The sequence below is a fragment of the Lentzea jiangxiensis genome, assembly GCF_900104175.1.
GTDB lineage: Bacteria > Actinomycetota > Actinomycetes > Mycobacteriales > Pseudonocardiaceae > Lentzea > Lentzea jiangxiensis.
The window spans coordinates 1-114,266 of the sequence record NZ_FNIX01000010.1 but is presented as its reverse complement, the minus strand read 5'-3'; the positions used below and the strand labels follow the sequence as shown (position 1 = coordinate 114,266).

Below are 114,266 nucleotides of genomic sequence, written 5' to 3'. Positions count from 1 at the left end.
GGAACAGCCGCAGCCGCTCTTCCGCAGGTCCGAGGTCTTCTTCGGGGTACAGCGGGAGGAGGACCTCGTCGGACTTCACCTCTTCGTAGAAGCGCGCGACGATGCGGTGGAACGTCTCCTCGCCACCGACCAGTTCGAAGAAGCTCACGGGGTTTCCCACCCACCCATCCTGACTCACGCGGGCAAGTGGGCGCAGGCCGCCCCGGGTGTTGGCTGTGCCATAGGGGTGTGAACTGGCAGGACACCGGGTGATCACCGTCTCGAATGGGTGTTCCAACTCACCCGGCGTCCCTGGTTGAGGGGGCGCCCCCACTACTTGGCGGTGAAGCCCGCTTCTTCCAGCGCGGGCATGAGCTGCGCGCGGAGGTTGCGCTGGACCGCCCACTGGCGGCCGGGACGCGTCTTGGCGGTGACCCGCAGCGTGATGCCCTCCGGCGTGAACTTCTCGACGCCGAGGACCTCGGGCTTGGCCGTGACGTCGGCCTTCAGCGGTTCCTTGTCGGCCACCTCGGAGACCTTGCGCTCGAGCACCTGGGTGGCCTCGGCGAGGTTCGCGCCGTAGCTCAGCGGCAGGTCGACGACCGCGACCGCGAAGCCCTGCGACGAGTTGCCGACGCGCAGGATCTCGCCGTTGCGGACGTACCAGACGGTGCCGCCCGTGTCGCGGATCGTCGTGGTGCGCAGGGCGACGGCCTCGACGGTGCCCGTGGCCGGGCCGAGGTCGACGACGTCGCCGACGCCGTACTGGTCCTCCAGCAGCATGAACATGCCGGCGAGGAAGTCCTTGACCAGGTTCTGGGCGCCGAAGCCGATCGCGACGCCCAGGATGCCCGCCGAGGTCAGCACGGGCGTGATGTCGAGCTTGACCACGATCAGGATCTCCAGGATCGCTATTCCGAAGATCATGATCGTGACGATCGACTTCAGCACCGAGCCGATCGTCCTGGCGCGCTGCTCGCGGCGCTCGGACATCAGGTTCCCGAGCGCCTGCGGAGCGCGTTCCCGCAACGGCTTGAGCAGGCCCGGCTTCTTGCCTTCCTTGCCGGGCGTGGTGATCCGGTCGATGACCTTGCGGAGCATGGCCCTGATCACGAACGCGGCGATCAGAATCAGAACGATCTTGATGCCGCCCGCGATGATGTCCGGGCCGTACTTCTCGAAGAAGCCGACCGCCTGAGCGGTCCTGTTCTCGATGTCATCCACGGGACTCGTCGCCATCACGTGGTTGTGCCCTCCTACAACTCCATGCCGGTGGCATTCGCGAGAAACGTCAGCTGGTCCACGGCGAGAGACACCGTCCGGCTGACCGACCGGCCCGCGTGACCGACCTCGGTCTCGCGGCGGATCAGCACCGGGTGCTTGGTCGGATCACTCGACGACGCGTGCTGCAGCGCGGCACACATCTTCCTGGCGTGGTTGGGATCCACACGAGAATCCGACTCGAACACCGTGAACAAGACGGAAGGGTACTCAACGTCCGTTACCACTTGGTGATAAGGCGAGTAGGAAAGCAGCCAATCCAGTTCATCGGGAACGCTCGCGCTGCCGTACTCGTCGGCCCACAGCCGTCCGAGCAGGAACTTCTCGTAGCGCACCATGTCGAGCAGTGGCGCTGAGCACACCACGGCCGCGTAGAGCTCCGGCCGCTGGGTGAGCGCGGCGCCCACGAGCAGGCCGCCGTTGGAGCCTCCCATGATCGACAGCTGCTGCGGCGTGGTCCACCCGTCGCGGATCAGGTGCTCCGCCGCCGCGTGGAAGTCGTCGAACACGTTCTGCTTGTTGCCGCGCATGCCGGCGACGTGCCAGTCCTCGCCCTCCTCGTCGCCTCCGCGCAACGACACGTGCACCCACACGCCGCCCGCTTCGACCCACGCGAGCGTGGTGGCGCTGTAGCCGGGGCCGCGGCCGATCGCGAAGCCGCCGTAGCCCGTGAGCAGCGCGGGACGGGGCAGGTCGGGCTTCTGCTCGCCGCTGACGACGAACATCCGCACCGTCGTGCCGTCCTTGGACGCGTACGCGATCTGCTGCGTCGTCACGGCCGGCAGTTCGACCCGGCCCGGCGCGGCCTCGTGCAGGACCGTCTCGCCGGTGGACTTCGAGTACCGGTACACCGACTGCGGCGTGACGAAATCCGTCCACCCGAACCACAGCGTGTCCTGGTCGTGGCCGGTGTGGACGTCCACGACGGACATGCCGTGCAGCGAGCCCGTACCGGGCAGCGGGATCTCGCGCTTGTGCTCACCGGTCGTGGCGTCGTGCAGGTGCAGTTCGGACACCGCGTGCCGGGTGCGCAGGACGACCAGGTCGCCGTCGAGCAGGCGCACGCCGTCGAGCACCGAGTCGGGCTCCTCGCCGATCAGCTCGGTCCACTCGGTCGGGTTCGCGGGATCGGCGACGCAGAGGCGCTGACGGGGTGCGCCGTGGTTCGTGTGCAGGTAGAGCCTGCCGTCCCGGCCGACGGACGCGGAGCACTGCACACCCGCCTCGGACAGGACCACGGTCTCGAGCTCGGCGTCGCCGTGCAGGTCCGCGATCCACACCGAGTCGTGCTTCATGGTGCTGGGCGCACCGCTCACGACCAGCCAGCGGCCGTCGTGCGAGACGTTCAGCGTGTAGTAGAAGGTGGGTGCCTGGTCGTCGCCGTGCACGTTGAGGTCGGTCGCCGGGTCCGTGCCGACGCGGTGGCGCCACACGCGGCGGTGGAACAGCTTCTCGTCCTCGGGCAGCAGCGCCGGGTCGAGCTGGCGGACGTAGAAGAACTCCTCGCCGCCGGGCAGCCAGCCGATCGCGGAGTAGCGGCAGCGGTCGATGGGACCCTCGATCAGCTCGCCGGTCTCGACGTCGACGACGTGCAGCAGCGAGTGCTCGGTGCCGCCGACGGACACCTGGTAGGCGAGGCGGGTGCCCTCGAGGCTGGGCGACCAGCTGTCCAGGGTGGTGCCGCCGGACGGGTCGAGCGCGCTCACGTCGAGCAGCACCCGTTCGGTGCCGTCGGTCTCGCGCACCAGGACGACGGGGTGGTCCTGCTCGGGGCCGCGGCGGGTGAAGAACGCCCTGCCCGCGCGCCAGGTCGGGGTGGACACCGACCCCGTGCGCGTCAGCTCCCCCAGCCTGGCGCCGAGCCGCTCGCGGCCGGGCATCGCGTCCAGCCAGGAGCGTGCCAGCACGTCCTGGGCTTGCGACCACTGCTCGGTGCGCGGGTCCGCGACGTCCTCGAGCCAGCGGTACGGATCGGCGACTGCGCGCCCGTGGATCTGCTCGGCGAGGTCCAGCCGCTCGGCGGCCGGGTAGGTGATCGTCGCAGGCAGGGACGTGGAAGGAGCTTCTGTCACCTTGGCAAGGGTAGCGGTGATGAAAACGATCCCCGATAGGGACGTGGTTCACCCCGGGTTTGATCACGCATCCGTGACGCGTCACTTATCACACGTGATTTTTTCCTGGTAAGTGTGGTCTCCTATGGCTGAACCGGTGGAGGTGGTCGCGTGCCAGACCGACAACCGACCCCTATCGGCACCTCGCTACCAGGCGAGACGGCGCCGACGGTCCCCCCATGCCGAAATCAGCCCGAGCTGCGATCGGTGCCGGACGGGGATCGGGGCGGGGGAGGTTCCGGTCCGACGCCGGCGGTCTTCCCCTGGGGAAGACGCAAGGTCCTGCTGCTGAACGCCACGTTCGAGCCGCTCACGGCGTTGTCGCTGCGCCGCGCGGTCGTCCTCGTGGTGTGCGGGAAGGCCGAAGTCGTGCACGGGGACGCCTCCGGGCTCGTGCTGCACTCGTCGAAGTCCGAGGTGCTCGTGCCGTCCGTGATCCGGCTGAGCACATACGTCCGTGTTCCCTATCGCGGCCGTGTGCCGATGACCCGCGCCGGGCTCATGCACCGCGACCGGTACCGCTGTGCCTACTGCGGCGGGCGGGCCGAGACGATCGACCACGTGGTGCCTCGCTCGCGTGGCGGACCTCACACCTGGACCAACTGCGTCGCCTGCTGTGCGAAGTGCAACCACCGCAAGGCGGACAAGCTGCTGTCCGAACTGGGCTGGCGGCTGCGCGTCGTTCCGGCGGCGCCGCGCGGCCCGCACTGGCGGTTGCTCGCCGGCGTGGCCGAGGCTGATCCGCAGTGGTTGCCGTACCTGGGTGAACCCGCGGCCTGAGCCGCCGTTCGGGTGGGTCAGGCCGCGAGGGAGAAGTCGTCGCGGCGCGCTGTGATGCGCACGGAGTCGTCGAGTGCGGTGATCCGCACGCTGTCGTCGTGCGCCGTGATGCGGACGCTGTCGGCCATGGTGATGCGCACGGAGTCTTCCTGCGCCGTGATCCGGACCGAGTCGTCATGCGCCGTGATGCGCACGGAGTCGTCCATCGTGATGCGGACCGAGTCGTCCTGAGCGGTGATGCGGACGCTGTCGTCGTGCGCCGTGATCCGGACCGAATCGTCCATGGTGATCCGGACCGAGTCCTCACGCGCGGTGATCCTGACCGAGTCCTGCCGCGCGGTGATCCGAACGGAGTCCTCACGCGCGGTGATGCGGACCGAATCGGCCATCGTGATCCTGACCGAATCGCTCGCGGTGATGCGCACGCTGTCGTCCATGGTGATGCGCACGGAGTCGCGGGCCGTGATGCGCACCGAATCGTGCGCGGTGATCCGAACGGAGTCGTTCCTCGTGATCCGGACGGAGTCACTTGCGGTAATGCGCACCGAATCGTCCTTGTAGCTCGGAAGAGTGAAGGTCACGGCCTGAGGGCGGGTCATCGTGAACATTTTGTGTCCTCCAACTCGTCCGGGGCGGGTGCGCAAGACCCGTATAGGTGAAAAGCTAGGAGGTGGGTGTTCCGGGAACAAGACCCCAAACCGGCACCCGTTCGCCGCCGACCGGGTGAGGACTGACCGGGTGTAACCGCTGCGCCGCACGAGAGCACTCACTGCCCTTACCGGCCGGTATGGACACGCTCTGTAGCGTTCAGACTGATGGAACGTGATGTGCGTCATACGGTGAAAGGCGTGCATGAACGTGGTTTCCGAGCGCTCACCGCGGCCTGGGCCGTGTCGCTCGTGGGCGACGGCGTGCGCGTCGTCGCGCTGCCCCTGTTCACCGCCGCGACCACGCGGAGTCCGCTCGCCGTGTCCGCCGTCGCGGTCGCCCTGACCCTGCCCTGGTTGCTCGTGGCGCTGCCCGCCGGCGCTCTTGTGGACCGTTGGAGGCCGAGAACCGTTGTCGTGGTGGCGCATTGGTTGCGCGCCGGGGTGACCGGAGTGCTCGCCCTGGCGGTCCACACCGGACACGCGACGGTCGTCGTCTTGTGCGCCACGGCTTTCGTGCTGACCTCCGCCGAGACGTTCGCGGACTCGGCGTCGCAGGTGCTGCTGGTCGAGCTGGCCGGGTCGGACCTGGAGGCGGCCAACAGCAGGTTCGTGACGGTCGAGACCGTCGGCATGGACCTCGCGGGCCCGCTGGCCGCCGCGGCGCTGTTCTGGTGGGCGCCGGCGGCCTGCTTCGCGCTCGACGCGATCTCCTTCGTGGCCGCCGCGGTGCTCGTGTCCCGCGTGCCGGACGTCGCCCCCGACCGCTCGCGCGGTGATCTCCGCGGTCAGCTCGCCGAAGGCGCCGGGTTCCTCCTGCGGACCTCCGGCCTGCGGTCACTGGTAGTTGCCGTCGCAATCACGGCGTTCGCCGCGGCTGCCGTCAACGCCATGTTGGCGCTCTACTCCATCCAGGTGCTCGGCCTTGCCGAACCGGTGGTTCCGGTGCTCGTCGTGTGCATGGCGGCCGGTGCTCTGCTAGGGGCGCGGGTGTCACCACGGCTCGCGTCGCGCTGGGGTGCCGGCCGGGTCATGGTCGGGTTCCTCGCGTTGCTCGGCGCGGCGTTCGCGTTGTTCGGGCTCACGCCGTGGCTGGCGGTGGCCGTGGTCGCGTGCGTGCTGTTCGGCGTGGCGTCCGCCGGGTGGAACGTGCTGTCCGCGACCCGGCGCCAACGGCTCACGCCGGGGCCGATGATGGGCCGCGTGACCAGCGCGTACCGGGTGCTGGCCTGGGGGTTGTCCCCGCTGGGCGCGGGTCTGGCGGGCCCGCTCGCCGCGGCGACGTCCCTCGGCGCGGTCTACGTCGTGGCGGGCTCGATCGTGGGACTGACCGCGATCTTGCTGGCCCGGCCGCTCGCGCGCGGCTGAGTTCGGCTACCGTACCCGCCGTGACCATCGTGGAGACCGTTCTCGTCTTCGCGCTGATCCCGCTGGCGATCTACGGCGTGATCACGCTGCTGACGGTGAGGCCAAAGGCCACCCGGATTCCCCGGTACCGGCCCGGCCAGGAGTGGGGCTACGCCCCGGTGTGGTGGAGTGCGAACCCGGCTGGGCTGAGCGCGGAGCACCACAGCGCCACCGAGCCCGCTGCTTCGGGTTCGACGGCCAAGGGAGGTGCCCGTGGCAATTGGTAAGGCGATCGAGGCCGTCGACCCGTCGACGCTGCCCCTCGGTGCTGTCGTGACGAACAGCGGCCGGGTGTCCGTGGCGAAGATGTACGAGCCGCACGCGCCGGAGCTGCCGTTCACGCCGACCCAGCTCGCGCAGCTGGACGAGGCGTTGACGCTCTCCAGCCGCACGACCGGCCTCGACTTCAGCGTCTACCTCGGCGAGCTGGGCACCAACGCCCACGGGCGCGCCCAGGAGCTGCACGCCTCCACCGAGCGCCCGTCGCACCACGTCCTCGTGGCCGTGTCGCCGGGCGAACGCGTCGTCGAGGTGGTGACGGGCGAGGAGTCGCACCGCCGGCTCGCCGATCGCGGCGCCAAGCTCGCGGTGATGAGCATGGTGGCGTCCTTCAAGGAGGGCGACCTCGCGGGCGGCCTCGTGTCGGGCCTGCGCATGCTGACCGACCAGGCGGGCCACGCGCCGCGTTCCTGACGAACGTCCGAGCAACGCCCCCGGCACGGTGCCGGGGGCGTTCGCACGTCTAGGGCTCGACGGTGTTGCGCGCCACCACCAGGTCGGAGATCTTCTCCCAGCCCAGCTCCCGGTAGAGGTGCACGCCGTCGGCCGAGGCGAACAGCAGCCCGGTCCGCGCCCCCTCCGCCACCGCCTCCTCGGTCAGCGCGCCCATCACGACGCTGCCGAGCCCCCGCCGCCGGTGCGCCTGCGCCGTCTCGATGCGGTGGGCGACGGCGTCCTCGCCGACGACGGCCATCATCCCGCTCGCCGCCACCTCGCCGTCCGCCAGCACCCGCACCCCGATCACCGGACCGCCGGTCACCTCGACCGCGTAGCCCGCCGGCGGTTCCGGTGCCGGGTGGCCCGCGAGCGCGCGCCGCATGAACGTCTCGTCCGGCCGTGCGACGACCAGTCCGGCCGCTTCGAGCTCCGCGATCACCTTCGCCGGTGCGTGCGTCGGCACGCTCAGCCAGTTCGGTTCCCGCGAAGCGGCCACGACCCCGGCCATCGCGGCGGTCCGCGCGTCGTCCGTGGCGATCCACTCGTACACCCGGTGCGGCCGGTTCACGTGCACGACCAGGTAGCCGTCGCGGTGCTCGGACGTCAGCCCGTCGGCCGCGATCCAGCCGCGGTGCCAGCGCTCCACCAGTTCGCCGATCATGCTCGTGAAGTTATGCGAAAGCCCCGCACCGCGCGAGCACGGTGCGGGGCTTTCGCCACGAACGTCAGGAGCGGTCGAACTCCTGTGCCGCAAGGGCCCGCACGATGCCCGCCCGGCCTTCGGACACCAGGCGGCGCAGGGCCGGCGGGTGCTCGTCGGCCAGCCACGCGTCGGCTGCCTCCACAGTGGACTTCGAGATCGCCCACGCCGGGAACATCCCGACCACCACGGACTGCGCGCGCTCGGAGGAGCGGCGGTCCCACACACCCTTCACGTCGGCGAAGTAGCGCTCGACGTACGGGGCGAGCAGTTCCTTCTGGCCGGGGTGCGAGATGCCCGCGATGATCGCCTCGCTGACCGCGTTGGGCAGGTCGTCGTCGTTCACGGCGCGGTCCCACGCCTCGTCCTTGGCCTCGGTGGTCGGACGCAGCGCGCGGGCCGACTGGGCGCGGCGGTGACCGGTGGAGGTCGGGTCGCGCTCCTCCTCGGCGTTGATGTCCGCCAGGTCCGCCTTGCCGTGCGCGACGAGGGCGTGCAGCAGGCGCCAGCGCAGGTCCGTGTCGACGTCCAGGCCCTCCAGCACGGCGCTGCCGTCGTACCAGCCGCGCAGGACGTCCACAGTGGAGTCGTCGAGCACCGACGAGGTCAGCGCGTTGACGAACGCCAGCTGGTGGTCGGAGCCCGGCTCGGCCGCCCGCGCCAGCTCCAGCGCCTTCGCGACGAACCGGCGCCAGCCCTCGGCACGCCACGAGTCGTCCGCGTAGGACGACAGCGAGGTCTGCGCCTGCAGCAGGAGCCGCTGCACCACGCCGACCTCGGTCTCGGACCCCAGGCCGCCGAGGACCAGGTTCACGAAGTCGCGGGCCTTGAGCTCGGCCTCGCGGGTCATCTCCCACGCGGCCGACCAGCACAGCGTGCGCGGCAGCGGCTCGGCGATGTCGGAGATGTGGTCGATCAGCGCGGCCAGCGAGTCCGGGTCGAGGCGCATCGTGCAGTACGTCAGGTCGTCGTCGTTGACCAGCACGATCTTGCCGCGGTGCACGCCGACCAGTTCGGGGACCTCGGTGCGGTCGCCCGTCACGTCCAGCTCGTGGCGGTGCGTGCGGACGAGCTTGCCGGAGCCGTCGTCGTCGTAGACGCCGATCGCGATGCGGTGCGTGCGCAGCTCACCGGCGCCCGGACGCGCGCCGCCCTGCAGCACCGCGAACTCGGTGAACCTGCCCGAAGCGTCCACGGTGAACTTGGGGCGCAACAGGTTCAGGCCCGTCGTCTCCAGCCACTGCGCGCTCCACCACGACAGGTCGCGGCCCGACGCCTCCTCCAGCGCGCCGAGCAGGTCCGCGAGCGTCGCGTTGCCCCAGGCGTGCTTGGCGAAGTAGACCCGCAGGCCCGCCAGGAAGTTCTCCAGCCCGACGTACGCGACGAGCTGCTTCAGCACGGAAGCGCCCTTGGCGTAGGTGATGCCGTCGAAGTTGACCTCGACCGCCTGCACGTCCGGGATGTCCGCGGCGACCGGGTGCGTCGAGGGCAGCTGGTCTTGCCGGTAGGCCCACGACTTCTCGATCTTCGCGAACGTCGTCCACGCCTGGCGGTACTCGGTGGCCTCGGCCTGCGCGAGCACGGACGCCCAGGTGGCGAACGACTCGTTCAGCCACAGGTCGTCCCACCAGCGCATGGTGACCAGGTCGCCGAACCACATGTGCGCCATCTCGTGCAGCACGGTCTCGGCGCGGCGCTCGTAGAGGTAGCGGGTGACGCGGCTGCGGAAGACGTAGTCCTCGAGGAACGTGACGCAGCCCGCGTTCTCCATCGCGCCCGCGTTGAACTCCGGCACGAAGCACTGGTCGTACTTGCCGAACGGGTACTGCACCCCGAACGCCTTGTGGAAGAACCCGAAGCCCTGCTTGGTCTCGGTGAACAGCCGCTCGTGGTCCATGTGCGGGGCGAGCGACGCGCGGCAGTAGATGCCGAGCGGGATCTTGAAGTCGCTGCCGTCAGGGTTCTGGCTGACGAACTCGTCGCGCCACTCGGCGTACGGACCGGCGACCAGCGCCACGATGTAGGTCGACATCGGCTTGGTCGTGGCGAACGTGTGCACGTCCGCGCCGCCCTCGCCGGCCTCGGTGGCGGTGATCTCGCCGTTCGAGATGACCTTCCAGTCGTGCGGCGCCGTCACCTTCATGGAGTAGACGGACTTGAGATCGGGCTGGTCGAAGCACGCGAACATGCGCTTGGCGTCCGCGGTCTCGAACTGCGAGTACAGGTACACGCCGCCGTCGACCGGGTCGACGAACCGGTGCAGGCCCTCGCCGGTGTTCATGTACCGGCAGTCGGCCTCGATCGTCAGCTCGTTGGTCTCCGCGAGGTCCGGCAGCTTGACGCCGTCCTCCTCGCGGTAGTCGGAGACGTCGAGCTCGTTGCCGTTGAGCACAGCGCGGTGCACGGTCGCCGCCACGAGGTCGATCCACGAGGAAGCACCCGGAGTCCGGCTGCGGAACACCACGGTGGTGGTGGAGCGGAACGTGTCCGAACCCGGCTTTCCGCCGCCGTCGGTCAGGTCCAGCTCGATCCGGTAGGACTCCACTTCCAGCAGCTCAGCACGTTCCTGAGCCTGGTCGCGGGTGAGGTTGGGCGCGGCCACTGGTCACCTCGTCTGCCACGCGTTTGGTTACGCGCTGACGTCGTCGGAATGGTTATGACTCCCGCATCCAATCACGGAAGCGCCGCGCGGGAAGAGATGACAGGGTGATCTGGTTGGGCTGATGGGGCGATAACGCCACCTACCGTCACTAAAGGGGCACGCATGACCGACAAGGCGAAGGTCGACTTCTACTTCGACCCACTTTGCCCGTTCGCCTGGATCTCCTCCCGGTGGATCCTCGAGGTGGAGAAGGTCCGCGACATCGACCTGAGCTTCCACGTGATGAGCCTCGCCGTGCTGAACGAGGGCCGCGACCTGCCCGAGCAGTACAGGGAGCTCATGACCAAGGGCTGGGGGCCGGTCCGCGTCGCCATCGCCGCGGAGCAGAAGTTCGGCAACGAGGTGCTGCCGAAGCTGTACGCCGCGATGGGCACGCGCATCCACAACGAGAGCAACCAGGACTTCGCGGAGGTCGTCGAGCTGGCACTCGCGGACGCCGACCTGCCCGCCGAGCTCGCCGAGGCCGCCACCTCGACCGAGTACGACGAGGCCCTGCGCGCCTCGCACCACCGCGGCATGGACCCGGTCGGCATGGACGTCGGCACGCCGACCATCCACATCGACGGCGTAGCGTTCTTCGGCCCGGTGCTGACGAAGATCCCCCGCGGCGAGGAGGCGGGCACGATCTTCGACGGTGCGCGGATGCTGGCCGGCTTCCCGTACTTCTTCGAGCTCAAGCGCACCCGGACCGGCGAGCTCGACTTCAGCTGAGCCACTGCGGTTCCCGGTCCGCGGTGGATGGCGCCGTGCCGAGGTCTTCGCGATCCGGTGCGGCGCCGTCGCCGTTCACACGTACGGGTGACGCTCCGTAACGGGACCGGCGCCTTCCGCGACAGGCCGGTCATGCGCACCGCCCTCGCCGCCGCCTCGCTGTTGTTCCTGACCGCCGCGTGCACGCCGACCGCCACTTCGTCGTCGAACGCGTCCACGCCGCCCGCCGCGCCCACCCCGCAGGCGTCCCAGCCCGCCCAGGCACCGCCGACGACCGCGGCCGCGCCCGAGGTGAAGACCTGCACCGTGCCGAACGTCGTCGGCATGATCCACCAGACCGCGCAGGACACCATGCAGAAAGCCGGCCTGTTCTTCCTCACCGAGGAGGACGCGAGCGGCCAGGGCCGTCTGCTCGTCAACGACCGCAACTGGAAGACCACCGCGCAGAACGTCTCGCCGGGCACGGTCGTCGACTGCGACACGAAGATCCTGCTGACCGCGCAGAAGATCGACGGCTGACCACGCCGGGCCGGCGTGACCCAGGCCGGAGCGACCCGGGCCGGAGTGACCCAGTCGGACGGATGTGACAGTCTGGAGCCCGTCTGCGCTGCAAGTGTCACACCCCGCCTGGAGGGCTCCCGTGATCGAGGTAGTCAACCCCGCCACCGAGGAAGTCGTCGGCACCGTCGCCGAAGGCACGCCGGCCGACGTCGACGCGGCCGTGTCCGCCGCCGTCGCCGCCTTCCCGGCGTGGTCGCGGACTTCGGTCGACGAACGCGCCGAGGTGGTCCGGGCGGTCATCGACGGGCTGAGGGCACGGTCCGAAGAGCTCGCCGCGACCATGACGCGGGAGATGGGCACGCCACTCACCTTCAGCCAGAAGGTGCAGGTCACGAACCCCATCGCCATCGCGGAGGGCGTCGCGGAGGTGCTGGGGGCCGGGTACTTCGAGCCGGAGGAGATCGGCAACTCGCTGGTCTTCCGCGAGCCGGTCGGGGTCGTCGCGGCCATCACGCCGTGGAACTTCCCGCTGCAGCAGATGGTCGCGAAGGTCGTTCCGGCGCTCGCCGCGGGCAACACCGTGGTGCTCAAGCCGAGCGAGCTCGCGCCGGGCACGGCGGACCTGCTCGCCGAGATCGTCGCCGGGGCGACGCCGGAGGGCGTGTTCCAGCTCGTGCACGGCACCGGGCCGGTGGTCGGCGAGGCGCTGGCCGCGCACCCCGGCGTCGACATGGTGTCGTTCACCGGGTCGACCAAGGCCGGGCGGCGGGTGTCGGCGGTGGCCGCGGAGACGGTCAAGCGGGTCGCGCTGGAGCTCGGCGGGAAGTCGGCGTGCATCGTGCTCGACGACGCCGATCTCGGGCGCGCGGTGAAGATCGCCGTGGCGAACTCGTTCATGAACAACGGCCAGGCGTGCAGCGCGTGGACGCGGCTGCTCGTGCCGGCCGACCGGCACGACGAGGCCGTGGAGCTCGCCGCGCAGGCCGCCGGGAAGTACGTCCCGGCCGACCCGGGTGACCCGCGGACGCGAATCGGGCCGGCCGTGTCGAAGGCGCAGCGCGACCGCGTCGTGGGCTACATCCGCAAGGGGGTCGAGGAGGGCGCGCGGCTCGCCGCCGGCGGGCCCGAAGCGCCACTCCCGCAGGGCTTCTACGTCACGCCGACGGTGTTCGGCGACGTCACGCCGGAGATGACGATCGCGCAGGAGGAGATCTTCGGGCCGGTGCTGTCGGTCATGCCGTACACCGACGAGGACGACGCGGTGCGCATCGCGAACTCGACCATCTACGGGCTGGCGGGTGGCGTGTTCTCCGCCGACACCGACCGGGCCCTGCGCGTCGCCCGGCGGCTGCGCACCGGGCAGGTCGACATCAACGCCGCCGCGTTCAACACCAGCGCGCCGTTCGGCGGCTACCGGCAGTCGGGCAACGGGCGCGAGTTCGGCAGGTTCGGCCTCGACGAGTTCTGCGAACTCAAATCGGTCCAGCGGTAATTGAGCTGCGGGAGTCGTCGTGGCGGCGTATCACTGCCGCTATGGCTGACTCGGCGCTGAGCATCAGGACCATCGACCGATCCGACGTACCCGAGTTCCAGCGGGTGATGGCGTGGGCGTTCCTCGACGAACCCTCCGGCGAGGACAGCAAGTGGCTCAAGGTCCTCGAACACGACCGCGCGCACGCCGTGTTCGACCGCGACGAGATGATCGGCACCGCGGCCGTGCTGACCCGAGAGCTCACCGTCCCGGGTGACCGCACGGCGCCGGTCGGCGCGGTGACGGTCGTGTCGGTGAAACCGGGGCACCGGCGGCGCGGCGTGGCGACGTTGCTGATGGAGACGCAGCTGCACGGCATGCACGACGGCGGTGAGCCCATCGCGATCCTGTGGGCGTCGGAGGGCTCGATCTACCGCCGCTACGGCTACGGCGAGTACGCGACCACCATGTCGAAGATGAAGCTGCCGACGCACATGCCGTTCCACGCGGGCGTGCACGTGAGCGACATGCGGATCCGCCAGGTCACCCGCGAGGAGGCCCTGCCGTTCATGCGCGAGGTGCACGACCGGGTGCGCCGCACGCGCGTCGGGTGGCTCAGCCGGGTCGAGCACACCTGGGACGTGCACCTCGGTGACCGGGAGGTCGACCGCGGCGGGCTCACCGCCTACCGCTACGCCCTGCACCCCGAGGGGTACGTGGTGTTCCGCGTGAAGCACGACGGCGACTCGACCGGGCCGCGCCACGAGCTGCACGTGCGCGAGCTGGTGTGCGAGACCGACCAGGCCTACGCCGACCTCTACCGCTTCCTGCTCGACATGGACCTCGCGTCGTCCATCTCCTTCTTCAGCTCGTGGGACGACCCGGTGCTGCACATGGTCGACAACCCGCGCAAGGTCGTCCGCGAGGCGAGCGACGCGCTGTGGGTGCGGATCGTCGACGTCGACCGCGCCCTGCCGCTGCGCCGGTATTCGTCCGATGTGGACAGTGTGCTGGAGGTCGAGGACCGGTTCTGCCCGTGGAACTCCGGCCGGTGGCGCTTCACCGTAAGGGGCGGCGAAGCCGTCGTCACGCGCACGGAGGACCCGGCGGACGTGTCGCTCGACATCGCCGCGCTCGGCAGTGCTTTCCTCGGCGGGGCACGGCTTTCCGTGCTCAAGCGTGCACACCGCGTGGCCGAGCACACGCCCGGACATGTCGACGCGCTGACGATCGCGTTCCTCGGCGCACGTGAGCCGCATTGCCCCGAGGTCTTCTGACGGAACTACCACCGGCGCTCACACGTTGACGGTTCACCTGGCGTGGGAGGTAATGCCGTGGGCACCATCGTGTGGGTCGTTGTGCTGGTACTGCTGGCCGCGGGCGTGTTCTACCTGGTCAGCCAGAGCAACGCGCGCAAGGCGCGTGAGCTCGACGACGCCAAGGCGGAAGCACGCCGCTGGGTCGAACGGCTGGGCGGGCAGGTGATGAGCCTCACCGGCAGCAACGCCGCGGCGACGCAGGCGATGGCGGACGCGTCCGAACGCTTCACCGCCGCCGGGTCGCAGATGGAGCAGGCCCGCACGATCCCGCAGGCGCGGCTCGTCACCGAGACGGCGATGGAGGGCCTGCACTACGTGCGCGCGGCCCGGGAGGCCATGGGCATGGACCCCGGACCGGCGCTGCCCGAGAGCGCCGCCCAGAGGCAGGCGGGTGCCGTCAGCGAGAGCCGGCAGGTCAGCGTCGAGGGCCACCGGTACGCCGCCTCGCCGAACTCCGGTTCGGGCACGCCGTACTACTACCCCGGCGGCGTGGTCGCGGGCCGTCCGGTGCCGCGCGGCTGGTACTCCGAGCCGTGGTGGAAGCCCGCGCTCGTGGCCGGCGCATGGGGCGTGGGCACGTTCCTGCTCATGGATGCCATGTTCTCCGGCATGCACGGTGTCGGCGACATGGGCATGGGGGACATGGGCATGGGGGACATGGGCGGCGCCGCCGACATGGGCGACTCCGGCGGCTTCGACTTCGGCGACATGGGCGGGTTCGACTTCTGAGTGCTCATCGCCGAGCACCGTCCAGCCGCAGCCCGAAAACCGGTCCGGCCTCGGATCAGGACTGGCAGACGGGGCACCAGAAGAGGTTCCGGCCCGCCAGTTCCGTCGTCAGGACCTCGGTGCCGCAGAGGAAGCAAGGCTCTCCGGCCCGGCGGTAGACGTACACCTCACCGCCGTGCCGGTCCACGCGCGGCGCCCGGCCCATCGCCTTCGGCAGGTGCTCCTTGCGGACGGTGTCGATCCGGCCGACCTTCACGCCGTCCTTCATCAGCACGACCAGGTCGGCCCAGATGGCGTCCCACAGCTCGCGGCTCACCTCGCCGCCGGTCAGCAGCGGGTTCACGTTGTGCCGGAACAGCACCTCGGCGCGGTAGACGTTGCCGACACCCGCGAGGACCCGCTGGTCCATCAGCAGCACGGCGAGCGACTGCCTGGACCGCGTGATCCGCTCGAAGGCGAGGCCGGGGTCGGCGTCGCGGCGCAACGGGTCGGGCCCGAGCCGGTCGCGGATCGCCTTGGCCTCGGCCTTGTTCAGCACCTCGCACGCCGTGGGCCCGCGCAGGTCGGTCCAGTGCGTCTCGCCGACCATCCGCATGCGGACCTGGCCGACGGGCAGCAGGACCGGCAGCGGCGACTCGGTGAACGTCCCGTACAGCCCGAGGTGCACGTGCACGATCGCGTCCGGCCCGTACACGTGGAACAGGTGCTTGCCGTGCGCCTCGGCGCGGACCAGCCTCCGTCCGTCCACAAGGGACGCCGCGAAGCGTCCCTGCGGACTGCTGACGGACACGGGCCTGCCCGCGTACCGGCGCTGGTGCAGCCGCGCGAGGCGGTGCAGCGTGTGGCCCTCGGGCATCAGGCCTTGTTCTCGGCAGGGCTCTCGTAGGCGCTCACCTGGTCGATGCGGCGCTGGTGGCGCGGCTCGCCCGAGAACGGCGTCCTGAGGAACGCCGACACGATCTCGGTCGCCTCCTCCGCCGAGTGCTGGCGCGCGCCGATGCCGACGAGCAGGGCGTCGTTGTGCTGGCGGGCGAGCTGGGCGGTGTCGACGTTCCACGCCAGCGCGGCGCGGGCGCCCTTCACCTTGTTCGCGGCGATCTGCTCGCCGTTGCCCGAACCGCCGATGACGACGCCGAGGCTGCCGGGATCCGCGACGACCTTCTCCGCGGCGTCGACGCAGAACGACACGTAGTCGTCTTGGGCGTCGTAGGTGTGGGCACCGACGTCGACGACCTCGTAACCCTGCTCGGTGAGGGCCGTGGACAGGTGGGACTTCAGCTCGAAGCCAGCGTGGTCTGCTGCCAGATAAACGCGCACGTCACGGAGTCTGACACGCTGGTGGGTGTGTTCAGCCAGGAGGGGTACCAGCTGAGGCTGGAGTGGGGGCCCGAGGGCGTCGAGGCCCTGCGGGGCTGCGACGTGCTGGTCGTCGTCGACGTGCTGTCGTTCACCACGTCCGTCGACCTCGTGGTCTCGAGCGGTGGCCAGGTGCGGCCGTCGCGGTGGGGCCCGGCATCGGGCAGGACGCTGCGACCGGCATCACTCGTCGGAGCCACCGGTGTGGTCGACCTGCCGTCGCCGAACGGGTCGAACCTCTGCGAGCTGGCGGCGCGGACGGGAGCCCACGTGCTGGCGGCCTGCCTGCGCAACGCGGAGGCGGTGGCGCGGCGCGCCCAGGAGCTGGGGGAGACCATCGGACTGGTCCCCGGCGGCGAGCGCTGGGGTCTCGACATCTCGACGAGCGGCGGGCCGCGCGAGTTCGGGCCGTTGCGGCCGTGCGTCGAGGACTACCTGGGGGCGGGCGCGGTGCTGGCCGCGCTGGACGGAAAGGCCTCACCGGAGGCGCGGCTCGCCGTCACGGCGTTCCGGGGCACCGACGTCGCCACCGCGGTCCGGGAGTGCGGGTCGGGCCGGGAGCTGATCGACAACGGGCACGCCGCGGACGTGGGGCTCGCGGTCGAGCTCGGGGTCAGCGACACCGCACCGGTGCTGGTCGGCGGGGTGCTCCGGTGATCGAGATCGCGGACGGCGTGTTCGTCCGCCGGCACACCGAGCTGGACCTGACCCTCGGCCACGTCACCGGCTCCGGTGACTCGCTGCTCGTGGACTCCGGCATGGACCCCGCCCTGGCCCGCGAGATCAGCCCGTCGCGGGTCGTGTTGACGCACAACCACTTCGACCACGTGCTGGCCACCGAGGCGTTCCTGCCGTGCGAGGTGTGGGCGCACGAGGACTGCGTGGTCGACGAGAGGCTGCTCGACGACCGGGCGAAGTACTACCGCGACCCTTTCGAGGGCAGGCTGGTCGCGCCCACGCACACGTTCCGCGACACCGTCACGCTCGACGTCGGCGGCCGGCGGGTCGACCTGCACCACTTCGGTCCCGCGCACACCTCGCACGACGTCGTCGTGCACGTGCCGGACGCCGGGGTGGTGTTCGCGGGCGACCTGGTCGAGCAGGGCGCTCCCGCGCAGGCGGGCCCGGACGCGACGCCGTCGAACTGGCGCCGCGTCCTCGACCTGCTGCTCCGGCTGGACCCGCGGATCGTCGTGCCGGGTCACGGGGACCCGGTCGACGCGGCCTTCGTGCGGGAGATGGCTATCCCGGAGGCCACGTGAGGCCGCGCCCGCCGAGGACGTGGCAGTGCACGTGGAAGACGGTCTGGCCGCCGTCCCGGCCCGTGTTGAACACCAGCCGGTAGCCGGAGGAGTCGATGCCCTCGGACTTCGCGACCTGGTGCGCGGTGGCGAGGACCTGCCCCGCGAGCGCCGGGTCGACGTCGCCGATCTCCCGGTGGTGCTCCTTGGGGATCACCAGGACGTGCGTGGGCGCCTTGGGGTCGATGTCGCGGAACGCGAGGGTCGTGTCGGTCTCCGCCACGACGGTCGCCGGGATCTCGCCCGCGACGATGCGGCAGAACAGGCAGTCGGTCACACCGGCATGGTATTGGCAACGGGCATTGGGCCCGATGGACTCTGTCGCCCGCGCCCGCCCGCGGTGGATCATGGCCGGGTGAAGGGCGCCAAACTCCTGGTCGTCGTCCGGTGCCTCATCAGTTTCGCGATCGGGCTGCTGCTCCTGCTCCTCGCGATCCGCTTCGGTGAGGCGCTCTGGCGCGCCGTCCAGTAGTTCCTCAGCGGACGAAGCAGAACTCGTTGCCCTCGGGGTCGCGCATGACCTGGAAGCTGCCCTGCTCGTCGGTGTGCACGACGCCCTCGCGGGTGGCGCCCAGGCTGACCGCCTTCACGACCGAGGCCTCGATGTCGTCGACCTGGAAGTCGAGGTGCAGCCGGTTCTTCACGTCCTTGCGCTCCGGCACCGGCTGGAACGACATCCGCACACCACCGGGCGGCTCGACGTGCGCCCAGCCGTGCTCGCGGTTCACCGGCTCACCGCCGAGCAGCTCCGCCCAGAAGCGGACGAGCTTGCCGGGGTCGTTGCTGTCGATGACGATCTGTTCGAGCCTCACGTCTCCACCAGGTTCTCTCGTGCCCAGTCACAACACAGGTCGAGCAGGCCGAGCAGCTTGCGCCCGCGAGCCGTCAGCTCGTACTCGACCCGCGGCGGGTTCTCCGCGAACGCCTCGCGCGAAACCGCTCCTTCGCGCTCCATCGCCCGCAGCGTCTCGGTGAGCACCTTGGCCGTCACGCCCGGCAGCCCGGCCCGCAGCTCGGTGAACCGCCGCCGCCCGCCCTGCAACGCCCGCAGCACGTGCGCGGTCCACTTGTCACCGATGCGGTACGGCAGTTCCCCGTGCGCGCATTCCACCTGGTCACCCCCGATACCGTTGCGGAAACCGGACTTCCGCACCCTACCTTCGCGCTCATGGCGAAGATCGTTGTATTCGGGGCGTCCGGCCAGGCGGGACGCCGGATCACGCAGGTGGCGCGAGCCCGCGGCCACGAGGTGGCGGAGGTCGGCCGCACTCCGGGGGTGCAGGCCGCGGCGGAGGTGGCCGCCGCGCACGACGTGGCGGTGAGCGCGGTGGTGGACCTCTCCCGCGACCCGGCGGAGTTCTACGCGGAGGCGGCCCGCGCGCTGGTGGCCTCCGGCGCCGGCCGGATCATCGTGGTCGGCGTCTACCCGCTGCTGGAGACGGCGCCGGGCGTCCGCCTGGTCGACCGCCCGGACTTCCCGGACGAGCACCGGCCGTTCTGCCTGGGCCACGCGGCGGGCGTCGCGGTGCTCGCGGCCTCCGAGGCCGACTGGCTGGTGATGAGCCCCGTCGGCGACTTCGGCGGCACCCCGACGGGCACGTACCGGATCGGCTCGGTCGACCCGGCCGACGAACTGACCTACGAGGACTTCGCGCTGGCCGTCGTGGACGAGATCGACCGGCCCGCGCACCGCCGCACGCAGGTGGGCATCGCGTCGGCGTGAGCCGCACAACCGCGTCCGCGTGAGCCACACAACACAGACGGGGGTCCGGGGACCGCCCCGGCCGGGGTCTGGGGGGCTCGGCCCCCAGGAGAAATGCGAAAGGCCGACCCGGTCTGCGCTCTTCGCAGACACAGGTCGGCCTCGGCCGCGAGCGGGCGACGGGAATCGAACCCGCGTAGCTAGTTTGGAAGACTAGGGCTCTACCATTGAGCTACGCCCGCGTTGCCGCCCTTGTCGGGGCTGCGATCAATACCTTAGCGGGTGGCGGTAAGCTTGGTGCAACCGGGGCGTGGCGCAGTTTGGTAGCGCACCCGCTTTGGGAGCGGGGGGTCGCAGGTTCAAATCCTGTCGCCCCGACGGTTGCCGAAAACCCGCAGCGACTTCACCGCTGCGGGTTTTCGCATCTAGACCATGTCCTCGGCGAGGTAGCGGCTCGCCCACGCCGCCAGCACCCGTGCCACGTAGGTGGCGTCCGCGCGGTCGGTCAGCAGGTGGTCGCCTCCGTCCAGCGAGACGAACGACTTGGGGTGGCGGGCCGCGTCGAAGATCACCCTGGCGTTGTCGACGCCCACCGTGTCGTCCTGCGGGGAGTGCATCACGAGCAGTGCGCGGTCGAGGCCCGCGATGCACGCGGTCTGGTTCTGCTGCTTGATGTCGAGCAGGAAGTCGTTGCCGATCCGGAACGGGCGGCCGGCGAGCAGCACCTCGGCCACGCCGTCCGCCTCGATCTGCTCCCGCGACGAGCCGAGCAGGTGCTCCACGTGGGCGGTGTCGGCGGGGGCGCCGATCGTGGCGACCGCCCTGACCTCCGGGACCCGGTGCGCGGCGGCCAGGACGGCGGCGCCGCCGAGCGAGTGTCCGATGAGGACGCTCGGGGCGCCGATGGTGTCGCGCAGGTGGTCGGCGGCGCAGACGAGGTCGCCGACGTTGGACGTGAACGTCGTGTTCGCGAAGTCGCCGTCGGACTGGCCGAGGCCGGTGAAGTCGAAGCGCAGCACCGCGACGCCGTGGGAGGCGAGCTCGCGGGCGATGCGGGTCGCGGCCACCGAGTCCTTGCCGCAGGTGAAGCAGTGCGCGAACACGGCCGTCGCCGTGACGTCGCCGGCGGGCAGTTCGAGCCGGCCGGCCAGTGCCTGGCCGTGGGCGCCCGCGAAGACCGCTTTCCGGTTGTCCATGCCCTCTATGGTGCGTCACGTGCGCTACCAGTACCTCGACGCCCGGTTGCGGCAGGCCTTCGACGACGCCGGGCTCGACCGGGGGCAGCGGGCGTTCCTGCAGGGAGTGCTGCGCGCGCTCGACCCCGACGCGCACCTCGGGGAGCACGTGGCGGGGCTCAACAGCGCGTTCCTCGCCGTCACGCGGGCGAAGACCGCGCTGGAGAGCCACGCCACCGAAGACCAGCCGCGGTGGAACCTGCTGCGGCGCGTCATCACCAGCTCGCTGGCGTGCATGGACGCCGCCAGACCCGCGTACGCCCACGGCGGCGCGAAGGAGCTCGCCGCGGCGCGCAAGGTCCTCCTCGGGGTCGACGCCGCCATCGCGGCCGACGGGCAGAAGCTCGACCCGGTGGTCACGGCCGCGGCGGCGGCGAAGCTCGATCCGGGGGCGCTGGAGAAGGCCGTGCGGAGCTGGATCGCTCCACTGTGGAACGGTGTCGGGCTTTCGTCGCGCACCAGGATGACCGCCGAGATCGCGGTCGTCGTGGCGGTGCACGGCAGGGACGGCAGGGAGTTGCGGGCCGACCTGCTGCGGTGGCTCAAGAAGCCCGGCGACCTCGGCCACGTGCTGTGGCCGGAGCCGCGCCGGCACGTCGTGGCGTTCGTGGTGCGGGGTGCCCGCGTGCTGCGGCACCTCGACGAGCTGCTGCCGCAGGCGCGTCAGGAGCCGTTGCACCGCAACAGGTTGCCGAAGGACGACTTCCTCAAGGACGCGGTGGACGGGTCGTCGGTGCTGGTGCGGTTGCCGGTCGAGGCGGCGGACGTGCACACGGCCGCGCTGAAGGGGCGCCGGATCCTCAACGAGGTGCTCGACCAGTACGCGGCGGGGGAGCGGCTCACCGAGCTGACCATCGCACCGGTCTGGCAGGTCAGCGGGCCGGGCGGCCGCGTCACGCGCGGCACCGAGCACCGGCGGACCGTCAACAACGCCTACCCGCTCACCGCGTACTGGCCCGCCGAGCTGCGCAGCGCGATGCGGGTGGCGAACCTCGCGCGCCAGGTCGACGCGCCGATGGCCAGCGCAGGGCTCGCGTGGAGCGCGCTGGAGGCGACGGGGCTCGACCCGGGCAAGATCGCGTGGCTGGCGAAGGCGTGCGCGCTGCAGGTGTTGCGGCAGCACCTGGTCAGCCTGCACGTCGTGCTCACCAACCACGACACCGAACTGCGCAAGCCGCTCGACGCGCACGTGCCGACCACCGGGGTGAAGCACCACCTGAGGTCCGTGGACGCCTGGCTGGAGGTGCTGGTCGAGCACAACCGCCCGGACGAACGGCTCGCGGCCGCGCAGCAGGCCGTCACCGCGCTGGCGGAGAACGAGGGCGGGCTGGTCCACGACCTGGCGGGGCTGTGGCGCGACCGGCTCGCGGACTCGAAGGTCCTCGCGGCCTGGCTGCGCGAGCAGGAGGACACCGCCGCCGCGCTGCTGGAGTGGCTCTACGTCACCCGCAACCTCGCGTTCCACGCCGGGCGGTTCGCCTCCCCGGCCGACACGCTCACGGCCCACGCCGGCCAGGCCGTCGCGGACCTGACGCTCGAGTTCCTCGGCAACTGGCGGACCGTCGAACGGCGGCAGGGCCGGCAGGAGACCTCCGCCGTGGAGATCTACCGCCGGCTCGCGCAGCGGGAGGACCAGCTGGTGGCCCGGCTCAAGCGCGCGGGATCGGTGCGCAGGCTCAGCGTCGAGGACATCTCCGGTCCCGACGAGAAGTGGTGGTCGCGCGGCCGGAACTGAGGACGGAAGTTACGGCTTGGCCTTCGTGAGCCAGTCCTCGACGCGGTCCGGGTTCGCCTCGACCCACCTCTTCGCCGCCTCGTCGGGCGACATCTTGTACTTGGCGATGAACGACGCGACCGTGTCCTGCTCGTCGTTGCTCCACTGGAAGTTCTGGACCAGCCGTGCCGCGGGCCCGCCCTTCTCGACGAACTTCCTGGAGGCGATCTTGTCGAGCTCGTAGCGCGGGTAGTCGCAGGCGACCTCGGCCGGGTCCGCGTCGCAGCCCGCCGTGTACCCAGGCAGGTCGATCTTGACCAGTTCGATGTCGAGGTGCAGCCACTGCGGCTCGAAGAAGTAGCCGATCAGCGGGGTCTTCTTCTCCTCGGCCTGGCGGAACGCCTTGATGAGCGCCTGCTCGCTGCCGGCGTAGACGACCTTGTAGTCGAGGCCGAGGTTCTTGACCAGCGCCTCGTCGTTCGTCACGTACGAGGGGTCGCCGTCGAGCACCTGGCCCTTGCCGTCGGACTGCGGGGTCTTGAACTTGTCCGCGTACTTGTTGAGGTTCTGCCAGTTCGTGATGTCCGGGAACTCCTTCTTCATCCACGGCGGCACGTACCAGCCGATCACGCCCTTGTTGCCGGACGGGCCGACCCGCACGGCGGTGCGCTTCTCCTCGACGTACTTCTGCTTCAGGTCCTCGTGGCCCCAGTTCTCGAGGATGACGTCGATCTCGCCGGAGTCGAGGCCCTGCCAGGCGGTCTGCTCGTCGACCTCCTTCTTCGTGACCTTGCAACCCAGCCGCGTCTCGGCGAGGTGCGCGATCACGGCCGCGTTCGCCTCGTAGCCGACCCACGGGTTGACCGCGATGGTGAGGGAGTCGCAGGGCTCGGTCGGTGCGGCCGGACTGGAGCGGGGTGACGCCGTCGATCCGCTGCCACAACCGGCAATCGTCACCACGAACGTCATTGCCAGAACAATTCTGGGGGCTTGCACGAACAGCTCCTCGTCGGGGGGAACGAGCGGTTCAGGAGACCGGTGAGTTCAGCTTTTCCTCATCGATCAGACGGAGTCAAGTCATAGGATGATTGGTTGTCCAAAAAGGAGTGGATTCGTTTCGGGCCTTGACCGTACCCGTGCGAAAGGTCAATGCTGTCGCGCATCGAGAAACGGTGTGCGCAGTCCGCAACAGGTCGGAGTGGTTTGGCGTGGATCCCGTGATTTCGGTCAGGGACCTGTGGAAGGTGTTCGGCCCCAAGGCGTCGCAAGTGGTGGGTTCGGACGAGCTCAGGGCGTTGTCGCGATCGGAGTTGATGGACCGGACGGGGTCCGTCGCGGCCGTGCGGGGAGTGGACTTCGAGGTCGCTCCGGGTGAGATGTTCGTGGTCATGGGGCTGTCCGGGTCGGGCAAGTCCACTTTGGTCCGCTGCCTCACGAGACTCGTGGAACCGACCGCGGGCGCGATCACGTTCGAGGGCGAGAACATTCTCAAGGTGGACGCCAAGCGTTTGCGCGAACTGCGCAGGAACAAGTTCTCCATGGTGTTCCAGCACTTCGGACTGCTCCCGCACCGCACCGTCGCCGACAACGTCGGTTACGGTCTGGAAATCCGCGGGGTACCGCGCGCGAAACGCGGGGAGCGCTCCCGGGAAGTGATCGACCTGGTCGGGCTCACCGGGTACGAGAAGTCGTATCCGGATCAACTCTCCGGCGGTATGCAGCAACGCGTCGGCCTTGCGCGCGCACTCGCGGGCGATCCCGATGTTTTGTTCTTCGATGAACCTTTCTCGGCGCTCGACCCGCTGATCCGGCGCGACATGCAGTCCGAGGTCATCAGGCTGCACCGCGAGGTCGGCAAGACGATGGTCTTCATCACCCACGACCTGAGCGAGGCGCTCAAGCTCGGCGACCGCATCCTGATCATGCGCGACGGCAAGGTCGTGCAGATCGGCACCGGCGACGAGCTGGTCGGCGCTCCCGCGGACGACTACGTGCGCGACTTCGTGCGGGACGTGCCGCGCCCGGACGTGCTGACGCTCAAGTGGATCATGCGTCCGCCGCGCCCCGGCGACGACCTGGACGGACCGGAGCTCGCGCCGGAGACCGTGGTGCGCGAGGCCGTTCGCGGCGTGCTCGGCACCGGCAAGCCGGTGAAGGTCGTGCGCGACGGCGAACTGCTCGGGGTCGTGGCCGACGAGGAGATCCTCGGGGTCGTGGCCGGGGAGGCGTGATGGTCGCCGTCGCCGCTCCCGGACAACCCCCTCGGCTGCTGCAGCACAAGAAGGCGCTCGTACTCGGCGGGATCGTGCTCGCCTGGGTCGTGCTGTGGGTGGCGCTGCGCAACGTCGGCACGCTGCCGCTCGGCGCCTCCGAGCTGACCCCGCTGCACCGGTGGATCAACGACGTCAACGACGCCGTCGGCGCGTCCAGGAACTCCAGCCCCGTCTTCCTGTACTTCTTCAACGAGATCCGGCTCGTCATCGACGAGTTCGTGACGTTCGTCCAGGCGTTGATCGCGCAGCCGTCGTTCGGCCGGCCGGTGCCGGTGGTCGGCTGGCTCGGCGTGGTCGCGATCGCGGGCTTCGTCAGCCTCGCGGCCGCTGGCTGGCGGATCGCGCTGCTCGCCGTGGCGGGCTTCGTGTTCCTCGGCCTGCAGGGGTTGTGGCAGGAGAGCATGGACACGCTGTCGCTGACGCTGTCGGCGGTCGTGATCTCGTTGCTCTTCGGCATCCCGCTGGGGATCTGGGCGGGACTGTCCGACCGGGCCCACCGGGTCACGACGCCGGTGCTCGACTTCATGCAGACGATGCCGACCTTCGTCTACCTGGCGCCGTTGACGCTGTTCTTCCTGATCGGACCGGCCTCGGCGACGATCGCGACGCTGATCTACGCGGCGCCGCCCGCGATCCGGCTCACCGCGCACGCCATCCGCTCGGTACCGCGCACCACCGTCGAGGCGTCGGAGTCCCTGGGGGCGACGCGGAAGCAGACGCTGGTGAAGGTGCTGTTGCCGTCCGCGCGCAAGACCATCGTGCTCGGCGTCAACCAGACGATCATGGCCGCGCTGTCGATGGTCACGATCGCCGCGCTGATCGACGCACCCGGTCTCGGCAAGACGGTCGTGAAGGCGTTGCAGACGCTCGACGTCGGCACGGCGTTCAACGCGGGCCTCGCGATCGTGGTGCTGGCGATCGTGCTGGACCGCGTGACGACCGCCGCCACCGAGCGCCGCGGGCTCCCGCGCTGGGCGTTGTTCGGCGGGCTCGGCGTCACGGGCGTCTGCGTGTACCTCTCCCACACCTACCTCTGGGCGGCGGAGTTCCGGACGGACGTGGAGATCGGCAGCTCGATCACCCGGGGCGCGACCGCCGTGACGGAGTGGGCGCAGGACTCGCTACCGGTGCTCACGTACGGCTTCAAGGACTTCGTGACGTTCGCGCTGATCAACCCGTTGCAGGCGTTGCTCGCCGAGTCACCGTGGTTCCTCGTGGCGCTCGTGGTCGTGGCGCTGTCGTTCCTGGTCGGCGGCCTGAGGCCCGCGATCGTCTCCGCCGTGTGCCTCGGCCTGCTCGTCGCGACGGGGCTGTGGCAGGACGCGATGATCACGCTGGCGTCCACGCTGGTCGCCACGATCATGGTGATGGTCCTGGGCGTCGTCGTCGGTGTCTGGACGGGGCGCAGCAGGCGCGCGGACCGGGTCGTCCGGCCCGTCCTCGACGCCGCGCAGGTCATGCCGGCGTTCGTCTACCTGGTGCCGTTCCTGGCGTTGTTCTCCGCCTCGCGCTTCACGGCGATCATCGCGGCCGTGGTGTTCGCGGCCCCGGTCGCGATCAAGATCATCGCCGACGGCGTCCGCGCCGTGTCGCCCGCGGCGGTCGAGGCGTCCACGGCGCTGGGGTCGAGCTCGTGGCAGACGATCGCGAAGGTCCAGCTGCCCATGGCGCGCGGGGCGCTGACCCTCGCCGCCAACCAGGGACTGGTCTACGTGCTCTCGATGGTCGTCGTCGGCGGACTCGTCGGCGCCGGCGCGCTCGGCTACGACGTGGTGGCCGGGTTCTCGCAGGGCCAGTTGTACGGCAAGGGGCTCGCGGCCGGTGTCGCGATCGTCGTGCTGGGCGTGATGCTCGACCGCCTCACCCGGGCGGCCGCCCGGCGGTGGACCAACTAGGAGGTCTGGGAAGTGGCTAGGCACAGCGTGCTGGGAGCGGTGCTGGTGGGAGCACTCGCTTTGGCTGGTTGTGGTGGCGCCAAGGTCGGTGACACCTCGTCGGGTGCGACCGGCGACTGCGGCACGTTCAACCTCGCGATCAATCCGTGGGTCGGTTACGAGGCGAACGCCGCCGTGCTCGCTCACGTGGCCGAAAAGGAGCTGGGCTGCAAGGTCACGAAGAAGGAGCTCAAGGAAGAGGTGGCCTGGCAGGGCTTCGGCACCGGCGAGGTCGACGCCGTCGTCGAGAACTGGGGCCACGACGACCTGCGCAAGAAGTACATCGACGAGCAGAAGACCGCCGTCAGCGCGGGCTCCACCGGCGTGAAGGGGCAGATCGGCTGGTACGTGCCGCCGTGGCTCGCCAAGGAGCACCCCGACATCCTCGACTGGAACAACCTCAACAAGTATGCGGACAGGTTCAAGACGTCCGAGTCCGGTGACAAGGGCCAGCTGCTCGACGGCGACCCGTCGTTCGTGACCAACGACGAGGCCCTGGTGAAGAACCTGAACCTCGATTACAAGGTCGTCTACGGCGGCAGCGAGACCGCGCTGATCCAGGCCTTCCGCCAAGCGGAGAAGGACAAGAAGTGGGTCATCGGCTACTTCTACTCGCCGCAGTGGCTGCTCAACGAGATCAAGCTCGAGAAGGTCAAGCTGCCCGAGTACAAGCCCGGCTGTGACGCCGACGCCGAGAAGGTCGCCTGCGACTACCCGGACTACGACCTCGACAAGATCGTGTCCAAGAAGTTCGCCGACGGAGGCGGCCCGGCCTTCCAGCTGGTCAAGAACTTCCAGTGGACCAACGAGGACCAGAACACCGTGGCGAAGTACATCGCCGAGGACAAGATGAAGCCCGAGGACGCCGCCGGGAAGTGGGCGGACGCCAACGCCGACAAGATCAAGGCGTGGCTGCCGGCCAAGGCCTAGAAGCGCTCCGGCCGTGGGGGTGGTTCCCGTTCCTGGACGAGAGGAACAGGGCCACCCCCACGGCCACCCCCGGCATCACGCAGCCTGTGGTCCGGCGGGAACCTCAGGCTCGTGGCGGTGTGTCATGCGGTGCCACCACGACCGCGGCTTGCCACCGTTGCGGTAGTACTCCCGCGCACGGCGTGCGTCCTCGCGCAGCGCCTCCTGCCGGTAGTCCATCTCCGCCTTGATCGCCTCGGGCGTCCATTCCATCCGGCTCACTCCTCAGTTCGTTCTCCGACGAGGATGAGAGTGCTCCTGAGGGGTGAACCCCCACATCGGACGATCACCCACGCTCGCGCCGCAGAACCCCTTACGTCGCACTCCCGGAGCCGGTTCAGCGGATCCCGGCGACCGGGGTAAGGGGTCACGATCGACGGCATGACCGCCGCCCACCTGCGGAGTTCTCCAACCCCGCCACCGAGGTCCACTACGACGAACAGAGCACCTGGCACGTGTTCAGCCTCGCCGACGTGCAGCGGTGCTGTCCGACGAGGAGCCGCGCGCCGACCGGGACCCGTCGCGCCAAGTCGACCCGGATCATGTCGTTCGGGCACGGATCGCACCGGCGCACGCTCGTGCGGCGGGAGTGGATGCTCGACGACCCCGAGACAGCCACGTTCCGCTTCGACGAGGGCGCCGCCCCGTCCGGCCTACCGCTGCATCGCCGTCACGTCGGCGGCCCACCTCCACGGTTCGGCGGTGCCCCCGGGCAGCGAGTTGAAGTACTCCCACCCGGCCACGCCACCGAAGTCGGAGTACTTGGTCTTCAACGACGTCACGGTGTTCCTGAGCGTCGCCGTGCTCACGTGGCCCGACCCGCCGTTCGCCGGGTTGGTGAGCGTGCCGAGCACGACCTTGTTCGCCGGGATCAGCCGCCGGTTGATGATCTGGTCGTAGTGCGCCGTGCTGCCCGCGTTGCCCCAGCCGTTGTAGAACTGGCCGTTGAACCACGCGATCTTCGAGCCGTGGCTGCGGTACAGCTCCTCGTAGTCGAAGCCCGACAGGTTGCCGCCGCCCCGCAGCGCGCTCGCCACCGGGGAGAGCGTGACGAGGAAGCCCGCGCCGAAGTCCGCCTTCAGCTGGTCGATCACCCGCCGGATGCCCGCGAGCGACATCCGCTCCTCGACGTCGAGATCGACGCCGTTGAGCCTGTACGTGCGGATCGTGTCGCGCAGCAACGGGTAGTACTCGGCGAACCGCGTGTCGAGCCGCTGGAACGAGCCGGGCGCCGCGCCGCCGACCATGCCGATCACGTTGACGCCGCGGGCCTGCATCGCGGCGAGGTCCTGCCACATCTGCGCGTACCGCGGGTGCGACGGCGGGTGGTCGTTGAGGTGGACGATCCTGTTGTCGTTGAGGTGGATGGCGGCCACCAGCACGTCCGTCACGCCGGTGTTGCGGTCGACCAGGGGCTTGGGCGAGACGTAGGTCCCGGTCGCGCCGTTGCTGTACTGGGTCTGGTAGTAGACGACGGTTCGCTTCTGGGTGGCGGCCTGGGCCGGTGGCGCGGCCAGCGCCACCAGCAGCAGGGCGAGGAACAGCTTCTTCATCAGCACCTCGTGAATCGCAGGGTGATCACTTGGAAGGGGCGCAGCACCACCTCGGCCGACGCGTCGGCCAGCGGCCGTTCGAGCAGGTCGGTCTCCTGGATCCGCTGGTGGGGGAAGGAGGTGCTGATCGAGGCGCGCGCACGACCGCCGTGCGCCTCGTAGAGCCGGACGACGACGTCGCCCGACCGGTCGTCGGCCAGCTTCACGGCCTCGACCCTGACCGCGGGGTTGTCCGTGCGCACCAGGGGGTGCGGTGCCGCGGAGCCGCGGACGGACCGCGGCGGCAGGTTGATGCGGTAGCCGGCGTCGATGGCCGCCGGCAGGTCGCCGACCACCAGGGCGTAGCGGAAGCGGTGCTCGCCCTGGTCGGTTTCCGGGTCGGGGAAACGGGGTGCGCGCAGCAGGGACAGGCGCACGGTCGTCGTGGTGCCGCCGTCCTCACGGGTGGTGCGGGTGACCTCGTGGCCGTAGGTCGAGTCGTTGACCACCGCGACGCCGTAGCCGGGTTCGCCGACGTGCAGGAAGCGGTGGGCGCAGATCTCGAACTTCGCCGCCTCCCACGAGGTGTTGGTGTGCACCGGGCGGTGCAGGTGGCCGAACTGGGTCTCGGCCGTGGAGACCTCGGCACGCAGGTCGAGCGGGAACGCGATCTTAAGCAGCTTCTCGCGCTCCTGCCAGTCGACCTCGGTGGTGAAGTCGACCTGCTTCGCGCCCTCGCGCAGGCGGATTGTCTGGGTGAGCACCGAGTCGCCGAACTCCGCCCGCACGACCACGCCGTCGGAGGTGTCGACGCGCTCGGACGGGATCAGGTCGGCCTTCCAGTTGCGGTAGAAGGGGTCGATGTCCCAGGCGTCCCACTGGTTCGGGTTGTCGCGGTGCAGCTGCGGCATGCCGGCGAACCCGTGCGGCGGCAGCACCTCGCGGCCCTCTTCGAGGTCCAGGACCGAGAGCACGATGCCGTCGGCGTCGATCGTGACGCGCAGCCGGCCGTTGTCGAGCACGCCGTCCGCCGGTGCCACGAACGGCCGTGGGGCGTCGCCGCCGAGCACGTCGAACGTCAGCTCGTCGTCGCCCTCGCCCTTCAGCGCGTCGACGGCCCTGGCGGTCAGCGCCTCGAGCTCGGACGCCACGCGGGCGTAGGTGGCTTCGGCCTCGCGGTGCACCCAGGCGATCGAGCTGCCGGGCAGGATGTCGTGGAACTGGTGCAGCAGCACGGTCTTCCACAGCCGGTCGAGGTCGTCGTACGGGTACTCGGCACCCGCGAGGGCGGCGGCCGTCGACCAGTGCTCGGCCTCCCGCAGCAGGTGTTCGCTGCGCCGGTTGCCCTGCTTGGTCTTGGCCTGGGTGGTGTAGGTGGCGCGGTGCTTCTCCAGGTACAGCTCGCCCGCCCACACCGGCGCGTCCGGGTACTCGTCCTGTGCCGCCTGGAAGAAGTCGCGGGGCGGTTCGACGCGCACGGTCGGGGAGCCTTCGAGGTTCGCGACGCGGTGCGCGGTCTCCATCATCTCGCGGGTGGGGCCGCCACCGCCGTCGCCGTAGCCGAACGGCACCAGCGACCGCGAGGCCTTGGCGTGCTCGGCGAACTGCCTCGACGCGCGCGCCAGCTCCTCGCCGGACAGCGACGAGTTGTAGGTGTCGACGGGCGGGAAGTGCGTGAAGATCCGCGTGCCGTCGATGCCCTCCCACCAGAACGTGTGGTGCGGGAACCTGTTGACCTGGTTCCACGACAGCTTCTGGGTGAGGAACCACCGCGAGCCGCTCAGCTTGATCAGCTGCGGGAGCGCGGCGCTGTAGCCGAACGAGTCCGGCAGCCACACCTCCTCGGTCTCGACGCCGAAGCTGTCGAGGAAGAAGCGCTTGCCGTGCACGAGCTGGCGCGCCATCGCCTCGCCGCCGGGCATGTTCGTGTCGGACTCGACCCACATGCCGCCGACGGGCACGAACTGCCCACCGCGGACCTTCTCGCGGACGCGGTCCCACACGTGCGGGTGGTGTTCCTTCATCCACGCGTACTGCTGGGCCTGCGAGCAGGCGAAGTAGAAGTCCGGGTAGTCGTCCATCAGCTTCGTGACGTTCGAGAACGTGCGGGCGCACTTGCGGACGGTCTCGCGCAACGGCCACAGCCACGCGGAGTCGATGTGCGCGTGACCGATCGCGGAGACCTTGTGCGCCGAGGCGTTCGCCGGCAGCGCGAGGACACCGGCCAGCTCCGCGCGGGCGAGGTCGGCGGTGGCGGCGACCTCGTTGAGGTCGAGCACGTCCATCGCCCGGTCCAGCGCGTGCAGGACCTTGTGCCGGCGCGGGTCGTGGCCGGGCAGTTCCCCCATCAGCGACTGCAGCACCTCGATGTCGAGCATCAGGTGCCACACCTGCGGCCGGAACACCGCGAGCTCGGCCCTGAGGATCTTGTACAGCGGCTCGGTGCCCGCCGTCCGCTTGTCGCCCAGCGGGGTGGGCAGGAACGGGTGGAAGTCGAGGATCGTCGGGTTGCCGGCGGCTTCCAGGTAGAACAGCACCTCGCGGCCGTCGACGGGCAGGTGGGTGTTGCGGGGCTCGATGCCCTTCACGGGCACGCCGTCGGCGGTGTACGCGAGGCCCTCGGACTGGAAACCGGGGCCGGGGTGGGTGAAGCCGAGGTCCAGCACGACCTCGACCTGCTCGCCCCGCCAGGACTCCGGGACGGTGCCGGTGAGGCGGAACCAGCTCGTGCTCCAGGGCGCGCCCCACGCGTCGCCGACGCTCGCGGGTTCGTACTGCGCGGCCAGGGCTTCGGCGACCGGCACCGGCTCGTCCGGCACGGTCCACACGGCGAGCTCCAGCGGCGCGGTCTCGCCGTAGACGGCCGGGCGGATGCGTTCCTTCAGCGTGCGGTTGAGGCGTTCTTCCAGCAGTGCGCGTTCGTCGTGCATGTCGTCTACCCCAGCTCGATCGAGGCCCGCACACCCGTGCGCGCAAGGGCCATCCACTCTTCGAAGAAGGCGCCACCGGGGCCCCACGAGGGCCGGTCGCCGTGCAGCGTGATGGGCGTGCGCTCGGCCGGCGCGGGCGGCGTCGTCCGAGCGATCCGGGCGACCACCTCGCCGAGCGGCTTGACCTCGCGTTCAGTGGTCATCAGCCCCAACTCGTACTCGCGTTCGGGGAAGTCCACCAGCGCACGGTCGACGTCGAACGAGCACCACCACGTGATGCCCCAGAGGTTGGCGCAGGTGAGCACGTTCTCAAGGGTTTGCTCGGCGAAGTCGGGCGCCTGCTCGGCGCTGATCTCGGGCTGGGCGGCCCCCACCTCCTGCAGCCACACCAGCCGCCGCGGGTCCTTCGCGTGGGCCTTCGCGAGCTCAACGAGGTACTCGGCGTGGTGGACGCTCTCCGGCGACATCGGGCCGTAGCGCTGTGCGGTGCCGTTGAAGACCCACGAGTGCACGGTCGTCATCGCGCCCTTGTTCGCCGCGTGCTCCGGTAGGAACGAATGTTCGCTCTCGTACCAGACGGCGTCGTACTCGGAGTGCACGTGCGGCTGGTGCGGCGCCGCTTCCGCGCACTCGGCGAGCAAGGTGTCGATCCACTCGGCGGCCTGCTCGGGCGTGCACGGGTTGGACTCGGTGAGCAGGTCGACCTCGTTGCCGAGGGTGAAGCCGAGGAAGTTCGGCCGTTCCCCCAGCTCCTCGGCGAGCGTGCGGATGTAGAGCTTCTGCCCGCTGATCACGTCGGGGTTGGTGAAGATGTTGGCGCGGTGCCAGGTCTGCACCCACGACGGGTAGAAGTCGAAGCTCGACAGGTGCCCCTGCAGCACGTCGACCTGCACGTCCAGGCCGAACTCGTGCGCCGAGTCGAGCACGTGCCCGAGCTGCTCGACCGCCTTCGGCCGGACGAGACCGCGGTTGGGCTGGAACACCGGCCACAGCGGGAACACCCGCACGTGGTCGAGTCCCAGCCCGGCGATAGCCTCGAAGTCGGCTTTGACGTCGTCCAGCGAGAAGTCGAGCCAGTGGTGGAACCAGCCTGTGGACGGGGTGTAGTTCACGCCGAAACGCAAGATGGGGCTCCTCGGGGTTCATCCCTTGATCGCGCCTTCTCCCACTCCGCGGAAGAAGTGCTTCTGCAGCAACAGGAACAGCAGGATCAGCGGGAGGACGGCGATGATCGTGCCCGCCGCCACCAGCCGCTGGTTCTGCACGAACGTGCCCTGGAGGTACGCCAGACCGATGGTGAGCGTGTACTTCTCCTGGTCGCTCAGCACGACGAGCGGCCACAGGAAGTCGTCCCAGCTGAACATGAACGAGAACAGCGCCACCACGACCAGCGTGCCCTTCACCGACGGCAGCGCGAGGCGGGTGAAGCGTTGCCACGCGTTGGCGCCGTCGATGATCGCGGCTTCCTCGACTTCGGCGGGGAGCGCGAGGAAGGCGTTGCGCAGCAACAGGACGTTGAGCGCGGCGATCGCGCCGGGCAGCACGACCGCGGACAGGGTGTCGGTGAGGCCGAGCCCGCGCATCACCAGGAACAGCGAGATGAGGATCGCCTCGAACGGCACCAGGATGCTGCCGGCGAAGATCACCGCGGCGAGCCTGCGGCCCTGGAACTTCAACCGTGCCAACGCGTAGCCGGCCATCGCCGCGCCGAGGCAGTTCGTGGTGACGTTGACGCTCGCCACGCCCAGCGAGTTGAGCGCGAACGTCCAGACCGGCACCACGTCGGCCACGGCCGCGTAGTTGCCGGAGGTCGGGTCGTCCGGGATGAGGTCGGGCAGGAAGACGTCCTCGTTCGGGCCCTTGATGCTGGTCGCGAACTGCCACAGGAACGGTCCGATGCTGATCGCGAGGACAGCGAGGAGCGCGCTGTACCGGAGTGCGAGCTTCACAGCTGCTCCTCCCTGCGGTTGAGCTTGAGGGTGACCAGCAGCAGCCCCAGCAGGACCACGAACAGCACGAGGCTCAGCGCGGACGCGTACCCGACCTCACCGGTGAGGCCGCGGCCGACGGACTGGATGAGCAGCACCATCGTGGTGCTCGCCCCGCCGGGCCCGCCGGTGCCGCCGGACAGCAGGTAGATCTCGGAGAACACCCGGAACCCGTTGACCGCGCTCAACGCCGCGACGAGCACCATGGTCGGCCGCAGCGCGGGCACGGTGACCGACCAGAACCGCCTGACCGGCCCCGCGCCGTCGACCATCGCGGCCTCGTGCAGGTCCTTCGGCACGTTCGCGAGCGCGGCCAGGTAGATCACCATGTAGTACCCCAGGCCGCGCCACACCGTGACGACCATCGAGCTGACCAGCAGCAGCGTCGAGTCGGTCAAGAACCCGATCCTGGTCCCGCCCAGGGCCTCCACGACGTTGTTCACCAGGCCGCGGCTGTCCAGCAGCCACGTCCAGATGAGCCCCACGACGACCGCGGACGCGATCACCGGCGTGAAGAACGCCGTGCGGAAGACCCCGATGCCCGGCACGGCTTTCTGCGCGAGCAGCGCGACCAGCAACGGCAGCAGCACCAGCGGCGGCACCACGCCGGCCATGTAGAGCGCGCTGTTGCGGGCCGCCACCCAGAACTTCGGGTCCTCCGCCATCCGCACGAAGTTGTCCACGCCGGTGAACCGGCCACCGCCCAGCGCGCTCGCGTCGGTGAACGCGAGCACGACCATGTTCACGAACGGGAAGATCGTGAACATCAGGCAGATGGCCAGTCCCGGAGCCAGGAACAGCCACGGCGTGTAGGGCCGGTGCGTCACTTGAGCAGCCTGTTGCACTCGTTCACGGCGTCGTCCAACGCCTGCTTCGCGGACTTCTTGCCGAGCATGGCGTCCGCGAGCTGCTGCAGCAGCGCCTCGCGCATCTGGTCGCTGAACTGCACCGGCGTGTAGTTCACCGCCGTCTTGAGCTGCTTGGCCGCCGCGACCCGCACGCGGGCCTCGTCGGTGCCGTCCTCCGTGGTGAAGTACGGGTCGTCGCCGCCCTTGCTCGTGGACGGGAAGATCGACGCGAGCTTCGCGAACCCGACCTGGTTCTCGGCGTTGGTGACGAACCGGCCGAACGCCAGCGCCGTCGCCTGGTTCCTGCTGCTCTTCGGCACGCTGACGCCGTGCAGGAACATGTTGGCGCTGCCGGTGTTCGTGATGGGCGTGGTGATGCCGATGTTCGCGTACAGGCTCGGCGCGTCGGTCTTGAACTTGCCCAGGTCGTACGCGCTGCCGGGGTTGAGCGCCGTCTGCTGCGCCATGAACTTCGTGCCGGCGCCCGTGTAGTTCTGCGTGAGCGCCTCGGGGATCAACGCGCCCGCGTCGTACAGCCGCTTGTAGAGCTCGACGAGTTCGACGCCCTTGGGCTCGTTGAAGGTGAATTCGTCCGTGTCGAACAGCTTCACGCCGTAGAGCCCGAAGTCGGCGATGCTCGGGGTCTGGCCGAGCATGGCGATCTTCTTCTCGGCGAGTTCCAGAGCTTGCTTCTCGAGCTCCTCGAAGTTCGTCGGCGGCTTGTCCGGGTCCAGGCCGGCCTGCCGGAACAGGGCCTTGTTGTAGAAGACCGGTCCGGTGTTGAGGTACCAGGGGAAGCCGTAGCAGCCGCCCTTGCCGGGGATCTCGAACGCCTGCCAGGCGTTCGCGAGGTACTCCGGCTTGGCGTCCTCCAGGGTCTCGTCGAGGTCGACGAGCTGGCCCGCCCTGGCGAGCGGGAAGCTGAGGTCCGGCGGCACGTTGACGACGTCGGGCAGGCTGCCCGCGCTCGCGTCCGCCATGACCTTCGCCAGGTACCCGTCCGCGGGCTGGTCGACCCACTTCACCGCGGTGCCCTGGTGCTTCTTCTGGAACGCGTCGATGACACCGTTGACGTAGTCGGTGTACTTGGGCTTGAGGGACCAGGTCTGGAACGTGATCTCGCCCGTGACCTGCCCAGTCGCCGATGAGCCCGTGCTGGGCGTGCCGGACAGTCCACAGCCCGCCACGGGCACCGCCGCCAGGCCCGCGAGGAACGTGCGCCTCTTCATTGACACCCACCTCCTTGCTCGCGGACCCTAGCTAAACCGGTTTATCTCCGGCTAGCCTCCGACCGTCTTGTTGTCTTGTTCCGGACAGGTGCGATGCGGTGAACGTGGTGAAGAGACCGACGATCAAGGACATCGCTGCGGGGGCCGGGGTGTCCAAAGGTGCTGTCTCGCTGGCGCTGAACGGCCGCGCCGGCGTCTCGGAGGCGACCCGCTCCCGCGTGCTGGAGGTGGCGTCGTCCCTGGGGTACCGGCCGTCCGTGACGGCCCGGGCGCTGTCCTCGGCCTCCGCCGACGCCGTGGGGCTGGTGCTGGTGCGCCCGCCCCGCGCGCTGGGGGACGAGGCGTTCTTCTTCCAGCTGATCGCCGGGATCCAGTCCGAGATGTCGTCGGCGTTGCTGCTGCAGGTGGTGTCGTCGAGGGAGGACGAGATCTCGCTGTACCGGCGCTGGTGGGCCGAGCACCGGGTCGACGGGGTGTTCCTGGTCGACCTGCTGGTGTCGGATCCGCGGGTCGAGCTGATGTCGTCGCTAGGGTTGCCGGCCGTCGTGGTGGGCGGCGCCGGGCACCACGGCGAGCTCGCTTCGGTGTGGGCCGACGACTACGCGGCGATGACCTCCGTGGTGGAGCACCTGAAGACGTCGGGGCATCGGCGGATCGCCCGCGTGACGGGGTTGCCCTCGTTGTTGCACACCGTTCGGCGGGACGCCGCGTTCGCCGCGTCCTGTGAGGACGGCGTGGTGGTGGCCGGCGACTACACGGCCGAGGCCGGGGCTTCTGCCACACGGTCGTTGTTGGCGCTGGAGTCTCCGCCTACCGCGATCGTGTACGACAACGACGTCATGGCTGTGGCCGGGGCTTCCGCGGCTGCTTCCCTGGGCGTCGCCGTGCCGTCCGAGCTGTCGGTCGTGGCCTGGGACGACTCGGTCCTGTGCCAGCAGCTGGGGCTGACCGCGCTCTCCCGGGACACGTTCGCGTTCGGGGCTCGGGCGGCTCGGGCGCTGGTCTCGGTGATCGGGGGTGCGTCGCCCACCGACGAGGAGGACGTGTTGCCCGAGCTGGTGGTTCGGGGGAGCACCGGGCGCGCGCCTGTCGCGTAGGTGGTGCGGTTCGGGTGGGGTGACGGGACCACCCCACCGAACCTCGCGTTGAGGGCAGCTCGCCCTCGCGACGGTGCGGGTGCGGTGGTCAGGTCAGCGAGGCGACCTGGTCGCTCACCACCTGCGCCGCCGCCGACACCAGGGCCGTCACCGCCGGGTTCGTCGAGTTGTCCTGGCGCCAGCCGAACTGCGTGTAGACGCGGAAGGCCGGGGACCAGGGCAGCCGGACCAGCCTGCCTTCGGCGAGCTCCGAGGAGACGGTGACCTCCGGCATGAGGGCGATGCCGAGGCCCGAGGCGACCGCTCGTTTGGCGGCGTCCACCGAGTCGAGTTCCAGGACGGGGGCGCGGGTGTCGTCGTAGCCGAGGGAGTGTTCGAAGAGCTCGTGGTAGGAGGCGCCGTTCTCCGCGCGGATCAGGGTGCTGCTCGTCAGGTCGCCCTCGGTGAGGCTCTGGCGCTGGGTGAGCACGTGGTTCGGGCCCGCGACCATCACGAGGGGCTCGGGGCACAGGACCGTTGTTTCGAGACCCTCGCGCGGTTCTATCGCTCCGATGAAGAAGGCGCAGTCGAGTTGGCCGTCGCGCACCGAGTTCAGGTTGTTCAGGGCGTTGCGCGAGTGCAGCGAGAGTTGAACCGACGGGTAGCGCCAGCACATGTATTCGATCAGCGGTAGCAGACGGTAGTCGGTCAGGCTCTGAGCGGAACCGATGACGAGTTTGCCGTGCGGCTCACCGTTCATCGTTATGGCTTTTCGGGCTTTTTCGGTGAGGTTGATGATGTTTCGCGCGAACGGGAGCAGTTCGACGCCCGCCGACGTCATCTGGATACCTCGGGGGAGGCGCCGGAAAAGCACGACGCCGAGGCCTTCCTCCAGTGCCTTGATGCGGGTGGTGATGGTCGGCTGCGAGCAGTTGAGCGTGGCAGCGGCCTTGGTGAAGCTCCCTGTCTGAACCACGGTCGTGAACGCGAGAAGCTGGCGTGTCTCCATCAGGCGGATCCTCGGGCTAAAACGGTGCGACGACTTTTTCTCGTTTGTTCCCGTGGTCCTGTTACGGATGGTGCGGGAGCAGCAACGCTACCTGTCCGCCGAGGCTGCGTGATTGGTGCTTATGGAGTCATCTCGATCTACCCCGGAAAGGCTGTCTCCGCCGAACGAGTGAAATTGTGGTGACCGTTTTTACGCGTTGTAGCGGGCTGACTTCCTTCTGTGAAGACTTTCGCGAGGCGAACAAAAGGGGCGGAGGGGTGCGGTGCTGCGGACCAACGGGAGACCGCTTGGACGCGCGCCGGCGGGCGGTGGTTCCTGGCGGTGTGAACCGGCCCGCGGGGACCACCGCGTCGCGCCGGCCCGTCTGTCTCGTGGAGCCTCCCGCCACGCGCGCTGGAGCACGGGACGAGACGCCCGTGCGCGATGCGCGCCGGAGCCTCCGGAGCGCTGTCACGTCGCTGTCCCGTCGCTGGAGCGGGGTGGCGGCGATCACAGCGCGGGTCTCGCCTAGACTCGCTGGGAATCCGGGCGTCCCCAGTGGCGGTACCGGCTGTCTTGCACGTTCTTGTTCGTATCGAGGAGTCCACGTTGAAGAGCACCGTCGAGCACCTGAGCCCGACGAGGGTCCGGATCAACGTCGAGGTGCCGTTCGACGAGCTCAAGTCGAACTTCGACCAGGCGTACCGGAAGCTCGCGAAGCAGGTCCGCATCCCCGGTTTCCGCCCGGGCAAGGCCCCTGCCAAGGTCCTGGAGAACCGCATCGGCCGCGCTCCGGTGCTGGACGAGGTCATCCAGGAGGCCATCCCGGCCAAGTACCTGGAGGCGGTCAACGCCGGTGAGGTGCGCACGCTCGGTCGCCCGGACTTCGAGGTCACCAAGATCGAGGACGGCCAGACGCTCGAGTTCACCGCCGAGGTCGACGTCCGCCCCGAGATCACCGTGCCCGCGTTCGGCGAGCTCGCCGTGACCGTCGACGAGCAGGAGGTCACCGACGAGGACGTGACCACCCAGCTCGACGAGCTCCGCGCTCGCTTCGGCACGCTGACCGGCGTCTCCCGCCCGGTGCAGACCGGCGACTTCGTGATCGTCGACCTGTCCGCGACCGTCGACGGCGAAGAGGTCGAGGAGGCCCGCACCAGCGGCCTGTCCTACGAGGTCGGCTCCGGCCAGCTCGTCGAGGGCATCGACGAGGCGCTCCTCGGCGCCTCCGAGGGCGAGACCAAGACCTTCACCACCACGCTCGTCGCCGGTGAGCACGAGGGCCGCGAGGCCGAGGTCACCGTCGTGCTGAGCACCGTCAAGGAGCGCCAGCTCCCCGAGCTCGACGACGAGTTCGCGCAGCTCGCCAGCGAGTTCGACACGCTCGACGAGCTCAAGGCCGACCTGCAGACCCGCCTGGGCCGCGTCAAGAAGATGCAGCAGGGCGTGCAGGCGCGCGACAAGGTCCTCGAGGCGCTGCTGGAGACCACCGAGGTCCCGCTGCCCGAGGGCATCGTCCAGGGCGAGATCGACGCGCGCAAGCACGACGCCGTGCACGCCTTCGACCACGACGACGAGAAGTTCGCCGCGTGGCTGACCGAGCAGGGTCAGACGGAGGAGGAGTTCGACGCCGAGCTGCGCAAGGCCGCCGAGCAGGCCGTCAAGACGCAGCTGGTGCTCGACTCGATCGCCGACGCCGAGCAGGTCACGGTGTCCGACGGCGAGCTGACCGAGCGGATCATCTACCAGGCCCAGCGCTTCGGCATCAGCCCGGACGAGTACGTCAAGCGCGCGCAGCAGTCCGGCCAGCTCGGCGCGATCTTCGCCGACGTCCGCCGGGGCAAGGCGCTCGCGGGCGTCGTGCGCCAGGCCGAGGTGTCCGACACGAGCGGCGCCAAGCTGGACCTCGACGAGCTCTTCGGCGAGACCAAGTCCGATGAGGACGGCCAGGAGTAGCGACCGGGTCGCTCGCCCTTCCCCGCGAGCGGGCGAGCTCCGGAAATACAGCTCATAGCGAACGCGGGCGGTGTCGGGCATCTGACGCCGCCCGCCTTCGTTAAGGTCGATCGCAGAGAGATTTTCGCTTCCAGATTCGTTCCACCTGGAGTTAGGCAGGCAGACGTGACGCAGCACTCCTTCCCGACCCCCGAGATGCGGTCGGCCACCGCCGGGATGAACCTCAACGACTCGGTGTACGAGCGGCTGCTCCGCGAGCGGATCATCGTCCTGGGATCGCAGGTCGAAGAGGGCATCGCCAACCAGATCACCGCTCAGCTGCTGCTTCTCGCCGCTGAGGACCCCGAGAAGGACATCACGCTCTACATCAACTCGCCGGGTGGCTCCGTCACGGCGGGCATGGCCATCTACGACACGATGCAGCTCATCCAGCCGGACGTGGCCACGTACGCGATGGGCCTCGCGGCCTCGATGGGGCAGTTCCTGCTCTCCGCGGGCTCGCCCGGCAAGCGCCACGCGCTCCCGCACGCCCGCATCCTCATGCACCAGCCGTCGGCCGGTGTCGGCGGTACGGCCGCGGACATCGCGATCCAGGCGGACATGCTGACGCGCACCAAGCGCGAGATGGCCGAGCTCATCGCCGAGCACACCGGGCAGTCGGTGGAGACCATCACCCGTGACTCCGACCGCGACCGCTGGTTCACGGCGCAGGAAGCGCTCGAGTACGGCTTCGTCGACAAGGTCGTCACCCGGGCCCAGCCCGTCGGCGACTCGAACAACTGACGTCAGCTAGGAGACCTCAAGTGAGCCAGTTCCACATGCCTCAGTCGCGGTACGTGCTGCCGTCGTTCGTCGAGCGCACCAGCTACGGCATGAAGGAGTCGAACCCGTACAACAAGCTGTTCGAGGAGCGCATCATCTTCCTCGGCGTGCAGGTTGACGACGCTTCGGCCAACGACGTCATGGCGCAGCTGCTGGTTCTCGAGTCCGAGGACCCGGACCGCGACATCCTGATGTACATCAACTCGCCGGGTGGCTCGTTCACCTCGCTGATGGCCATCTACGACACCATGCAGTTCGTCCGCCCGGACATCCAGACGTACTGCCTCGGCCAGGCCGCCTCGGCCGCCGCGGTGCTGCTGGCCGCCGGCACCCCCGGCAAGCGCCACGCGCTGCCGAACGCGCGAATCCTGATCCACCAGCCCTCCATGGAGGGCGCGTACGGTCAGGTGTCCGACCTGGAGATCCAGTCGAACGAGATCCAGCGCGTGCGCCGCCTGATGGAGACCACCCTCGCGCGGCACACGAACCGGACGGCAGAGGAGGTCCGCGAGAGCATCGAGCGCGACCGCATCCTCACGGCCGACGAGGCCAGGGAGTACGGCATCGTCGACTCGGTGCTGCCCTACCGCAAGCTGTCCGCCAAGTCCTGACACGCGTGGTTCCCGAGGGCTGGGAAGGTCCGGCCCTCGGGAGAACGCGAACCGACACGCCCGGGAAGACCAGGTGTCTGGCCTGATCGGCGTGTCGGGGGGACGCTGGTCCTCCCCTGAAACGGGGTGGGCCAGGTACCGTCAGTGCAACGGGCTCAGCACCCACAGCCAGTGGGACTGCCACAGCAAGTCAGCAGGCGCACTACAGCAGGTGTGCGCCGGAGGGGACATAGGTCAGCGGTCATGGCGCGTATCGGTGACGGCGGCGACTTGCTGAAGTGCTCTTTCTGCGGAAAGAGCCAGAAGCAGGTGAAGAAACTCATCGCCGGCCCCGGCGTCTACATCTGCGATGAGTGCATCGATCTCTGCAACGAGATCATCGAGGAGGAGCTGGCCGAAGCCGGCGACGTGAAGCTCGACGAGCTGCCGAAGCCCGCCGAGATCCACGAGTTCCTCGACCAGTACGTCATCGGCCAGTCCGAGGCGAAGCGGACCCTCTCGGTCGCTGTCTACAACCACTACAAGCGCATCCAGGCGGGCGACCGCGGGCGCGAGGGTCGTGACGACGGTGTCGAGCTGGCGAAGTCGAACATCCTGATGCTCGGCCCGACGGGGTGCGGCAAGACCTACCTCGCGCAGACGCTCGCGAAGATGCTGAACGTGCCGTTCGCCATCGCCGACGCGACGGCGCTGACGGAGGCCGGGTACGTCGGTGAGGACGTCGAGAACATCCTCCTGAAGCTCATCCAGGCCGCCGACTACGACGTCAAGCGCGCCGAGACGGGCATCATCTACATCGACGAGGTCGACAAGATCGCTCGGAAGAGTGAAAACCCGTCGATCACGCGCGACGTCTCCGGCGAGGGCGTGCAGCAGGCTCTGCTGAAGATCCTGGAAGGCACCACCGCATCGGTGCCCCCGCAGGGCGGCCGCAAGCACCCGCACCAGGAGTTCATCCAGATCGACACGACGAACGTGCTGTTCATCGTGGCCGGTGCGTTCGCTGGTCTGGAGAAGATCATCCAGGACCGGGTCGGCAAGCGCGGCCTGGGCTTCGGCGCCGAGGTCCGTTCCAAGGCCGAGGTGGACGCGGCGGACTACTTCGCCGACTCCATGCCGGAGGACCTGATCAAGTTCGGCCTGATCCCCGAGTTCATCGGGCGTCTGCCGATGGTCGCCTCCGTCACGAACCTCGACAAGCCGTCGCTGGTGATGATCCTCACCGAGCCGAAGAACGCCCTGGTGAAGCAGTACCAGAAGCTCTTCGAGATGGACGGCGTCGAGCTCGAGTTCACCAAGACCGCGCTCGAAGCGGTCGCCGACCAGGCGATCCTGCGCGGTACCGGTGCCCGAGGCCTGCGCGCGATCATGGAGGAGGTCCTGCTCCCGGTGATGTACGACATCCCGAGCCGCACGGACGTCGCCAAGGTCGTCATCACCGAGCAGACGGTGAAGGAGAACGTGAACCCGACGATCGTCGCCCGGCAGCCTTCGCGCCGCGAACGGCGGGAGAAGTCGGCTTAGGTTCCACGCTCGACAAGGGGTGCCGGTGATCTCACCGGCACCCCTTTCGGCGTTCGGGGACCCGCGGCTCCTCGCGTCACGCCACTAGGGTGGAGCCATGTCGCTGCCCCACGTGCTCCTGCTCCACGGCTACACCGGTTCCGGACCCGGCCACTGGCAGCGCTGGCTCGCCCAGACCGTGTCCGAGCACGGTGGCCTCGCCGACCTGCCGCACTTCAGCGACCCCGACACGCCCGACCGCGACACGTGGCTGCGCGAGCTCGACACCCACCTCGAAGCGTTGCCCACCGACCGCGAACGCGTCGTCGTGGCGCACTCGCTGGGCTGCCACCTCTGGCTGCACCACGCGGCCCGGGAGAACATCGTCCACGTCGACCGCGTGCTGCTCGTGGCCCCGCCGGCCCTCGACCACCCGGAACCGGCCATCAGGTCGTTCCTGCCGTCCCCGCTCGACCCCGCGAGCCTGCGCCGCGCCGCCACCGACACCCGCCTCGTCGTGGGCGAGGGCGACCCGCACTGCTCGATGGAGGCCGCCAAGCAGCTCGGTGAGGCCCTGCGGATCGAGGTCGACGTCCTGCCGGGGGCGGCGCACGTCAACATCGACGCGGGCTACGGGGAGTGGCCCGCGGTGCTCAAGTGGGTGCGGTCCAAGACCGTGCCGCTCTCACCGCGCTAGCGACGATCCCTGGGGGAAGATGTTCGAACTGGACGCGCTGATCGCCGAACACGGCGTTGTCGGCGCTCAGGTCGCCGTGCTGCACAACGGCGCCATCACCGACGTGGCAGCCGGTGTGCTGAACAACGTCACCGGCGAGGAGGTGACGACGGACTCGATCTTCCAGATCGGGTCGATCACCAAGGTCTGGACGGCCACCCTCGTCCAGGAGCTGGTGAACGAGGGCCTGCTGGACCTGGACCGGCCGGTGCGCGACGTGCTGCCGGAGTTCCGGCTGGCCGACGAGCAGGCCGCGCGGGTCATCACGCCGCGGCACCTCCTCACGCACACCGCGGGCTTCGACGGCGATCTCTTCCACGACACGGGCAACGGCCCCGACATGCTCGCGAGGTACCTCGAGCGGATGGCGGACACCGAGCAGCGCGCGCGGCCCGGTGAGCTCTACACGTACTGCAACAGCGGGTTCGTGGTGCTCGGCCGGATCGTGGAGGTGCTGCGCGGCGGGCGTTTCACCACCGTTCTGCGCGAACGGCTCGTCGACGGGCCGGGTCTGCGGACCGCCGCCGTCAGCCACGCCGAGTACGCCCACCGGCGGTGCGCGTCCGGGCACCTGGGCGAGGAGCTGGAGCCCGTCGAGAAGCCGATGGCCGAGGGCGACACCCCGGCGGGTTCGGTGCTCGCGATGAGCGGGCGGGACCTGCTCGAGTTCGTGCGGATGCACCTCGGCACGACCGAGTTCGACGCGATGCGCGAGACCCAGGTCGTGCCGCCGGACTTCGGCCAGGGCGGCCGGCAGGGCCTCGGCTGGGCGCTGCACGACTACGACGGCGGTGTCACCGGACTCGGTCACAACGGGACCACCAGGGGCTTCCAGGCCCACCTGAGGGTGGTGCCGAGTGCCGGTCTCGCCGTCGCCGTCCTCACCAACGGCGGCGACTCCCTGCCGCTGGCGAGAGAGGTGTTCGGGCGGGTGCTGGGAGAGCACGCGGGCATCAGCCTGCGCCCGCTGCCAAAGCCGCCCGCGAGCCCCGTCCCGGTCGCGGCGGACCGGGTCGCCGGGGTCTACCGGTCCGCGGGGATCGACCTCCACGTCACCGACGGCGACGACGGGCGGGTGACGCTGAGGTACGAGCGCCGCGACGACACCTTCAAGGGACTGGTCGACGAAACCGAGCGCGAGTTCACCGGGTTGCGCGAGGACGCCCTCATCGCGGTCGAGGCGCACGGCGGCTACCACTCGGTGGTCGTCCTGTGCGGGAGTGACGAGCTGGGCCGGGTGAAGTGGCTGCACTTCGGACGCGCGGCGAGCCGGATCTAGACGGCGCGCTTGGCGTACTTGGCGAGGAACTGCACGACGTCGGGCGTCACCTTCCGGTACAGCCCGTCGTCGTGACCGCCGGGCTTCACCGTGCCCACCTCGGGCCGCACCTCGCGGATGAACCGGCGGGTGCCCTCGATGAACCTGTCGCGGTCGCCGATCCACACTCCGAGCGCCGTCCGGCCGGTCGCCTCCGGGTGGCGCAACGGGTCGAGCGCGGCCCACTCGGCCTCGTCCCTGAACGCGCGGCGCTTGGCCATCTCCGGCCACGTCGTGATCAGGCCGGGGGAGATGGCCGCGGCGGCCGCGACCGGGTCGCCGCGCTCGGCTCGGCGGCGCGCGTAGAGCAGCGAGCCGAAGCCGCCCATCGACACGCCCGTGACCGCGAACGGTTCGCCGTAGCCGCGTTCCTTGAGCCAGCGCGGGACCTCGTCGAGCAGCATCGCCATCGGGTCGTCGCCCAGGACGTTCTCGTGCCAGTAGTTGTCGCCGCCGTCGACGGCCACGAAGCCGAACGCCGGGACCGACCCCTTCGCCACGGCGGCGGTCAGCACCTCGGGGAGGTTGCCGACGGCGGCGTGCCGGGCGTCGCCGTGCAGGCCGTGCAGCAGGATCGACATCGGCAGGCCGCGGGGGTTGGCGCCGGTCGGGATGTGGAAGGCGAGGGTGACCTCGCGGTGGCGTGCCGCCGAGTACACGCGCTCGTAGCGGACCGTCGGTTTCACGGCGGGAACGGTCCTCACGCCATTCGCGGTGGCGATCTGCTGCTCCGTGCTGGACGACGACACGTACGTCACGCCGCCCGCGGCAGTGGCGATGACCACGCCGATCGCCGCCAGCAGGGCGCGGCGGCTGCACCTCGGTTCCCCCATGCTCACCTCATCGCGCGGGCACCGTTCCCCGTTTCCCCCTAGAGGACGGAACGCGCGCGCAACCAGGACAGTTCCTCGTCGGAGAACCCCAGCCACCTCAGCACGGCGTCATTGTGCGCGCCGAGCGCGGGAACCGCACTGGGTGACCACTCGAACCCGGCTACCGGCGGTGGCAGCATCCGTGCCGTTCCGCCGGGAACGCGCACGTCAACCCACGTGTCGAGCTGCGGGTGGGAGGGCAGGTCGGTGATCGGGCGGGTCAGTGCGGCGGGCACGTCGGCGCGGTCCAGGGCGGCCAGCGACTCGGTCGCGGTGAGTCCGGAGAAGGCGTGTTCGAGCAGTTCCTGAAGCTCCTCGCGGTGCTCGACGCGGGAGGCCACTGTGGCGAACCTCTCCTGCGGGGCGAGGCCGACCAGCTCGCACAGCCGTTGCCACTGCCCGTCGTTCTGCACGGCGAGGTGCACAGTGCCGTCCGCGCACGCCACCGGTCCGTACGGCGCGATGCTCGGGTGGTGCGCGCCGGACCGCGGAGCCGCGGCGCCCGTTCCGGCGGCGTAGAGCACCGGCTGGTGCATCCACTCGGCCAGCGCCTCGAACAGCGACAGCCGCAGCCGCACGCCGGAGCCCGTCCGGGAACGCTGCAGCAACGCCGCCAGGACCGCCGCGTGCAGCTGGACGCCCGCCGCGATGTCCGCGACCGAGATTCCGGCCCGTGCCACCACGTCGCCTTCGCCGGTCAGCGACACGAGCCCCGCCTCGGACTGCACCAGTGCGTCGAACGCCTTGCGATCCGCGTACGGGCCGTCCCAGCCGTAGCCGGACATCTCGCCGACGATCAGCGACGGCGGCAGTTCCAGCGCGAGCCGGTCCCACACGCGCGGCGACAGGTTGCACAGCAGCACGTCGGCGCGGGCCACGAGCCGGTCCAGCACCTCGCGGCCGTCCGGGTGGAAGAGGTCGAGGGACACCGACTCCTTGCCGGCGTTCGTCCACGCGAAGTACGACGACACCTCGCCGCACGCCGAGTCGTAGTGGCGGGCGAAGTCGCCGGTGCCGGGCCGCTCGACCTTGATGACGCGGGCGCCGAGGTCGGCCAGCAGGCGCGTCGCGTACGGCACGGCGACGGCCTGCTCCAGGCTCACCACCACGACGCCGTCAAGCGGTCTCAAGCACGCGCTCCCCACCGGTGTAGACGTTCATCGAGTCACCGCGCAGGAAGCCGACGAGCGTCATGCCTTGCTCCTGCGCCAGCTCGACCGCGAGCGACGACGGTGCCGACACCGCCGCGAGCACCGGGATCCCGGCCATCGCGGCCTTCTGCACCAGCTCGAACGACGCACGCCCGGACACCACCAGCACCGCGCCGCGCACCGGCACGAGGTCCTGCAGCACCGCCCAGCCCAGCACCTTGTCGACGGCGTTGTGGCGGCCGACGTCCTCGCGCACGACCAGCGGTTCGCCGTTCACGAACAGCCCGGCCGCGTGCAGCCCGCCGGTGCTCTCGAAGACCTTCTGCCGTTCCCGCAACGCGTCGGGGAACCCCGTCAGCGCCTCGGGGGTGACGCGCACCCCGTCCGCCGCGGGGGAGTAGCGGGTCTTGAGCTTCACGGCGTCCAGCGCGCCCTTGCCGCACACCCCGCACGACGACGTGGTGTAGAAGTTGCGCTCCACGCCGGTGTCCGGCGGCGGCACGCCCGCGGCCAGCGCCAGGTCCAGCACGTTGTAGGTGTTCAGGCCGTCCGGGCCGGTGCCGTCGCAGTAGCGGGCGACCGCGACGTCCCGCGACGACCCGATCACGCCCTCGCTGAGCAGGAAGCCGTGGGCGAGCTCGACGTCGTGGCCGGGCGTGCGCATCGTGACGGCCAACGCCTTGCCGCCGACCCTCAGCTCCAGCGGTTCCTCGGCGGCGAGCGCGTCGACCCTGCGCCGCCGGCCGCTCGGCGACACCCGCTCGACCGACCGGCGCACCGTCACTCGGCCCATGTGCACATCTCCTTCGGACCGCTATGTTCCCCACCGACCAGGCTACGTGGGAGGGATCTCGGGGCATGGACGACGTCGTGATCGTGGGAGGCGGCCACAACGGGCTCGTGGCGGCCGCGTACCTCGCCCGTGCGGGCAAGTCGGTCAGGGTGCTGGAGAAGCTGCCGCACGCCGGCGGCGCGGCGGTGAGCGCGTCCCCGTGGGAGGGCGTCGACGCGCGGCTCTCGCGCTTTTCCTACCTGGTGTCGCTGCTGCCGGACCGGATCGTGGCGGACCTCGGCCTGAACCTCGCGCTCCGGTCGCGCGCGGCCTCGTCCTACACGCCGGACGGCGCGGCCGGGCTGCTGGTCGAGCGCTCGCCGGGGGAGGCGACGAAGGCCTCGTTCCAGGCCGTGTGCGGCTCGCTCGGCGACTGGGAGCGGTGGCAGCGCTGGTACGCCGACCTGGAGCTGATGGCGGGGGCGTTGGCGCCGACTCTCCTCCAGCCGCTGGTGTCACGGGAACACCTGCGCGCACACGTCGACGCCGTGGCGGGCGGGAGGGTGTGGGAGCAGGTCTTCGAACGCCCGATCGGCGCGACCTTGCAGGAGCTCTTCGAGAACGACCTGGTGCGCGGGGTCGTCGCCACGGACGCGTTGATCGGCACGCACTCGTCGCTGCAGTCGTTGCGCGCCAACAAGTGCTTCCTCTACCACGTGATCGGCAACGGCACGGGCGAGTGGAGGGTGCCGGTCGGCGGCATGGGCGCCGTCACCGCCGAGCTCGAACGGGTCGCGCGCGAGGCCGGTGCGCGGATCGTCACCGGTGCCGAGGTGACGTCGGTCGAGTCGGACGGGAAGACGGCGTCCGTCACGTACGGCGACACGACGGTGGAGGCCCGGTTCGTGCTGTCCAACGTGGCCCCGTCGGTGCTGGGACGCTTGCGGGGCGAGGAGGTCCACGACGAACCGGGCTGCCAGCTGAAGATCAACATGCTGCTGCGCAGGTTGCCGGAGCTCAAGTCCGGAGTGGACGCGCGACTGGCGTTCGCCGGCACGTTCCACCTCGACGAGTCCTACGACCGGCTGGAGACCGCGTACCGGGAGAGCGCCGCCGGCCAGGTGCCGTCGGTGCTGCCCGGCGAGATGTACTGCCACTCGCTGACCGACCCGTCCATCCTCGGGCCGTCCCTGGCGGGCCACGAGACGCTGACGCTGTTCGGGTTGCACCTGCCCGCCTCGCTCTTCGAGGGCCGCAACGCCGAGCTGCGCGACGAACTGGTCGGGCGCTACCTCGACCAGCTCAACGCCCACCTCGTCGAGCCGGTCCAGGACTGCCTGGCGGTCGACGCCCGGGGCAAGCCGTGCATCGAGGCCCGCACCCCGCTGGACCTGGAGGCGGAGCTGGGCCTGCCGGGCGGCAACATCTTCCACGGGGAGCTCGACTGGCCGTTCGCCGAGAACGACGACGAGGTCGGCAAGTGGGGTGTGGAGACCGACGTCGACAACGTCTTCCTCTGCGGTGCGGGCTCCCGGCGCGGTGGTGGCGTGAGCGGCATTGGCGGCCACAACGCGGCGCGTGCGGTGCTCGAACGTTCCTGAGACATGTGTGATGACGCCCGCCGTCATCTCTGGTTACAGTTGGCGGCGTGGGGGACTTCTACGGAATCGCCGAGATCGCCGACGCCATGGGGCTCAGCCGGCAGTTGGTGGCCGTCTGGCGCAAGCGCCGCTCGCACGGCATCCCCGAACCGGACGCGGAGCTCGCGTCCGGCCCGATCTGGCGCCGCGAGACCGTCGAGCCGTGGATCGAGCGCACGCGCGGCCGCCTCGGCCTGGCGGGCACCCGCGAGTCCGCGAGCAGGAGCCTGAGGCTGCGCACGTGCCGTCGCGTGCTGCGGCTGGCGGCGTTGATGCTGGAGGAGCCGCAACGCCCGCGCGTGCTCAACGAGGCCGCGGACCAGTTGCGCGACCTGATCCACGAGGTCGACCAGTCCGCCGACGACGTCGTCGGCGCGTTGCTGCGCGAACTCATCGAACCCGTGCGCGACCCCGACGTACCCGCCGAGCTGCTGCGCGTGCCGGTCATCGAGTCGTTGCCGCTCGTCACCGCCGTGGCGCGCAACTCACCAGACTGGTGATCGCCACCTGGGGATTCATATATCAAGGAAGCTTGCTAAAGGGTTCTTGATATGCGTACGGTGATGTCATGACCGACGCTCCCATCACCGACCCCAAAGCGCTCCGGGCGCTGTCGCACCCGTTCCGGTGGAAGCTGCTCCAGCTGCTCACCGAGGAAGGGCCGCGCACCGCGACGCAGTGCTCGGAAAAGCTCGGCGAGAGTGTTGCGAGTTGCTCGTACCACCTGAACATGCTGGCCAAGTACGGCTTCGTCGAAGAGGTCGAGGGTCCCGGTCGGCAGAAGCCGTGGAAGTTGGTCCGCAAGCGCCAGTCGATCTCGCCGGACGGCCTGGAGGGGGAGGCGGTCCTGGCGGCCGAAGCGGCCTCCATGGCCTATCTGGACCAAGAGTTCGAACGCACGCGGGAACGGCTCCGTCAGCGTGAGCACCTGCCCGAGGAGTGGCGGACGTCGGTCGGCACCCAGGGCACCGTCAAGTTCCTCACCGCCGGGGAGTCGGCCGCGCTGCTCGACGAGCTGCAAGCGGTGATGGACAAGTACGACGACCGTCGACTCGACGAGTCCCTGAGGCCGGAAGGCGCTCGGGCGGTCAGGTTGTTCCTGGCGGCGACGGTCGCGCCCGAATAACAACGCACACGAGGAGACCCATCATGTTCTCTCACCACGACGCGTTTGCTATCGCGAAGTACCGTCAGCAGGACTTCGAGGCCGACGCGGCCGCGCGCCGGCTCGTGAAGAAGACCGAGGAGGAGGTCAAGGCGGAACCCGAACGACGCCGCTTACGGCTGTTCGTCCGGGTCCGGCACGCCTGATCAGGCCGCGGGCTCCAGGCGCACGATCACCGACTTGGAGGTCGGCGTCCCGGAGATGTCCGCCTTGGAGTCCAGTGGCACCAACGGGTTCGCCTCCGGGAAGTACGTCGCCACGCACCCGCGCGCGGTCGGGTACGAGACGATCCGGAACGACGCGGCGCGACGTTCGACGACGCCCGTCGGGTCGTCCTTCCACTCCGATACGAGGTCGACCATCTGGCCGTCGGAGAACCCCAGTTCCTTGAGGTCGTCGGGGTTCACGAACACCACGCGACGGCCGTCCTTCACGCCGCGGTAGCGGTCGTCCAGCCCGTAGATCGTGGTGTTGTACTGGTCGTGGCTGCGCAGGGTCTGCATCAGCAGACGCCCCTCCGGCACCTCGATGACCGTCAGTTCGTTCGCCGTGAAGTTCGCCTTGCCGGTCGCCGTCGCGAACTGCTGCGAGTCGCGCGGCGGGTGCGGCAGCACGAAACCGTCGGGCTGGCGCACGCGCGTGTTGTAGTCGGCGCAGCCCGGCACGACGCGCGCGATGTGTTCGCGGATGACGTCGTAGTCCTTCTCGAACTCCTCCCACGCCACGGGGTGCGAGGCGCCGAGCGTCTTGCGCGCGAGCCGGCAGACGATCGAGACCTCGGACAGCAGTTGGTCCGAGGCCGGCTCGAGCCGGCCACGGGAGCGGTGCACGACCGACATCGAGTCCTCGACCGTCACGAACTGCTCGCCCGAGTGCTGCACGTCGCTCTCCGTGCGGCCGAGGGCGGGCAGGATCAGCGCCGTCCTGCCGTGGACCACGTGCGAGCGGTTGAGCTTGGTGGAGACGTGCACCGTGAGCGAGCACTGCTCCAGCGCCTTCTCGGTCACCGGGGTGTCCGGGGTGGCGCTGACGAAGTTGCCGCCCATCGCGATGAACACCTTGCCGCGGCCGTGGCGCATCGCGTTGATGGCGTCGACGGTGTCGTAACCGTGCTTGCGCGGCACCGAGATGCCGAACTCGTTCTCCAGCGCCTCCAGGAAGAACTCGGGCATCTTCTCGTAGATGCCCATCGTCCGGTCGCCCTGGACGTTCGAGTGGCCGCGTACCGGGCACAGGCCCGCGCCCGGCTTGCCGATCATGCCGCGCAGGAACATGACGTTCGTGATCTCGCGGATCGTCGGCACGCTGTGCTTGTGCTGCGTGAGACCCATCGCCCAGCAGGCGATCGTGGCCTTCGAGTCGACGAACATGCCCGCCACGCGGGTGATCTGCTCGCGGGTCAGGCCGGTCGCGGTGAGCACGCGGTCCCAGTCGAGCTCGCGCAGGCTCTCGGCGTAGGCCTCGAAGCCGTGCGTCTTGGACTCGACGAACGCCTTGTCGACCTTGTCCCACCGCAGCAGCAGGTGGCCGATCGCCTGGAACAGCGCCTGGTCGCCGCCGACCTTGATCTGCACGAACTCGTCGGACAGCGCGGTGCCCCTGCCGACGAGGCCCGCGACGTTCTGCGGGTTCTTGAAGCGCATCAGGCCCGCCTCCGGCAGCGGGTTGATCGCGATGATCTTCGCGCCGTTCTTCTTGGCGTCCTCGAGCGCGCCGAGCATGCGCGGGTGGTTCGTGCCGGGGTTCTGGCCGATGACCACGATGAGGTCGGCGAGGTCGAAGTCCTTGATCGACACCGAGCCCTTGCCGATGCCGATGGTCTCGTTGAGCGCCGAGCCGGACGACTCGTGGCACATGTTCGAGCAGTCCGGCAGGTTGTTGGTGCCGAACGAGCGGACGAGCAGCTGGTAGAGGAACGCGGCCTCATTGCTGGTGCGGCCGGAGGTGTAGAAGATCGCCTCGTCCGGGGACGACAACGCTGTCAGCTCGTCGGCGATGAGCGTGAACGCGTCGTCCCAGCTGATCGGTGCGTAGTGCGTGGCACCGGGCCGCAGCACCACCGGTTCGGTGAGCCGGCCCTGCCGGCCGAGCCAGTAGTCGGTCTTCGTCCGCATGCTTCCGACGGAGTGCTCGGCGAAGAACTCCCGGCCGATCCGCCGCTTCGTGGCTTCCTCCGCGACGGCCTTCGCGCCGTTCTCGCAGAACTCCGCCATCTTGCGGTGGCCCTGCGGCTCGGGCCACGCGCAGCCGGGGCAGTCGAAACCTTCGCGCTGGTTGAGCAGTCGCAACGTCTTGACCGTGCGCCCGACACCCATCTGCTCGACAGCGCGGTCGAGCGACACGAGCACACCGGGGATCCCCGCGGCCCAGGTCTTGGGGGTGCTGACTTCGATCGCGGACTCGTCGACGTCGTGCTGCGGGGGCTTGCTGCTCATCCGTCCATTCAACGCCGATCGACGTCGGCGCCGCCAGCGCCCCCGAAGAACGCGGCGGCGCCGTCGCCACGGGCCCCAAGGGGTTGAACGGTCCGTGACGGTCAATTGTGATCGCCGTCACTCGTTCCCGGCACCTCTGAACGAGTGATCGGCCGCGACCGGTCAGGCGCTCCGTCCCGCACCCCCGAGCCTTCGGCTCGTTAGCAGGTATCTCGGTGTAAGTCGATAGCCAGCCCTCCGTAGACTTCTCGGCTGTGACTGAACTCGACGACACCGCAGCGCAGCGTCCCGACCTCCCCGCCGCCTGGACTCCGGCGGAGGTAGAGGCGGAGCTGTACCAGCGGTGGCTCGACCGGCGGTACTTCGAGGCGGACGTCAAGAGCGACAAGCCGCCGTTCACGATCGTGCTGCCCCCGCCGAACGTCACCGGCTCGCTGCACATGGGTCACGCCATGAACCACAGCGTCATGGACGCGCTGACGAGGCGCCGCCGCATGCAGGGCTACGAGGTCCTGTGGCTGCCGGGCATGGACCACGCCGGCATCGCGACGCAGAACGCCGTCGAGCGCGACCTCGCGAAGCAGGGCCTGTCGCGGCACGACCTCGGGCGCGAGAAGTTCGTCGAGCGCGTCTGGGAGTGGAAAGAGGAATACGGCGGCAAGATCCTCGACCAGATGAAGCGGCTCGGCGACGGCATCGACTGGTCGCGCGAGCGCTTCACCATGGACGAGGGCCTGTCCCGCGCCGTCCAGACGATCTTCAAGAAGATGTACGACGACGGCCTGATCTACCAGGCCGAGCGGATCATCAACTGGTGCCCGCGCTGCCAGACGGCGCTGTCGGACGTCGAGGTCGACCACAGCGACGACGACGGCGAGCTCGTCTCGATCCGCTACGGCGACGGGGAGAACTCGATCGTCGTCGCGACCACGCGCGCCGAGACGATGCTCGGCGACACCGCGGTCGCCGTCCACCCGGACGACGAGCGCTACCGCCACCTCATCGGCACCGAGGTCGAACTGCCGCTGACCGGCCGCCGCATCCCGATCGTCGCCGACGCCCACGTCGACCCGGAGTTCGGCACGGGCGCGGTCAAGGTGACGCCCGCGCACGACCCGAACGACTTCGAGATCGGCCAGCGCCACGGCCTGCCGAACATCACGGTCATGGACGGCCGCGCCACGATCACCGCGAACGGTCCGTTCCTCGGTCTCGACCGGTTCGAGGCGCGTCCGGCGATCGTCGCCGCACTGCGCGCCGAGGGCCGGATCGTCGCGGAGAAGCGGCCGTACGTCCACGCCGTCGGCCACTGCTCGCGGTGCGACACGGTCATCGAGCCGCGCCTGTCGCTGCAGTGGTGGGTCAAGGTCGAGACCCTCGCCGCGGAGGCCTCCGCCGCCGTGCGCGACGGCCGCACGACGATCCACCCGGCCGAGATGAACAAGCGTTACTTCGACTGGACCGACAACCTGCACGACTGGTGCATCTCGCGCCAGCTGTGGTGGGGCCACCGGATCCCGGTCTTCTACGGCCCGGACGGCGAGGTCGTCTGCGTCGGCCCGGACGACGAGGTCCCGACCGGCGAGGGCTGGCGCCAGGACGAGGACGTCCTCGACACGTGGTTCTCCTCGGGCCTGTGGCCGTTCTCGACGCTGGGCTGGCCGGAGTCCACCGAGGACCTGAAGCGGTTCTACCCGACGTCCGTGCTGTCCACGGGCTACGACATCATCTTCTTCTGGGTCGCCAGGATGATGCTGCTCGGCCTGTACGCGATGGACGGCGTGCAGCCGTTCAACGACGTCTTCCTGCACGGCCTGATCCGCGACCAGTTCGGCAAGAAGATGTCGAAGACCAAGGGCAACGGCATCGACCCGCTGGACTGGATGGAGCGCTACGGCGCCGACGCCACCCGCTTCACGCTGCTGCGCGGCACGAACCCCGGTTCGGACATGGCCGTCGCCGAGGAGTGGGCGGCCGGGTCCCGCAACTTCACCACGAAGCTGTGGAACGCCACCCGCTTCGCGCTGGCCAACGGTGCGACGGTGGCCCGTCCGCTGCCTCCGCGCGACGAGCTGACGGCGGCCGACCGCTGGATCCTCGACGAGCTGGACGCCCTGGTGTCCACTGTGGACAGGACCTTCGAGGCGTTCCAGTTCTCGCGTGCCTGCGAGGCGCTCTACAGCTTCACTTGGGACGAGTTCTGCGACTGGTACCTGGAGATCGCGAAGGTCCAGATCGCGGGAGGCCGCGCCGAGGCCACGCAGTCCGTCCTGGGGCACGTCCTCGACGTCCTGCTGCGCCTGCTGCACCCGGCGATCCCGTTCATCACCGAGACGCTGTGGACGTCGCTGACCGGCGGTGAGTCGCTCGTGGTCGCCGACTGGCCGAAGGCCTCCGGTGCCGAGCGCGACGCCGACGCGCTGGCCGAGGTCGAGGGCCTGAAGAAGCTCGCCACCGAGATCCGCCGGTTCCGCTCCGAGCAGGGCCTGAAGCCCGGCCAGAAGGTCGCGGGCAAGGTCCGCGGCGCGTGCTGCGTCGGCCTCACCGACCAGGTCCCGTCGGTGCGTTCCCTGACGCGCCTGACCGAGCCGGGCGACGAGTTCACCGTCTCGGCGACGCTCGAGGTCGGCCTGCCCAAGGGCGCGGTGAAGGTCGAGCTGGACCTGTCCGGCGCGATCGACGTCGCGGCCGAGCGCAAGCGGCTCGCGAAAGACCTCGCGGCGGCGCAGAAGGAGCTCGACGGCACGACGAAGAAGCTCGGCAACGAGGCGTTCCTCGCCAAGGCGCCCGCCGACGTCAAGGCCAAGATCGAGGAGCGCAAGGCCGTGGCCGAGGCCGAGATCGCCCGCATCAACGAGCGCCTGGCCGCGCTGCCGGAGGCGTGAGCGCAGTGGACAGCAACCTCGACGAGTTCCTCGACGTCGAGAACGAGCTCAACCAGCGGTGGCCCGAGACCAAGCTCGAGCCGTCGCTGGAGCGGATCAAGGCGCTGGCCCACGTGCTGGGCGACCCGCAGACGTCGTACCCGGTCGTGCAGCTGACAGGCACGAACGGCAAGACGTCGACGTCGCGCATGGTCGACGCGCTCTTCACGCGCATCGGCTTGCGCACCGGCCGGTTCACGAGCCCGCACCTGCAGCTGGCGACCGAGCGCATCAGCCTCGACAACCAGCCGATCTCGCCGGAGCGCTACGTCGAGGTCTACCGCGACATCGAGCCGTACGTCGCGATGGTCGACGCCCAGTCCGAGATCCGGATGAGCAAGTTCGAGGTGCTCACCGGCATGGCGTACGCGGCCTTCGCGGAAGCGCCGGCCGACGTCGCCGTGGTCGAGGTCGGCATGGGCGGCACGTGGGACGCGACGTCCATCGTGGACACCCGCGTCGCCGTGCTGACCCCGATCGGCGTCGACCACACCGAGTACCTGGGCAACCGTCCCGAGGACATCGCGGTGGAGAAGTCCGGCATCATCAAGCCGGGCGCCGTCGCGATCGTCGCCGAGCAGACCCCCGAGGTCATGAGGGTGATCCTCGAACGCGTCGCCGAGGTGGACGCGATGGTGGCCCGTTTCGGCAGCGAGTTCGGCGTCCTGACCAGGGCCGTCGCTGTGGGCGGCCAGATGATCACGCTGCAGGGCCTCGGCGGCGTCTACGAGGACGTCTTCCTGCCGCTGCACGGCGAACACCAGGCGAAGAACGCCGCGCTGGCGCTGGCCGCCGTCGAGGCGTTCTTCGGCGCCGGCCCCGAGCGCAAGATCGACATCGAGATGGTCCGCGAGGGCTTCGCCTCGGTGATCACGCCGGGCAGGCTGGAGCGCGTGCGTTCCGCGCCCAACGTCTTCGTCGACGCCGCGCACAACCCGCACGGCGCCGCGGCACTGGCGAAAGCCCTGGAGTCGGAGTTCGGCTTCCGCAAGCTCGTCGCCGTCGTCGCCGTCATGGCCGACAAGGACGCGGAGGGCATCCTCGCCGCGCTGGAACCGGTGGTGCAGGAACTGGTGATCACCACCAACTCCTCCTCGCGCGCGATGGACCCGGACGTCCTCGCGGGCCTGGCCGTCCCGATCTTCGGTGAGGACCGCTTCGAGGTGCGTCCCCGCCTGGTCGACGCCGTCGAGGAGGCCATCCACCTCATCGAGGACGAGCAGTCCGGCGGCGGCGTGATCATCACCGGCTCCGTCGTCACCGCGGGCGAGGCCCGCGCGCTGTTCGGGAAGGAGCCGGCATGACCACCCCGGCACCTCTGAAGAAGGACCCGATGAAGGCGTTCCGGGGCATCATGGCCGGCACGCTGATCCTCGAGGTCATCGTCGTCGCCCTGGCCCTGCCGGTCATCGCGAAGCTGCACGGCGGCGTCACGTCGCTCGTCGGCTGGGTGGCGTTCGGCTTCATCGCGGTGTTCATCGCGATGTGCGCGTTCGTGCGCAAGCCGTGGGCCATCCCGACCGTGGTCGGCCTGCACGTGCTGCTGATCGCCTCGTGGCTGCTGTTGCCGGCCATGGGCGTGATCGGCGTGATCTTCGGGCTGGTGTGGGCCTATCTGCTGTGGCTGCGGCGGGACCTGCTCAAGCGCATGGCGCAGGGGCGGTTGCCGGCGCAGCAACAGCAGCAGCAGGAGTCGGAGCAGGCGCCGAAGCCCGAGTGAGCCTCGCACCCCTGCAGGGGCCTGACCCCGCGCCCACGCGGCCAGGCCCCCGCGCCTACTTCTTGCTGAGCTCCTCCTGCCCCTTCTCGTAGCTCTCGTCCCAGTTCGCGCCTTCCTTGAAAGCCTCGGAAGCACCGGTCCGGCCGAGCGAGATGGGCTTGACGGTGTCCGCGAACCCGTCACGGCCGCGCGGCGCCATGATGTCGTCGACCCGGTTCGCCGCGTTCTTCGCCGCGTCGTTGCCGAACGTCAGCTTGTCGCGGATGGCGTTGTTGGCGCTGGAGAAGCCGTCCTCGATCTGCCGGACCGAGGAGTGGTTCTTGCCGATCGCGCGGCCGACGTCCTTGGCCTTGCGGCCGATGTTCACGGCGGCCTTCGCGAGCGCGTCGGACACGCCCTTGAGGTTGTCGAACTTGCGGACGGCCTGCGCGAGCTTCATGAGCAGCTTGCTGACCTTGCCCGCGATCTTGCCGGCGGTCGACGCGGCGCGGGCCACGGCCCAGCCGGTGAAGGCGGCGATCGAGGCGCCGAAGCTGCACCAGCTCGTGGCGAGCGCGGTCACGGCGGCGATGATGAACTCCGCGACGACGTCCGCCACGATGTCGCGGATGATGCCGCGCACCGCCGCGACCAGGACGCCCGTGCCGCGGATGCCCGTGGCGACCGCGTTCGCGGCACCTTCCAGCGCCTTGACCTGCTCGGCGAGGGTGGCGGCCGCCTTGCGGTAGCCGTCGCCGGACTGGCCGGTCCACGTGCCGGTCTGGCTGGTCGCGGCCTGCGCGTAGTCGTTGCCGACCTTCGCGCACGCCTTGGCGACCTCGCCCCAGGCTGCCGCGACGACGTTGATCGCGCCGGGGTCGCCGGCGAGGTCGTCGAGCGGCTCCTTGAGGAACGACACGTGCTCGATCAGCCAGCCGATGCCCGCACCGACGAGCGTGCCGAGCGGGTTCGCGACGAAGCCGAGCACGTCGAGTCCCAGCGCGACGCCGTCGAAGGCCCAGTCACTGGGGTTGTTGAAGTCTTCCGCGCACTTCCAGACGGTGTCGACGATCCGCGCACCGTCGGTCGCGTTGTCCGCACTGACGTCGAGAACCATCACTCACCCCTGGTACTTCGCGAAGAGCTTCGCGTGGTCGTCGTCGGTCTGGCGGGTGGCGTCGGCGCAGTCGCGCAACGCGTCGGCGACGTCGGGCAGCGCGTTCGCCAGCTCGTTGATCGAGTTCGCGATCGCCGCGATGTGGACGCGCACCGGCACGCTGAAGACCTGGCCGATGATCCCGTACGTCTCGACGCCGAGGTCGACGCCCTGACCGCGCGCGGCGGCGCTCGTGAGATCCATGCCCATCGACTGCACGTTGCCGGCGTGGTTCACCACGTCGGCGGGCACCATTGCGAATTCTGACACCGGGACCCCTTACCGGTAGATCGTGCCGAACGGCTCGTCGTCGTCCGGGCGCGCCGGACGCTGACGCTGCTGCGGTTGCTGCTCCTCGGTCTCCTCCGGCTGCTGCGCCGCGGTGACCTGGTCGCGCAGGAAGTCCATCGCGGACGTGCCGCCGATCAACGGCTGCATCGTCGCCTCCATCTGCCCCGCGACGGCCGCGTGCGCCCTGCCGACCGTCTCGGTGATCAGGGCGGCGAGCTGCTCGTGCGACATCCGCATCGCCGCGGGCGTCAGGCTCAGCTGCTCGAGCCGCCCGCCCGGCGCCATCCTGACCGTGACCGCGCGGTCGGGGCTGCTCACGTCCGCGCGCAACGCCTTGAGCTGGGCCTGCGTCTCCTCGGCTTTGCGCTGGATGTCGCTGACCCGGCGCATGTACTCCTCGAGACGCTGCTGCCCAGCACCCAGTTCTGCGGAAGTCATGCCCCGTGAGACTGCCGCGACCGCCTCCCGGTTCCCGCTACTTCCCGACCAGTTGCGCGACCATGTCCTTCGCGGACTGCCGGGTGGCGGCCACGACCGCGAGGACCGCCAGCAGCACGAGCGCGTCCCGGCTGCCCGCGAGCCACACGAGCGGCGGCGCGTCTCCCACGGCCAGCACCACTTCCACCACCGCCCACACGGCGAGAGCCGCGAGCAACGCCGTCGGCACCCAGCTGCTTCCGCCGCCGGGCACCGGCTTCCTCCCGTCGAGGTAGGACTGTCCATACCGGACGACCCGCGCGGCGTCCTTGTGCACGCTCTCCGCGACCAGCCCGATCACCGCCGCCACCAGCACCGCGAACCCGGCCAGCACCCCCGACGGCAGGTCGACGAGCCAGGCCTCCTCGAGCTGCGGCCACGGCGACACGAACGCCCCCACCCGCCGAGGCGCGTCGAAGAACGGCATCGACGCCAAACCCTCCGCCGCGGCCGTCGCGAGCCCGAGCCACGCCAGCGACCGCAGCCTGCGCACCCGCCGCGTGACGGGCGTGTTCCTGACGTCCTCCTCGGTCAGCGGCCACTTCTCGTCCGGCTTCGGCGTCTTCCGCCCGGGGACGAGGGACAGCACCGCCGCCACGGCGAACCACAGCGCCAGCAACCCGAGCGCCACCGCCAGGAGCGGCCCCGCGAGGAACCACCGCGCGCTGTCGTTCACCCCGGCGTCCCTGGTGGACCGGAAGACGGCGACCTCGCGCGCGCCGGGCTCCAGCTGCCCCGGCGGGAACGCGACCCGCTCGGTGCTCCCGTCCTCCCACCGCACGTCCGCGTCGCAGGCGTGGCTCGTGCCGGCGCCCCACCGCCCGACCGGCCCGTGCTCGGTGCAGGACACGACCGCGGCGGTGCCGGTCTGCCGCGCCTCCACCGCGCCGAGCAGGACGTCGGTGGTCCGGATCGTCGTGGCGAGCGCCAGGAAGGTGAGGACCGCGGCCAGCAGGAAGGCGAGTGCGCGCACGGGCACACCCTAGACAGAACGCACGCGCGGTCGGTGGGGAATTGTTCGACGCCGACGAAGTGCGCCGGAGAACGGCGCGAACCGCACTTCGGCCGTTCACTCGAACGTGCTTCGAAACCGGGGACGAGGCCTGTGGCCTGGCGCTGTTCCCCACCACGATCGACTTCGAGGACGGCCGCCGGCTCGTGGTCCGCTACACCGACCAGGACCACCAGGCGTGGGTCCACGCCACGCCCGCGTCGCGGCGGATCATCACCGACCGGCTCAAGCGCCTGACGTGACCGGCACCGCCCGGGGTGGGCCCGCTGGAGTTCACCCTGGGTTCGGCCGCTGGTCAGAACGGCGGACTAGAAACCGCGCATGACCTTCGACCGTCGCACGTTGTTCAAGGCAGGCGCACTGGGCACGGCCGCGGCGCTGGTGCCCTCGGGCGTCAGCCTCGCGAAGACCGACCGCCCGATCCTCACCCACGGCGTGCAGTCCGGCGACGTGACCTGGGACGGTGGCATCGTGTGGACGCGCGCCGACCGCCCGTCCCGGATGCTCGTCGAGGTGTCCGACGACCCGCGGTTCCGCCTCTCCCGCCTCTTCCGAGGCCCGTTGCTCACGCCGGAGACCGGCGGAACGGGGCAGGTCAGGGTGTCCGGTCTGCTGCCGGGCCGTCCGGCCTACTACCGCGTCACGGCCGAGGACCTGAACGGCCGCACCCGCAGCGAACCGCTCACCGGCAGCTTCTCCACGGCCCCGCTCGGCCGCGACGGGGTGCGGTTCGTGTGGTCCGGTGACGTCGCCGGCCAGGGCTGGGGCATCAACCCCGACCTCGGCGGCATGCCCATCTTCCAGGCCATGGCCGACCGCAGGCCCGACTTCTTCATCCACAGCGGCGACACCGTCTACTCCGACAACCCGATGAAGGAGACGGTGGCGCTCCCCGACGGCCGGATCTGGCGCAACGTCGTCACGCCGGAGAAGTCGAAGGTGGCCGAGACGCTCGACGAGTACCGCGGCCAGTTCGCCTACAACCTGCTCGACGAGAACGTGAAGCGCTTCGCCGCCCGGGTGCCGAGCTTCGTGCAGTGGGACGACCACGAGGTCACCAACAACTGGTACCCCGGCGAAATCCTGGACTCGCCGCTCTACACCGAGAAGCGCGTGGACGTGCTGGCCCAGCGCGCTTTCCAGGCGTTCCACGAGTGGATGCCGATCGACCGGCAGCGCGCGGTCGACGGTCGCGTCTACCGGAAGTTCGCCTACGGCCGCAACGTCGAGGTCTTCGTGCTCGACATGCGCACCTACAAGGACCGCAACACCTCGCCCAAGGACCAGCCGGGTGTGGTCCTCGGCGCGAAGCAGGCGAAGTGGCTCGTCGACGGGCTCAGCCGCAGCACCGCCACGTGGAAGATCATCGCGGCGGACCTGCCGATCGGCCTGGTCGTCCCCGACGGCACGGACGTCGAGGGCGTCGCGAACGGCCTGCCGGGCGCGCCCAACGGCCGTGAGCACGAGATCGCGTGGGTGCTCAGGGAGCTGAAGCGCCGCCGCGTCAAGAACACCGTGTGGCTGACCGCGGACGTGCACTACACCGCCGCGCACCACTACTCGCCCGACCGCGCGGCCGTGGGCGACTTCGACCCGTTCTGGGAGTTCGTCTCCGGACCGCTGCACTCCGGCGCGTTCGGCCCGAACGCGCTCGACCCGACGTTCGGGCCGCAGGCCGTGTTCGTGCACGCCCCGCCCACCGCCAACACCTCGCCGCTGGACGGGTTCCAGCACTTCGGCGAGGTCGAGGCGACGAGGCACGAGCTCACGGTGTGGCTGCGCGACGCCACAGGCGCCTCGCTGTGGTCCAAAACGCTCAGCGCCGCCTGACCGGAGCCGTAGTGTCGGACGCGTGCCCATCTCGTTCGACACCACCGGCTTCCACCAGACCGACCAGAACACCTGGCAGCACCACAACGGTGACCAGGTCCGGCTGACCTACCACGGCGTGGTCCCCGACCTGCCCGCCGCGCTGGACGACCTGCCGGAGCTCAGGCACGGTCTCGCCCTGGTCCACGGCGAGACCGGGTGCCTGGTCGAGGCCCACGTCGTCCAGCTCGGCGGGGCGCCGGCGCTGCTGCGGATCATCAAGATGCCGCTGCCGGACCAGCCGAACGGGCAGGTGTTCGTCGCCTCCTTCACGGTTCCGAAGGAACGCAGCAGCGCCGTGCTGCTGCTCGTGGCGGTGGAACGCGGCATGACCGGCGCGCGCGAGGCCGTGCTGGCCGCCGAGATCGGGTTCGAGGACTGGGTCAGGCCCCACCCGTACGCGCCGGAGCTGGAGGGCGTGCTCCCGTTCCACGCGGGCGACGACCCGCGCTACGACGCACGGTTCCCCGACCACCCGTTATCGCGCGTGCGCGCGTGGGCGCACCATGTTGTCCGCACGGCCCGGGTCGATCCGGGGTTCGCCTCACTGCCGCCGTTCCGCGTCCCGGCACCGCCGCCTGCCGTCGAACCGGGCCAGACGCTGTCGACCGCGCTGCCGAGCCTGCCGGTCAAGGACTTCATCGGCCTGCGGATCGGGGAGCGGACGACGTACTGGCGCACGACCGACTCGAAGCTCGCCGAGGTGCTCGGCCGCGGCCTGATGGGTCGCTCGCCGCTCGCGGAGACCCGGTTCCGCGACATGCTGCTGATCGATGTCGAGACCGGGGACGCGATGATCCCCGACCGCTTCACCACCGACGGCCAGATGACCGCGCACAGCACGCGTCTGCGGCAGGTCACGCTGCAGGAGGCGGACGCGGCGCTCTCCGACGACGACGTCATGGACGCCTTCAAGTGGGCGGGCCGGATGTGCGGTGCCGCGGCGGAACGCGGCGAGTTCCTGTCCCTGGAACCGATCGAGAACGACGGCGAGCAGGCGGATCCGCACATCCTCCTGGCCGTGCAGCCGCACGAGGGCCGGCAGGTGGTGATCGCCCAGTTCTCCCCGCCGCCGTCCGTGGGACCGCTCGCGGGCGCGACGAGCCGTACCGCTCCCGCCACCGCGGAGTCGGTCGAGGGCATCGGTGTGCTCGCCGGGCTCGCGGTCAACGAGTGGCGCTCACATCCGCTGAAGATGGCGATCACCTACCGGCGTTCCGCAAGCTGACTGCAAATATTTGCAGAGCACGACGTATTGTTTCCCGCTGTTTGTCGTGGTTTCGTGCAGCAACCCTGCAAGAAGTTGCGACAAGGAGGTCGCGATGCGTCGGGTCGTCGCCGCGCTCGCTGCACTGGTTCTGCTCCCCCTCACACCGGCCCAGGCCGTTGCCGCTGCACCGCAACGTCTTGCTGTGGGCGAGGTGGTGGACATCGCGCCCGGTGTGCGCGACGGGGACGCGAGGCTCGCCTTGCCGCCCCGACGCGACGACCTGCGGGGTGAGCGCTTCTACTTCGTGATGCCTGACCGGTTCGCGAACGGCGACACCGGCAACGACCGCGGTCGCTCGAACACCGCGGAACACGGGTTCGACCCCGAAGACAAGGGCTTCTACCACGGCGGCGACCTCAAGGGGCTGCACGGGAAGCTCGACTACCTCGACGGCATGGGCATCACGGCGATCTGGATGACGCCGATGTTCCTCAACCGCTGGGTGCAGGGTGACAGTGCCGGTTACCACGGCTACTGGACGACCGACTTCACCAAGCTCGACCCGCACTTCGGCACCACGCAGGAGATGCGCGACCTGATCCGCGACGCGCACCGCCGCGGCATCAAGGTCTTCTTCGACATCGTCGCGAACCACACCGCCGACGTCATCAAGTACGCCGAGGGCAGGACGCAGTACGTCTCGACCGGCGCGCAGCCGTACCTGGACGCCGACGGCAAGCCGTTCGACCTCGCCGACCACGCAGGCCGCGGGGACTTCCCGGAGCTCGACCCCGCGAAGTCGTTCCCGTACACGCCGGTGAAGCAGGGACCGACGAAGTTCCCGTTGTGGCTCAACGACTCCACGCTCTACCACAACCGCGGCGACTCGACGTTCTCCGGCGAGTCGAGCGAGCAGGGCGACTTCTCCGGCCTCGACGACCTCATGACCGAGCACCCGCGCGTGGTCAAGGGCATGAAGGACATCTTCACGAGCTGGATCGACACGCTCGACATCGACGGCTACCGCGTCGACACCGTCAAGCACGTGAACCTGGAGTTCTGGCAGGCGCTCGCGCCGCACGTGAAGCAGTACGCGAACCGCAAGGGCAAGAAGGACTTCTTCGTCTTCGGCGAGGTCTTCGACTCCTCGCCCGAGAACACCTCGAAGTACACGACCGCCGGCAAGATGCAGGCCACGCTGGACTTCCCGTTCCAGAGCAGCGCCCTGAGCTTCCTGTCCGGCAAGGGTTCCCAGCGCCTCGGCGAGGTGCTGCTGGACGACGACCGCTACACCGACGCCGACTCCAACGCCTCGTCGCTGCCCACGTTCCTCGGCAACCACGACATGGGCCGCATCGCGTGGATGATCCGCAACGACAAGCCCGGCATCTCCGACGCCGAACTGCTGGAGCGCCTCAAGCTCGGCAACTCCCTGATGTACCTGTGGCGCGGCAACCCGGTCGTCTACTACGGCGACGAGCAGGGGTTCGCGGGCACGGGTGGCGACAAGCTGGCGCGCCAGGACATGTTCGCCTCGAAGACGCCGGAGTACATGGCGGAGAAGCTCATCGGGTCCGACCGCACGGGCGCTGTGGACAACTTCACCACCTCGCACCCGCTCTACCAGCAGCTCAAGGCCCTGGCCGCGCAGGTCGACGAGGACCCGGTGTGGCGCGACGGCAACCAGGTCCTCCGGTACGCCGACGGGGACGTGTTCGCGTTCAGCCGCATCCTCGGCCGCGAGCACCTCGTCGTCGCCAACGCCGGCACCTCGCCCGCCACCGTCACCGTTCCCGTGTCGTCCTCGGGCTTCGAGAACGCGCAGGTCCAGAACGGCCGCGTCACGGTGACCGTGCCCGCCCTGTCGACGGTGGTGCTCAAGGGCACCGGCGACGTCGCCAGGTCCAAGCCGTCGCCGACGCTGGTCGCCCCGGCCCCCGGAACGGTGCTGGACAAGCGCGTCGAGCTCCGCGCGGACGGCATCAGCGCCCCCAACGCGGCGGCCACGTTCGCCGCGCGCGTCGAGGGCACCCGCGAGTGGACCGTGCTCGGCACCGACGACGCCGCCCCCTACCGCGTCTTCGCCGACCTGCCGGCACTTCCGGGCGCCGCGGCCGGCAAGCGCGTCGAACTGCGCGTGGTCGCGAAGTCCGGCGAGATCGGCGCGGACGGCGCGTTCGTCTCGCTCGTGGCCGCGCCACCGCTGCCGGACCCCGGCACGAAGAACCCGAACTGGCTGGTCGTGCACTACGCCCGCGACAACCACGACGGCTGGGGCCTGCACGTCTGGGGTGACGTCGAGACGCCGACCGAGTGGAGCGCTCCTCTGCCGTTCGCGGGAGAGGACACCTACGGGCGCTTCGCGTGGGTGAAGCTGAAGCCGGGGGCCAGGTCCGTCGGGATCATCGCGCACAAGGGCGACGAGAAGGACACGTCCGCCGACCGGGTCGTCGACCCGAGCGTCACACCCGAGGTGTGGCTGGAGCAGGGCGATCCGGCCGTGCACCCGTCCGAGCAGGCGGCCACCGGAAAGGCCGTCGTGCACTACGTCGGTGACGCGACCGGAGCCGTCGTGCGCGTTGCCGGACGTGGCGACGTGCCGTTCACGAACGGCATTGCGGAACTCCCGCCGACCACGGACTTCTCGGTCGTGCGCGGCACGACCGTGGAGGCGACGGGCAAGTTCACGAGCGGCCACGCGTGGGTCGCGAACGGCAAGGTGCACGCCACACGCGCCGCCGCCGAGAACCGCGCGGTGATCCACTACCACCGCCCGGACGGCGACTACACCGACTGGACGATGTACCACTGGACGGGGTCCGCGGAGCCGTCACCGGGCTGGAACTCCTCGCGGGTACCCGACGGGCGCGACCAGTTCGGTGTCCACTGGTCGGTGCCGCTCGCGGCCGGTGCGGCGGGACTGAGCTACATCCTGCACCGCGGCGACACCAAGGACCCGGGACCCGACCAGTTCCTCGACCTGGGCCAGCAGGGGAACGAGGTGTGGCAGTTGCAGGGTGACGAGACCTACCTGCTCCCGCCGAACGCCGGTCCGGCCGCCGATGACGACCTGACCAAGGCCAAGGCGATCTGGATCTCCAGGGACAGGGTCGTCTGGGACGTGCCGTCCGTGCAGACCGACGGCTACCGCCTCGAGTACGGCCCGAAGGTGCTGCGGCTCTCGCCCACCACCGAGGAGGTGCCGGCGCGGTTCCCGCACCTCAAGGGCAAGCCGGTGTTCGCGGTGCGCGGGTTCGTCGACGAGGCGTTGCGGGACAGGCTCGCCGCCGTGCACGTCGACGCCGGTGGTGCGATCAGACACCGCACGAGCGTGCAGATCGCGGGCGTGCTCGACGACCGCTACGCCGCCGCCGCGACGAAGCTGACGTTCGGGCCGGAGTTCCACCGCGACCGCGCGTCGATCCGGCTGTGGGCGCCGACCGCGCGGAACGTGAAGCTGCGCCTGTTCGACGAGCCGTCCGGTGAGCCCCGCAAGGTCGTGCAGCTCAAGCGTGACGACGCTTCCGGCTCGTGGACCGGTGAGGGCGGCTGGAAGAACAAGTACTACCAGTTCGAGGTCACCGACTGGCAGCGCACGGTCGTTGTCACCGACCCGTACTCCGTGGCGTTGTCGGTGAACTCGACGCATTCGCAGTTCGCGGACCTCGAGGACAGCCGGACCATGCCGTCCGGCTGGTCGAAGGACGTCGCGAAGGGCATCGGCGGCGCGATCACCGAGCTGCACGTGCGCGACTTCTCGATCAACGACCAGTCCGTCCCGGTGGCGGACCGCGGCACGTACAAGGCGTTCACGCACCGCGACTCGACCGGCATGAAGCACCTGAAGACGCTGGCCGCGGCGGGCATGGACACCGTGCACCTGCTGCCGACGTTCGACATCGCCACGATCCCCGAGAAGCGCTCCGAGCAGGCCACCCCGGCCTGTGACCTGCCCTCGCTGCCCGCGGACTCCGACCGGCAGCAGGCCTGCGTCGGCGCTGTGGCGGCGAAGGACGGCTTCAACTGGGGCTACGACCCGTTCCACTACGACGTGCCCGAAGGCTCGTACGCCACGGCGGACGCGCAGAACGGCTGGGCACGCTCGAAGCAGTACCGCGAGATGGTGAAGTCGTTGCACGACAACGGCAACCGCGTGGTGGTGGACGTCGTCTACAACCACACGGCGGCGTTCGGCGACGCACCGACGTCCGTGCTCGACAAGGTCGTGCCCGGCTACTACCAGCGGCTCGACCTCGACGGCTCGGTCGCGAACTCCACGTGCTGCGCGAACACCGCGACCGAGAACGCCATGATGGGCAAGCTCGTCGTCGACTCGGTCGTGCGCTGGGCGAAGAACTACAAGGTCGACGGGTTCCGGTTCGACCTGATGGGGCACCACCCGAAGGCGAACATCCTCGCGGTGCGCGCGGCCCTGGACGCGCTGACCGTCGAGAAGGACGGCGTGGACGGCCGCAAGATCGGCGTGTACGGCGAGGGCTGGGACTTCGGCGAGGTCGCGGGCAACGCGCGGTTCGAGCAGGCCACCCAGGCCAACATGGCGGGAACGGGCATCGGCACGTTCAGCGACCGGCTCCGCGACGCGGTGCGCGGTGGCGGTCCGTTCGACGACGACCCGCGCGTGCAGGGCCTCGGCTCCGGTCTGGCCGGCGACCTGAACTCCTCGCCCGCGAACGGCGACGTCGCCGCGCGCCTGGAGAACTACAGCGACCTGGTGAAGCTCGGCATGGCGGGCAACATGGCGTCGTACCGCTTCCAGTCGACCGCCGGGCCGGTCGTCTCCGGCCGGGACGTGCGGTACAACGGCTCCCCGGCGGGCTACACCGGTCAGCCGCTGGAGGCGATCACGTACGTGGACGCGCACGACAACGAGGCGTTGTTCGACGCGTTGATGTACAAGCTGAAGCCGGAGACCTCGATGGCCGACCGCGTGAAGATGCAGACGGTCTCGCTGGCACCGGCGCTGCTCGGCCAGGGGCGGCCGTTCGTGCACGCGGGCACGGAGTTCCTGCGCTCGAAGTCGTTGGACCGCAACAGCTACGACTCGGGGGACTGGTTCAACGCCTACGACCCGTCGTTGCGCGACAACGGGTTCGGCCGCGGACTGCCGCCCAAGGCCGACAACGAGGCGAAGTGGCCGTACGCGAAGCCGTTGCTGGGGCTGGCGAAACCGACTTCCGCGGACATGAGGGCCTCGCTGGACGCGACCCTGGAACTGCTGCGGATCCGGCAGCTCTCGCCGCTGTTCTCGCTCGGGTCGGCCGACCTCGTGCAGCAGAAGGTCTCGTTCCCCGCCGCCGAGCCCGGCGTGATCGTCATGCACGTGGACGACACGGTCGGACCGGACGTCGACAGGGCGCGCCGCGGACTGGTCGTGGTGATCAACCCGTACCCGACCGAGAAGGCCGTGACTCTGCCCGCCGGTGACTGGAAGCCGCTGACCAGCGAGAAGAAGGCGGGAGCGGCACGTTCGGTGGTCGTGCTGGAGCGATAGTTCCGCAGAGAAATAGTTTGGTTCTAGATTAGTTTGGTACCGTGGTGTCATGGGCACGACGGGGTGTACTGACCTGATGATGCTGCTGCATCGGACGGGACACGCGCTGGAGACCGAACTGACGGCGAGGTTCGCGGAGATCGGACTGACTCCGCGAGCCCGCTGCGTTCTGTCCAGCGCCCTGGACGCGGGGCTCACGCAGACCGAGATCGCCGACATGATCAGCATCGACAAGACGACCATGGTCGTCACGATGGACGCGCTGGAGTCCGCCGGGTACGCCGAGCGCCGGCCGTCGGCGACGGACCGCCGCGCCCGCGTCGTGGTCGTGACCGAACTGGGCCGCCAGATCGTGGCGAAGGCCGACGGCCTGTACGAGGAGGTCGTGGGCAGCGTGCTGGGCTCGTTGCCGGACGACGAGCGCCTCGGCCTGGTCAACGGCCTCACGCGGCTGGTCGAGGGTCGCCTCGGCACCCCGATGCAGTGTGAGAAGCCGCCTCGCAAGCGTGCTCTGCGTCATGCGATCGGGTAAGAGATAGTCCCGTACAAAACTATCTGTTACGGTTCCTCTTATGACTACAGGGGGATCGAAGACCGACGCGCGCTGGCTGGCGCTGGTCGTGCTGTGCGCGGGGATGTTGATGATCGTGCTGGACCAGACGATCGTGAACGTCGCGCTGCCCGCGATCGAGGAGGACCTGAGGTTCGGCCAGGCCGGGCTGGCCTGGGTCGTCAACGCGTACCTGATCGCCTACGGCGGTCTGCTCCTGCTCGCGGGTCGCCTCGGTGACCTGATCGGGCACAAGAAGGTGTTCCTGATCGGCCTCGGCGTCTTCACGCTCGCGTCGCTGCTGTGCGGCCTGGCCGTGAGCTCCGAGATGCTGATCGTGTCGCGGTTCGTGCAGGGCGCGGGCGGTGCGCTGGCCACGTCCGTGACGCTGGGCATGGTCGTGACGATGTTCCCCGAGCCCGACGAGCAGCGGCGTGCCATCGGCGTGTTCAGCTTCGTCGCGGCGGCGGGTGCGTCCATCGGCCTGCTGCTCGGCGGTGTGCTCACGGACGCCATGTCGTGGCACTGGATCTTCTTCGTGAACATCCCGATCGGCATCGTGGCCGCCGTCGCCGCCGTGCGCCTGGTGCCGGACTCCGCCGGGCTGGGCCTGCGCGAGGGCGCGGACGTCCTGGGCGCGCTGCTGATCGTCGCCGCGGTGATGCTCGGCGTCTACACGATCGTCAAGGCCGAGCACTACGGCTTCGGCTCCGCGCACACCCTCGGACTGGGTGCCGTCGCGCTGGCGTTGCTGGCGGGATTCGTGCTGCGCCAGCGGACCGCGCGGAAGCCGCTGCTGCCGTTGCGCGTGTTCAGGTCCCGCAACGTCAGCGGAGCGAACCTCGTGCAGATCTCGATGGTCGCCGGCATGTTCGGGCTGTTCTTCCTCGGCACGCTCTACATGCAGCTCGTGCTGCAGTACACGCCGTTGCAGATCGGCCTCGCGTTCATGCCCGTGGCGGTGGCGATCGCGGTGTTCTCGGTGTCGCTCTCGGCACGCCTGAACGCGCGGTTCGGCGAGCGGAACATGCTGATCCTGGGCTTGTCCCTGATGCTCGTCGGCATGCTGGTGTTCACGCAGGTGCCGGTCGACGGCTCGTACGTGGCGCACATCCTGCCCGCCGTGGCGCCGATCGGCATCGGCATGGGCCTGTCGTTCCCGGCTCTGATGACGCTCGCGATGTCGGGTGCGGCGCACGACGAGGCCGGTCTCGCGTCCGGTCTGGTGAACACGACCGCGCAGGTCGGCGGCGCCCTGGGGCTCGCGGTGCTGGCGACGACCTCGACGACCTACACGTCGTCGTTGCTGGCGTCGGGCGTCGGCCGGCTGGAGGCGCTGACCTCGGGCTTCCACCTGGCGTTCTGGATCTCCGCCGTGCTCGTGGCGGTGGCGCTGGTGCTCGCGGTGTTCGTGCTGCGGCAGGTCGCCGTGTCCCGTGACGCCAAGCCCGTGCTGGTGCACTGACGGAGAAGGGGGTGCGCGCCGGTCCCCCCGGCCCGCACCCCCTTCCCGAGCTGCTCAGACCTGCGGTTCGTTCTCGATGCGCTTGAGCTGGTGGCGCGCCAGCGCGAGGTTCGACTGGTCGCGCTCCAGCACGAGGTACAGGAAGAGCGACCCCGGGCCTTCACGCCGCTCATCAGCCTGATCAGGTGGTACTGGCGGTGCAGGGTGATCAGGATGTCCTCGATGGTGTCGTTGAGGCCGAGGGTCTGCATCACCCGGAGCTTCGACCGGACGACCTCGGTGTTGCCGGCCGCCGCGATCTCCAGGTTCAGCCAGTCACCTCCACCGCTGGTGCCCAGCGACATCCCGCTGGTCCGCCCCGCCGCGACCCGAGGGCGCAGCGAGGGCAGTCCCCGGTGTGAAGAACTGAAAGCGGTCGCGACCGGAGCGATTTCCAGCAGCCCTTCACCGAGCATCCGGGAGATCTCGACGGTGACCGGGTGCAGGCCCCTGCCGATCGCGAACGCGATGTCCCTCGCGCTGCGCCGGCCGACGAGCGCCGCTGCGAACGACCCGGATCCGGCGCTCTCGACCGCGATGACCACACCGCGACGCAGGTGGAACAGCCCGCCCGCGTTGCCGGAAACGCACAACGCTCCCGTGGTCCGATTCACATGGCATTGCCTCAAGGCATCCGCGAGGGCGCCGAATGCGGCTCGATGGTCGCCCAACAGAAGTCACTCCGGGTTGTTTCGGCCTTGCAGAACGGAATCAGGACGAATGATCACGAGCGGGCACTTCTTCCTCATGGAAAGAGCGGTCGGTGCCGTTACTTCCTACCTGCAGGTGTGAGGAAAGTGCGCCAGGTACCACGCGATCGGGTGAACGATTCCAATTCGTGCGGCAATGTGGATACTGGATTTATCGAGTGCCTATTGGATTTGTGCCTGGTTTTCTCGCGCTGGCGGACGAGGCCGGTACGCAAAATCGCGAAGTCGGGGTTGCGCGCTTTCAGCGCCTCGACGAAGCCGGCTTCGTCGCGAACACGCACCCGGCGCCCGCCGGTCGGGCCGGTTCTGCCGCGGATCGCGTGCCCGGTGCCGGAGTACCGCCGGTCACAGCCCTCCCGAACTGCGCCCGCCGTGCGCGGCTACCCTTGCTCGCACATCCCGTACCTGTTCCCCAAGGAGTCACACCGTCGTGTCCGAGCGCACCCTGGTTCTCGTTAAGCCCGATGGCGTCGCCCGTGGTCTCGTCGGCGAGGTGATCGCCCGCATCGAGCGCAAGGGCCTGAAGCTCGCCGCCCTCGAGCTGCGCACCGCCGACCGCGCCACCGCCGAGCAGCACTACGCGGAGCACGACGGCAAGCCGTTCTACGGCGACCTGGTCGACTTCATCACCGGTGGGCCGCTCGTCGCCCTGGTCGTGGAGGGTGTCCGGGCGATCCCGGCCTTCCGCCAGCTGGCCGGTGGCACCGACCCCGTCGAGAAGGCCACGCCCGGCACGATCCGCGGCGACTTCGGGACCGAGGTCCAGTACAACCTGGTGCACGGGTCGGACTCGGCGGAGTCGGCCGAGCGCGAGATCAAGATCTGGTTCCCGAACCTCTGAGTGGGGTTGGGAGTCGAAGGGGCCTTCACCGGGTTTCGGTGAAGGCCCCTTCTCGTTGGTTCTCGCGTTGGCGGAGTGTCTGGGAAGGACGGTTCGGCGTCGCCTTCGCGGTGTTCTGGCCGCCGCGTCCTGTCAGGCTCGCCGGGGGCTGCTGCCGAGGCCGCCTGCCTTGGCGCCGTTGAGGATCGTGCCCTCGGGGTAGCCGAGCGGCAGGTACATCCGCACGTCGTCCCACCGTTGCGCGCCCACGGCGATCGCGTTCGGCATCCGTCCCCACTCCCGGAAGCCGATGCTCTCGTAGAGCTCGATCGCGCCGTGGTTGTTGCCGCGCACGCCGAGCATGACGATCTCGATGCCCTGGGCTCGTGCGTTGTCGACCAGGCCCTCCACCACCAGGCGGCCGAGTCCCAGGCCGCGGGCGGACGGGTGCGCCATGACCTGCTGGACCTCGGCCCGGTGCTGGAACACCGCGGTCGGGCCCCGGCGCCACAGGCCCACCGCTCGCACGACGCCGTCCACGAGGGCCGCGGTGAAGGCGGCGTCGCCGTCCCGGACCTGTTTGAGGACCGTGTCGAGCCAGGTGGAGATGCGGTCGTAGGTCGGGGGCTCGTGGTAGCCGACCGCGCCGCCTGCCGCCACGACGTCGTGCACCACCGCGTGGATCTCGGCGCGGAGGTGGTCGTCGGCTTCGGTCAGCCAGTGCAGTTCCGGGGTGGGCATGGGGCGATCGTAATTGCGTCGAAAATTGTCGGAGGGGTTCGTTAACGTCGGGTGGGTGGACAACCTCGTTGAGGCCAAGGCTCTGACCAAGCACTTCGGATCGTTTGAGGCAGTGCGCGGGATCGACGTCGAGGTGCGCAGGGGTGAGGCGTTCGGGTTCCTCGGGCCCAACGGGGCGGGCAAGTCGTCGACCATGCGGATGATCTCGTGCGTTTCCGGGCGCACGGGCGGGGATCTCGAGGTGCTCGGCATGGACCCCGCCACGCAGGGGCCGAAGATCCGCGCGCGGCTGGGGGTGGTGCCGCAGCTCGACAACCTCGACACCGAGCTGACGGTGCGGCAGAACCTGCAGATCTACGGCCGGTACTTCGGGATGTCGCGGGCGAGGTGCCGGGAGAAGGCCGAGGAGCTGCTGGAGTTCGCGCAACTGTCGGATCGGGCGGACCACGAGGTCGAGCCGTTGTCCGGGGGCATGAAGCGGCGGCTGACGATCGCGCGGTCCCTGGTGAACGACCCCGAGCTGCTGCTGCTCGACGAGCCGACGACCGGGTTGGACCCGCAGGCGCGCCACCTGTTGTGGGACAGGCTGTTCCGGCTCAAGCAGGACGGCGTCACGCTGATCATCACGACGCACTACATGGACGAGGCCGAGCAGCTCTGCGACCGGCTCGTCGTCATGGACGGCGGGCGGATCGCGGCGGAGGGGTCGCCGAGCGAGTTGATCAACCGGTACGCCACCAAGGAGGTGCTGGAGCTGCGGTTCCAGCCCGGGGCGGAGAAACCGGACCTGGCGCGGTTCGCCGACAGGGTCGAGGTGTTGCCGGACCGGCTGCTGCTGTACACGCCGGACGGGGAGCAGACGCTCGCGAAGGTGCACGAGCAAGGGGTTCAGCCCGTGCAGAGCCTGGTGCGGCGCAGTTCGCTGGAGGACGTGTTCCTGCGGCTCACCGGCCGGACGCTGGTGGACTGATGGAGACGTTGAGGGCTTCCTGGTTCGGGTTCGAGAAGACCTGGACGTGGTACCGGCGCAACTGGCGGGCCACGGCGGTGTCGAGCTTCCTGACGCCGGTGCTGTTCCTGCTGGCGCTCGGGCTGGGGTTCGGGTCGCAGGTGCAGTCGACGGCGTTGATCGGGGGCGTGCCGTACCTGCAGTACCTCGCGCCCGCGCTGATCGTGGTCACGGCGGTGCAGGGGGCGACGTTCGAGTCGACGTACCCGGTCATGTCGCAGTTCATGTGGCAGAAGTCGTTCGTGGCGATGGTGGCCACGCCGATCACGCCGGCGCAGGTGCTCTACTCGCAGGTGATGTGGATCGGCTCGCAGCTGCTGCTGCGGGCGGGTGTGTTCGTGGGCATCGCGGCGCTGCTCGGTGCGGCGGCCGGGCCGGGGATCCTGCTGGCCATCCCGCTGGCGACGCTGGCGGGGCTGGCGTTCGGCGCGCCGCTGGTGGCGTACAGCGCGACCTTGGACAAGCCGGACGCGTTCACCAACATCTTCCGGTTCGTGCTGATGCCGATGACGTTGTTCACCGGCGCGTTCTTCCCGGTCAGCCAGCTGCCGGACTGGTTGCTGCCGCTGGTGTGGCTGACGCCGGCGTGGCACGGCATCGAGCTCGCGCGCGGGGCGACGTTCGGGACGTTGGGTGTGTTGCCGGCGTTGGGGCACATCGCGTACCTCGGAGTGTTGGTGGCCGTGGGGATCGCGCTCGGCGTGAAGTTCTTCCACCGAAGGCTGGCGATGTGACATGACGCAGACCCTCGACCGCGCCGGCCAGGCGAAACCCGCCAGCGTGGGGTTGTTGTGGCGCGTGATCCCGCCGGGGCTCTACGGGCGCAGGGCGAGCAAGCTCGTCGAACGGTCCGCCGTGGCGAACCGGCGGGCGTGGTTCGTGCTGATCGGCGGGGCGTTCGAGCCGCTGCTGTTCCTGTGGTCGCTGGGGCTCGGGTTCGGGCAGATGGTGTCGTCGGTGGCCGGGCCGGACGGGCAGCCGATCAGCTACGCGGCGTTCGTGGCGCCCGCGCTGCTGGCGGCGAGCGCGATGAACGGCGCCGTGCACGACGCGACGTTCAACGTGTTCTTCAAGTTCAAGTACGTGAAGCTCTACGACGCGATGCTCACGACGCCGATGGGGCCGATGGACATCGCCATCGGCGAGATCTCGTGGGCGCTGCTGCGGGGCGGCCTCTACTCGGCCGGGTTCCTCGGCGTGATGCTCGGGATGGGGCTCATCGCCTCGCCGTGGGCGTTGCTGGCGTTGCCCGCGGCGCTGCTGGTGGCGTTCGCGTTCGCGGCGGTGGGCATGGCGGCGACGACGTTCATGAGGTCGTGGCAGGACTTCGACCTCGTGCAGCTCGCGGTGCTGCCGTTGTTCCTCTTCTCGACGACGTTCTACCCGCTGTCGGTCTACCCGGGCTGGCTGCAGACCGTGGTCACGTGGACGCCGCTCTACCACGCCATCGAGGTGATGCGCGGCCTCACGCTGGGCGTCGTCGGCTGGGGCATGCTCGGCCACCTCGCCTACTTCGCGGTGATGGCGGCCGCGGGAACGGTCGTGGCGGCGCGGCGCCTGGGAAAGCTGTTGCTGGACTGATCGAAAACCGGTCCCGGCACGCGATTCGGCCCCTCCCCGGAGGGGCCGTTACTCTGGTCGCGTGAGTGTCGAGTCTGTTTTCCCCAGGTTGGAGCCACTGCTGCCGCGGATCTCCAAGCCGGTGCAGTACGTCGGCGGGGAGCTCAACGCGACCGTCAAGGACTGGGACGCGGCGTCCGTGCGCTGGGCTTTGATGTACCCCGACGCGTACGAGGTCGGCCTGCCCAACCAGGGCGTGATGATCCTCTACGAGATCCTCAACGAGCTGCCGGACGTGCTCGCCGAGCGCACGTACGCCGTGTGGCCGGACCTCGAGAAGCTCATGCGCGAGCACGACGTCCCGCAGTTCACGGTCGACGGGCACCGCCCGCTGAAGGCGTTCGACCTGATGGGCATCAGCTTCGCGACGGAGCTGGGCTACACGAACATGCTGACGGCGCTGGACCTCGCCGGCATCCCGCTGCACGCCGCCGACCGCACCGAGGACGACCCGATCGTGGTCGCCGGCGGGCACGCGGCGTTCAACCCGGAGCCGATCGCGGACTTCGTGGACGCGGCGGTGCTCGGCGACGGTGAGGAGGCCGTCCTCGAGATCACCGACATCGTCCGCGCGTGGAAGGCCGAGGGCTGCCCCGGCGGCCGCGACGAGGTGCTGACCAGGCTCGCCGAGACCGGCGGCGTGTACATCCCGCGCTTCTACGACGTGGAGTACCTGCCGGACGGCCGCATCCAGCGCGTCGTGCCGAACCGCGACCGGGTCCCGTACCGCGTCTTCAAGCGCACCACGATGGACCTCGACGCGTGGCCGTACCCGAAGCAGCCCCTGGTGCCGCTCGCCGAGAGCGTCCACGAGCGGATGAGCGTCGAGATCTTCCGCGGCTGCACCCGAGGCTGCCGCTTCTGCCAGGCGGGCATGATCACCCGGCCGGTGCGCGAGCGGTCCATCGAGGGCATCGGCGCCATGGTCCAGAAGGGCCTGGAGGCGACCGGCTTCGAAGAGGTCGGCCTGCTGTCGCTGTCGAGCGCCGACCACAGCGAGATCGCCGAGATCACCAAGGGCCTCGCCGACCGCTACGAAGGCACGAACACCGGCCTGAGTCTGCCCAGCACCCGCGTCGACGCGTTCAACATCGACCTCGCGAACGAGCTGTCCCGCAACGGGAGGCGCTCGGGCCTCACCTTCGCGCCCGAGGGTGGCAGCGAGCGGATGCGGCGCGTCATCAACAAGATGGTGTCCGAAGAAGACCTCATCAGGACGGTGTCGGCCGCGTTCTCCAACGGCTGGCGGCAGGTGAAGCTCTACTTCATGTGCGGCCTCCCGACCGAGGAGGACGAGGACGTCCTGCAGATCGCGGAGATGGCGAAGAACGTCATCCGCGCAGGCCGCCAGGCCAGCGGCCGCAACGACGTCCGTTGCACCATCTCGATCGGCGGTTTCGTGCCCAAGCCGCACACGCCGTTCCAGTGGGCCCCGCAGTGCGACCCGGACGTCGTCGACGACCGGCTGCGCAAGCTCCGCGAGGCCGTCAACGCCGACCGCAGCCTCGGCCGCAACATCGGCATGCGCTACCACGACGGCAAGCCGAGCCTCATCGAAGGCCTGCTCAGCCGCGGTGACCGCCGCATCGGCAAGGTCATCGAGGCCGTGTGGCGCGACGGCGGCCGGTTCGACGGCTGGAGCGAGCACTTCAGCTACGACCGCTGGACCGCGAAGGCCGCGGAGCAGCTCGAACCGCTCGGCGTCGACCTCGCCTGGTTCACCACCCGCGAGCGCGAGGAGCTGGAGGTCCTGCCCTGGGACCACCTCGACTCGGGCCTCGACAAGGAGTGGCTCTGGGCCGACTGGCAGGACGCGCTCGACGAGCGCGAGCAGGACGACTGCCGCTGGACGCCGTGCTTCGACTGCGGTGTCTGCCCGGCGATGGGCACGGACATCGAGGTCGGCCCGACGGGCCGCAAGCTGCTGCCGATCTCGCCGGTCGGCGTCGGCTCGCCGGTGAAAAACCCGGCGCTCACGCCGTAGCTCCTCCGAGGTCGGGGCCCGCGAAAGCGGGTCCCGACCTCGTTGCGGGGTGGCCTACTTCGTGACCGCGGCCAGCGCGTCCACGAGCCCGTGCCCGTAGAACGAGTTGTACTCCGAATAGCCGGTGCAGAACGCGTCCTGCACACCCGTGCCGTTCAGGTCGTAGTCCGCCGGGCACGCCAGCGTCTCCGCCTGGGCGTTCAGCATGCGCCCCAGCGACACCGCGTCCGCCTCGGGATGCGTCGACGCGATCAGCGCCGCCACCCCGGCCGCGTGCGGGGCCGCCATCGACGTCCCGCACGAGTGGTCGTAGCCGGTCGGCACGGTCGACAGCACGCACCCGGTCGGCGTGCGCGCGTCGCCGCCCGGCGCGGTCACGTCGATCGCGCCCAGGCCGTACGAGCTGTACCCGGCCTTCGTCTTGGTCGACTCGACCGCCGACACGCCGACCACGTTCTTGAGCTGCGCCGGCAGCACCACGCAGGTCGAGTCGACCGGCCTGGTCTGGGCGTCGCCGTTCGTCGGGGACATCGAGTCGCGGCCCGGCCTCGACAGGTCCGCCGCGGCGTTCCCGGCGGCGGCGACGGTCAGCACGTCGCGCGAGGTCGCGTAGTCGACGGCCCGGCGCACGGCCTCGTAGACGACCCGCTGGCCCGGTGCGCTCTGGCACGTGAACAGGTACGGGTCGATGAAGTAGCTGTTGTTCGTGATCGTCATGTTCCGCGAGGCGGCCCACATGAAGCCGCACACCGCGTACTCGGGGTAGATGAAGCCCTCGTCGTCGACGACCTTCACGGACGCGATGCGCACACCCGGTGCGACGCCCGTGATGCCCCGGCCGTCGTCGGCCGCGGCGATGGTGCCGGCCACGTGCGTGCCGTGGGCGGACGTCGTCGGGGCCCACGCGGACGGCGACGGGTCGGGCTTGCCGGTCAGGCACCCCGCGGACAGCTCGGGTGCCAGCGCGTCCACCAGGTCGGGGTGGCGCGGATCGACGCCGGAGTCCAGCACGCCCACGACGACGGACTTGTCGCCCGTGGCGATCTCGTGGGCGGCGGAGGTCTTGATGAGATCCATGTCCCATTGCTCGCCGGGGCGCGCCCCGGCCGGCCGCAGGAGCTCCGTGTCGTCCTTCTTCCGCTTCGCCGACCGCTTGGCGATGCTCTCGCCCTGGGCGCTGTAGGCGCGCTGCGGGCCGATCAGCTTGAGGAACGACGGGTCCGGCGAGGTCGCGACGGCGACCGAGATCTCGGGGTAGTAGACGGTCGTGGTGCCGCAGGCCTCAGTGATCTCCGCGTCGGCCATCGCAGGGGTCGTGAGCTGCGAGAACACCACGAGGTAGCGCAGCAGCGGACCCGGCTGGATGCACGAGGGGGTCGTGGGGGACACCCAGGGCTGCGCGGCCGCGGGCACGGACGCCGTCATGCACCCTGCGGCGAGCAACGCGGTCAACGCCGCCGCTCGAGCGCGGTGGAGCAGAGGCACCAGGGACCTCCAGGTAGGCAGGGCGTCCAGTCAGCCGGACCGTAACCACGCGCAACGATCTAGACAAGCTGAACGTTCTGAATCAGGTTCACGGTACCGTCCTACCGGACGAACAGCCTGCGCCGATGGGACCGCTCACCCGTCGGAACACCACTCGGGAGCACCACTGAGCCGCAACCTGCCCAACAACCCGTCGGCCGCCGCCGTGCAGAAACTGCGCCTCCGCTACACCAAGCGGGGGAGGCTGCGTTTCACTTCGCACCGCGACATCGCTCGCACGTTCGAACGTGCGCTGCGCCGCGCAGGCGTACCCATGGCGTACTCGCAGGGGTTCAGCCCTCACCCGAAGGTGTCGTGGGTCGGCGCCGCGCCGACCGGCGTCGCCAGCGAGGCGGAGTACGTCGAGGTGTCCGTGGTCGAGGAGGTGGACCCGGAGGCCCTCAGGACGGCGCTCGACGAGGCGTTGCCCCCCGGCATCGACGTCGTCGACATCGTCCAGGCCAAGGGGGGCAACCTCACCGAGCGCATCGACGCGAGCGAGTGGCGCATCGAGCTCGACGGCGTGGAGCCGGAGAAGCTCGCGCAAGCGGTGGGCGCCTTCCTCGCGGAGGAGTCCGTGGAGGTCGAACGGCTCACCAAGAGCGGCACGAAGATGCTCGACGTGCGGCCTGCCGTCGTGTCGGCGCTGGTCGAACCCCGTTCGAGCGACGCCGGACACGATGAGGCCGGAATGTCACAACCGTGTGGGATACTCATGACGGTCGTTCGGCAGGTAACGCCTACCGTCCGACCCGACGACGTGCTGAACGCGCTTCGCGTCGTGGCCGACCTCGTGCCGCCGGTACCTGCGAGAGCAACCCGGATGGCGCAGGGACGGCTCGACGGCGAAGGCAGGCTGGTGGACCCGCTCCAACAGGACAAGGAGTCCTGACGAGCGCAGACAGTGTCCACCCAACTGCCGTTCGCCGCGACGCGCGATTAGGAGGAGCGGCGCTGACAGCGGCGTCGTCGTAGGACCTGCGCAAGCGTGCGTCCAGTGAGGCGCCACGCCGCTGCGCGCGAGGCAAGGATTCCCGCCGCGAGCAGCGGCGGAGAGAGACAAGAGAGGCCCCTGCGCGGCCGCGTCCTCACGGGACGCGCCCGGGGGTGGAGGAGCTGCATGTCGAACAAGGAACAGCCTGCCGGTGGTACCGGCGGGCAGGGTGTCGTTGCCGCGCGCCCTGAGCTGGCGGACCTGCCGGACAAGCTTCGGGTCCACGCGCTGGCGAAGCTGCTGGCGGTCAGCAGCAAGGACGTGATGACGGCGCTGGCCGACCTCGGTGAGGTCGCCCGCAGCGCGCAGTCGAGCGTCAGCCGCGACGTCGCGCTGAAGGTCGCCGAGACGCTCGTCGACTGGGACGACGTGGTCACCGGCGAGGTCACCGAGGACTACGAGGCCCCCGCGGTCCCGGCGTTCGAGGCACCGGCGCTCGCCCCGATCTTCGCCGCGCCGAGCGCGGTCTTCCTGCCGCCGACGCCGGTCGAGCGCCCGAAGGCGCCCGTCTCGCCGTTCGTCGTCGAGGAGGAGCCGGTCGAGGACGAGAAGTCCGTCGGTGAGATCGCCGCGGACGAGCTCGACGCCGCCGAGGCGGAGACCGACGCGGACGCCGACGCCGACGGTGATGACGAGAGCGACAGCCGCCGTCGCCGCCGCCGGGGCCGCCGTGGCCGCGGCCGCGGCAAGGGCACCGACGCCGAGCCGGACTCCGAGGAGTCCGACGAGTCCGAGGACGCGGCCGAGGCCGCCGAGTCCGAGGACGCCGCCGAGACCGAGGACGAGGGCGACGAGGGCTCGACCCGCCGCCGTCGTCGCCGCCGTCGTCGCAAGACCGGCGCGGACGAGGACGTGACGTCCGAGGACGACCCGCCGAACACGGTCGTGCACGTCCGCGAGTCCCGCGACGCGCGCGACGACAAGGCCGACTCCGAGGCCGCGCAGAGCGAGGTGCGCAGCATCCGCGGCTCCACGCGCCTCGAGGCCAAGCGTCAGCGCCGCCGCGACGGCCGCGAGGCCGGCCGCCGCCGCGCCCCGGTGCTGACCGAGGCCGAGTTCCTGGCCCGCCGCGAGGCCGTGGCCCGCACGATGGTCGTCCGCGAGCGCGGCGACCGCACCCAGATCGGCGTGCTGGAAGACGGCGTGCTGGTCGAGCACTTCGTCACGTCGTCGGGCTCCGGCTCGATCGTCGGCAACGTGTACCTCGGCCGCGTGCAGAACGTGCTGCCGAGCATGGAGGCCGCGTTCATCGACATCGGCCGCGGCCGCAACGCCGTGCTGTACGCCGGTGAGGTCGACTGGGACGCCGCCGGTCTCGAGGGCAAGTCCCGCAAGATCGAGCAGGCGCTCTCCAGCGGCGACTCCGTGCTGGTCCAGGTCACCAAGGACCCGGTCGGCCACAAGGGCGCCCGCCTCACCACCCAGATCAGCCTCCCCGGCCGCTTCCTGGTCTACGTGCCGGGCGGCGGTGCCACGGGCATCAGCCGCAAGCTGCCGGACAACGAGCGCAAGCGCCTCAAGGACATCCTCAAGAGGGTCGTCCCCGAGGACGCCGGTGTGATCATCCGCACCGCCTCGGAGGGCATCGCCGAGGAGGAGCTCGGCCGCGACGTCACGCGTCTGCAGGCCCAGTGGAAGGTCATCAAGGAGAAGTCCGAGAGCACCTCCACCAAGGCGCCGACGCTGCTCTACGAGGAGCCGGACCTGCTGGTGAAGGTCGTCCGCGACCTGTTCACCGAGGACTTCGCGCAGCTCGTCGTCCAGGGCGACGAGGCGTGGGACGTCATCGACGGCTACGTCCGCCACGTGGCGCCGGACCTGCAGGACCGCCTGAAGAAGCACGTCGGCAACAACGACGCGTTCGTCGAGTACCGCATCGACGAGCAGCTGATGAAGGCGCTCGACCGCAAGGTCTGGCTGCCCTCGGGCGGCTACCTGATCATCGACCGCACCGAGGCGATGACGGTCATCGACGTCAACACCGGCAAGTTCACCGGGTCCGGCGGCAACCTCGAGGAGACCGTCACCCGCAACAACCTGGAGTCGGCGGAGGAGATCGTCCGCCAGCTCCGGTTGCGGGACATCGGCGGCATCATCGTCATCGACTTCATCGACATGGTGCTCGAGTCGAACCGCGACCTGGTGCTGCGCCGCCTGACCGAGTGCCTCGGCCGCGACCGCACGCGCCACCAGGTGGCCGAGGTCACCTCGCTGGGTCTCGTCCAGATGACCCGCAAGCGGGTCGGCACCGGCCTGCTCGAGGCGTTCAGCCAGACGTGCGAGCACTGCCGCGGCCGTGGCGTCGTCGTGTCCGCCGAGCCCATGCACTCGCACGGCGGTGGCAACGGCGGCGGCCAGCAGCAGCAGCAGCAGGCCCAGGGCGGCGGCCGCAAGTCGCGCCGCAACAAGGGGGGCGGCGAGCAGGCGGCCGAGACCCCCGATGTCGTCGAGGCGTCCGTCGAGGCGCCCGAGGCGCCGGCCGAGGTCGTCGTCGAGCCGGGTGAGCCGGAGGACGTCTCCGAGGACGTGGTCGCCGCGGACCAGGAGCACGAGGGCCACGGCCGTCGCCGGCGTCGCCGCCGCGGCCGTGACAAGGAGCCGCAGGCGGCCGTAGACGCGGTCGTGGCCGAGGAGCAGGCGCTCAACGGCACCGTGCCGCACGAGGTCGCCGAGGACCCGGCGCCGGTCGAGGTCGAGCCGGTCGTGGTGTACGAGACCGAGCCCGTGGTGATCGAGGAGACGGCCGAGGAGCTCGTCGAGCCGGTCACCCCGGAACCGGTCGCCGAGAAGCCCCTCGCGACCGGCCGCACCGGTGCCCAGCGCCCCGTCGAGCCCGCGCAGGAGCAGCCCGTCGCCACGGGGCGCATCGGCGCGCAGCAGCCGGTCGCCGAGGCCGGGCCCGCGGTGACGGGTCGCATCGGGTCCCAGCGCCCCGTGGTCGCCGAGCCCGAGCAGGCGCAGGAGCCCGTCGCTGCCCCGCAGCCGGTCTCCGCGCCCGAACCCGTCGCCGAGGCCCCTGTGGCCGCTGTGGAGGCCCCTGCGGCCCGTCCGCGGCGCCGTGCGGCCAAGCGCGCCGCCGGTGCGCCGGTCGCGGCGGAGGCGTCCGCGCCGATCGTCGTCGAGGTGCCCCAGCAGCCCGAGGTCCAGATGCCCGCACCGGTGGTCACCACCACCCGCCGGCGCCGCGCCGTGTCGCGGCCCGCGGGACCGCCGGTCCAGGAGGACTGACGCACCGGCGAAACCGGGGCTGCCTCATCGAGGCGGTCCCGGTTTTGCGTTGTGGGGGCCACGCGACCTGCGGAAACGTGATCCAGGTACCCCGGTTTGCTCCCGGCGTACCCACTCCCGTAACCTTGACGACGGCCCGCCATCCGACGGGTCCTGTCGTGTGCCTCCTCTGGTGCCTGTGGTGGAAACACCGTTCCCAGATTGGTTGGCGCACGGCCCGTCACCATCGAGTAGCAGGAGACTTCCGTCCTGATGTACGCGATCGTCAAGACCGGCGGCAAGCAGTACAAGGTCGCTGTCGGCGACATCGTCGAGGTCGAGAAGCTCGAGGGCGAGCCGGGCACCGAAATCTCCCTCCAGGCTCTGCTCGTGGTCGACGGCACTGACGTCACCGCTGACGCGGACGCCCTGGCGAAGTTCTCGGTTACCGGCAAGCTGGTCGAGCACACCAAGGGCCCGAAGATTCGCATCCACAAGTTCAAGAACAAGACCGGATACCACAAGCGACAGGGTCACCGTCAGAAGTTGACCCGCGTCGAGGTCACCGGCATCACCGGTAAGTGAGGACCTGACTTCTCATGGCACACAAAAAGGGTGCATCCAGTTCCCGCAACGGCCGTGACTCCAACCCCCAGTACCTGGGTGTGAAGCGGTTCGGCGGTCAGGTCGTCAAGGCCGGCGAGATCCTGATCCGCCAGCGCGGCACCAAGTTCCACCCCGGCGTCGGCGTCGGCATCGGCAAGGACGACACGCTGTTCGCCCTGCTGCCGGGTGCGGTGGAGTTCGGTACGAAGCGCGGTCGCAAGACCGTCAACATCGTCCCGGTCGCGGTCTGAGGACCGTTTTCCGCGACGTAGTCAGACCTTTGCGAGGGGCGGGACCGGTCAACCGGCACCGCCCCTCGTTGCTTGTCCAAGCCTTTTGAAGGGAAGTAGTTCCGTGGCCCGCTTCGTAGACCGGGTGGTGATCCACGCTGCCGCCGGCAACGGGGGCAACGGTTGTGCTTCAGTGCACCGCGAGAAGTTCAAGCCGCTCGGCGGCCCGGACGGAGGCAACGGGGGCAAGGGCGGCGACGTCGTCCTCGTCGTCGACTCGCAGGTGCACACCCTGCTCGACTTCCACTTCCGCCCGCACGCCTCCGCCACCAGCGGCAAGTCCGGTGCCGGCGCGAACCGCGACGGCGCCCACGGCGAGGACCTGGTCCTGCGCGTCCCGGACGGCACCGTCGTGCTGACCGAGGACGGCGAGATCGTGGCCGACCTGGTCGGCGAGGGCACCACCCTCATCGCCGCCGCCGGTGGCCGTGGAGGTCTGGGCAACGCCTCGCTCGCGTCCAAGGCCCGCAAGGCCCCCGGTTTCGCCCTGCTCGGCGAGCCGGGTGAGACGCGCGACCTGGTGCTGGAGCTCAAGTCCGTCGCGGACGTCGGCCTGCTCGGCTTCCCGTCGGCCGGCAAGTCGTCGCTGATCTCCGTGCTCTCCGCCGCGAAGCCGAAGATCGCCGACTACCCGTTCACCACGCTGGTCCCGAACCTCGGCGTGATCACCGCGGGCGACACCATCTTCACGATGGCGGACGTCCCCGGCCTGATCCCCGGTGCGTCGCAGGGCAAGGGCCTCGGCCTCGACTTCCTGCGCCACATCGAGCGCACGGCCGTTCTCGCGCACGTCGTCGACTGCGCGACGTACGAGCCGGGCCGCGACCCGATCGCGGACATCGACGCGCTCGAGAGGGAACTGTCGGAGTACACCCCGGCGCTCGGCGGGAACTTCGAGGACCGCCCGCGCGTGGTGATCCTCAACAAGGTCGACATCCCGGACGCCCAGGACCTCGCCGACATCGTCCGCCCGGAGATCGAGGCCCGCGGCCTGCCGGTCTTCGAGGTGTCGACGGTCTCCCGCCAGGGTCTGCGCGAGCTGACGTTCAAGCTGGCGGAGGTCGTGCGCGAGTACCGCGCCGCCCAGCCGAAGAAGGAGTCGACCCGAATCGTGCTGCGGCCGACCGCCGTGGACGACCAGGGCTTCACCGTGACCGAGGACCCCTCGGTCGAGGGTGGCTTCATCGTGAAGGGCGAACGCCCCGAGCGCTGGATCCGCCAGACCGACTTCTCCAACGACGAAGCCGTCGGTTACCTCGCGGACCGCCTGAACAGGCTGGGCGTCGAGGAGAAGCTCGTGAAGATGGGCGCCGTCCCCGGTTGCCAGGTCACCATCGGCGACCTGATCTTCGACTGGGAGCCGACCACCCCGGCGGGCATCGCGATGACGATGACCGGACGTGGCACGGACGCCCGCCTCGAGCGCAACGACCGCATCGGCGCCCACGAGCGCAAGGCCCTGAAGAAGGCCCGCCGCGCGCCCGGCGACCACGGCGACGACTTCGACGAGGAGTAACCCGTGACGGCCCCCGTGGTCTCACAAGCTCGGCAGGCGGTCGCCTCGGCGCACCGCATCGTGGTCAAGGTCGGGTCGTCCTCCCTGACCACGGCGGGAGGTGGCCTCGACCCGGCGCGTCTCGACGCGCTGGTCGACGCCCTCGCCGCGCGTTCCGCCGCGGGCAGCCAGGTCGTGCTCGTGTCCTCCGGTGCGATCGCGGCGGGCCTGGCGCCGTTGAAGATCTCCCGCCGCCCGCGCGACCTCGCCACCCAGCAGGCCGCGGCGAGCGTCGGGCAGCTCACGCTGGCGCACGCGTACGCCAACTCGTTCGGCCGCTACTCGCTGACCGTCGGCCAGGTCCTGCTGACCGCCGACGACGTGGTGCGGCGTGCCCACTACCGCAACGCGCAGCGGACGTTCGACCGGTTGCTGGCGCTCGGCGCGGTTCCGGTCGTGAACGAGAACGACACCGTTGCCACCGAAGAGATCCGCTTCGGCGACAACGACCGCCTCGCGGCCCTGGTGGCCCACCTCGTCGGCGCGGACGCGTTGTTCCTGCTGTCCGACGTGGACGCGCTCTATTCGGGCGACCCGCGCAAGCCGGGTGCCGTCCGCATCTCCGAGGTGGCGTCAGCGTCCGATGTGGACGGTGTGCGGGCGGGTGCCGTGGGCGCGTCCGGTCTGGGCACCGGTGGCATGGCGTCCAAGCTCGCCGCCGCCCGCCTGGCGTCGTCCGCGGGCATCCCGGTTCTGCTGACCAGCGCCACGGAAGCCGGGCGCGCACTCACCACCGCGGACGTCGGCACGGCGTTCGCGGCCACGGGGTCGCGCCTCACCGCCCGCCGGTTCTGGCTCGGCTACGCCACGGACGCGAACGGCCGCCTGCACCTCGACGACGGCGCGGTCGCCGCGGTCGTGGGCCGGCGCCGGTCGTTGCTGGCGGCCGGCATCACGGGCGTGGACGGCGACTTCGAGGCGGGCGACGTCGTCGAGCTGGTCAGTCTCGCGGGCGAGGTCGTGGCCCGCGGTGTGGCCGGCTACGACTCGGCGGAGCTGCCGTCGTTGATCGGCCGCAAGACGCACGACCTGCCTGAGGAGCAACGGCGGGAAGTCGTCCATGCCGATGATTTGGTGCCGCTGCACCGCTAGGGTCGGGGCATGGCCCGGATGCACGACGTCGTCATCGACTGCGCCCATCCCGCGTCGCTCGCCCGGTTCTGGGCGCAGGCGCTCGACGACCACGAGATGGCGCCGTACGACGACGCCGAGCTGGCCCGTCTGAGCGCGATGGGGATCGACGACCCCGAGGACGACCCGTCGGTGCTGCTCGCCGGGTCGCCCCGGTTCTTCTTCAACCGCGTGCCGGAGCCGAAGACGGTCAAGAACCGCGTGCACGTCGACCTGTGGTGCGACGACGTCGAGGCCGAGGTGGCGCGGCTCGTCGCCTTGGGCGCGTCCGTGGTGAGCCGTGACGGCGTCTGGTTCGTGCTGGCCGATCCCGAGGGCAACGAGTTCTGCCTCAGCTCAACGGAACACCCCTTGTCTCCGGAAGGGTGAGCACCACCAGGAACGTGATGACGGCGGCGACGGCGACGTACCAGAAGAACACCGTCCCGCCCACGGCTTGGATGACCAGCGGTGCCGTGCCCCCGAACAGCGCGACCGTCAGGTTGTACCAGGCGCCGATGCCGAGCCCGCGCAGCTCGGTCGGGAACAGCTCGCTCATGATCGCGGGCGCGATCGACGTGATCGCCGTGTAGAGCCCCAGGCCCACGGTGAAGACGACCACGAGGTTCGCCAGACCGGGTTTGACCAGCGTCGACAGCGGCACGACCAGCAACGCCATCGCCGCCGCCCACACGAGCATCTGCGGTTTGCGGCCGTACCGGTCGGCCGTCCACCCCATCGGGTACTGCAGTGCGATGAACACGACCGTGCCGATCGACAGCGCCAGGAACACGTCGATGTCGTTGGCGCCCTTGGTCTTCACTGCGAACGGCGTCAGCGCGGAGAAGAACGTGTAGAAGCTCAGCGTCGAGAGCAGCGTGATGCCGATCAGCTGCCCGACGGCCTTCGGATGTTCCCTGACGGTCGTGAGCAGCGGGTTGCGCAGGCTCTCGGCCTTGGCCTTGTTCTCCTCGAACTGGTCGGTCTCCTTGAGCTCCCGTCGCAGCCACAGTCCGATGAGACCGAGCACACCGCCGATCAGGAACGGAATGCGCCAGCCGTAGGAGGCCATCGCGGCCTTGTCGAGGTTGCGCGACAGGAAGAACCCGAGCAGCGACGCGATCAGCACCGCCGCGCCGGTCGAGATGTAGAAGAACGACGAGTACCGCCCGCGGTGGGAGGCGGGCGCGATCTCCGCAAGGTACGCCGACGCGTTCGACACCTCACCGCCGAGCGCCATGCCCTGCGCGATGCGGGCGAGCACCAGCAGCGCCGGGGAGAGCCACCCGACCTGCTCGAACGTGGGCAGCAGGCCGATCACGACCGAGCCGCCGGACATCAGCACGATCGTCAGCAGCATCGCGGTGCGGCGGCCCCTGAGGTCCGCGAACCGGCCGAGCAGGTAACCGCCGAGCGGGCGGAAGAAGAAGGCCAGGGCGAACGTGGCGAACGTGCTCAGCAGCGCCGCGGCCTCGTTGCCGGAGGGGAAGATCTGGGTGGCGAAGTAGATGCTGAACGCCGTGTAGATGCCCCAGTCGTACCACTCGACGGCGTTGCCGGCGCTGGACGCGACGAGCGTGCGTACGGGCAGTCGATGCTTCTCCGAGGTAACCGCCATGCAGTCAGCCAATCACATACGGCGACGAATCGGTGCGTACGTCTCGACTGGGTCGTTGGACAGGAAGTCGACGATCATCGCGTTGCACAGCGCGGGTTTCTCGTGCAGCAGCCCGTGTGACGTGCCCGGGACGACCGCCAGTTCGGCATTCGGCAGCGCCCGGTACATGGCCGTGGCGTGCTCCAGCGTGACTTCGTCGTCGTCGCCGATCATGACCAGCGTGCGGTTCGGCAGTCTTCCGAGATCTGTCCCGGTCAGCGCGGGCGAACGGCGGTGCATCGGCGTCAGCTCCGTGGCCGGGTCCCAGCCGCTGTGGTGGTAGACGCCGCACACGACCACGAGCCGTCGCACGAGATCAGGTCTGAGCACGGCGGTGAGAAGCGCGATCGTGGCGCCGTCGCTGCAGCCGAGCAGGTGAGCAGGCCCGGTGCGGTCGAGGAACTCGACGGTCTCGTGTGCCATCTCCGCGTGGTCCTGGGTGGCCTGGTTCGTCCGGTGCGGTGCGTGCAGGGTGAAATCGGCGAGAGCGTCGAACTGCGGTCCGAACGCGGACGGGTCCGCGCCGCCGGGGTGCAGGAGCACGAGTGAGTCAGCCATGTGCGGGTAGACCTCTCTCGTCGTCGATACTCGTCGCCGTGCGATCAATTGGGTTGGTGACGCTGGTGGTCCGCGACTACGACGAGGCGATCCGCTTCTACGTGGAAGGACTCGGGTTCACGCTGGTCGAGGACATTCCGCAGGGCGACAAGCGCTGGGTCGTGGTGTCGGCGGGGGAGGGGACGTCGTTGTTGCTGGCCCGGGCGGACACAGGTCAGCAGCAGGCGCGAGTGGGCGACCAGACCGGTGGCCGCGTCGGGTTCTTCCTGAACACCGACGACTTCGACCGCGACCACGCCCGCATGACCGCGTACGGCGTGCACTTCCGGGAGGAGCCACGCGACGAGGTCTACGGTCGTGTGGCCGTGTTCGAGGACCTCTACGGCAACCGCTGGGACCTGCTTCAGCCCGCCCGCGCCTGACCGGGTGACACCCCGACGATCCGCTTGAACGCCCGGCTGAACGCCGCCTCCGACTCGTAACCGAGGCTTCGGGCGATCTCGCTGACGGTGCTGTCACGGTCTTTGAGGCGGTTCATCGCCACGTGCATGCGCCACCGCGTGACGTACCGCATGGCCGGTTCACCGACGAGCTCGGTGAACCGCGCCGCGAACGCCGACCGCGACATGGCCGCCCGGTGCGCGAGGCGTTCGACGGTCCACGGCTGCGCGGGGTCGCGGTGGATCAGCGCGAGCGCCTGCCCGATCTGCCTGTCCTGCAACGCTCCCAGCCACCCGGTGCGCGCGGCCGGATCGGTGGCGAGCCACGAGCGGATCGTCTGGATCACCAGGACGTCCGCGAGCCGGGTGATGACCGCTTCGCCGCCGGGCCGCACGGCCTTCGCCTCGGCGGCCATGAGGTCGATCGTGGCGCGCATGTCGTCGGCCTGCCGCACGTGCAGCACGTTCGGCAGGACGGTGACGAGGTGTTTGGCGGCCGGGTGGTCGAAGCGGACCGCGCCGCACACGAGGTGCGTCACCGCGCCGCCGCCACCGTGGCGCAGGACCGCGTAGTTCTCGGTCTCGAACTCGTGCGGCAGCGTCGTGACGACCGGCGACTCCGCCTCGCCGTGGAACAGCCGGTGGCGCTGGCCGCCGGGGACGAGCAGCACGTCGCCGGGTTCGAGCGGGATGACCTGGACGTCCACCTCGACGTCGCACCGGCCGCTGGTCAGCACGTGGAACCACAGGCAGTCCGCCATGTCGGGCATCGTCACGCCCCACGGCGCGGTGAGCTCGTTGCGGCAGTAGAAGGTGCCGGACATCCTCAACAGGTGCAGCGCTTCGCCCAGTGCGTCCGTCATGCCGTTGATTCTGGACGAACGAGCAAGTCCGCGCGATGAATTGTCATTGAGAGTCTGATGTCGGCGGTGCAGAGTTACCCGCATGGGGACATTCACGCTGATCACGGTCATCGCCACCGGGCTGATGGCCGGGGTGTTCTTCGCCTTCTCCGTCGCCGTCATGCCGGGCCTCGCGGACCTTTCGTCGGCTGACGCCCGCACCGCGATGCGGCGGATCAACGCCCGCATCCAGAACCCGGTGTTCCTGCTGCTGTTCGTCGGCACCCTGGTCCTGTGCGCCGGCGAGGTGTTCCGGGGCCGGGCCGTCGGTGGCCTTCTCTACGCCGTTGGCTGCTTCCTGGTGACAGTCGTCATCAACGTGCCGATGAACAACCGTCTCGACCAGGCCGACGACGCCTACTGGCTCGCGTACCTGAGGCGGTGGACGCTCTGGAACCACCTGCGCGCCGTCGCCTGCACCGCCTCGGCCGTCACCCTGCTGCTCGGACTCTGAGGCCCCGCTTGGGACGCATCGCGGCGACGCTGGTCGGCGTGATGCGCTGGGGGAGCAGCTCCGGCTTCGGCCTCTGCAGCAACGCCTTCAGCATCACCGTGAGCGAGGTGGTGGCGAGCCCGGCGCCGATGCACCGGTGCGGGCCGCCACCGAACGGCAGGAACTCGTGCGGCGCCGGCTTGGTCTCCCAGCGATCGGGGTCGAACCGCAACGGATCCCGATAGATCTCTTCCAGCCGATGCGTGACGTACGGGCTGTACAACAGGAACGCGCCCTGCTTGATCTTCTTACCGGCGAACTCGAACGGTTGCGCCGCCACCCTGGCCGACACCACCGCCGGTGGGTACAGCCGGAGCGTCTCGTTGACGACGTTGGCCAGGTAGCCGTCGTCTTCCTGCGCGCGCTCCCAAACTCCGTTGTGCCGCAACAGGTTGAACACCGCCCATGCCATAGCGGCACTGGTCGTCTCATATCCGGCGGCGATCAGTGTGACGACCTGGTCGCGGACCTCCAGATCGCTCAACCCGTCGCCCTGCACGAGGGAGGTGAGCACATCACCGGCCGTCTTGCCCTGACGTGTCTCCTCGATCGCCTGGTACACCCGCGCGTCCACGGCCCTGCGCGCCCGCATCGCGTCACGCCAAGCCGGCGCCTTCGTCCGCCGGAGCACCGTCACGACAGCGGGGTTGCGGTCGACCAGGTTGATCAGCACCTGCAGGTGCGCCCCGAAGAAGTCCGAGTCCCGCGCCAGCTCCTCGCCGAACAGCGCGTGGATCGTGCTGCGCCGGACCGCGCGCCGGAACTCCTGGTAGACGTCGACCACGTCACCCGGCCGCCACGCGTCGAGCACAGCCTCGGCGTTGGCCCGCATCACCGGCACATGGCCGGCGATCCGCCGATGCGCCAACGCGGGTTGTACGAACCCGCGCCGCCGCTTGTGGTCCTCGCCGTCGCTCACGATCAACGACGTGGGTCCGTCCACCGGCACCAGCGACTGGAACGCCCGCTCCACCTCGAACAGCTCGGAGTGCGCGAACACGAACCGGTTCGCCTCGGCCCCGAGGAGGTAGGTGTACGGACCCGTCCGCACGACCGGCCCGAACCGCCGGTGCAGACCGGCGAGGAGGTCGGCCTGCCGGAACCGCACGACTTCCGCAGTCATGCCGAAGACAGTGCCACACCGCGTCGGTGCGCCACCGCCAGTTCCCGCCACGAGAGCACGGTGAACAGCTGCGGGCGCTCCTGCCACGGCTCGCCGGTCACCACCGCGGCAAGCATCCGCAGCCATGGCCTGCGCCGGGGCGGCGCGGGTTCCGGGGGCACCCTGGGCGGAAGCGTCTCGCCCGCCTCCGGTCAGGACAAGCCGGGATCAGTTCGTCACCGCCAGCGCGAACGGCAGCACGGCGGGAACTCCCTCCTTCCTGAGCACCCGAGCCGCGACCGTCATCGTCCACCCGGTGTCGATGTGGTCGTCCACCAGCAGAACCGGACCGTCCACACCGGACACGTCAGGCGTCTCGGCCGCCCGCACGAGCCCGGCCAGCCGCTGGGCGCTGTTGGCCCGGTGCTTCGACTCGCCGAGCCACACGGTGCCCAGGAACGGCAGCCGGCCGATCTCCGCGATCTTCCGCCCGAAGCTGCCGACCAGCTGCGGTCGCCTGCGCGAGCCGACCGCGACCACGCCGACCGGGCGTTCGTCCCAGCCCCACGCCGTCAGCACCTTCACGCACGCCGCGAACACGTCGTCCGGGATCTCGCGGTCGTTCCCGTCGGCCAGCAGGTCGCGCAACCGGTTGCCCCAGCCGATGTCGGTGAGCCGGCCGAGCGCTCTGCCCGTGGCCGCCACCTCGGTCGCGGGGATCTTGCCGGACAGCGGAACGCCGATCGCGTTCATGCCCGTCGGCCACATCTTGCGCGGCGCCACGTCGAGGCCCGGACGCAGCAACCGTTCCCGAGCCGCGCTCGCCGCCGTGTCCGACACCTCGACCGACAGCCGCTCGCCGGTGCAGTTGTCGCAACGCCCGCACTCGTGCGAGGTCGGGTCGTCCAGCTGGTCCTGCAGGAACTTCATCCGGCAGGAGCCGGTCCGCAGGTAGTCGATCATCACCTGCTGCTCGGCCCTGCGCGCCTCGGCGATGCGCGCGTACCGCTCGCCGTCGTACTCCCACGGCCGCCCGGTCGACTCCCAGCCCCCGCGCACGCGCCGGACCGCGCCGTCGACGTCCAGGACCTTCAGCACCACCTCGAGCCGGCCGCGCGACAGCTCGACCAGCGGCTCCAGCGCCGCCGTCGAGAGCGGCCTGCCGGCACCGTCGAGAGCCGACAGCACCTGGCGCACCATGACCTCCGGCGGGAACGCCAGCGACGCGAAGTACGCCCAGATGTCGCGGTCCTCGTGACCCGGCAGCAGGACCACCTCGGCCCGCTCGACGCCGCGGCCGGCCCGGCCGATCTGCTGGTAGTAGGCGATGGGGGACGACGGGGCGCCGACGTGAACGACGAACCCCAGGTCCGGCTTGTCGAACCCCATGCCGAGCGCCGAGGTGGCGACGAGCGCCTTGACCCGGTTCTCGAGCAGGTCCTGCTCGGCCCGCTCCCGCTCGGCCGGCTCGGTCTTGCCCGAGTACGCCGCCACCGCGAACCCGCGCGAGGCGAGGAACGCCGCGATGTCGTCCGCCGCGGCCACGGTCAGCGTGTAGATGATCCCGGAACCGGGCATGCGGCCGAGCTGCTCGGCCAGCCACCCGAGCCGTGCCTCCGCGGTCGGCAGCAGCGCGACCGACAGGCGCAGGCTGTCCCGGTCGAGCGGTCCGCGCAGCACCAGCGTGCCCTCGTCGGCGCCGAGCCCCAGCTGCTCGGTGACGTCGTGGACCACCCTGTTGTTGGCCGTCGCCGTGGTCGCCAGCACCGGCACCCCCGGCGGCAGCTCCGTCAGCAACGTCCGCAGCCGGCGGTAGTCGGGCCGGAAGTCGTGCCCCCAGTCCGAGATGCAATGCGCCTCGTCGACGACCAGCATGCCCGCGGACGCCGTCAACGAGGGCAGCACCGAATCGCGGAAGTCGGGGTTGTTCAGGCGTTCCGGACTCACCAGCAGCACGTCGACCTCGCCCGCGGCGACCTGCTCCTGCACGGCGTCCCACTCGTCGGTGTTCGCCGAGTTGATCGTCACCGCGTGCACACCGGCCCTCGCCGCGGCGTCGACCTGGTTGCGCATCAACGCGAGCAACGGCGACACGATGACCGTGGGCCCCTCACCGAGCTGACGCAGCAGCGCCGTCGCGATGAAGTACACCGCCGACTTGCCCCAGCCGGTGCGCTGGACGACGAGAGCTCTGCGGCGCCGCGCCACGAGGGTGTGGATCGCCGTCCACTGGTCCTCGCGCAGCACGGCCTTCGGGCCCGCCAGCGCCCGCAGCCGTTCCTCCGCCAGTTCTCGCAACGCCATGTCGTCCATGGGGAGCAAGCTTGCCAGGCCACTCTGACAATTGTGATTGTCGCAGGTCGTAAGCTGTGCAGCGTGACTGATGACCTGCGCGACCAGGTACACGCAGCAGCTCGCCGCGCCCGCGTCGCCGCCGACGAACTCGTCCTCGCCACCCGCGAGCGCAAGGACACCGCGCTCCTGGAGATGGCCGCCGCGCTCCGCAAGCGCACGCCGGAGATCCTCAAGGCCAACCGGAAGGACCTCGACGCGGGCAAGGCAGCGGGTCTCCCGGACAACATCCTCGACCGCCTCACCCTCACCGAGGCGCGCGTCGACGGCGTCGCGACCGGCCTGGAAACCGTGGCGGGACTGCCGGACCCGGTCGGTCAGGTGATCACCGGCGGCATCCTCCCGAACGGCCTCGAGCTCAAGCAGGTCCGCGTCCCGATGGGCGTCGTCGGCATGGTCTACGAAGGTCGCCCGAACGTCACGGTCGACGCCGCCGGCCTCGCGCTGAAGTCGGGCAACGCCGCCCTGCTGCGCGGTTCCTCGACCGCCGAGAACTCCAACACCACGCTCGTCGGCGTCCTGCGCGATGCACTCGAAAGCGTGAACCTGCCGGCCGACTCGGTGCAGCTGCTGCCGTGCCACGACCGCGCGTCCGTCACCCACCTCATCACCGCCCGCGGCCTGGTCGACCTGGTCATCCCGCGCGGCGGCTCGGGCCTGATCAACGCCGTTGTCGAGCAGGCGACCGTTCCCACGATCGAGACCGGCGTCGGCAACTGCCACGTCTACGTGGACTCGCACGCCGACCTCGACATGGCCGAGTCGATCGTCCTCAACGCCAAGACGCGCCGCACGAGCGTGTGCAACGCGGCCGAGTCCCTCCTGGTGCACAAGGACGTGGCGGACGAGTTCGTCCCGCGCATCACCAAGGCGCTGCAGCAGGAGAGCGTCACCATCCACGGCGACGAGCAGTTCGCCCGGCAGCCCGACGTCCTCGGCGCGACCGACGACGACTGGGGCACCGAGTACCTCAGCCTCGACATCGCCGCGAAGGTCGTCGACTCGCTCGACGAGGCCGTGCAGCACATCGCGACGTACGGCTCCGGTCACAGCGAGGCCATCGTCACGAGCGACGTGGCGGCGGCACGCAGGTTCACGGCCCGTGTGGACGCGGCGGCGGTGTTCGTGAACGCCTCCACGGCCTTCACCGACGGCGCGGAGTTCGGCATGGGCGCGGAGATCGGCATCTCCACGCAGAAGCTGCACGCCCGCGGTCCGATGGGCCTGACAGAGCTGACGTCCTCTAAATGGGTCGTGTGGGGCGAAGGGCACACACGCCCGAAGGCGTAGCTCTAGCTTCGGAGACATGGCTCCCACCTACCCGTTCTCCGAACCCGACGGCTTGACCCTCGATCCGACGTATGAACGGCTACGGCGTGACGAGCCCGTCTCGCGCGTGACGTTCCCCTACGGCGGCGAGGGTTGGCTCGTCACGTCCTACGAAGAGACGAAGTTCGTTCTCGGCGATCCGCGGTTCAGCCGCGCGCGGACCGTCAACCGGGACGTGCCGAGGATGCAGCCGCTCATCGCACCGGGCGAATCGATCCTCACGCACGACGGCGCGGACCACGCGCGCATGCGCCGCTTGGTGTCGAAGGCGTTCACGGTCCGCCGGGTCGAGGAGTTGCGGCCACGTGCCCAGCAGATCACCGACGAGCTGCTCGACCGCCTGGACAACCCCGGTGACCTGGTCGAGGGCTTCACCATGCCGTTCCCGATCACCATCATCTGCGAGCTGCTCGGGGTGCCGTTCGAGGACCGCGACGACTTCCGCACGTGGTCGAACCAGGTCCTGTCCACAGTCGGCGGGTACACGCCCGAACAGGCGATGCACGGCTTGATGAAGCTGCACGCCTACTTCACCGAACTCGTCGCCATACGCCGCGCACACCCCACAGACGACCTGATGGGCGCGCTCGTCGCCGCACGGGACAACGACGACAGACTGAGCGAGGACGAACTCGTCCGCTTCGGCATCACGCTGCTCGTGGCGGGACACGAGACGACGGCGAACATGCTCGCGAACAGCGTCATCACGCTGTTCGACCATCCAGACGCCATGAAGAGCCTCCGCGAACATCCGGAGAAGCTGCCGAACGCCATCGAGGAACTGCTGCGGTTCGTCCCGCTGGGCAGCGGCGCCGGCTTCACCCGCATCGCCACCGAGGACGTGCAGGTCGGCAACGCGCTGGTGAAGGAAGGCGATGCCGTGCTGGTGGTCGTGTCGTCGGCGAACCACGACGAGTCGGTCTACCCGGACGGCGCAGAACTGGACCTGGAGCGCGAGGTCGGCCAGCACCTGCAGTTCGGGCACGGCATCCACTTCTGCCTCGGTGCGCAGCTCGCCAGGATGGAACTGCAGGTGGCACTGGGCGCGCTGCTGCGCCGAATGCCCGGCCTGCGGCTCGAAGAACCCGTCGAGTTCCGCAAGGGTTCCCTGGTCAGAGGGCCGGTGAAGCTCGTCGTCGCGTGGTGAGAAAAATCTTGGGCTGACCGCGTAATGGGGGAGCGGCCCGCGCGTTCCTCCAGTGCGCGCGGCTCTGCTTCGGGGTGGGCCGCGACCCGCACGGCCCGTCCTCCCCCTGGGCCGTGCGGTGTGATCAGCACGACCGGCGCCGAGTCTCGGGAGCGGCTCGGCGCCGGTCTACGCTGTCTCGATGCGCATCGGCGTCATGGGTGGCACGTTCGACCCCATCCACCACGGTCACCTCGTCGCCGCCAGTGAGGTGCAGGCCAGGTTCGACCTGGACCGCGTGATCTTCGTCCCGACGGGTCAGCCCTGGCAGAAGGCGTCGCGGGAGGTCTCGCCCGCCGAAGACCGGTACCTGATGACGGTCATCGCCACGGCGTCCAACCCCCGGTTCTCGGTCAGCAGGGTCGACATCGACCGCGAGGGCCCCACGTACACCGTGGACACGCTCACGGACCTCAGGAAGCAGTACCCGGACGCCGAGCTGTTCTTCATCACCGGTGCCGACGCGCTGGAGCAGATCCTGTCGTGGAAGCGCGCCGCGGACGCGTTCGAGCTCGCCCACTTCATCGGAGTCACCCGTCCGGGTTACACGCTGAACGACCGGCACCTGCCGCCCGGCTCGGTGTCGCTCGTCGAGGTCCCGGCCATGGCGATCTCCTCGACCGGGTGCCGCGACCGGACTGCTTCGGGCCAGCCCGTCTGGTACCTCGTTCCGGACGGGGTGGTCCAGTACATCGCCAAAACGGGCCTGTACTCCGAGTCGTGACCACGTTCGAGTGGATTTTGCGTGCATTGGAGGGCGCGGGGAGCAACAATCAGCGGGTTGTTGCTGGTTCGTGGAAGGCAAGACTTTGGCTACAGGCACCGTGAAGTGGTTCAACGCCGAAAAGGGCTTCGGGTTCATCGCGCCCGACGACGGCTCGGCAGACGTCTTCGTGCACTACTCGGAGATCCAGTCCAAGGGTTTCCGCTCGCTCGAGGAAAACCAGAAGGTCGAGTTCGAGGTTGGCCAGGGCCAGAAGGGCCCGCAGGCCCAGCAGGTCCGCCCGCTCTAGGTTTCGGCGCAGGTGAAGGCCACCTCAGGGCGCTGAGGTGGCCTTCGTCATGCCTGGGCGTGAAGTACCGGTTTGGCGCTCGCCGGTACCCTCAGTAACTCGTGTGGGCGTATCGACGTCCGCCGGAAGTCAGAGGAGTGACGTGGCAGCCACCGACGAGGCACGACGGCTGGCGCTGGTCGCGGCGAACGCAGCGGCCGACAAGAAGGCGCACGACGTGACGGTGCTCGACGTCTCCGACCAGCTCGTGATCACGGACGTGTTCGTGATCGCGTCCGCTCCCAACGAGCGGCAGGTCGGCGCGATCGTCGACAACATCGAGGAGAAGCTGCGGGAGGCCGGCACGAAGCCGGTGCGCCGCGAAGGGGCCCGCGAGGGCCGATGGGTTCTGCTGGACTTCGTGGACGTCGTGGTGCACGTGCAGCACACGGAGGAGCGCAGCTTCTACGGCTTGGAGCGGCTGTGGAAGGACTGCCCGCGGATCGAGTTCGAAGCCGACGTCCCCGCCGAGTCCAAGGCTGAATGAGGTAGCTGATGGCCCTGAGCCGGCTCGTGCTGTGGCGGCACGGTGAGACCGACTACAACGCGACAGGTCGCCTGCAGGGTCATCTGGACTCGGCGCTCACCGAGACCGGCTTGAACCAGGCCCGCTTCGCCGTCCCGGTGCTCGCCGGGTTCGAGCCGGAGATCGTGGTCGCCTCCGACCTGCAGCGCGCGCGTGACACCGCACGGGTGTTCACCACGTCCGCGGAAGTGCCGCTGCGCATCGACGAGCGGCTGCGCGAGACCCACCTGGGCAAGTGGCAGGGCCTGACGACCGCCGAGGTGGAGCAGGAGTGGCCGGGCGCCGTCACCGTGTGGCGCACGGACCCGACCTACACGCCACCGGACGGCGAGTCGCGCGTCGAGGTCGCCGAACGGGCCATCAAGGTCGTGCACGAGGTCGACGCGGAGTTCTCCGAGACGGTCCTGCTGTGCGCGCACGGTGGCCTGATCAGCGCTTTGACCGGTCGGCTGCTCGACCTGCCGGTGCAGAACTGGTCCCAGCTCGGCGGGATCTCGAACTGCCACTGGACCGTGTTCACGCGCCGCAACGACCGGTGGCGGCTGTCGTCGTACAACGCGGGCACCACGCGTTGAGACTGCTGGTCCTCGGCGACTCGCTGTCGTTCTTCGGGCCGTCCGGACCGCTGCCCGCCGATCACCCGAGGTTGTGGCACAACATCTGCGCCTCGGCCCTGGGTGGTTCCGCGGAGCTGGCGGCCGGGTTCGGGTGGACGGCGCGGGACGCGTGGTGGGCGTTGACCGGGGATCCCCGCATCTGGTCGTTGCTGCCTCGCACGGACGTGCTGGTGTTCGCGGTGGGCAGCATGGACACGCTGCCTTCGCCGTTGCCCACGTATCTGCGCGAGGGGCTCCGTTATGTGCGGCCCGATTGGCTACGGCGTTGGGTTCGTGCGCGCTACCAGGATGTTCAACCTCGGTTGGCGCCCTATACGCGCGCGTCTCTGCCTCCTGCGCTGACCGCGCGGTACCTGCGGGACATGCTGCAGTCGGTCCGCAACCTCCAGTACACGATGCCGGCGGTCGGGATCGTGCCTTCGGTCCACCGCGCACCTACGTATGCGTGCGCGCATCAGGGGCACGCGGCTGCGGTCGCCGCCGTGCGCGGGTGGGCCGCGGGTGCGGGAGTGCCGTTGCTGGACCTGCCCGCCGTGATCGGGGAGCACGTGCGGTCCGGTGCCGGGAACCCGGACGGGATGCACTGGGGCTGGGAGGGGCACGAGCTCGTCGGCGAGGCGATGGCGTCCCTCATCTCCTCCGTGGCGTTGAGTCGTTCGGAGGAGTGAGCCCCGTAGGCTCGTCGCTCGTGCGCATCTCCATCGTCACCGACTCGACGGCATACCTGCCCGAGGGGTTCGCGAAGCGCCATGCGATCACCGTGGTGCCGCTGCACGTGGCGGTGGACGGCACCGGACGCCTCGACGGCGTCGACTTCGGGCCGTCCGAGCTGGCCGGTGCCCTCGCCGAGCACCGCAGGGTGACGACGTCGCGTCCCACGCCCGGCGAGATGGCCGACGTCTACCGCGAGGTGCTCTCGTCGTCGGACGCGATCGTGTCCCTGCACCTCTCCCGTGAGCTGTCCGGAACGTGGGAGGCCGCCCGGCTGGCGGCGGAGGAGATCGATCCCTCCCGCATCCGAGTGGTCGACTCGCGGTCGACGGGCATGGGGCTCGGATTCGCGGTGCTGCGCGCGTGCGCCGCGGTCTCCGCCGGTTGTTCGCACTCCGAGGTGGAGGAGGCCGCGACCTCCGTCGCCGAGCAGGTGCGGATGTTCTTCTGCCTGGAGACGCTGGACCACCTGCGCCGGGGTGGGCGGATCGGTACGGCGGCGGCCTTGGTGGGTACCGCGCTGGCGGTGAAACCGCTGCTGCACATGGACGACGGCCGGATCGTGCCGCTGGAGAAGGTGCGCACGATGAGCCGTGCCGTGGGACGCCTGGTCGACCTGGCGGCGGCCGCGGCGGGGGACGGCGCCGTCGGGCTGGCGGTGCACCACCTCGCCGCACCGGAACGCGCCGCGGAACTGGCCACGCGCCTGGACGAACGGCTGCCGGGCTCGACGGGATGCGTGATCTCCGAGGTCGGCGCGGTGATCGGCGCGCACACGGGACCGGGCGTGCTGGGCGTCGTGGTGCTGCCGGGAGGACCCGACAGCATCCCACAGACCCCCGACATTTCCCCGCCGCCAACCCCTGAGTGATCGCGACCTGTCCACAACCCGCGAGTAGTCCACAGCCCCGGAGCTCACCCCACCTCCCCACCCGCCCCGCTCCGTAACGTCGCTCGCATGCTCCCCCGCTCCCACCCGGACACCCTTCCGCACGAACGCCTGGCCGCCCTGGCGGACAAGGTGAGAGCCGACCCGACCCTGGTCTTCACGAAGTCGGAGGACTCGGACGAACACGGCCCGCCCCGCCGCCGCTTCCACCTGCCCCGCATCCCGCGCCGCGGCTTGCTGGCCCTCGGTGTGGCGGTGGCGTGCACAGTCATCGGCCTGGGCAGCTGGTGGCAGAGCCCCGCTGCCGAACAGGCCCCGGACCTGGCCCTGGTGAGCACCTCCGCGCCGGCCCCGGAACTGGTCGTCAACGTGATCGGCGAGGTTGCCACCCCGGGCCTCGTGACGGTGACGAGCGGCGCCAGGGTGGCCGACGCCCTCCGACTGGCAGGCGGCATCAAGCCGGGCACCGACCTCCACACCCTGAACCTGGCCCGCAAGCTCTCCGACGGCGAACAGATCGCGGTGGGCATCCCGCCTCCGCCTCCGGCACCGGCCGGTGGCGCCCAGTCGAAGCTGAACCTGAACTCCGCGACGGCCACTGAACTGGACACCCTGCCCGGCGTGGGCCCGGTGACGGCTCAACGCATCGTCGACCACCGAACCCGCAAGGGCCCGTTCGCCTCCGTGGACCAACTCCGCGAAGTGGAGGGCATCGGAGACTCGAAGCTGGCCAAGCTCGCCGAACTGGTCCACACATGAGCCTCATCCGCGCGGCCTTGGCGTTCTACCACCGCAGCAAAGCCCAGTTCCACCACCTGACGCGCCCCAACCTCCTGCGAGCCGACCACAACCACCTCCCACAAGCCCTGAACCCCGCGCTTCCCTTCCACCACACCGGCTCTACCGCTTCGTCGCGCACCCCGCCCAGCCGTCGGTCCCGCCCGCTGACCACCGCCGTGCGCCACCTCCTGGCGGCCGCTTTCCCACCGCCATCACCCAGCCCGGCACCGCCAGATCCGGTTTCATCTGCACCGGTGCCGCCCAACCCGGCTCCAGCGAGTTCCGCGCTGCCGAGCCTGGCCCAGCCCAGCCCCATGCCGTCCGACTCGGTGCCGCCGAGTTCGAACCCAGCCGCACCCGCGCCGGCGAGCTTGGTGCAGCCCAGCTCGGTCCCGCCGAGCCCCGTGCCGCCGAGCCCGATCTCACCCAACCCGGCCCCAGCCGCACCGACGCCACCCGTCCCCGAAAAGCGCGCCTGCCGGTTGTGCGCGGCAACCATCCACCCGTAGATCGGAGTCAGCCATGCCGTCCGTCCGCATCACCTGCCCGCTCCACGTCGAGCCGAGGTCGCACGACCACACGAGCCGAAGCGCGCGAATCCAGCCGTACCACGTCCCGCGTGAGGTGCCGGACGTTCCCCTGCCACGCCAAGGCAGTCCAGGCCGCGCCTCCGATCCGCCGAGCGGCCTGGGAAGCACCCCGTGGCCCGCAAGCACCCGGTAGCCCAGGACTACCGCCTGGTCCCCGCCGCGGCGGCGGTGTGGACCACCGCGGTCGCCGGCCTCTTCCTGAGCTGGCAGGCGGCAGTGGCCACCGGCGTGGCGGCAGGCGCCATCGGCCTGGCCGCGTGGCGCAGGGCGTGGTGGAACAGGACCTGCGCGATAGCCCTGATGATCTCGGGCCCGGTGGCAGCGGCCTGGGTCGGCGGCCACGTCCTGCGGGCCGAGTCCCACCCGCTCCGCCTGGCCGCCGACGAAGGCCGCAGCACCACCCTCACCGTCGAGATCGTCACCAGGCCGAAGGGCATCAGGGCCGAGGGCTTCGCAGGCCACCAGGCGGGCGTGGACAACGTCGTGGTCAAAGCAACCGCGGACGGTGCGCAACTGGTGCTGCTGGCTCCGGCAGCCAAGTGGCGAGACCTGGTACCCGGCCAGAAGGTCACGGTCAAAGGCACGCTCGCTCCACCGAGAGGCGGCGACCTGGCATCAGCCCTGCTGAGAGTGAGGGGTCCGCCGACAGACCCGCAACCGCCACCGGTCTGGCAGAGCTGGGCGGACGACCTCCGCGACGGTCTGGCCGAAGCCAGCCGAGTGCTGGACGAGGAGGAGGCCGGGCTCCTGCCGGCGCTCGTCGTGGGCGACACCGAGCAGATGGTGCCGCGCATCGTCGACGAGTTCCGCACCGCCGGTCTGGCCCACCTGCTCGCGGTGAGCGGGGCGAACCTGGCCATCGTGTGCGGCGCGGTCTACCTGCTGACCAGACGGCTCGGGCCGCGCAAGGCCGCCGTCGCGGCGATGGTGGCGCTGGTCGGGTTCGTGATCCTGGCAGGACCGGAGCCGAGCGTCCTCAGGGCCGCGGTCATGGGCGCCGTCACGTTGCTGGGGCTGGTGCTGGGCCGGGAACGCTCGGCGGTGCCGAGCCTGGCGGCAGCGGTGCTCGTCCTGGTGCTCCACGACCCAGCGCTGGGCGGTGAGCCGGGCTTCGCGTTGTCCGTGGTGGCGACAGCGGCGTTGGTGCTCATCGCGCCGAGGTGGGCACAAGCGCTCAAACAGCGTGGCGTGCCGAACGGGCTGGCCGAGGCTGTAGTCGTGCCAATGGCAGCGAGCCTGGCCACGGCTCCGCTGGTGGCAGGGCTGTCCGGACAGGTGAGCCTGGTCTCGGTGCTGGCCAACCTGGCCGCCGGTCCGGTAGTCGCGCCGGCGACGGTGCTGGGAGTGGTCGCAGCGGTCGTGGCGCCGCTCTCGCCTCGTGCGGCCGAACTGGTGACGCACGTGGCCGGTCCCGCGGTGACGTGGCTGATCCAGGTCGGACGCCAGGCGTCGACCGTGCCCGGCGCGGCGGTCGGCTGGCCGGACGGCTGGACCGGAGCGCTCGCGCTGACCGCCGTCACGGTGGTGGTCGTGTTGTTGCTGCGGCTGAAGAAGACTCGGACGTTGGTGGTCGCCGTGCTCGTCGGCGGCTTCGTGGTGCTGGTGCCGATGCGAGTCGTGGCACCGGTCTGGCCACCGGACGGCTGGAAGGTCGTCAGCTGCGACGTGGGCCAAGGTGACGCGCTCGTCCTCGCCACCGACGTCGCGGACACGGCGGTCCTGGTCGACACCGGACCGGATCCCGGCGCGGTCGACCGGTGCCTGAAGACGTTGGGGATCACCAAGATCCCGCTCGTGGTCCTCACCCACCTGCACGCGGACCACGTCGGCGGCCTGGAAGCCGCGCTCACCGGACGTGCGGTGGGAGCGATCGCGGTGGGCCCGCTCAAAGAACCCGAGTGGGCCTGGAGGGAGGTCGGCAGACGAGCCCGCGCCCAGAACGTGCGGGTGGTGGAACCGAAGGCAGGCGAGCGCTTCGCCCTGCCGGGCCTCGACTTGGAGGTGATGGGCCCCAGGCGGCCACCGGTCGCCAAGGCCGAGAACACGACGGTGAACGACTACTCGCTCGTGCTCAAAGCCCACACGAGAGCAGGCCGCGTGCTGCTCACCGGCGACGTCGAACTGGCCGGCCAGGCGGCGTTGCTGGGAGAGCGAGACCTGACCGCGGAAGTGCTCAAAGTGCCGCACCACGGCTCCCGCTACTCGCTGCCCGCGTTCCTCAAGGCCGTGCGGCCCCAGATAGCGCTCGTCAGCGTCGGCACGGGCAACCGCTACGGCCACCCGAGCCCGCACGTCATCGACGTGCTGCGAACGGGAGGCGCCTTGGTGCTGCGCACGGACAGGGACGGAGACCTGGCGGTGCTGCCGGGAAACCGCATCGTACGAAGGAGAAGACATGGTCTGGATCAGGCTGTTCAACGCGCGCTACCCGATCCCCGGCGGCACACCGGGCCTCGCATGGGCACTGTGGCAGATGAACTACGCGGCGACCCCGTGGCCGCACGACGAGCTCAAACCCGATTTCGCCTACTACATCTGCGAAACACTCGAAGACGGCACCCGCGCCGTCACGTACAAGGCGACCACCACCCACGTGCTGCCGCCCACCGAGGCGGATAAGCCGGAAGAGGCGTACGACCTCATGGCCGAGCACGTGTTCGACGACGACCTGCGCATCGCCCCGGACGTCTGGCACGACTACCACTACAACGCCCTGAAGGCGGAAGCCCCGTGGCCGCAACGGATCGCGGCCTGGCGCGCGACAGTGGAGGCGGTCGGACCGCACGTGGTCGACGGCCTGCGGCGCTTCCCGCGCACGGGCTGGCTGAAGACGGACGCGATCGCCTTGTGACCCAGCGTGCCCCACGCGAGATCACGTTGTACCGCAACGGGTACGCATCCCGACACAGCTGCGCGCTTCTTGAGCAGCCCATCTTTTGAACGAGACGTTCATCTACGGCTCCGGAGACGCAGCCGCGTCCCCGGAGCCGGAAGGGAGATGACTACCCCAGCGCCTTGATCACGGCCTCAGCCGACGGCGGCACCGTCGCACGAGGGCCGATCGTGTCGCCGAGCGCGTCGAGGGTCTTGAGGCCGTCGCCGGTGATCAGCAGCACGGTCTCGGCGTCCGGGTCGAGCTGGCCCGACTCGATCAGCTTCTTCGCCGTCGCGACGGTCACGCCGCCGGCGGTCTCGGCGAAGATGCCCTCGGTGCGGGCGAGGAGCTTGATGCCCTCGACGACCTCTTCGTCGGTGACGTCCTCGATGGCGCCGTTGGTGCGGCGCACCGCGTCGAGCACGTACGGGCCGTCGGCCGGGGCGCCGATCGCCAGCGAGCGGGCGATCGTGTCCGGGCGGACCGGGCGGATGACGTCGTGGCCCGCCTTGAAGGCGGCCGAGATCGGGGAGCAGCCGGTGGCCTGCGCGCCGAACACCTTGTAGGGCGTGGCCTCGACGAGGTCGAGCTGGCCGAGCTCGCGGAACGCCTTGTCGACCTTGGTGAGCTGCGAGCCGGACGCGATCGGCACGACGATCTGGTCGGGCAGGCGCCAGCCGAGCTGCTCGGCGACCTCGTAGCCGAGCGTCTTCGAGCCTTCCGCGTAGTACGGGCGGACGTTGACGTTCACGAACGCCCAGTCCTCGTTCTCCGCGGCGAGCTCCTGGGCGAGGCGGTTGACGTCGTCGTAGTTGCCGTCGACGGCAATCAGGGCGCCTTCGTAGACGGCGCTCATGAGGATCTTGGCGCGCTCGAGGTTGGAGGGCACGAGGACGACCGACCGCCAGCCCGCGCGGGCGGCGGCCGCGGCGACGGCGTTCGCCAGGTTGCCGGTCGACGGGCAGGCCAGCACCTTGAAGCCGAGCTCGCGGGCGGCGGCGAGCGCGACGCCGACGACGCGGTCCTTGAACGAGTGGGTGGGGTTGCCGGTGTCGTCCTTGACCCAGATCTTGCGGACGCCCAGTGCCTTGGCGAGGTTGTGCGCCTCGACGAGGCGGGTGCCGCCGGGGTCGGTGTTCGGGTGCTGTTCCACAGTGGACGGAACAGGGAGGAGGCCGCGGTAGCGCCAGATCGACCTGGGGCCGGCTTCGATGTCCTCGCGCCGGATCTTCCCGAAGTCGTAGGCCACTTCCAGCGGCCCGAAACACTCCAGGCAGGCGTACTCGGGAGCGAGAGGGGTTTCGTTGCCGCACTCACGGCACAGCAGCGCGCGGGCGGGGCCGAGGTCGAACTTGGTGCTCGTCGGCACAGAGACAGCAGTCATCGCGAGGTATCTCCTCATCTTTCCCGCGAAATCGAACGGGTCGGAATTGGCACCGTGATCGTCTGCACTCAGATGCGCGCACAGGTGTGCACACAGCGCTGACGCCGGTTGCCGGGGCTTCTTCGGGCCGGTCCCTCTGCCCCTCTGGATGAGCGGTGTTCAGTTGTGGCCACCAAGCTACGGCACCGGTCCGCCGCTGAGCCACCGTCGTCCACGATCCGGGACGTGGAAGGATGCGGAGCGTGAGCGCACCGGAGTCACTGCACCTCGTCGTCGGCGAGGAGGAGCTGCTGGTCGAACGCGCTGTTCGGGCGGCTCTCGAGGCCGCACGCGAGGTCGATCCGAACGCCGACCTGACCCGCGTTCAGGTGACTGATCTCACGCCTCCGGAGCTGGCCGAGCTGGTGAGCCCGTCGCTGTTCGCGGAGGGCCGCGTGATCGTCCTGCAGAACGCGCAGGACATCGGCAAGGAGATCGCCGACACGGTGCTTTCCTACGTGAAGGCGCCCGCGGACGGGATCACGCTCGTCGTCGTGCACACGGGCGGTGGCCGCAGCAAGGCCGCCAAGGACCTGCCCGGGCAGCTGAAGAAGGCCGGTGCCGCGGTCACGGAGTGCGGCAAGGTCACGAAGTCCGCCGAGCGCGAGGCGTTCGTGCGCAACGAGGTGCGGCAGGCGGGCGGCAAGATCGACCCGGAGGCCGTCGCCACGCTCATCGACGCCGTGGGCACGAACCTGCGTGAGCTCGCCGCGGCGGCGTCGCAGCTCGTCTCCGACACCGACGGCAAGGTGACGGTCGAGGAGATCCGCCGCTACCACCAGGGCAAGGCGGAGGTGACCGGCTTCGCCGTCGCGGAGAAGGCCGTCACCGGCGACCGCGCGGGTGCGATGGAGGCGTTGCGGTGGGCGATGCAGCTCGGTGTGCCGCACGTGCTGGTCGCGGACGCGCTGGCGGACGCGGTGCGCACGGTCGCGCGCGTGTCCGCGGTGGGGCGGGCCGACCCGTTCAGCCTGGCCGGTCCGCTCGGCATGCCGCCGTGGAAGATCAAGAAGGCCCAGGCCCAGTCGCGCGGCTGGGACCAGTCGGGTCTCGCCGACGCGATGCAGGTGGTCGCCGGCCTGAACGCCGACGTGAAGGGTGTCGCGGCCGACGCCGACTACGCGCTGGAACGCGCGGTGCTCCGGATCGTCGCCGCGCACGGCCGCCGCTGACCGGAGAAGGTCATCGCGGGATCCCGATCAGGTACTGGGCTCCGGTGAAGCCGGGCTCGACGCCGATCGTCCACGTGAACGACTCGGTGCGGTCGAGGCCGTCGACGATCCGGCGCAGTTCCGCGCGCCCGTACATGCGCAGGAACGACACGACGCTGTCGAAGAACATCATGAACGGCAGCACCGGCACGACGTAGGTGAGCAGCAGGCGCAGCAGGTAGCGCGGCAGGGGATTGCGCTGGAACGGCGCCGCCACCAGCACGGCCAGCGTCAGCAGGAACGGGAAGAACACCGGGTAGACGAACGACCGTTTGGTGTCCACGACGACGATCGGCTGCCGGGTGTCGACGGCGTTCTGCAGCATCCGCGCGGCGAGCGCGGGCGGGAAGTGGTGGAAGGCGCCGTAAATCGTGCGCGTCCCCTCGACCCGGCAGTCCGTGGCGTCGACCGAGGTGGGCACGTGGTCCACCGAGCAGCACGAACCGCGCAGCCGACGCCGGTTCCCGGCCGTCACGCGCTCGAACGCGCGCACGTTCGGCACCAGGTCCGTCAGCGTGACGTGGGTGTGGACGCCTTCCGCGTGCAGCCTGCGCTGGATGAGCGGCACCGGTCCGCCGGAGCCCGCGCACAGGTCGACGATCCGGTGGGCCGCACCCGACCGCAGCGCCCGTGCCAGCGGCCGTGAGTACTCCCGCGCCGCGTCCGTCAGCCGGTAGATCGTGGTGATCGACTCGGTGTGCAGGGTCCGCAGCACGGGCGGGGTGCCTTCGAGGTCGTGGAGTTCGACGAACTGAATGCGCGGCAACGAGTCCATGGGACCTACGCCTACACCAGGAACGCGAAAGGGCTCCACTTCCCGGAGGAAGTGGAGCCCTCTGCGGAAGCTCGAGGCTCCGCGAGCGAGATCAGCCCTCGATCTTGTTCGCGCGCTGGGCCATCGCCGACTTCTTGTTGGCGGCCTGGTTGGCGTGGATGACGCCCTTGGTGGCGGCCTTGTCGAGCTTGCGGGACGCGTCCTGCAGCAGCTCCAGGGCCTTCGCCTTGTCACCGGCCTCGGCAGCCTCGCGGAACTTGCGGATGGCCGTCTTCAGGGACGACTTGACCGCCTTGTTGCGAAGGCGAGCCTTCTCGTTGGTCTTGATCCGCTTGAGCTGGGACTTGATGTTCGCCATGCGACATCACCCTTCTTGTCGAAACCGGGGTTCGTGGCGCGCTTCGTCGGCACCGGCCAAGGACCGGGTCTCCTCCACGGCGGAGAGCCGCGCGTTCACGACGACGAAGGATATCAGGCCAGCTCAGCGGACCGTGAAGGCGGCCTTCTCCGCGCCCACCACGGCCTCGTACCAGCCGCGCGCGATCTCACGCAGCCCGTCGCCGATGGTCAGTGCGAGCTGCGAGAGCCGGAAGACAACCTCTACCTGCTTCGACTGCCCCGCAGTGAGTCCCACGCGCGTGAAGCCCACCCGACGCGCGTCGGGCGTGGGCACGGGGGAGGCCGGCTGGCGCACGTACATCGGCACGATCGTCGTGCCCGCGCCCCCGCCGGTGTTCGCCACCGTGAACTCCACCACCCGTCATGGCGGTCCACGGACACCGTCGTCTCCGAGGTCTGAACGACGTGTACGACACGCCCAGCACGCCGAGACCGGCACGCCCACCTTCGGGTAAAGGAACTCGATGACAGCGTCCCCATACGGGTGAAATGACAACTCAGGTGCTCTTGGAAGTGCTCGTCCCCGCAAATCTTTCCGCCGACTCCCGGATGCCGGCCGCCTCGCGCGGGACGATGACGGCATGACACTGCCTACCCTTCCGGAGGAGACCTTCCGGCGCGTGCTCTGCGTCGTCGCACACCCCGACGACATGGAGTACGGCACGTCCGCGGCCGTCGCCCGCTGGACCGAGCGCGGCATCGAGGTCGGCTACCTCCTGCTCACCCGCGGCGAGGCGGGGATGCCCAACCCGCCGGAGGAGACCGCACGGCTGCGCATCGCTGAGCAGCGGGCCGCCTGCGCCGTGGTCGGCGTGGAACACCTGACCGTTCTCGAACACCCCGATGGCGTCCTCGTCTACGGCCTGGACCTGCGCCGGGACATCTGCCGCGAGATCCGCCGCTTCAAGCCGGACGTCGTGTTCGGCGGCGGTTTCGAGGTCGAGACGCCCTACGGCTTCGACCAGGCCGACCACCGCGCGGCCGGGCTCGCGACCCTCGACGCGCTGCGCGACGCCGGCAACCGCTGGGTGTTCCCCGAGCAGGTCGACGAGGGCCTGGAACCGCACTCGGTGCGCTGGTACATCACTCCCGGGCTGGCCGGGTCCGGCGCGACCCACGGCGTCGACGTGACGGGTGAACCGCTGCGCCGCGGCGTCGCCTCGCTGGAAGCGCACGCCGGGTACCTGGCCGCGCTCCCGGACCACCCCGCCCCCGCCGACTTCATCCCGAAGTTCCTCGCGATGAGCGGCGAGGCCATGGGCGTCGAGCACGCTGTGCTCTTCCGCGCCCACGACCTCCAGGCACCGCCGGAGTTCTAAGCCTGTTCGTCCGGCTCTTCGTCGGTCTTGTTCCCGGGCTTCTTCGGGGGCCGGCCGCGGCGAGGCATCTTCTTCACCTCGCCGGGCAGCCGGCCCGCGTCCGCCAGCGCACGCCGCAGCAGGAACTCGATCTGCGCGTTGGTGCTGCGCAGCTCGTCGTTCGCCCACCTGCTCAACGCGTCGTGCACGGCCGGGTCGAGCCTGAGCAGAACGCTTTTGCGATCCGCCATCAGGTGTAGAGCGACCCGGTGTTCACCACGGGCTGAGTGGAACGGTCACCGCACAGGACGACGAGCAGGTTCGAGACCATCGCCGCCTTGCGCTCCTCGTCGAGCTCGACGACCTCGTGGGCGGCGAGCCGCTCCAGCGCGAGCTCGACCATGCCGACGGCACCCTCGACGATCCGGGTCCGCGCCGCCACGACCGCGCCGGCCTGCTGGCGCTGCAACATGGCGTGGGCGATCTCCGGCGCGTACGCGAGGTGCGTGAGCCGTGACTCGATCACCTTCACGCCCGCGGACTGCACGCGCGCCGCGATCTCGATCGCCAGCGTCTCGGTGATCTCGTCCGCGTTCTCCCGCAGGGACAGACCCGTCTCGGCGTGGTTGTCGTACGGGTAGCTGTTCGCGATGTGCCGCACCGCGGTCTCGGTCTGGATGCCCACGAACCGCACGAAGTCGTCGACCTCGAACCGTGCGCGCGCAGTGTCCTCGACCTGCCACACGACCACAGCGGCGATCTCGATCGGGTTGCCGTCGGCGTCGTTGACCTTGAGGGTCGCCGTCTCGTGGTTGCGGATCCTGACGGAGATCTTCTCCCTGGTGGTGAGCGGGTTCGCCCACCGCAGACCGTCCGTGCGGACTGTGCCGACGTACCGCCCGAGGAACTGCAGCACCCGCACCTCACCCGGCGCGACGGTGAAGAGGCCCTTCCAGATCAGGGCCCCGGCGGCGAAGAGCAGGAGTCCCGCGATCAGCAGGCCCGGCGACGGGTCGCCGCCGTCGGGGTCGACCGCCCTGACGCCCTCGATGATCGTCCACGTGCTCACAGCCAGCACCGCCAAACCCGCGACGAACATCGGCAAACCGGGCAGCTCCCGCGCGTGCTTCTCGCGGACGACAGGCGCCGGCATGTGGACTGTCGTATCGATGGATGCGCTCATCCAGACCCCCTAGCGAAGTAGTAGCTAAGTGATATCACTTTTTTCGCGTTGGCCGCAAGTTACGCTGCGTAGCATGAAGGCGAAGAAGCAGCGCGTGGCCGCGTACGGGGTGTGCATCAACGAAGATGACGAGATCCTGCTGGCGCGCTGGCTTGGCCCGAAGAGCAAACGTTGGATCCTCCCCGGCGGCGGCATCGACCACGGCGAGCACCCGTACGACGGGGTCGTCCGGGAGGTCGAGGAGGAGACCGGCTACCTCGCCGAGGTGGTCCGCCTGCTCGGCATCGACTCCGAGCTCCGCGAGGAGCCCGACCGCGACTACCACGCCCTTCGCATCATGTACGAGGTGCGGATCGTCGGCGGCGAGCTCCGCAACGAGGTGGACGGCACGACCGACCTCGCGCAGTGGTTCCCCCTCGCGGACATCGGAGAGTTGGAGCGCGTGCCGTCACTGGACACCGCCCTGGGCTTGTACCGGAACAGCCCACCCGGCGGAATCTTGCGATAGCTTCCCCTCTGCCGCCGCCGACGACCCAACACCGGAGTTGGCGAATGATCCGATCACTGGCCGCAGTGGGCGCGGCCGCCCTGTTGTCGTCCTTCGTCCACGTGCCTGCCTTCGCTGCCGTCGTCGGCGTGTCGACCGTGTCCTCCCTGCAGGCCGCGCTCGACATCGCACGACCCGGCCAGCGCATCGTGCTCGCCGAGGGCGTGCACCTCGCGGACAAGCCCATCAAGATCACCAAGTCGGGCATCACGGTCGCCGCGCGCACTGCGGGCGGCACGGTGTTCACCCGCGGCGGGTTCGAGCTCGGGGCCGTCCGGGACGTGACGATCGAAGGGTTCGTCTTCGACGGAACCAGCACGCTCACGGTCCCGGTGGAAGCGCAGGCCACGCGCATCACCCGCAACACCTACAACGGGAACAAGGACGGCGCCTCTCTCACGGTGAGCGCCGACGACGTCCAGGTCGACCACAACACGTTCTCGAACCGCAGCAACGAAGGCGTGTACCTGCAGGTGACCGGCCCGGGCAGCGAGATCGCCAAGAGGACCTGGATCCACCACAACTACTTCTACAACCACAGCTTCACCGGCACGAACGGCGGCGAGTCGATCCGGCTCGGCTACAGCCACAAGCAGTCGAAGTCGGCGTACGCGGTCATCGAGCACAACCTGTTCGAGAAGGCGAACGGCGACTCGGAGGCCATCTCCGTGAAGGCCTCGGACAACACGGTCCGCTTCAACACCGTCCGCGACAGCAGGGGCTACATCGTCCTGCGGCACGGCAACCGCACCACGGTCGAGGGCAACCTGCTGTTCGGCAGCGGCATCCGGTTCCACGGGAACGACCACAAGGTGTTCAACAACTACGTGCAGAACACCGGCGACCGGGCGATCGTGTTCGGGAAGGGCTCGGAGGCCGACAGCGGGCCGACCTCCACGTCGCACGACCGGCCGGACCGCGTGACGGTCGCGTTCAACACCTTGGTCGGCACGGGCGCCGTGGTCGACAGCGACACGGGAACCTACGCACCCAAGGACTGCGTGTTCGCGAACAACATCATCCAGGGTTCGTCGTCGAAGCTCATCGACATGATGAGCGGGTCGACCGTGCGGTACGAGGGCAACATCGTGTGGGGCGGCACCGCCGGCATCCCGTCGGGCTACCGCTCCGTCGACCCGAAGCTGGTGCGCGACGCGAACGGTCTGCTGCGCCTTTCGTCCGGAAGCCCGGCGATCGACGCTTCCGCGGGTACGCACTCTTACGTGACGCGTGACTTCGACCCGCAGTCGCGCTCGGGGAAGCCGGATGTCGGCGCCGACGAGTACAGCTCTTCGGCTGTCCGGACGCCGCTCACGAAGTCCGATGTCGGGGTCTCCGCACCCTGACGACCGGGTTTGTCCTGGTGACCGCACGTGTGGCGGTCACCAGGACCCCCCGATTTGGAGATCGAAACACGTCCGTGTAATCTTCTCCATGTCAGAGCGAAGCGGGCCGGAAATACCAACCGGAACGGGCCTGGCCAAAAACCGGAAGACAAAGAGCCTCCAAGAGGCCGATTTGACACCGGAGAGCAAGACCAAATAAGCTTCAAACACAGCCCCGAGAGAGAAACTCCGGAAACGGAGTGAGGATCCGGTGAGCGCGTGTTCTTTGAGAACTCAACAGCGTGCCGATAACACAGCCAGTAATATGAATATCTCTCGTCAGAGATATTCCTTTGAGAGTAATACCAGATTGCCAGACATATTCCGTCTGGAGCGATCAAACACAATCCTTATTGGAGAGTTTGATCCTGGCTCAGGACGAACGCTGGCGGCGTGCTTAACACATGCAAGTCGAGCGGTAAGGCCCTTCGGGGTACACGAGCGGCGAACGGGTGAGTAACACGTGGGTAACCTGCCCTGTACTCTGGGATAAGCCTTGGAAACGAGGTCTAATACCGGATACGACCTGGGATCGCATGAT

The 114,266-nt window shown here is 69.8% G+C and carries 108 protein-coding genes, 2 tRNA genes, 1 rRNA gene, 1 pseudogene and 1 riboswitch (1 of these 113 running past the window's edge); of the genes and pseudogenes, 67 read left to right on the top strand and 45 right to left on the bottom strand.

Going from position 1 to position 114,266, the window contains the following annotated elements:
* The 3 genes from BLQ91_RS24550 to BLQ91_RS24540 all read right to left on the bottom strand — a co-directional run.
* Positions 1-160, bottom strand: the 5' end (the start) of a protein-coding gene (locus BLQ91_RS24550) for a globin (protein ID WP_090100202.1). The gene continues 224 nt to the left of window position 1, outside the view; 160 of the gene's 384 nt are visible here — the first part of the coding sequence; the start codon lies at positions 158-160; its stop codon lies beyond the left edge, outside the window.
* Positions 161-312: 152 nt separating this feature from the next.
* Positions 313-1,194 carry a mechanosensitive ion channel family protein gene (locus BLQ91_RS24545; RefSeq protein ID WP_245733796.1) on the bottom strand — a complete coding sequence of 294 codons (882 nt, stop codon included), beginning with the start codon at positions 1,192-1,194 and terminating at the stop codon, positions 313-315.
* Between the two features lie 41 nt (positions 1,195-1,235).
* Entirely contained in the window at positions 1,236-3,332 is a 2,097-nt protein-coding gene (locus BLQ91_RS24540) for a prolyl oligopeptidase family serine peptidase (RefSeq protein ID WP_090100199.1), read from the bottom strand.
* Positions 3,333-3,482: 150 nt separating this feature from the next.
* Here BLQ91_RS24540 and BLQ91_RS24535 point away from each other — a divergent pair, with 150 nt between their 5' ends.
* A complete protein-coding gene (locus BLQ91_RS24535; protein ID WP_176959939.1) occupies positions 3,483-4,151 on the top strand; it encodes an HNH endonuclease in 669 nt (222 codons plus the stop codon).
* A gap of 17 nt (positions 4,152-4,168) precedes the next feature.
* On the opposite strand, the gene BLQ91_RS41600 is transcribed toward BLQ91_RS24535, so the two are convergent.
* The gene (locus tag BLQ91_RS41600) at positions 4,169-4,696 is read right to left on the bottom strand and encodes a DUF2345 domain-containing protein (RefSeq protein WP_176959938.1); all 528 of its coding nucleotides are present in this window, start codon (positions 4,694-4,696) and stop codon (positions 4,169-4,171) included.
* A gap of 303 nt (positions 4,697-4,999) precedes the next feature.
* Between BLQ91_RS41600 and BLQ91_RS24525 the strand changes: the two genes are divergently transcribed.
* From BLQ91_RS24525 to BLQ91_RS24515, 3 genes are read left to right on the top strand one after another with little or no spacing between them, the layout of a single operon-like run.
* Positions 5,000-6,166, top strand: a complete 1,167-nt coding sequence (locus BLQ91_RS24525; RefSeq protein ID WP_176959937.1) for an MFS transporter — start codon at positions 5,000-5,002, stop codon at positions 6,164-6,166.
* 20 nt (positions 6,167-6,186) lie between these two features.
* Positions 6,187-6,432: an aa3-type cytochrome oxidase subunit CtaJ gene (ctaJ, locus tag BLQ91_RS24520; RefSeq protein ID WP_090100195.1), complete on the top strand. Its 246-nt coding sequence runs from the start codon at positions 6,187-6,189 to the stop codon at positions 6,430-6,432.
* Positions 6,419-6,898, top strand: a complete 480-nt coding sequence (locus tag BLQ91_RS24515) for a DUF5130 family protein (RefSeq protein ID WP_090100356.1) — start codon at positions 6,419-6,421, stop codon at positions 6,896-6,898. The genes ctaJ and BLQ91_RS24515 overlap by 14 nt, the downstream gene beginning before the upstream one ends.
* Before the next feature lie 49 nt (positions 6,899-6,947).
* On the opposite strand, the gene BLQ91_RS24510 is transcribed toward BLQ91_RS24515, so the two are convergent.
* Positions 6,948-7,583, bottom strand: coding sequence for a GNAT family N-acetyltransferase (locus BLQ91_RS24510; protein ID WP_218130399.1), 636 nt, complete (start codon positions 7,581-7,583; stop codon positions 6,948-6,950).
* 64 nt (positions 7,584-7,647) lie between these two features.
* The gene (gene pepN / locus BLQ91_RS24505; RefSeq protein WP_090100193.1) at positions 7,648-10,224 is read right to left on the bottom strand and encodes an aminopeptidase N; all 2,577 of its coding nucleotides are present in this window, start codon (positions 10,222-10,224) and stop codon (positions 7,648-7,650) included.
* Positions 10,225-10,386: 162 nt separating this feature from the next.
* Between pepN and BLQ91_RS24500 the strand changes: the two genes are divergently transcribed.
* From BLQ91_RS24500 to BLQ91_RS24480, 5 genes are all read left to right on the top strand, one after another.
* Complete coding sequence (locus tag BLQ91_RS24500) at positions 10,387-10,995, top strand: mycothiol-dependent nitroreductase Rv2466c family protein (RefSeq protein WP_090100191.1); 609 nt, start codon at positions 10,387-10,389, stop codon at positions 10,993-10,995.
* Positions 10,996-11,082: 87 nt separating this feature from the next.
* Positions 11,083-11,514 carry a PASTA domain-containing protein gene (locus BLQ91_RS42855; RefSeq protein WP_245733783.1) on the top strand — a complete coding sequence of 144 codons (432 nt, stop codon included), beginning with the start codon at positions 11,083-11,085 and terminating at the stop codon, positions 11,512-11,514.
* Positions 11,515-11,635: 121 nt separating this feature from the next.
* Complete coding sequence (locus BLQ91_RS24490) at positions 11,636-12,988, top strand: aldehyde dehydrogenase family protein (protein WP_090100189.1); 1,353 nt, start codon at positions 11,636-11,638, stop codon at positions 12,986-12,988.
* 41 nt (positions 12,989-13,029) lie between these two features.
* A complete protein-coding gene (locus tag BLQ91_RS24485; RefSeq protein WP_090100187.1) occupies positions 13,030-14,244 on the top strand; it encodes a GNAT family N-acetyltransferase in 1,215 nt (404 codons plus the stop codon).
* A gap of 57 nt (positions 14,245-14,301) precedes the next feature.
* The gene (locus tag BLQ91_RS24480; RefSeq protein WP_090100185.1) at positions 14,302-15,015 is read left to right on the top strand and encodes a hypothetical protein; all 714 of its coding nucleotides are present in this window, start codon (positions 14,302-14,304) and stop codon (positions 15,013-15,015) included.
* A gap of 55 nt (positions 15,016-15,070) precedes the next feature.
* On the opposite strand, the gene BLQ91_RS24475 is transcribed toward BLQ91_RS24480, so the two are convergent.
* Positions 15,071-15,871 (bottom strand): Fpg/Nei family DNA glycosylase, encoded by an 801-nt coding sequence (locus BLQ91_RS24475; protein WP_090100183.1) that lies wholly within the window; start codon positions 15,869-15,871, stop codon positions 15,071-15,073.
* The gene (locus tag BLQ91_RS24470; protein ID WP_090100181.1) at positions 15,871-16,332 is read right to left on the bottom strand and encodes a ribose-5-phosphate isomerase; all 462 of its coding nucleotides are present in this window, start codon (positions 16,330-16,332) and stop codon (positions 15,871-15,873) included. Before BLQ91_RS24470 ends, BLQ91_RS24475 begins: the two co-directional genes overlap by 1 nt.
* Before the next feature lie 21 nt (positions 16,333-16,353).
* Between BLQ91_RS24470 and BLQ91_RS24465 the strand changes: the two genes are divergently transcribed.
* Positions 16,354-17,028, top strand: a complete 675-nt coding sequence (locus BLQ91_RS24465) for a 2-phosphosulfolactate phosphatase (RefSeq protein WP_090100179.1) — start codon at positions 16,354-16,356, stop codon at positions 17,026-17,028.
* Positions 17,025-17,633, top strand: a complete 609-nt coding sequence (locus BLQ91_RS24460) for an MBL fold metallo-hydrolase (RefSeq protein WP_090100177.1) — start codon at positions 17,025-17,027, stop codon at positions 17,631-17,633. The genes BLQ91_RS24465 and BLQ91_RS24460 overlap by 4 nt, the downstream gene beginning before the upstream one ends.
* Here BLQ91_RS24460 and BLQ91_RS24455 read toward each other — a convergent pair.
* From BLQ91_RS24455 to BLQ91_RS24445, 3 genes are all read right to left on the bottom strand, one after another.
* The gene (locus tag BLQ91_RS24455; protein ID WP_236222874.1) at positions 17,614-17,949 is read right to left on the bottom strand and encodes a histidine triad nucleotide-binding protein; all 336 of its coding nucleotides are present in this window, start codon (positions 17,947-17,949) and stop codon (positions 17,614-17,616) included. The genes BLQ91_RS24460 and BLQ91_RS24455 overlap by 20 nt on opposite strands.
* Before the next feature lie 199 nt (positions 17,950-18,148).
* The gene (locus BLQ91_RS24450; protein WP_090100173.1) at positions 18,149-18,484 is read right to left on the bottom strand and encodes a VOC family protein; all 336 of its coding nucleotides are present in this window, start codon (positions 18,482-18,484) and stop codon (positions 18,149-18,151) included.
* Positions 18,481-18,783, bottom strand: coding sequence for a winged helix-turn-helix transcriptional regulator (locus tag BLQ91_RS24445; RefSeq protein ID WP_218130397.1), 303 nt, complete (start codon positions 18,781-18,783; stop codon positions 18,481-18,483). The genes BLQ91_RS24450 and BLQ91_RS24445 overlap by 4 nt, the downstream gene beginning before the upstream one ends.
* A gap of 57 nt (positions 18,784-18,840) precedes the next feature.
* Between BLQ91_RS24445 and BLQ91_RS24440 the strand changes: the two genes are divergently transcribed.
* Positions 18,841-19,395 carry an NAD(P)-dependent oxidoreductase gene (locus BLQ91_RS24440; RefSeq protein WP_143022791.1) on the top strand — a complete coding sequence of 185 codons (555 nt, stop codon included), beginning with the start codon at positions 18,841-18,843 and terminating at the stop codon, positions 19,393-19,395.
* A gap of 150 nt (positions 19,396-19,545) precedes the next feature.
* On the opposite strand, the gene BLQ91_RS24435 is transcribed toward BLQ91_RS24440, so the two are convergent.
* Positions 19,546-19,616, bottom strand: a tRNA-Gly gene (locus BLQ91_RS24435).
* A gap of 62 nt (positions 19,617-19,678) precedes the next feature.
* On the opposite strand from BLQ91_RS24435, the gene BLQ91_RS24430 reads away from it, so the two are divergent.
* Positions 19,679-19,752 (top strand) — tRNA-Pro (locus BLQ91_RS24430).
* A gap of 47 nt (positions 19,753-19,799) precedes the next feature.
* On the opposite strand, the gene BLQ91_RS24425 is transcribed toward BLQ91_RS24430, so the two are convergent.
* On the bottom strand, positions 19,800-20,570 hold the full coding sequence (locus tag BLQ91_RS24425) for an alpha/beta hydrolase family protein (protein WP_090100170.1): 771 nt from the start codon (positions 20,568-20,570) through the stop codon (positions 19,800-19,802).
* A 19-nt stretch (positions 20,571-20,589) separates the two neighbouring features.
* On the opposite strand from BLQ91_RS24425, the gene BLQ91_RS24420 reads away from it, so the two are divergent.
* On the top strand, positions 20,590-22,344 hold the full coding sequence (locus BLQ91_RS24420) for a hypothetical protein (protein ID WP_143022790.1): 1,755 nt from the start codon (positions 20,590-20,592) through the stop codon (positions 22,342-22,344).
* Between the two features lie 9 nt (positions 22,345-22,353).
* Here the strand turns inward: BLQ91_RS24420 and BLQ91_RS24415 are convergent, their stop codons facing one another.
* Positions 22,354-23,292, bottom strand: a complete 939-nt coding sequence (locus BLQ91_RS24415) for an ABC transporter substrate-binding protein (protein ID WP_090100166.1) — start codon at positions 23,290-23,292, stop codon at positions 22,354-22,356.
* Positions 23,293-23,540: 248 nt separating this feature from the next.
* On the opposite strand from BLQ91_RS24415, the gene BLQ91_RS24410 reads away from it, so the two are divergent.
* The 3 genes from BLQ91_RS24410 to BLQ91_RS24400 are packed head-to-tail and all read left to right on the top strand — an operon-like array spanning position 23,541 to position 27,460.
* A complete protein-coding gene (locus BLQ91_RS24410) occupies positions 23,541-24,554 on the top strand; it encodes a quaternary amine ABC transporter ATP-binding protein (RefSeq protein WP_218130396.1) in 1,014 nt (337 codons plus the stop codon).
* Complete coding sequence (locus BLQ91_RS24405; protein WP_090100162.1) at positions 24,554-26,491, top strand: ABC transporter permease; 1,938 nt, start codon at positions 24,554-24,556, stop codon at positions 26,489-26,491. Before BLQ91_RS24410 ends, BLQ91_RS24405 begins: the two co-directional genes overlap by 1 nt.
* A 12-nt stretch (positions 26,492-26,503) precedes the next feature.
* Positions 26,504-27,460: an ABC transporter substrate-binding protein gene (locus BLQ91_RS24400; RefSeq protein WP_218130395.1), complete on the top strand. Its 957-nt coding sequence runs from the start codon at positions 26,504-26,506 to the stop codon at positions 27,458-27,460.
* A gap of 75 nt (positions 27,461-27,535) precedes the next feature.
* Here the strand turns inward: BLQ91_RS24400 and BLQ91_RS41595 are convergent, their stop codons facing one another.
* The 7 genes from BLQ91_RS41595 to BLQ91_RS24370 all read right to left on the bottom strand — a co-directional run bounded on the left by BLQ91_RS41595 (position 27,536) and on the right by BLQ91_RS24370 (position 36,026).
* Entirely contained in the window at positions 27,536-27,712 is a 177-nt protein-coding gene (locus BLQ91_RS41595) for a hypothetical protein (protein WP_176959936.1), read from the bottom strand.
* 440 nt (positions 27,713-28,152) lie between these two features.
* Positions 28,153-29,052, bottom strand: a complete 900-nt coding sequence (locus BLQ91_RS24395) for a glycoside hydrolase family 18 protein (RefSeq protein WP_090100346.1) — start codon at positions 29,050-29,052, stop codon at positions 28,153-28,155.
* Positions 29,052-31,961: an alpha-mannosidase gene (locus BLQ91_RS24390; RefSeq protein WP_090100160.1), complete on the bottom strand. Its 2,910-nt coding sequence runs from the start codon at positions 31,959-31,961 to the stop codon at positions 29,052-29,054. The genes BLQ91_RS24395 and BLQ91_RS24390 overlap by 1 nt, the downstream gene beginning before the upstream one ends.
* A 5-nt stretch (positions 31,962-31,966) precedes the next feature.
* On the bottom strand, positions 31,967-33,085 hold the full coding sequence (locus BLQ91_RS24385; protein WP_143022789.1) for a glycoside hydrolase 5 family protein: 1,119 nt from the start codon (positions 33,083-33,085) through the stop codon (positions 31,967-31,969).
* 18 nt (positions 33,086-33,103) lie between these two features.
* Positions 33,104-33,910, bottom strand: a complete 807-nt coding sequence (locus BLQ91_RS24380; protein ID WP_090100156.1) for a carbohydrate ABC transporter permease — start codon at positions 33,908-33,910, stop codon at positions 33,104-33,106.
* The gene (locus tag BLQ91_RS24375) at positions 33,907-34,776 is read right to left on the bottom strand and encodes a carbohydrate ABC transporter permease (RefSeq protein WP_218130394.1); all 870 of its coding nucleotides are present in this window, start codon (positions 34,774-34,776) and stop codon (positions 33,907-33,909) included. Before BLQ91_RS24375 ends, BLQ91_RS24380 begins: the two co-directional genes overlap by 4 nt.
* A complete protein-coding gene (locus BLQ91_RS24370; protein ID WP_090100154.1) occupies positions 34,773-36,026 on the bottom strand; it encodes an ABC transporter substrate-binding protein in 1,254 nt (417 codons plus the stop codon). The genes BLQ91_RS24375 and BLQ91_RS24370 overlap by 4 nt, the downstream gene beginning before the upstream one ends.
* A 107-nt stretch (positions 36,027-36,133) precedes the next feature.
* On the opposite strand from BLQ91_RS24370, the gene BLQ91_RS24365 reads away from it, so the two are divergent.
* Positions 36,134-37,123, top strand: coding sequence for a LacI family DNA-binding transcriptional regulator (locus BLQ91_RS24365; protein WP_090100342.1), 990 nt, complete (start codon positions 36,134-36,136; stop codon positions 37,121-37,123).
* Between the two features lie 88 nt (positions 37,124-37,211).
* Here BLQ91_RS24365 and BLQ91_RS24360 read toward each other — a convergent pair whose 3' ends face one another.
* A complete protein-coding gene (locus tag BLQ91_RS24360; RefSeq protein ID WP_090100152.1) occupies positions 37,212-38,111 on the bottom strand; it encodes a LysR family transcriptional regulator in 900 nt (299 codons plus the stop codon).
* Between the two features lie 588 nt (positions 38,112-38,699).
* Here BLQ91_RS24360 and tig point away from each other — a divergent pair.
* From tig to BLQ91_RS24330, 6 genes are all read left to right on the top strand, one after another.
* Complete coding sequence (gene tig, locus BLQ91_RS24355; protein WP_090100151.1) at positions 38,700-40,046, top strand: trigger factor; 1,347 nt, start codon at positions 38,700-38,702, stop codon at positions 40,044-40,046.
* A 195-nt stretch (positions 40,047-40,241) separates the two neighbouring features.
* Entirely contained in the window at positions 40,242-40,829 is a 588-nt protein-coding gene (locus BLQ91_RS24350) for an ATP-dependent Clp protease proteolytic subunit (RefSeq protein WP_090100340.1), read from the top strand.
* A gap of 35 nt (positions 40,830-40,864) precedes the next feature.
* Complete coding sequence (locus BLQ91_RS24345; protein ID WP_090100337.1) at positions 40,865-41,479, top strand: ATP-dependent Clp protease proteolytic subunit; 615 nt, start codon at positions 40,865-40,867, stop codon at positions 41,477-41,479.
* A 243-nt stretch (positions 41,480-41,722) separates the two neighbouring features.
* Positions 41,723-43,003 carry an ATP-dependent Clp protease ATP-binding subunit ClpX gene (gene clpX / locus BLQ91_RS24340; RefSeq protein ID WP_090100149.1) on the top strand — a complete coding sequence of 427 codons (1,281 nt, stop codon included), beginning with the start codon at positions 41,723-41,725 and terminating at the stop codon, positions 43,001-43,003.
* A 97-nt stretch (positions 43,004-43,100) separates the two neighbouring features.
* Positions 43,101-43,679, top strand: a complete 579-nt coding sequence (locus BLQ91_RS24335) for an RBBP9/YdeN family alpha/beta hydrolase (protein ID WP_090100147.1) — start codon at positions 43,101-43,103, stop codon at positions 43,677-43,679.
* 19 nt (positions 43,680-43,698) lie between these two features.
* A complete protein-coding gene (locus BLQ91_RS24330; protein ID WP_090100145.1) occupies positions 43,699-44,997 on the top strand; it encodes a serine hydrolase domain-containing protein in 1,299 nt (432 codons plus the stop codon).
* Here BLQ91_RS24330 and BLQ91_RS24325 read toward each other — a convergent pair.
* The 3 genes from BLQ91_RS24325 to fdhD are packed head-to-tail and all read right to left on the bottom strand — an operon-like array spanning position 44,994 to position 47,852.
* A complete protein-coding gene (locus BLQ91_RS24325; protein WP_090100143.1) occupies positions 44,994-45,869 on the bottom strand; it encodes an alpha/beta hydrolase in 876 nt (291 codons plus the stop codon). The two genes, BLQ91_RS24330 and BLQ91_RS24325, sit on opposite strands and share 4 nt — an antisense overlap.
* Positions 45,870-45,907: 38 nt before the next feature.
* On the bottom strand, positions 45,908-47,038 hold the full coding sequence (locus BLQ91_RS24320) for a CaiB/BaiF CoA transferase family protein (RefSeq protein WP_090100141.1): 1,131 nt from the start codon (positions 47,036-47,038) through the stop codon (positions 45,908-45,910).
* A complete protein-coding gene (gene fdhD / locus BLQ91_RS24315; RefSeq protein WP_090100140.1) occupies positions 47,025-47,852 on the bottom strand; it encodes a formate dehydrogenase accessory sulfurtransferase FdhD in 828 nt (275 codons plus the stop codon). The genes BLQ91_RS24320 and fdhD overlap by 14 nt, the downstream gene beginning before the upstream one ends.
* Before the next feature lie 65 nt (positions 47,853-47,917).
* On the opposite strand from fdhD, the gene BLQ91_RS24310 reads away from it, so the two are divergent.
* From BLQ91_RS24310 to BLQ91_RS41590, 4 genes are all read left to right on the top strand, one after another.
* Positions 47,918-49,432, top strand: coding sequence for a phytoene desaturase family protein (locus BLQ91_RS24310; RefSeq protein ID WP_090100139.1), 1,515 nt, complete (start codon positions 47,918-47,920; stop codon positions 49,430-49,432).
* Positions 49,433-49,479: 47 nt separating this feature from the next.
* Positions 49,480-49,971, top strand: coding sequence for a hypothetical protein (locus BLQ91_RS24305; RefSeq protein ID WP_089922227.1), 492 nt, complete (start codon positions 49,480-49,482; stop codon positions 49,969-49,971).
* 68 nt (positions 49,972-50,039) lie between these two features.
* Positions 50,040-50,597 (top strand): winged helix-turn-helix domain-containing protein, encoded by a 558-nt coding sequence (locus BLQ91_RS24300; protein WP_090100138.1) that lies wholly within the window; start codon positions 50,040-50,042, stop codon positions 50,595-50,597.
* 23 nt (positions 50,598-50,620) lie between these two features.
* Positions 50,621-50,782, top strand: a complete 162-nt coding sequence (locus tag BLQ91_RS41590) for a hypothetical protein (RefSeq protein ID WP_176959935.1) — start codon at positions 50,621-50,623, stop codon at positions 50,780-50,782.
* Here BLQ91_RS41590 and BLQ91_RS24295 read toward each other — a convergent pair whose 3' ends face one another.
* Positions 50,783-53,071 (bottom strand): FdhF/YdeP family oxidoreductase, encoded by a 2,289-nt coding sequence (locus BLQ91_RS24295; protein ID WP_090100137.1) that lies wholly within the window; start codon positions 53,069-53,071, stop codon positions 50,783-50,785.
* 254 nt (positions 53,072-53,325) lie between these two features.
* On the opposite strand from BLQ91_RS24295, the gene BLQ91_RS24290 reads away from it, so the two are divergent.
* The 3 genes from BLQ91_RS24290 to BLQ91_RS24280 are packed head-to-tail and all read left to right on the top strand — an operon-like array spanning position 53,326 to position 57,715.
* Entirely contained in the window at positions 53,326-55,956 is a 2,631-nt protein-coding gene (locus tag BLQ91_RS24290) for a valine--tRNA ligase (protein ID WP_090100136.1), read from the top strand.
* Positions 55,953-57,299, top strand: coding sequence for a bifunctional tetrahydrofolate synthase/dihydrofolate synthase (gene folC / locus BLQ91_RS24285; protein WP_090100135.1), 1,347 nt, complete (start codon positions 55,953-55,955; stop codon positions 57,297-57,299). Before BLQ91_RS24290 ends, folC begins: the two co-directional genes overlap by 4 nt.
* Complete coding sequence (locus BLQ91_RS24280) at positions 57,296-57,715, top strand: DUF4233 domain-containing protein (protein ID WP_090100134.1); 420 nt, start codon at positions 57,296-57,298, stop codon at positions 57,713-57,715. The genes folC and BLQ91_RS24280 overlap by 4 nt, the downstream gene beginning before the upstream one ends.
* A 55-nt stretch (positions 57,716-57,770) precedes the next feature.
* Here BLQ91_RS24280 and BLQ91_RS24275 read toward each other — a convergent pair whose 3' ends face one another.
* Genes BLQ91_RS24275 through BLQ91_RS24260 form a run of 4 tightly spaced genes read right to left on the bottom strand, consistent with a single transcriptional unit; the run spans position 57,771 to position 60,591 of the window.
* Entirely contained in the window at positions 57,771-58,811 is a 1,041-nt protein-coding gene (locus tag BLQ91_RS24275) for a WXG100-like domain-containing protein (protein ID WP_090100334.1), read from the bottom strand.
* A 3-nt stretch (positions 58,812-58,814) separates the two neighbouring features.
* Positions 58,815-59,120, bottom strand: coding sequence for a type VII secretion target (locus BLQ91_RS24270; protein WP_245733782.1), 306 nt, complete (start codon positions 59,118-59,120; stop codon positions 58,815-58,817).
* A gap of 9 nt (positions 59,121-59,129) precedes the next feature.
* Positions 59,130-59,579, bottom strand: coding sequence for a YbaB/EbfC family nucleoid-associated protein (locus tag BLQ91_RS24265; RefSeq protein WP_245733781.1), 450 nt, complete (start codon positions 59,577-59,579; stop codon positions 59,130-59,132).
* Between the two features lie 37 nt (positions 59,580-59,616).
* Entirely contained in the window at positions 59,617-60,591 is a 975-nt protein-coding gene (locus BLQ91_RS24260) for a DUF6346 domain-containing protein (protein ID WP_143022788.1), read from the bottom strand.
* Between the two features lie 41 nt (positions 60,592-60,632).
* On the opposite strand from BLQ91_RS24260, the gene BLQ91_RS24255 reads away from it, so the two are divergent.
* From BLQ91_RS24255 to BLQ91_RS24230, 6 genes are all read left to right on the top strand, one after another.
* Complete coding sequence (locus tag BLQ91_RS24255) at positions 60,633-60,872, top strand: hypothetical protein (protein ID WP_090100129.1); 240 nt, start codon at positions 60,633-60,635, stop codon at positions 60,870-60,872.
* Between the two features lie 79 nt (positions 60,873-60,951).
* The gene (locus BLQ91_RS24250) at positions 60,952-62,460 is read left to right on the top strand and encodes an alkaline phosphatase D family protein (protein ID WP_090100127.1); all 1,509 of its coding nucleotides are present in this window, start codon (positions 60,952-60,954) and stop codon (positions 62,458-62,460) included.
* A gap of 22 nt (positions 62,461-62,482) precedes the next feature.
* Positions 62,483-63,727, top strand: coding sequence for a hypothetical protein (locus tag BLQ91_RS42170; RefSeq protein WP_218130393.1), 1,245 nt, complete (start codon positions 62,483-62,485; stop codon positions 63,725-63,727).
* A 94-nt stretch (positions 63,728-63,821) separates the two neighbouring features.
* The gene (gene pulA / locus BLQ91_RS24240) at positions 63,822-69,221 is read left to right on the top strand and encodes a pullulanase-type alpha-1,6-glucosidase (protein ID WP_090100125.1); all 5,400 of its coding nucleotides are present in this window, start codon (positions 63,822-63,824) and stop codon (positions 69,219-69,221) included.
* A gap of 49 nt (positions 69,222-69,270) precedes the next feature.
* Positions 69,271-69,753, top strand: coding sequence for a MarR family winged helix-turn-helix transcriptional regulator (locus BLQ91_RS24235; RefSeq protein ID WP_218130392.1), 483 nt, complete (start codon positions 69,271-69,273; stop codon positions 69,751-69,753).
* Between the two features lie 40 nt (positions 69,754-69,793).
* Entirely contained in the window at positions 69,794-71,236 is a 1,443-nt protein-coding gene (locus tag BLQ91_RS24230) for a DHA2 family efflux MFS transporter permease subunit (RefSeq protein ID WP_090100121.1), read from the top strand.
* 54 nt (positions 71,237-71,290) lie between these two features.
* Here the strand turns inward: BLQ91_RS24230 and BLQ91_RS24225 are convergent.
* A pseudogene (locus BLQ91_RS24225) lies at positions 71,291-71,586 on the bottom strand (hypothetical protein); the annotation flags it as partial.
* An 829-nt stretch (positions 71,587-72,415) separates the two neighbouring features.
* Here BLQ91_RS24225 and ndk point away from each other — a divergent pair.
* Positions 72,416-72,826, top strand: a complete 411-nt coding sequence (ndk, locus tag BLQ91_RS24220) for a nucleoside-diphosphate kinase (RefSeq protein ID WP_089928249.1) — start codon at positions 72,416-72,418, stop codon at positions 72,824-72,826.
* A gap of 132 nt (positions 72,827-72,958) precedes the next feature.
* Here ndk and BLQ91_RS24215 read toward each other — a convergent pair whose 3' ends face one another.
* On the bottom strand, positions 72,959-73,546 hold the full coding sequence (locus BLQ91_RS24215; RefSeq protein ID WP_090100119.1) for a GNAT family N-acetyltransferase: 588 nt from the start codon (positions 73,544-73,546) through the stop codon (positions 72,959-72,961).
* Positions 73,547-73,601: 55 nt separating this feature from the next.
* On the opposite strand from BLQ91_RS24215, the gene BLQ91_RS24210 reads away from it, so the two are divergent.
* From BLQ91_RS24210 to BLQ91_RS24195, 4 genes are all read left to right on the top strand, one after another.
* The gene (locus BLQ91_RS24210) at positions 73,602-74,516 is read left to right on the top strand and encodes an ABC transporter ATP-binding protein (protein WP_176959934.1); all 915 of its coding nucleotides are present in this window, start codon (positions 73,602-73,604) and stop codon (positions 74,514-74,516) included.
* Positions 74,516-75,289 carry an ABC transporter permease gene (locus BLQ91_RS24205; protein WP_090100115.1) on the top strand — a complete coding sequence of 258 codons (774 nt, stop codon included), beginning with the start codon at positions 74,516-74,518 and terminating at the stop codon, positions 75,287-75,289. Before BLQ91_RS24210 ends, BLQ91_RS24205 begins: the two co-directional genes overlap by 1 nt.
* A gap of 1 nt (position 75,290) precedes the next feature.
* Positions 75,291-76,136 (top strand): ABC transporter permease, encoded by an 846-nt coding sequence (locus BLQ91_RS24200; RefSeq protein ID WP_090100112.1) that lies wholly within the window; start codon positions 75,291-75,293, stop codon positions 76,134-76,136.
* 61 nt (positions 76,137-76,197) lie between these two features.
* Entirely contained in the window at positions 76,198-78,159 is a 1,962-nt protein-coding gene (locus BLQ91_RS24195) for a TIGR03960 family B12-binding radical SAM protein (RefSeq protein WP_090100110.1), read from the top strand.
* Between the two features lie 54 nt (positions 78,160-78,213).
* Here the strand turns inward: BLQ91_RS24195 and BLQ91_RS24190 are convergent, their stop codons facing one another.
* On the bottom strand, positions 78,214-79,644 hold the full coding sequence (locus BLQ91_RS24190) for a S8 family peptidase (protein ID WP_245733780.1): 1,431 nt from the start codon (positions 79,642-79,644) through the stop codon (positions 78,214-78,216).
* A gap of 205 nt (positions 79,645-79,849) precedes the next feature.
* Here BLQ91_RS24190 and BLQ91_RS24185 point away from each other — a divergent pair, with 205 nt between their 5' ends.
* From BLQ91_RS24185 to BLQ91_RS24155, 7 genes are all read left to right on the top strand, one after another.
* The gene (locus tag BLQ91_RS24185; protein ID WP_090100106.1) at positions 79,850-80,575 is read left to right on the top strand and encodes a TIGR03936 family radical SAM-associated protein; all 726 of its coding nucleotides are present in this window, start codon (positions 79,850-79,852) and stop codon (positions 80,573-80,575) included.
* A 228-nt stretch (positions 80,576-80,803) separates the two neighbouring features.
* The gene (locus BLQ91_RS24180) at positions 80,804-83,905 is read left to right on the top strand and encodes a translation initiation factor IF-2 N-terminal domain-containing protein (protein ID WP_090100104.1); all 3,102 of its coding nucleotides are present in this window, start codon (positions 80,804-80,806) and stop codon (positions 83,903-83,905) included.
* Between the two features lie 252 nt (positions 83,906-84,157).
* Positions 84,158-84,469, top strand: coding sequence for a 50S ribosomal protein L21 (rplU, locus tag BLQ91_RS24175; protein WP_065913850.1), 312 nt, complete (start codon positions 84,158-84,160; stop codon positions 84,467-84,469).
* Between the two features lie 14 nt (positions 84,470-84,483).
* On the top strand, positions 84,484-84,741 hold the full coding sequence (gene rpmA / locus BLQ91_RS24170; protein ID WP_053735607.1) for a 50S ribosomal protein L27: 258 nt from the start codon (positions 84,484-84,486) through the stop codon (positions 84,739-84,741).
* Between the two features lie 103 nt (positions 84,742-84,844).
* Positions 84,845-86,296, top strand: a complete 1,452-nt coding sequence (gene obgE, locus BLQ91_RS24165) for a GTPase ObgE (protein WP_090100103.1) — start codon at positions 84,845-84,847, stop codon at positions 86,294-86,296.
* A gap of 3 nt (positions 86,297-86,299) precedes the next feature.
* Entirely contained in the window at positions 86,300-87,427 is a 1,128-nt protein-coding gene (gene proB / locus BLQ91_RS24160; RefSeq protein ID WP_176959933.1) for a glutamate 5-kinase, read from the top strand.
* Between the two features lie 9 nt (positions 87,428-87,436).
* Positions 87,437-87,835, top strand: a complete 399-nt coding sequence (locus tag BLQ91_RS24155) for a VOC family protein (RefSeq protein WP_090100102.1) — start codon at positions 87,437-87,439, stop codon at positions 87,833-87,835.
* Here the strand turns inward: BLQ91_RS24155 and BLQ91_RS24150 are convergent.
* Positions 87,798-89,063: an MFS transporter gene (locus BLQ91_RS24150; RefSeq protein WP_090100101.1), complete on the bottom strand. Its 1,266-nt coding sequence runs from the start codon at positions 89,061-89,063 to the stop codon at positions 87,798-87,800. The genes BLQ91_RS24155 and BLQ91_RS24150 overlap by 38 nt on opposite strands.
* A 12-nt stretch (positions 89,064-89,075) precedes the next feature.
* Complete coding sequence (locus BLQ91_RS24145) at positions 89,076-89,660, bottom strand: alpha/beta fold hydrolase (RefSeq protein WP_090100100.1); 585 nt, start codon at positions 89,658-89,660, stop codon at positions 89,076-89,078.
* Between the two features lie 38 nt (positions 89,661-89,698).
* Between BLQ91_RS24145 and BLQ91_RS24140 the strand changes: the two genes are divergently transcribed.
* A complete protein-coding gene (locus BLQ91_RS24140) occupies positions 89,699-90,082 on the top strand; it encodes a VOC family protein (RefSeq protein WP_090100099.1) in 384 nt (127 codons plus the stop codon).
* On the opposite strand, the gene BLQ91_RS24135 is transcribed toward BLQ91_RS24140, so the two are convergent.
* The gene (locus BLQ91_RS24135) at positions 90,064-90,963 is read right to left on the bottom strand and encodes an AraC family transcriptional regulator (RefSeq protein ID WP_090100098.1); all 900 of its coding nucleotides are present in this window, start codon (positions 90,961-90,963) and stop codon (positions 90,064-90,066) included. The genes BLQ91_RS24140 and BLQ91_RS24135 overlap by 19 nt on opposite strands.
* 82 nt (positions 90,964-91,045) lie before the next feature.
* Here BLQ91_RS24135 and BLQ91_RS24130 point away from each other — a divergent pair, with 82 nt between their 5' ends.
* Positions 91,046-91,456 carry an anthrone oxygenase family protein gene (locus BLQ91_RS24130; protein WP_090100097.1) on the top strand — a complete coding sequence of 137 codons (411 nt, stop codon included), beginning with the start codon at positions 91,046-91,048 and terminating at the stop codon, positions 91,454-91,456.
* Here BLQ91_RS24130 and BLQ91_RS24125 read toward each other — a convergent pair.
* Positions 91,434-92,618, bottom strand: coding sequence for a cytochrome P450 (locus BLQ91_RS24125; protein WP_218130391.1), 1,185 nt, complete (start codon positions 92,616-92,618; stop codon positions 91,434-91,436). The genes BLQ91_RS24130 and BLQ91_RS24125 overlap by 23 nt on opposite strands.
* Positions 92,619-92,825: 207 nt before the next feature.
* Entirely contained in the window at positions 92,826-94,910 is a 2,085-nt protein-coding gene (locus BLQ91_RS24120; protein ID WP_090100095.1) for a RecQ family ATP-dependent DNA helicase, read from the bottom strand.
* Here BLQ91_RS24120 and BLQ91_RS24115 point away from each other — a divergent pair.
* From BLQ91_RS24115 to BLQ91_RS24075, 9 genes are all read left to right on the top strand, one after another.
* A complete protein-coding gene (locus BLQ91_RS24115; protein WP_425412531.1) occupies positions 94,812-96,239 on the top strand; it encodes a glutamate-5-semialdehyde dehydrogenase in 1,428 nt (475 codons plus the stop codon). The genes BLQ91_RS24120 and BLQ91_RS24115 overlap by 99 nt on opposite strands.
* A gap of 16 nt (positions 96,240-96,255) precedes the next feature.
* Positions 96,256-97,425: a cytochrome P450 gene (locus BLQ91_RS24110; RefSeq protein ID WP_090100091.1), complete on the top strand. Its 1,170-nt coding sequence runs from the start codon at positions 96,256-96,258 to the stop codon at positions 97,423-97,425.
* Between the two features lie 181 nt (positions 97,426-97,606).
* On the top strand, positions 97,607-98,188 hold the full coding sequence (gene nadD, locus BLQ91_RS24105; protein ID WP_090100089.1) for a nicotinate-nucleotide adenylyltransferase: 582 nt from the start codon (positions 97,607-97,609) through the stop codon (positions 98,186-98,188).
* An 85-nt stretch (positions 98,189-98,273) separates the two neighbouring features.
* A complete protein-coding gene (gene cspE / locus BLQ91_RS24100) occupies positions 98,274-98,477 on the top strand; it encodes a transcription antiterminator/RNA stability regulator CspE (protein WP_030468099.1) in 204 nt (67 codons plus the stop codon).
* Between the two features lie 142 nt (positions 98,478-98,619).
* Entirely contained in the window at positions 98,620-99,003 is a 384-nt protein-coding gene (gene rsfS / locus BLQ91_RS24095) for a ribosome silencing factor (RefSeq protein ID WP_090100087.1), read from the top strand.
* An 8-nt stretch (positions 99,004-99,011) separates the two neighbouring features.
* Positions 99,012-99,617, top strand: coding sequence for a histidine phosphatase family protein (locus tag BLQ91_RS24090; RefSeq protein WP_090100085.1), 606 nt, complete (start codon positions 99,012-99,014; stop codon positions 99,615-99,617).
* Positions 99,578-100,327: a diglucosylglycerate octanoyltransferase gene (octT, locus tag BLQ91_RS24085; RefSeq protein WP_090100083.1), complete on the top strand. Its 750-nt coding sequence runs from the start codon at positions 99,578-99,580 to the stop codon at positions 100,325-100,327. Before BLQ91_RS24090 ends, octT begins: the two co-directional genes overlap by 40 nt.
* Positions 100,328-100,347: 20 nt before the next feature.
* Entirely contained in the window at positions 100,348-101,241 is an 894-nt protein-coding gene (locus tag BLQ91_RS24080) for a DegV family protein (RefSeq protein WP_090100330.1), read from the top strand.
* 87 nt (positions 101,242-101,328) lie between these two features.
* Positions 101,329-102,018 carry a ComEA family DNA-binding protein gene (locus BLQ91_RS24075; RefSeq protein WP_090100081.1) on the top strand — a complete coding sequence of 230 codons (690 nt, stop codon included), beginning with the start codon at positions 101,329-101,331 and terminating at the stop codon, positions 102,016-102,018.
* A 25-nt stretch (positions 102,019-102,043) separates the two neighbouring features.
* Here BLQ91_RS24075 and BLQ91_RS24070 read toward each other — a convergent pair whose 3' ends face one another.
* A complete protein-coding gene (locus BLQ91_RS24070; RefSeq protein WP_143022787.1) occupies positions 102,044-102,469 on the bottom strand; it encodes a hypothetical protein in 426 nt (141 codons plus the stop codon).
* A 271-nt stretch (positions 102,470-102,740) separates the two neighbouring features.
* Between BLQ91_RS24070 and BLQ91_RS24065 the strand changes: the two genes are divergently transcribed.
* Together BLQ91_RS24065 and BLQ91_RS41585 are read left to right on the top strand one after the other, a co-directional pair.
* Complete coding sequence (locus BLQ91_RS24065; RefSeq protein ID WP_090100077.1) at positions 102,741-105,248, top strand: DNA internalization-related competence protein ComEC/Rec2; 2,508 nt, start codon at positions 102,741-102,743, stop codon at positions 105,246-105,248.
* Positions 105,223-105,480, top strand: coding sequence for a hypothetical protein (locus tag BLQ91_RS41585; protein ID WP_090100075.1), 258 nt, complete (start codon positions 105,223-105,225; stop codon positions 105,478-105,480). Before BLQ91_RS24065 ends, BLQ91_RS41585 begins: the two co-directional genes overlap by 26 nt.
* A 151-nt stretch (positions 105,481-105,631) precedes the next feature.
* Here BLQ91_RS41585 and thrC read toward each other — a convergent pair whose 3' ends face one another.
* Positions 105,632-106,888, bottom strand: a complete 1,257-nt coding sequence (thrC, locus tag BLQ91_RS24055; protein WP_090100073.1) for a threonine synthase — start codon at positions 106,886-106,888, stop codon at positions 105,632-105,634.
* A gap of 11 nt (positions 106,889-106,899) precedes the next feature.
* A riboswitch (SAM riboswitch) is annotated at positions 106,900-107,043 on the bottom strand.
* 78 nt (positions 107,044-107,121) lie between these two features.
* On the opposite strand from thrC, the gene holA reads away from it, so the two are divergent.
* Positions 107,122-108,099, top strand: coding sequence for a DNA polymerase III subunit delta (holA, locus tag BLQ91_RS24050; protein ID WP_090100071.1), 978 nt, complete (start codon positions 107,122-107,124; stop codon positions 108,097-108,099).
* 10 nt (positions 108,100-108,109) lie between these two features.
* On the opposite strand, the gene BLQ91_RS24045 is transcribed toward holA, so the two are convergent.
* The 3 genes from BLQ91_RS24045 to BLQ91_RS24035 all read right to left on the bottom strand — a co-directional run bounded on the left by BLQ91_RS24045 (position 108,110) and on the right by BLQ91_RS24035 (position 109,667).
* Positions 108,110-108,904 (bottom strand): hypothetical protein, encoded by a 795-nt coding sequence (locus BLQ91_RS24045; RefSeq protein WP_143022786.1) that lies wholly within the window; start codon positions 108,902-108,904, stop codon positions 108,110-108,112.
* Positions 108,905-109,004: 100 nt separating this feature from the next.
* On the bottom strand, positions 109,005-109,271 hold the full coding sequence (rpsT, locus tag BLQ91_RS24040) for a 30S ribosomal protein S20 (protein ID WP_090100067.1): 267 nt from the start codon (positions 109,269-109,271) through the stop codon (positions 109,005-109,007).
* 123 nt (positions 109,272-109,394) lie between these two features.
* Positions 109,395-109,667, bottom strand: a complete 273-nt coding sequence (locus tag BLQ91_RS24035) for a fibronectin type III-like domain-contianing protein (protein WP_143022785.1) — start codon at positions 109,665-109,667, stop codon at positions 109,395-109,397.
* Between the two features lie 226 nt (positions 109,668-109,893).
* Here BLQ91_RS24035 and BLQ91_RS24030 point away from each other — a divergent pair, with 226 nt between their 5' ends.
* The gene (locus BLQ91_RS24030; RefSeq protein ID WP_090100062.1) at positions 109,894-110,631 is read left to right on the top strand and encodes a PIG-L deacetylase family protein; all 738 of its coding nucleotides are present in this window, start codon (positions 109,894-109,896) and stop codon (positions 110,629-110,631) included.
* Here the strand turns inward: BLQ91_RS24030 and BLQ91_RS24025 are convergent.
* Positions 110,628-110,861: a type II toxin-antitoxin system antitoxin gene (locus tag BLQ91_RS24025; protein ID WP_090100059.1), complete on the bottom strand. Its 234-nt coding sequence runs from the start codon at positions 110,859-110,861 to the stop codon at positions 110,628-110,630. The two genes, BLQ91_RS24030 and BLQ91_RS24025, sit on opposite strands and share 4 nt — an antisense overlap.
* Positions 110,861-111,763, bottom strand: coding sequence for an SPFH domain-containing protein (locus BLQ91_RS24020; protein WP_218130390.1), 903 nt, complete (start codon positions 111,761-111,763; stop codon positions 110,861-110,863). Before BLQ91_RS24020 ends, BLQ91_RS24025 begins: the two co-directional genes overlap by 1 nt.
* Before the next feature lie 103 nt (positions 111,764-111,866).
* Between BLQ91_RS24020 and BLQ91_RS24015 the strand changes: the two genes are divergently transcribed.
* The 3 genes from BLQ91_RS24015 to BLQ91_RS24005 all read left to right on the top strand — a co-directional run.
* Positions 111,867-112,301 (top strand): NUDIX hydrolase, encoded by a 435-nt coding sequence (locus BLQ91_RS24015; RefSeq protein ID WP_090100056.1) that lies wholly within the window; start codon positions 111,867-111,869, stop codon positions 112,299-112,301.
* Between the two features lie 44 nt (positions 112,302-112,345).
* The gene (locus BLQ91_RS24010) at positions 112,346-113,686 is read left to right on the top strand and encodes a polysaccharide lyase 6 family protein (RefSeq protein ID WP_090100054.1); all 1,341 of its coding nucleotides are present in this window, start codon (positions 112,346-112,348) and stop codon (positions 113,684-113,686) included.
* Positions 113,687-114,075: 389 nt separating this feature from the next.
* Positions 114,076-114,266, top strand: a 16S ribosomal RNA gene (locus BLQ91_RS24005); the annotation flags it as partial.

Coding starts and splice junctions, on each gene's coding strand:
- nadD (WP_090100089.1), top strand. CDS start 97,607: ATGCGCATCGGCGTCATGGGTGGCACGTTCGACCCCATCCACCACGGT.
- rpsT (WP_090100067.1), bottom strand. CDS start 109,271: ATGGCGAACATCAAGTCCCAGCTCAAGCGGATCAAGACCAACGAGAAG.
- clpX (WP_090100149.1), top strand. CDS start 41,723: ATGGCGCGTATCGGTGACGGCGGCGACTTGCTGAAGTGCTCTTTCTGC.
- BLQ91_RS24425 (WP_090100170.1), bottom strand. CDS start 20,570: ATGGACAACCGGAAAGCGGTCTTCGCGGGCGCCCACGGCCAGGCACTG.
- BLQ91_RS24130 (WP_090100097.1), top strand. CDS start 91,046: ATGGGGACATTCACGCTGATCACGGTCATCGCCACCGGGCTGATGGCC.
- BLQ91_RS24010 (WP_090100054.1), top strand. CDS start 112,346: ATGATCCGATCACTGGCCGCAGTGGGCGCGGCCGCCCTGTTGTCGTCC.
- BLQ91_RS24345 (WP_090100337.1), top strand. CDS start 40,865: ATGCCTCAGTCGCGGTACGTGCTGCCGTCGTTCGTCGAGCGCACCAGC.
- BLQ91_RS24370 (WP_090100154.1), bottom strand. CDS start 36,026: ATGAAGAGGCGCACGTTCCTCGCGGGCCTGGCGGCGGTGCCCGTGGCG.
- BLQ91_RS24395 (WP_090100346.1), bottom strand. CDS start 29,052: ATGAAGAAGCTGTTCCTCGCCCTGCTGCTGGTGGCGCTGGCCGCGCCA.
- BLQ91_RS24020 (WP_218130390.1), bottom strand. CDS start 111,763: ATGCCGGCGCCTGTCGTCCGCGAGAAGCACGCGCGGGAGCTGCCCGGT.
- BLQ91_RS24280 (WP_090100134.1), top strand. CDS start 57,296: ATGACCACCCCGGCACCTCTGAAGAAGGACCCGATGAAGGCGTTCCGG.
- BLQ91_RS24125 (WP_218130391.1), bottom strand. CDS start 92,618: ATGACTGCGGAAGTCGTGCGGTTCCGGCAGGCCGACCTCCTCGCCGGT.
- BLQ91_RS24475 (WP_090100183.1), bottom strand. CDS start 15,871: ATGCCCGAGGGCCACACGCTGCACCGCCTCGCGCGGCTGCACCAGCGC.
- BLQ91_RS24110 (WP_090100091.1), top strand. CDS start 96,256: ATGGCTCCCACCTACCCGTTCTCCGAACCCGACGGCTTGACCCTCGAT.
- BLQ91_RS24030 (WP_090100062.1), top strand. CDS start 109,894: ATGACACTGCCTACCCTTCCGGAGGAGACCTTCCGGCGCGTGCTCTGC.
- BLQ91_RS24230 (WP_090100121.1), top strand. CDS start 69,794: ATGACTACAGGGGGATCGAAGACCGACGCGCGCTGGCTGGCGCTGGTC.
- BLQ91_RS24350 (WP_090100340.1), top strand. CDS start 40,242: ATGCGGTCGGCCACCGCCGGGATGAACCTCAACGACTCGGTGTACGAG.
- BLQ91_RS41595 (WP_176959936.1), bottom strand. CDS start 27,712: ATGGAATGGACGCCCGAGGCGATCAAGGCGGAGATGGACTACCGGCAG.
- BLQ91_RS24440 (WP_143022791.1), top strand. CDS start 18,841: ATGGCGAAGATCGTTGTATTCGGGGCGTCCGGCCAGGCGGGACGCCGG.
- BLQ91_RS24295 (WP_090100137.1), bottom strand. CDS start 53,071: ATGAGCAGCAAGCCCCCGCAGCACGACGTCGACGAGTCCGCGATCGAA.
- BLQ91_RS24135 (WP_090100098.1), bottom strand. CDS start 90,963: ATGACGGACGCACTGGGCGAAGCGCTGCACCTGTTGAGGATGTCCGGC.
- BLQ91_RS24510 (WP_218130399.1), bottom strand. CDS start 7,583: ATGATCGGCGAACTGGTGGAGCGCTGGCACCGCGGCTGGATCGCGGCC.
- BLQ91_RS24025 (WP_090100059.1), bottom strand. CDS start 110,861: ATGGCGGATCGCAAAAGCGTTCTGCTCAGGCTCGACCCGGCCGTGCAC.
- pulA (WP_090100125.1), top strand. CDS start 63,822: ATGCGTCGGGTCGTCGCCGCGCTCGCTGCACTGGTTCTGCTCCCCCTC.
- BLQ91_RS24405 (WP_090100162.1), top strand. CDS start 24,554: ATGGTCGCCGTCGCCGCTCCCGGACAACCCCCTCGGCTGCTGCAGCAC.
- BLQ91_RS24120 (WP_090100095.1), bottom strand. CDS start 94,910: ATGGACGACATGGCGTTGCGAGAACTGGCGGAGGAACGGCTGCGGGCG.
- BLQ91_RS24090 (WP_090100085.1), top strand. CDS start 99,012: ATGGCCCTGAGCCGGCTCGTGCTGTGGCGGCACGGTGAGACCGACTAC.
- BLQ91_RS24180 (WP_090100104.1), top strand. CDS start 80,804: ATGTCGAACAAGGAACAGCCTGCCGGTGGTACCGGCGGGCAGGGTGTC.
- BLQ91_RS24250 (WP_090100127.1), top strand. CDS start 60,952: ATGACCTTCGACCGTCGCACGTTGTTCAAGGCAGGCGCACTGGGCACG.
- BLQ91_RS24360 (WP_090100152.1), bottom strand. CDS start 38,111: ATGGAGACACGCCAGCTTCTCGCGTTCACGACCGTGGTTCAGACAGGG.
- BLQ91_RS24485 (WP_090100187.1), top strand. CDS start 13,030: ATGGCTGACTCGGCGCTGAGCATCAGGACCATCGACCGATCCGACGTA.
- BLQ91_RS24390 (WP_090100160.1), bottom strand. CDS start 31,961: ATGCACGACGAACGCGCACTGCTGGAAGAACGCCTCAACCGCACGCTG.
- rpmA (WP_053735607.1), top strand. CDS start 84,484: ATGGCACACAAAAAGGGTGCATCCAGTTCCCGCAACGGCCGTGACTCC.
- BLQ91_RS24310 (WP_090100139.1), top strand. CDS start 47,918: ATGGACGACGTCGTGATCGTGGGAGGCGGCCACAACGGGCTCGTGGCG.
- BLQ91_RS24300 (WP_090100138.1), top strand. CDS start 50,040: ATGACCGACGCTCCCATCACCGACCCCAAAGCGCTCCGGGCGCTGTCG.
- BLQ91_RS24330 (WP_090100145.1), top strand. CDS start 43,699: ATGTTCGAACTGGACGCGCTGATCGCCGAACACGGCGTTGTCGGCGCT.
- BLQ91_RS24015 (WP_090100056.1), top strand. CDS start 111,867: ATGAAGGCGAAGAAGCAGCGCGTGGCCGCGTACGGGGTGTGCATCAAC.
- thrC (WP_090100073.1), bottom strand. CDS start 106,888: ATGACTGCTGTCTCTGTGCCGACGAGCACCAAGTTCGACCTCGGCCCC.
- BLQ91_RS24075 (WP_090100081.1), top strand. CDS start 101,329: ATGCTCCCCCGCTCCCACCCGGACACCCTTCCGCACGAACGCCTGGCC.
- BLQ91_RS24155 (WP_090100102.1), top strand. CDS start 87,437: ATGGCCCGGATGCACGACGTCGTCATCGACTGCGCCCATCCCGCGTCG.
- holA (WP_090100071.1), top strand. CDS start 107,122: ATGCGGAGCGTGAGCGCACCGGAGTCACTGCACCTCGTCGTCGGCGAG.
- BLQ91_RS24325 (WP_090100143.1), bottom strand. CDS start 45,869: ATGGGGGAACCGAGGTGCAGCCGCCGCGCCCTGCTGGCGGCGATCGGC.
- BLQ91_RS24265 (WP_245733781.1), bottom strand. CDS start 59,579: ATGACTTCCGCAGAACTGGGTGCTGGGCAGCAGCGTCTCGAGGAGTAC.
- fdhD (WP_090100140.1), bottom strand. CDS start 47,852: ATGGGCCGAGTGACGGTGCGCCGGTCGGTCGAGCGGGTGTCGCCGAGC.
- BLQ91_RS24150 (WP_090100101.1), bottom strand. CDS start 89,063: ATGGCGGTTACCTCGGAGAAGCATCGACTGCCCGTACGCACGCTCGTC.
- BLQ91_RS24145 (WP_090100100.1), bottom strand. CDS start 89,660: ATGGCTGACTCACTCGTGCTCCTGCACCCCGGCGGCGCGGACCCGTCC.
- BLQ91_RS24215 (WP_090100119.1), bottom strand. CDS start 73,546: ATGCCCACCCCGGAACTGCACTGGCTGACCGAAGCCGACGACCACCTC.
- BLQ91_RS24500 (WP_090100191.1), top strand. CDS start 10,387: ATGACCGACAAGGCGAAGGTCGACTTCTACTTCGACCCACTTTGCCCG.
- BLQ91_RS24235 (WP_218130392.1), top strand. CDS start 69,271: ATGGGCACGACGGGGTGTACTGACCTGATGATGCTGCTGCATCGGACG.
- BLQ91_RS24205 (WP_090100115.1), top strand. CDS start 74,516: ATGGAGACGTTGAGGGCTTCCTGGTTCGGGTTCGAGAAGACCTGGACG.
- BLQ91_RS24275 (WP_090100334.1), bottom strand. CDS start 58,811: ATGGTTCTCGACGTCAGTGCGGACAACGCGACCGACGGTGCGCGGATC.
- BLQ91_RS24200 (WP_090100112.1), top strand. CDS start 75,291: ATGACGCAGACCCTCGACCGCGCCGGCCAGGCGAAACCCGCCAGCGTG.
- BLQ91_RS41590 (WP_176959935.1), top strand. CDS start 50,621: ATGTTCTCTCACCACGACGCGTTTGCTATCGCGAAGTACCGTCAGCAG.
- BLQ91_RS24335 (WP_090100147.1), top strand. CDS start 43,101: ATGTCGCTGCCCCACGTGCTCCTGCTCCACGGCTACACCGGTTCCGGA.
- BLQ91_RS24415 (WP_090100166.1), bottom strand. CDS start 23,292: ATGACGTTCGTGGTGACGATTGCCGGTTGTGGCAGCGGATCGACGGCG.
- rplU (WP_065913850.1), top strand. CDS start 84,158: ATGTACGCGATCGTCAAGACCGGCGGCAAGCAGTACAAGGTCGCTGTC.